The following is a 114,080-nucleotide window of genomic DNA, read 5'->3' on the forward strand; positions in this document are numbered from 1 at the left end:
CCCACCTACGCGCCCGTGGGATCAAAGCGGTCATCCCCGAACCGGCCGACCAGCAGGGCCACCGCAGACGGCGCGGTGCCCGCGGCGGGCGCCCCATTGGCCTCGACGCGGCCGCCTACAAGGGCCGCAACGTCATCGAGCGCCAGTACGCGCACCTGAAGCAGTGGCGGGGCCTGGCGACCCGGTATGACAAGTACGCGATCATCTACAGGGCCGCTGTGGTCCTGAATGCTGTGATCGCATGGTCCAAACGATTGTCAGACATGCCCTAGCCGTCGGGCCGCGCTGGGGATTCGCCAGACCAACCAGCGCCATGGTGGCACCCACGGCCACCTACCCACGGCGTCCCCTTGTCCACAGATCTTGTCCACATATCAACATCGACGATAGCCGCTAACCACTGCTGACTCCGCAAAGTGCCAGCTCACATGCTTGTCTTTGTATACATTGGGGGCGTGCGGCCGCCCCTCTTCGCCGGACTCTCTCCTACTCCGTACACAGGAATGCACAGTAGAACTGTCCTTCTGGCGCCGCCGTTCGGCCCCTCCAACTCAGACGAATCACAGCAGCCCACCATCGCCGCTGACGTCTGCTCTCGCACACGCTGACGGCAGACCGGCCGCGTGCCTCGCGGCGACACCACGGCCCGTGCTCCGCTCTGGCCCCGATTCCCTGCACGTCACCGACGGCGAGGAGGTCTGACCGTGGGGGAGAGGGGGCACCCAGTCACAGCACCCGGCCTGCTCGCTGGCTGCATCCTCGAGGCTGCAGCGCACCCGGGTGAAGGAGGAGGGACGGATTATACCCTGCACGGCCGCGCCCGGCGGCCAGGACGTTCCCCACGCGTCGCGCAGCCCTCGCGGAGCACTTCAACGCAGCGTGCACCGCCGGCCCCCACACAGCCGCCGTCTCCGCCCCGCCGCCATGCCGTTCACCCCGTGAGTTCGTGCGTCGCCGCCCGCGGCTGCACCCAGGCCTCGCGACAGGTGCGCCTGGCCGGCGGCGGAGGCGCCGGCCCAGCGGAAGAGAGGGGAGCGGGACAGATGGGAGCGGTCCACCACGGGCACCCCTCCCCATCGTCCCGCCGCGGCGGCACCACGCTCGCACCCTCAGAGAAGGTCGTTTCACGTGAAACACGAACTTCCGATATGCCCAGCGTTTCCGCTTGTCTTTTCACCCCCCATCTTCCGGGCCACGCTCACTCACGACGAAGCCCGCCGGGGGATCGCTCCCTCCGGCGGGCTTCGTCGTCGTCAGCAGCGCCATCCGGCGACCGCAGCAGCGGGTCGCCTGCGCTTCAGCCCTTCACGGCCGGGGCACCGCGGCCGGCGATCTCCGCGGCCGCCTCCCGGTACGCCACGGCGCCGGCCGAGGTCGGGTCGTAGGTCAGCACCGTCTGCTGATAGCTGGGGGCCTCGGAGATGCGGACGTTGCGGGGGATCGCGGTGTTCAGCAGCTGCTCCGGGAAGTGCGTCCGGACCTCCTCCGCCACCTGCACGGCGAGGTTGGTCCGCGCGTCGAACATCGTCAGCAGGATGGTGCTCACCTGGAGGCGCGGGTTCAGGTGTTTCTGGATCATCTGCACGTTCTTGAGCAGCTGCGAGAGGCCCTCGAGGGCGTAGTACTCGGCCTGGATCGGGATGAGCACCTCCTCGGCCGCCACGAACGCGTTGACCGTCAGCAGGCCCAGGGACGGCGGGCAGTCGATGAACACGTAGTCCAGCCGCTCCTGCCCGACCTCCTCGCGCCAGGCGGTGTACGCCTCGAGCGCCCGCGACAGTCGCTGTTCGCGGGCCACCAGGGAGACCAGCTCGATCTCGGCACCGGCCAGGTCGATGGTCGCGGGCACCACCTGAAGGCCATCTACGTCCGGGGCGTCCTGCACGACGTCCTGGATCTCCATCTCGCCCAGGAGCACGTCGTACACGGAGGCCACGTCTCCGGTGTGGGGGATGTTCAGCGCGGTGGACGCATTGCCCTGCGGGTCGATGTCGACCACCATCACCCGCATGCCCGCGCGGGCGAGGGCCGCGGCCAGGTTGACCGTCGTCGTCGTCTTGCCGACGCCGCCCTTCTGATTGGACGTCGTGAACACGCGGGTGCGGTCGGGGCGCGTCAGACGGCGACGCTGGAGCCGCGCGGGCTCCTCGACGTCGGCGCCGCCCTTCTCGGCGGTCCGGCCGGTCCACTTCTGGCGCAGGGCCCTCCAGGCCCCACCCCGGCTCTCCTGCTCCTGCGCCATGCGGCTCTACCTCCTGGGTCGCGGGTGTGCGGATCTGCTGCCGCCCGGCCCGTCCCGTCCCGGTGGGGGAGGGGTCAGCGGGGACGCGCGCTGACGCGCACGACGGTGGTGGTCTCGGGCAGCAGGCCCTCGCCCACCGTGAGGATCTCGGGCTCGGCACCACCATACTTGCGCAGGACCTTGCGGGCGGCGGCGATCTCGTCGGCCGCGGAGCGGCCCTTGATGGCCAGCAGCTCCCCGGCGCCCTGCAGCATCGGCATGGTCAGCGGCACGAGGGTCTTCAGCGCGGACACGGCGCGGGCGGTCACGACGTCGACGTCGAGGTTCCCGGAGACCTGCTCGGCGCGGCCGCGGATCACGTCCACGTTCTCCAGGCCGAGGTCGGCGACCACCATGTCCAGCCACTCCACGCGCCGCTCGAGCGGCTCGATGAGCAGGAACTGGCAGTCGGGGCGCGCGAGCGCGAGGCACAGGCCGGGCAGGCCCGCGCCGGAGCCGACGTCGGCCACGAGCGCGCCCTGCGGGAGGAGCTCCTCGACCACGGCGCAGTTCAGGACGTGGCGCTCCCAGAGACGGGGTGCCTCGCGCGGGCCGATCAGGCCCCACTCGATGCCGGTGTCCGCCAGGTGGGCCACGTACGCCTCGGCCCGGGGGAGGGCCTCGCCGAACAGCTCGACGGCGGCCGGCCGCAGCGCGTCGGTCAGCGGCGGCGCCGGCTGCCCCACGGGCGCGGGGCGGTCGCCCCGGTCCTGCGGATCCAGCCCGGGGCGCCGCTCGTAGGCCGAGCCCCGCTCAGTCATCGGCGGAGATGACCACGTGGCGGCGGGCGCCCTCGCCCTCCGACTCCGAGGTCAGGCCGGCGTCCGCGACGACGTCGTGGACGATCTTGCGCTCGTACGCGCCCATGGGCTCGAGGTGCACGGGACCCTCGCCGACGCGGACGCGCTCGACGGCCGCCTGGGCGGCGGTGCGCAGGGCGACGTTTCGGCGCTCCCGGTGCCCGCAGACGTCCAGGATCAGCCGGGAGCGGTGCCCCGTGGCGGCGAGCACGGCCAGCCGGACGAGCTCCTGCAGGGCCTCCAGGGTGCGGCCGTCGGGGCCGACGAGGCCGTCCAGGCGCTCGTCGTGGTCCTCGGAGACGACGGACACGTACGTGCGCCCGTCGCGGACCTCGATGTCGATGTCCCCGTCCAGGTCCGCGATGTCGAGCAGCTCCTCGACGTAGTCCGCGGCGACGTCGCCCTCCTGCTCGAGGCGGCGCACCGCCTCCGAGACGGCGGCATCGTCCTGCTCCGCGACGCGAGAGCCCTGGCCCGCGGGGGTCTCGACGACGGCGTCCTCGGCCTCGGGGGCCGGGGTCACGTTCTCGGCGGACATGCTCACTTCCTCCTGCGGTTCTTGCGCTGGGGCTGGACGCGCTGACCCGACTGGCGGACGACCTCACCGTTCAGCACGGCACCGCCGCGGCCCGCCTGGGTGTGCGCGGACGAGGGCGTGGCCTCGGCGTTCGACACCTTCTGGCCCACGGGGGGCAGGCCCTTGGCGGCGCGGCGCTCGTTGAGCTCCTTCTCGGCGAGGGAGCCCGGGGTCGGGTTGTTGCGGATGATCCACCACTGCTGGCCGACGGCCCAGAAGTTGGAGTAGGTCCAGTACAGGAGCACGCCGATGGGGAAGTTGATGCCGCCGATGCCGAAGATCAGGGGCATGGCGTAGAGCATGATCTGCTGCGTCTGCATCATCGGGCCGGAGAGGGCCTGCTGCGTCATGTTCTTCGTCATGAGCATCTTCTGCATGAAGAACATCGAGCCCGACATCAGCAGGATCAGCACGATCGCCGTGACGATCACGGGCGTGCTGCCCGGCGCGCCGAGCGAGTTCATGAAGGTGTCCGACATGCGGGCGCCGAAGATCGTGGAGCCCTCGAAGGAGCGGATCTGGTCCGCGGACAGGGCGTCCATGGCCTCGCCGCGCTCGGCCGCGCCGCGCGCTCCGAGCAGCACCTGGTAGAGCGCGAAGAAGAACGGCATCTGGATCAGCAGCGGCAGGCACGCGGCGAACGGGTTCGCCTTGTGCTCCTTCATGAGCGCCTGCTGCTCCATGGCCATGGCCTGGCGGGAGAGCTGGTCCTTCTTGCCCTTGTACTTGGCCTGCAGCTTCTGCAGCTCGGGCTGGATGGCCTGCATGGCGCGCTGCGCCTTGATCTGCTTGACGAACAGCGGGATCAGCAGGGTGCGGATGAGCACCACCAGCAGGAGGATGGACAGGGCCCACGTCCAGCCGGAGTCCGCGGGCAGGCCCGCGAACTCCAGGATGCTGTGGAACGCCCCGAGCAGCCAGGACATCAGCCAGCGGAACGGGGAGAGGATGGCTTCGAACATGGGGGTCAATCCTCCTGCGGGAGATCAGGTGGGATGGGAGGGTGGTTCAGGGCGAGGATGCGCGGCTGCCGGCCCGGCGGCCAGCGTCGGTGCCCGGGCGGGACCGGGTCCACGCCGCCGTCGTTCCAGGGATGGCACCGGCCGATGCGCCGCGCGGCGAGCCACGACCCCTTCACCGCGCCGTGCACGTGCACGGCCTCCAGCCCGTAGGCGGAGCAGCTGGGGAAGAACCGGCACACGGGTCCGTACAGCGGGGAGACCACGGCCCGATAGACCGTGAGCAGGCCCGCCAGCAGGGCGGACGGCAGCGCGCGCAGCGGCCCCCACTCACGGGAGGGCTCGAGCACGACGAAGGGCGAGGGCGTGACGGTCATCTACGCGTGCTCCGAGGCGGCGGGCAGGTGCGGCTTCAGGGCCTTGCCGAGCGCGCCGACGGTCTCGCGGCGCAGCAGCGCGTAGTCCGCCTCGGCGGCGGCCGGCAGCGCGCGGACCTGCACCAGAACCGGCAGGTCGCGCAGCGGGGGCAGGCGCATCTGATCCGCGACGACGGCGCGCAGCCGCCGCTTCACCCGGTTGCGGGTCACCGCGTTCCCCACGGCCTTGGACACGACGAACCCGGCCCGCGGCCGAGGGGCGCTCGGCGACGTGGACCGGGTCTGATCGGGGTCCGTGGCGACGCTCACCACGACGGTGCGCCGACCCGCGCGGGTGCCGGTGCGACCGAGGTGACGGAACTCCGCGGGCGTGCGGACGCGACGGTCACGGGGCAGCACGGGGCGCGCCGTCCCTGGACCGAGGTCCTCAGGCGGACAGCTCGGCGCGGTTCTTGCCGCGGCGAGCGGACAGGATGGCGCGGCCGGCGCGGGTGCGCATGCGGGCACGGAAGCCGTGCTTGCGGGCACGACGGCGGTTGTTGGGCTGGAACGTGCGCTTGGTCACTGTGATCTCTCCACGACGTGTTGTGTGCCTTCGACCGTCGACCTGAGCAGGTGGACCAGGGGGAAGGACCGGTGAGGCTCTGACATGAAATCCCCGGCGGGCACGATCAACCGACACCCGGGGGACCAGACAACTCTAGTGGCCGGGGTACGCAGGGGTCAAACGGGTGCGCGCGGATCCCGGACGCCCGTGGGCGCCCGGGACGGTCGTCCACAGGATGATAGGGGTTGTCCACCGTCTGTGCACAACCCTGTGGACAACCGTTAGACTCCGAGCACCGTCGTCCGTCTCGCGCAGCCGCCCCCGTCCTCGGGGACGTCTGCCCCAGGAAAGGAAGCCTCCGTGGTGGCAGACCAGGCCGTGCTCAGCTCGTGGCGCTCCGTCGTGGGCTCCCTCGAGGACGACGCGCGGGTCAGCGCCCGCCTCATGGGCTTCGTCTACCTGGCCCAGCCGCAGGGCCTCATCGGCAACACGCTCCTGCTGGCCGTGCCGAACGAGACCACCCGCGAGACGCTCCAGGGCACCCAGGTGGCCGACGCCCTCACGGACGCACTGACCAAGGAGTTCCGCGAGGAGATCCTGCTGGCCATCTCGATCGACGCGAACCTGCAGCCGCCGCGGACCCCCTCGTCCGAGGCCCGCCGCTCCTCCCTCGCGGGCGGACCGGCCGCCGCCGCGGTGCCGGACGTCGAGCTGCCCCCGGCTGCGACCGCCGCCACCTCCCGCCGCGCCGTCGCCGAGGAGCTGCCGGGCTTCCGCATCGAGCCGCCGGCCGACGTCGCGCCCGCTGCGACCGCGGCCCCGAGCGGGAACGGCAAGCCGACCCCCGCGCCGCCGTCGACGTCCGCGGAGACCAGCCGCCTCAACGACCGCTACCACTTCGAGACGTTCGTGATCGGCTCGTCCAACCGGTTCGCGCACGCCGCCGCGAACGCGGTGGCCGAGGCGCCGGCGAAGGCGTACAACCCGCTGTTCATCTACGGCGAGTCCGGCCTGGGCAAGACGCACCTGCTGCACGCGATCGGGCACTACGCCCGTCGCCTCTACCCGGGCCTGCGGGTGCGGTACGTGAACTCGGAGGAGTTCACCAACGACTTCATCAACTCCATCCGCCACGACGAGGGCGCCTCGTTCAAGCAGGTCTACCGCAACGTGGACATCCTGCTGATCGACGACATCCAGTTCCTGGCGGACAAGGAGGCGACGGTCGAGGAGTTCTTCCACACCTTCAACACGCTCTACAACAACAACAAGCAGGTGGTCATCACCTCGGACCTGCCGCCCAAGCAGCTCTCCGGGTTCGAGGACCGGCTGCGCTCCCGCTTCGAGTGGGGGCTGATCACGGACATCCAGCCGCCGGACCTCGAGACGCGCATCGCGATCCTCCGGAAGAAGGCGGAGGCTGAGGGTCTCGTGGCCCCGCCGGAGGCGCTGGAGTACATCGCCTCGCGCATCTCCACGAACATCCGCGAGCTCGAGGGCGCGCTGATCCGCGTGACCGCGTTCGCCTCGCTCAACCGGCAGACCGTGGACATCGAGCTGGCCGAGCATGTGCTCAAGGACCTGATCACGGACGAGACGGCGCACGAGATCACGCCGGAGCTGATCCTGCACGCCACGGGGGAGTACTTCAATCTCACCCTCGAGGAGCTGACCAGCAAGTCCCGCACCCGCACGCTGGTGACGGCGCGGCAGATCGCCATGTACCTGCTGCGCGAGCTGACCGAGATGTCGCTGCCCAAGATCGGTCAGGTCCTGGGCGGCCGCGACCACACCACCGTCATCCACGCGGACCGCAAGATCCGCGAGCTGATGGCCGAGCGGCGGACGATCTACAACCAGGTCACCGAGCTCACCAACGAGATCAAGCGGAAACAGCGCGGCGCCTGAGCCACCCACTGCCCCCTCGAGTCCCGGTTCGAACCTTCGACCGGGACTCGAGTCTTCTTCCACATTGTCCACCGGTGTGGACAACTCTGTGGAGAACCCCCGGTGCTGTGGACAACCTCCGCCCCTGTGGATGGCGGAATCAGGCCGCTCACGCCGCGTCCACACCCCTGGGGACGACGACGGCGCACAGGCTGGTGAATCACACGGATGTCATTCGGTTGCCCACATGTATCCACAGGTCTCCACAGCCGAAAACCGCATGATCTCGCGGGTTTCGACGGGTGTGGACGTGCCCTGTAGACAGGAATGTGGACAACTGGGGGGTGGATCCGGGGACGAGTCTGGACAACTCCGGTCGGGCCTGTGCAGAGCGGGGGAGGGCCTCCGGGGCTCGTCCACACCGGATGCACACCCCGAACGAGCGGGCGTCCACACGGTTCCCCCAGCCGAATCCGCATGGTGACGCGGCAGAACGGCGTTCTCCACAGGATCCACACCCGCTACCACTCCTTCTGATCCCCCTGGAGAGATCCCGCCAAGCAACATCATCTCCGCCGCCCCTCACCGAGCTGAGCGCCTCGAGGGCCCGGGCTGCGCCCGTGCCCCCGTGCGCCCGAGATCCTTGGAATTACACCGCTGTCATTCGTCGGCGACCTGACACCCGCCGCGCGGACCGCCTATGCTGAGGCCCGCGTGTCGCCGTTCCCCCCGGGCCCGCAACCCCCGTCATCACCCCCAGAGAGGCAGTGCAGCTCGTGAAGTTCACCGTCGAACGCGACATCCTCACCGACGCCGTCTCCTGGGCCGCACGCTCCCTGTCCCCGCGCCCGCCGGTGCCGGTGCTCTCGGGCCTGCTGATCACGGCCGAGGCCGGCGTCGTGTCCATCGCGAGCTTCGACTACGAGACCTCCGCGCGCCTGGAGATCGAGGCCGACGTCGAGACCGCGGGCCAGGTGCTCGTCTCCGGCCGCCTGCTGAACGACATCGTCCGCTCCCTGCCGCAGGCCCAGGTCACGGTGGAGCTCGACGGCGGCAAGGTGCTCGTCACCTGCCGCTCCTCCCGCTTCGCCCTGGCCACGATGCCCGTGGGCGACTACCCGGCCCTGCCCGAGCTGCCGGCCCCCGCGGGCACCGTGGACGGCGCCGCGTTCGCCCACGCCGTCGCCCAGGTCACCGTCGCCGCCTCCAAGGACGACACCCTGCCGATCCTCACCGCCGTGAAGGTGGAGATCGAGGGCGACACCATGACCTTCCTGGCCACGGACCGCTACCGGCTGGCCATGAAGGAGATCCGCTGGACCCCGGCGGACCCGTCCCTCTCGACGTCGCTGCTCATCAAGGCGCGCACGCTCACCGAGGTCGCCAAGTCCCTCGGCTCCGGCGGCGACCTGGAGATCCTGCTCGGTCAGACCGCCGACCTCGTGGGCTTCGCCTCCGGCGGCCGTCGCACCACCTCCGTGCTCGTGGACGGCGAGTACCCCAAGATCCGCTCGCTCTTCCCCGAGTCCAGCCCCATCCAGGCCGTGGTGGACACCGCCGCCCTGGTCGAGGCGTCCCGCCGCGTGGCCCTCGTGGCCGAGCGCAACACCGCCCTGCGCATGGTGTTCACGGACGGCCAGGTCACCCTGGACGCCGGCACCGGCGACGACGCGAGCGCCAACGAGTCCGTGCCGTGCACGCTCGAGGGCGAGGACATCACCGTGGCGTTCAACCCGTCCTACCTCTCCGAGGGCCTGGCCGTGGTGGACCAGCCGCAGGTGCGCTTCGCCTTCACGTCCGCGCCCAAGCCCGCCCTGCTCACCGGCGTGAACCAGGAGGACGGCGTCGTCTCCGACTACCGCTACCTCGTGATGCCGGTGCGCATCGCCTGACGCAGGGGGCCGGACGCTCCCGTGTACCTGTCCCACCTCACCGTCGCGGACTTCCGGTCCTACCGCTGGGCCGATCTGGAGCTGACGCCGGGGTCCACGGTGCTGCTCGGGGCCAACGGGGTGGGCAAGACCAATCTCGTGGAGGCGATCGGCTACCTCGGCGCCCAGCAGTCCCACCGGGTCAGCTCGGACGCGCAGCTCGTGCGCTTCGGCCGGGACCGGGCCCGGATCGCCGGGCGCGTGCACCGCGGGTCGCGCGCCGTCGCCCTCGAGCTGGAGATCCTGCCGGGCCGGTCCAACCGGGTGGCCATCAACCGCGGCGCCCCCGTGCGGGCGAAGGAGGGCCTCGGGATCCTGCGCACCGTGGTCTTCGCCCCGGAGGACCTGAGCCTCGTGACGGGGGAGCCCGGTGGCCGTCGTCGTCTCCTCGACCAGCTCATGGTGCAGCTGCGTCCGGCCCTCGGTGAGGCCGCCGCCGACTACGAACGCGTGCTGCGCCAGCGCAACGCCCTGCTCAAGGTGGGCCGCAGCTCTCGCCGCTGGGGCCCCGAGGAGGACGCGACCCTCGCCGTCTGGGACGAGCACCTCTGCGCCGCCGGCGCCCGCCTGCTCCACGGCCGCCTGCACGTGCTGCGCCTGCTGGCCCGCCCCCTCCAGGAGATGTACGCCGCGCTGACCAACGGCTCCAAGGCGGCGGCCTACGCCTACGAGTCCACCGTCCCGCTGGCCCGTGGCACCCACGCGGAGGTCCCGGCCGTGGCGGACCTGGCCGCGGACATGCACCGGACGCTCGAGGCCCAACGGGAGGAGGAGCGGGCGCGGGCGCTCACCCTGGTGGGCCCGCACCGGGACGAGCTCGCCCTCTTCCTGGGTCCGGCGCCCGCGCGCGGCTACGCCTCCCACGGGGAGACGTGGTCGCTGGCGCTCGCCCTGCGCATGGCGGCCTACGACGTGCTCGTGGCGGACGACCCGGACCCCGACGCCCGCCCCGTCCTGATCCTGGACGACGTGTTCGCGGAGCTCGACGCCGCCCGTCGCCGCCGCCTCGCCGCGCTCGTGCACCGGGCCGAGCAGGTGATCGTCACGGCCGCCGCGCTCGAGGACGTCCCCGAGGAGCTCACGGCCCACCGCGTGCTCATCCGCCAGGACGCGGAGGGCTCCGAGGCCGTGGCCGCCGCGGCCCCCGTGGAGGGGGACATCCGCGAGCCCCGGCGCGAGGGCGGCGCCGATGGCTGAGACCCCCGCCCCGTTCGAGCCGGACCGGCCGGACCTGGCGCTCGTGCAGCTGCGCCGGGTCCGCGAGGCCGCCCGGGAGCGGGGCGAGGCGCCGCTGCGGGCGCGGGGGACGGGCGCGGGCCTGGCCGGGGCCATGGCGGGCACGACGTCGGCCGGCCGGGAGCGGCAGGACCGTCGGCTCCCGTTCGGGGGTGCGGACCGGGACCCGGCCACGGTGTCCACCGTGTTCGGCCGGCTCATCCGCGACCGTGGCTGGTCCACCCCCGTGGCGGTCGGCTCCGTGCTCACCCGCTGGGCCGAGCTGGTGGGGCCGGAGATCGCGCTGCACTGCCGCCCGGAGAGCTTCGAGGACTCCGTGGTGCGGGTCCGGACGAGCTCCACCGCGTGGGCCACGCAGCTGCGCCTGATGAGCCCCGTGCTCCTGCAACGCTTCGACGAGGCGCTCGGGCCCGGCGTCGTGACCCGCATCGAGGTGGCGGGGCCGCAGGCCCCGAGCTGGCGCAAGGGGCCGCGCACCGTGCGCGGCGGCCGCGGGCCGCGCGACACCTACGGCTGAGTCCGGGGCGGCCCCCCGCGGCGCACGACGGCGTCCCGGACGCGGCGAGGCCATGGGCGCCGCTCTGGCGCGCTCACAGGGTCGGGGACGGCCCGGGAGGCATGGGCGGTCTCCTGCGCACGTCCTGAGCCGTGTCCCTGGCCGCTGAGCGGGTGTTCTCCCGTGGCGGACCCCCGTCGATGCGGGCCCTCGGGGTGTCAGGCGGTACACTGGGACCAGTGAAAGGGGGCCGGTTGTCGTCCGTCCCCCACCCCCGTGGATCTGCGGGAGCGTGTCGCGTGCCGGTTATGTCCGGGCGGCGTCGCGCGCCTGCGCGCGGGTCGACCCAGCCGCCGACGTCCGAGGAAGTGAGCCACCCGTGGTTGACGCCATGCCCGAGAACCCCGCGGAGGAGCCGACCGCCGCGTCGGCCGCGCCGAACCCGGAGGCCGTGCCGGACGCCGTCGGGCAGCCCGAGGCCCCGGTGAAGGACCGGAAGGTGCCCGGTGAGTACGGCGCCAGCGCCATCACCGTGCTCGAGGGCCTCGAGGCCGTCCGCAAGCGCCCCGGCATGTACATCGGCTCCACCGGGCCGCGGGGCCTGCATCACCTCGTGTACGAGGTCGTGGACAACTCCGTGGACGAGGCGCTGGCCGGCTACGCCACCGGCATCGACGTCACGCTGCAGGCCGACGGCGGCGTGCGCGTGGCGGACGACGGCCGCGGCATCCCCGTGGACCTGCACCCCACCGAGGGGAGGCCGACCGTCGAGGTCGTCATGACGATCCTGCACGCCGGCGGCAAGTTCGGCGGCGGCGGCTACGCCGTCTCGGGCGGCCTGCACGGCGTGGGCATCTCCGTGGTCAACGCGCTCTCCCGCCGCGTGGACACCGAGGTCCGCCGTCAGGGGCACGTGTGGCGCATGTCCTTCGCGGACGGCGGCGTGCCCCAGGGCGAGCTGGTGAAGGGGGAGGCCACGGACGCCACGGGCACCGTGCAGACGTTCTACCCGGACCCGGAGATCTTCGACTCGATCGAGTTCGACTACGAGACCCTGCGTGCCCGCTTCCAGCAGATGGCCTTCCTCAACAGGGGCCTGCGCATCACCCTCACGGACGAGCGCGTCCAGGAGTCCAACGAGGTCGTCGACGACGAGATCGCGGGCGAGGGCGCCGCCGGTGAGGACGTCGCGGAGAACGGCCTGGCGGAGGAGGCGGAGCAGGAGCCCCAGCGCCGCTCCGTCACCTACCTGTACGAGAACGGCCTGCTCGACTACGTCCAGCACCTCAACTCCGCCAAGAAGGTCGAGTACGTCCACGACGACGTCATCGCCTTCGAGGCCGAGGACGTCTCGGACGGCCGCTCCATGGCCGTCGAGGCCGAGGACGTCTCGGACGGCCGCTCCATGGCCGTCGAGGTGGCCATGCAGTGGACCTCCGCCTACTCGGAGTCCGTGCACACCTACGCGAACACGATCAACACCCACGAGGGCGGCACCCACGAGGAGGGCTTCCGCGCCGCGCTGACCTCCCTGGTCAACCGCTACGCGCGGGAGAAGGAGATCCTCAAGCCCAAGGAGGACAACCTCACGGGCGAGGACATCCGCGAGGGCCTGACCGCCGTGATCTCCGTGAAGCTCTCCGAGCCGCAGTTCGAGGGCCAGACCAAGACCAAGCTCGGCAACTCCGAGGCCCGCGGGTTCGTGTCCAAGGCGGTCACGGACCACCTCGGCGACTGGTTCGAGCGCAATCCGGGCCCGGCCAAGGAGATCATCCGCAAGGCCATCATGGCCTCGCACGCCCGCCTGGCCGCCCGCAAGGCCCGGGACAACGCGCGCCGCAAGTCCCCGCTGGAGTCCTTCGGCATGCCCGGCAAGCTGGCCGACTGCTCCTCGAAGGACCCCGAGCGCTGCGAGGTGTACATCGTGGAGGGCGACTCCGCCGGCGGCTCGGCCAAGCAGGGCCGCAACCCGGAGACGCAGGCCATCCTGCCGCTGCGCGGCAAGATCCTGAACGTGGAGCGCGCCCGCCTGGACAAGGCCCTCGGCAACGCCGAGATCCAGTCGATGATCACGGCGTTCGGCACCAACATCGGCGAGGAGTTCGACATCTCCAAGCTGCGGTACCACAAGATCGTGCTCATGGCGGATGCGGACGTGGACGGCCAGCACATCACCACGCTGCTGCTGACCGTCCTGTTCCGGTACATGCGCCCGCTCATCGAGGCCGGCCACGTGTTCCTCGCGCAGCCGCCGCTGTACCGCATCAAGTGGTCCAACGCCCCGCACGACTACGTGTTCTCGGACGAGGAGCGCGACGCCGCCGTCGAGGCCGGCCTGGCCAAGGGCTGGCGCTACCCCAAGGACAACGGGGTGCAGCGCTACAAGGGCCTGGGCGAGATGAACTACCAGGAGCTGTGGGACACCACCATGGACCCGGAGCACCGCACCCTGCTGCAGGTGACCATGGAGGACGCCGCCGCCGCGGACGCCGTCTTCTCCATGCTCATGGGCGAGGACGTGGAGTCCCGCCGCACCTTCATCCAGCAGAACGCCAAGGATATCCGCTTCCTGGACGTCTGAGCCGGACCCGCAGACCTGCCTGAGCCGACCATCCTCCCCGCCGTCGCGGGGAGCACGAGAGGACCCGCGTGAGCGACGAGACCACCCCCCAGACCCCGGACGAGCCCGTCGAGGGCGCCCCGACCCCGCAGCCCCCGCAGACCGGCCTGGACATCGAGGTGGAGCACTACGTGCTCCCCGAGGGCGCCGCCGACAAGGTCGAGCCCGTCGACCTCGAGTCGGAGATGAAGCGCTCGTACCTGGACTACGCGATGGCCGTGATCGTCGGCCGCGCGCTGCCGGACGTGCGCGACGGCCTCAAGCCCGTGCACCGTCGCGTGCTCTACGCGATGTACGACGGCGGCTACCGCCCGGACCGTGCGTTCAACAAGTCCGCCCGCGTGGTGGGCGACGTGATGGGCAACTACCACCCGCACGGCGACACCGCGATCTACGACGCCCTCGTGCGCCTCATCCAGGACTGGGTCCAGCGCTACCCGCTGGCGCTCGGCCAGGGCAACTTCGGCTCCCCGGGCAACGACGGCGCGGCCGCCCAGCGCTACACCGAGACCAAGATGGCCCCGCTGGCCATGGAGATGGTCCGGGACATCGACGAGGACACCGTCGACATGCAGGACAACTACGACGGCAAGCAGCAGGAGCCCGTCGTCCTGCCCGCCCGGTATCCGAACCTGCTGGTCAACGGCTCCTCGGGCATCGCCGTCGGCATGGCCACGAACATCCCGCCGCACAACATGCGCGAGGTGGCCGCGGGCGTGCAGTGGTACCTCGAGCACCCCGAGGCCACCCGCGAGGAGCTGCTCGAGGCGCTCCTGGCCCGCGTGCACGGCCCCGACTTCCCCACGGGCGCCCAGATCCTGGGCCGCAAGGGCATCGAGGAGGTCTACCGGACCGGCCGCGGCCCCATCACCATGCGCGCCGTGGTCAACGTGGAGGAGATCCAGGGCCGCACGTGCCTCGTGGTCACCGAGCTGCCCTACATGACCAACCCGGACAACCTCGCCGCGAAGATCGCGGAGATGGTGCGGGACGGCAAGATCAACGGCATCGCGGACATGCGCGACGAGACCTCCGGCCGCACCGGCCAGCGCCTGGTGATCGTGCTCAAGCGCGACGCCGTCGCCAAGGTGGTGCTGAACAACCTCTACAAGCACACCGAGCTGCAGTCGAACTTCTCGGCCAACATGCTCGCGCTCGTGGACGGCGTGCCGCGCACCCTGTCCCTGGACGGCTTCGTGCACCACTGGGTGAAGCACCAGATCGACGTGATCGTGCGCCGCACCGCGTTCCGCAAGCGCAAGGCCGAGGAGCGCGCGCACATCCTGCGCGGCCTGCTCAAGGCCCTGGACATGCTGGACGAGGTCATCGCGACCATCCGCCGCTCGGCCTCGGCGGACGTGGCCCGCGAGGCCCTCAAGGAGCTCCTGGACATCGACGACGTCCAGGCCCAGGCCATCCTGCAGATGCAGCTGCGCCAGCTCGCTGCCCTGGAGTCCCGGAAGATCCAGGACGAGTACGACGACCTCATGGCGAAGATCGCCGAGTACAACCGGATCCTGGAGTCCCCGCAGCGTCAGCGCGAGGTCATCTCCGAGGAGCTCGCCGAGATCGTGGCCAAGCACGGCGACGACCGCCGCACCGAGATCATGGCCGGCTTCGACGGCGACATGTCCATCGAGGACCTGATCCCCGAGGAGGAGATGGTCGTCTCCATCACCCGCGGCGGCTACGTCAAGCGCACCCGGATCGACCAGTACCGGTCCCAGGCGCGCGGCGGCAAGGGCGTGCGCGGGGCGACGCTGCGCGGCGACGACGTCGTCGAGCACTTCCTCACCGTGTCCACGCACCACTGGCTGCTGTTCTTCACGAACTTCGGCCGCGTGTACCGCATCAAGACGTACGAGCTGCTCGAGGCCGGCCGCGACGCGAAGGGCCAGCACGTGGCCAACCTGCTCGCGTTCCAGCCGGACGAGCGGATCGCCCAGATCCAGCCGCTCGTGGACTACGGCCGGGCCCCGTACCTCGTGCTCGCCACGCGCGGCGGCCTCGTGAAGAAGACGCCGCTGCTGGACTACGACACGAACCGCACCGCCGGCCTGATCGCGATCAAGCTGCGCGAGGGGGACGAGCTGGTCTCGGCCCGCGTGGTCTCACCCGACGACGACCTCATCCTGATCTCGCACAAGGGCCAGTCCCTGCGGTTCACCGCCACGGACGAGGCGCTGCGTCCCATGGGCCGTGCGACCTCGGGCGTGACCGGCATGAAGTTCCGCGACGACGACTCCCTGCTGACGATGGACGTGGTGGAGGAGGACGGCTACGTCTTCACCGTCACGGACGGCGGCTTCGCCAAGCGCACCCACGTGGACGAGTACCGCCTGCAGAACCGCGGCGGCCTCGGCATCAAGGTCGCCAAGCTCGTGGACGACCGCGGCGAGCTCGCCGGCGGTCTCGTGGTGCGCGAGGACCAGGAGGTCCTCGTGGTGATGGCCTCGGGCAAGGTGGTGCGCTCCGCCGTCGCCGGCGTGCCGGCCAAGGGCCGCGACACGATGGGCGTGATCTTCGCCAAGCCGGACAAGCGGGACCGGATCGTCGCCGTCACCCTGAACAATGAGCAGGAGATGGAGGCGAAGGCGGACGCCGAGGCCGAGGCGGGGCCGGATGTACCCTTGGACGCAGACATCGACCCGACCGACCCCGTAGCCGCACCGGAGGACGCCCTGACGCAGGACGCCGGTGAGGGTGCAGACGGAGGAGAGCAGTGAGCACGTCCGCGTCGTCGCGTCCCGGCCAGGGGCGGAGCACCGGGAAGGCCGCCGAGCCGCGGTCCGGCCGCCCGGTGCGCAAGGCCAGCGGGTCCTCGCAGGAGGACCTGGTCCGCGCCGTCCCGAAGGCCAAGGTGCGCCGCGCCCGCCTGGTCCTGACCCGGGTGGACCCGTGGTCCGTGCTGAAGCTGGCGTTCCTGCTCTCGGTGGCGCTGGGCATCCTCACGGTGGTGGCGGCGGTGGCGCTGTACTCGCTGTCCGACGTCCTCGGGATCTTCGACAGGGTCAACGACGTGATCGGCACCGTGCTCGGCTCCGAGGCCGGGCGCTACACCGTGGCGTCCCTGGCCCCGCTGAGCACCGTGACCTCGCTGGCCACCGTGCTGGCCGTGGTCAACGTCATCCTGCTGACCGCCCTGGCCACCGTGGCCGCGCTGCTCTACAACCTCTGCGCGAGCCTCGTGGGCGGCCTCGGCGTCACGCTGACGGACGACTGAGCAGACCCTCGACGACGCCCCGCGCGGATTTGCGCGGGGCGTCGGCGTTCCTGTACAGTCATCTCCTGTTGTGAACGGCGTCAGCCGTGAGCGACGGTGAGGGCGTATAGCTCAGGCGGTTAGAGCGCTTCGCTGATAACGAAGAGGTCCCAAGTTCAAGTCTTGGTACGCCCACTCCCACCACACAGAGCCCCGGTCCGCTGGGGCTCCGTTCGTCTCCGGAGGTCTTCCCATGGGTCGACTGGCACGCGTGGCCCTCGTGGTCAGCGCCGCGGCAGCCGCCTATGGGGCGCGTCTCTGGCGGGAGAACAGTGCGGGGAAGGACGTCTGGGCCACGGCCACGGACGACCTGCCGGAGGACGCCGACGGCGTCGAGCCGGCACCGGAGGACTGACCGGTCCTCACGGGGGCATGGCGCAATTGGTAGCGCACCTGCTTTGCAAGCAGGGGGTTAGGGGTTCGAGTCCCCTTGCCTCCACCGAAGAAGGGCCCGGGAGTCGTGAGACTCCCGGGCCCTTTCGTATGCCCAGGGTGGCCGCCGGCGCCGGCACCGTGGGCAGAAACCGGCGACCCGGGGGCTCCTGGGGCACAAACCGCAGGACTTCGGGCCCCGTGGGCAGAAGAGAGGGCGTTTCTGCCCACGGAGGGACGGGGATGGCCTGCCCCGAACCCCCGCCGCCGGACCCGCCCACCGCGCCCACCGTCGTCGTGCGTGGTGTTGGATGGTCCGGTGAACACCACCATCGACACCCCGTCCCCCGACCGACCCGCCTCTGGGCAGGGCACTCCGGCCTACGCCCGGGTGCCCGCGAGCTACTACGACATCTTCGTGGGCGTCTTCATCGCCCTCCTCATCCTCTCCGGCGTCACCGCGGCCAAGCTCTTCTACGGCCCCACCGTCCCGGTCATCTCGGACCTCTTCTACGACGGCGGCCCCCTCATCTTCGACGGCGGCGCCTTCCTGTTCCCGTTCGCGTACATCGTCGGCGACATCCTCGCCGAGGTGTACGGCTGGCGCCGGGCCCGCCGGGCCATCGTCCTCGGCTTCGCGATGCTCGTGCTCGCCGCCCTCACCTACACGGTGGTCTCCTGGACCACGCCCGTCGAGGGCTTCGAGGTGTGGGACCAGGCCCTCGCGCCCATGCTGCGGATCACCGTGGCCGGCTTCGTCGCGTTCCTCGTGGGCTCCCTGCTCAACGCGTCCATCGTGGTCCGCCTCAAGGAGCGCATGAAGGAACGGCACGTGGCGTTCCGGCTCATCCTCTCCACCGTGGTCGGCCAGTTCTTCGACACCCTGATCTTCTGCACCATCGCCTACGCCGGCACCATCTCGCTGCTGGAACTGGCGAACTACACGGTGACCGGCTTCGCGTACAAGACGCTCGTGGAGATCCTCATCGTGCCGGTGACCCTGCTCGTCATCCGCGCCCTCAAGCGCCGGGAGCCCACCTACCGGGCACCCGGCTTCGAGATCCACCGCGACGACGATCCCGCCCTCGCCCCGGCCGCGTCCCGCTGACCCGCACGGGCCCCGGCGTCGGCCGCGCCGGGGCCCGTCCGTCGCGCGCACCCCGCCCAGCGACTACCGTCGGTGCCATGGGCAAGGACCTCTTCGAGCACGAGCAGCAGCAGACCCTCAGCCGTGAGCAGGCCGCCGCACGCCTACGCGACCTCGCCGACCAGCTCTCCCGGCAGAACGAGGTGCGGGTCGAGCACGGCGGCCGCGACGTCGTCGTCACCGTCCCGGACCGCGTGGGCCTCGAGGTGGAGCTCGAGGTCGAGGACGGCGGCGACGCCGAGCTGGAGATCACCCTCAGATGGTGACCGGCCCCGGGGCGGCCGCTGCCTCCCCGTGCCTCAGAACGTCCAGAGCTCCCCGGGGGCCAGGCGCCGGTAGTCGGTCACGCCCTCGGCGAGACCCGAGAGCACCCGATCCACCACGCCCTTGCCGTCCTCGCTGAGGATGCCGTCGTGGATGGGGCGGGTGTGCGTCGCCGCGATGGCCCGCATCTGGTCCACCACGTCCGCGATGCGCAGCCACGGCGCCGCGGCGGGCAGCAGGAGCACCTCGACGTCGGCGTCCGGCACCGTGAACGAGTCGCCGGGGTGCAGCACGGCCCCGTCCACGAGGTAGGACACGTTGACCGGGCGCGGCACCTCGGCGTGGATCACCGCGTGCTCCCCGCCGAGCACCTCCACCCGGAAGCCGGCGGCCTCGAACGTCTCTCCGGGGACGGCCGTGTGCACGCGCCCGGCGGCGAGCCCCGCCTCCGCCAGCGGCCCCGTGAGGTCCCGTGGCGCCCAGACGTGCGCCTCCGTGCCGGCCAGCGCCCGGGCCAGCTGCTCGGGGACCACGTGGTCCGGGTGGCCGTGCGTCACGAGGACGGCGTCCGCGCCGTCCAGGACCGCCGCGTCGCTGAACGCGCCGGGGTCGAACGCGAGGCGTCGGCCGGCCTTCTCGAGGCGGACGGCCGAGTGGCCGAAGAGGGTCAGGGTCGTGCTCATGCGGATCACTCCTCCGCCCGGCGTCGGGATCCCGGGCGCTCCCAGCCTCCCGCGTGCTCCCGGCGGTGGACAAGGCCCGCGCCCCCTCGGTCCTGCCGAGGATGCGCGGGCCGGGTGCCGTCCGCTGCGCGCTCAGGGCGCGGGGGAGCGGGTCAGCGCTGCTGCCCGGGCTGGACGCCCAGCACCTTGGCGTTGGCGGCGGCCACCGGGTCCGGGGCGGCGGTGTCCACGCGCACGCCCTCGCCCGCCGCGGCCGAGCCGGCCTCGGCCACGACCTTCTGCTGCTGGGCGTAGGGGTTGTTCGCCTCCACCACCGGGATGTTCGCGGTGATCGGGCCCGGGACCGGGGCGGTCCACGGATCCTGCACCGGCTTGGTCAGGCGCCACAGGGCGTAGCCGGCGCCGGCGGCGGCGGCCGCCATGCCCGCGACGATCCAGGCGCGGCCACCCGAGCGGGAGGTCCGGCGACCGGCGGCACGGTTCAGGTCCTTCTCGGCCGCGCCGGCGTACTGCTCGGCACCCTTGCGCAGGCGCTGCACGATCGCCTTGTCCCCGGTGAGCCTGATCAGGGCCTGCTCCAGGGCGTCCGGGACCTCGACGTCGTGGGCGGTCTTGCGGGCGTGCGCGGCACCGTCGGCCAGGCGGGCGGCGGCCACGGGGAGGACCTCCTCCTTGCGGCGCTGGGCGTAGTCGCCGGCGTCGGCCAGGCGGGCCTGCACCTGCGGGCCCACCTTCCCGCCCTGCTCCTGCAGCGCGGACAGACCCGTGGCGAGGAGGCCGGCGAGGGTCAGGCCGCCCGCGGCGGCGGCGTCCTTGGCCTGGCCAGCGCGGTCGCTGAACAGGGCGGCGGACCGCTGCGCGTCCTTACGGGCGCCCTTGGCGGCCTGGCGGCCGTCCCGGCGCAGCTGCTTGGCCTTGCGGCCCCCACGATGGCGGCCCTTCTTCGCGGCCTTCTCAGCGTCCTTGCGCGCCGCGGCGAACTGCTGCTGCACCTCGTGGCCGGCGTCCTGCGCCTGGGCCTGCAGGTGCTCGAGGAAGTCCTGGACGGTGTCCACGCCCTTGGCGACGGCGGGGGCCAGCAGCCCGTACTGGTGCGCGACGGCCTCGCCGGCCTTGCGCGCCCCACGCTCGACCACGGGGCCGTACTCCTGCTTGGCGTCCTGGGCCTTGCGGCGGCCCTCCTCGGCCGCGGCGGAGCCGCCGATCAGCCCGTAGGCCGCGGCCACCTCGCTCCAGGCGCGGGTGGACTCCACCTTCGGGGCGGCCCAGTGGCGCAGGTTCTCCGCCTGGCGTGCGACGAACGCGTTCGCGCCGCCGTCGTGCTGGATCTCGTCGTGCAGGGTCGTGCGAGCCATGTGATGCCTCCCGTGGGTTCTGGATGGTCGTTGAACGCGGTGGTCCTCGAGGCCCAGCCTAGTGGCCGACCCCCGCCGTGGCACGGGTCCCGGCACGCCGGGAGTGCGTACGCCGATCGCGGAAGACCCGCCCCCGGACGGCGGGATCCGGACGGCCCGCCGCCGCGGATGGAACAATGGGGCGCATGGCGAACAAGACGCACACCGCGACCATCCACACGAACCACGGCGACATCGTCGTCGAGCTGTTCGGCAACCACGCCCCGAAGACCGTGAAGAACTTCGTGGGCCTCGCCACCGGCGAGCAGGAGTGGACCCACCCGCAGACCGGTGAGAAGAACAACGGCGCCCCGCTGTACTCCGGCACCGTGTTCCACCGCATCATCAAGGACTTCATGATCCAGGGCGGCGACCCGCTCGGCATGGGCATCGGCGGCCCCGGCTACCAGTTCGGCGACGAGATCCACCCCGAGCTGCAGTTCGACCGTCCCTACCTGCTGGCCATGGCCAACGCCGGCCCCGGCACCAACGGCTCGCAGTTCTTCATCACCTCCGTGCCCACCGGCTGGCTCAACGGCAAGCACACCATCTTCGGCGAGGTGAAGGACGAGGCCTCCCAGAAGGTCGTGGACGAGCTCAACGCCGTCGCCACCGATCCCCGTGACCGCCCGCTCGAGGACGTCGTCATCGAGTCCATCGACATCGCCGAGGCCTGAGCAGCCCCTCGGTGAGCACCACCCCCTCTGACCCGCACGGCCCGGACTCCGCGGACGGCACACCCCCGGTGTGCCCGCGGCATCCGGGCCGTGCGGCGTATGTGCGCTGCGCCGTCTGCCGGCGCCCCGCGTGCCTCGACTGCCAGCGTCCCGGCTCCACGGCCGGACCGGTCTGCGTGGACTGTGCGTCCGGCGTCGTGGCCGGCCCCGGTCCGACGGCGGCCCCCGCCGCCGGCGCCGCCGCGTCGGTCCCGGCCCGACGGCGGACGGGCTTCGCCGCCTCGCCCGTCACCTGGATCCTGCTGGCGGTCACGGTGGTGGTCTACGCGGCGCAGTGGATGACCCGGGATCAGGCGTCCGGCGTGACCGAGGCGCTCTGGTACGCCGGGCTCTACACGTCCCCGTACGGCATGGAGCCGTGGCGGATGGCCTCCTACGCGCTCGTGCACGACGTCTCCGGCCCCACGCACCTGCTGCTGAACATGCTCGCGCTGTGGGTGATCGGGCGCGTGCTCGAGCCCGCGCTGGGCTGGTGGCGGTTCCTCGCCCTCTACGTGCTCTCCGCCGTGGGCGGTGCGGTGTTCGCGCTGTGGGTCTCGGACCCGCTGCAGCCCGTCGTCGGGGCGTCCGGCGCCGTGTACGGCATGTTCGCGGCTCTGTTCCTGCTCACCCGGGTGCGGGGCGGGCAGGTGCGCTCGATCGCCGTGCTGATCGGCCTGAACCTCGTCTTCTCGTTCCTGCTGCCCGGGGTGGCCTGGCAGGTGCACGTGGGTGGGCTGCTGACGGGCGCCGTCGTCGCCGTCGTGTTCTCCCTGGCCGGCGGGCTGCGGCCCGGCCGCGCGCGCGTGCCGTCCGTGGGCGCCCAGGCAGCCGGCCTCGTGGTCGTGGCGGCGGCGCTGGCGGCGCTCACGGTGCTCGGCGCCGCACGGGTCACGGTGGCCGGCCTGCTCGGCTAGACCGTCGTCCCCGACCGTCCCCGGAGTTCTCCACAGCCGGGTGTGCACTTCTTCCCACAGGGGTGTCCACACCTGTGGACAACTCCGGGGACAACTCGTCTCCGGGCGGGATCGTGCGGATCGGCCATCCACAGGGTTGTCCACCGCTGTGGAGAACTACACGCGTGTCATTCGCTCCAGCGGGACATCATCAGGAACCCGACGAGCGCGATGCCGAAGCCCACGAGGATGTTCCAGCCGCCGATCTGCACGATCGGGAAGAGGCCCTGGGTCAGGTAGTAGACGATGATCCAGAGCAGGCCGAGGATCAGCAGGCCGAACATCACGACCTTGTACACAGGGGAGAGGGGCTTCGGACCCGGGTCCACGTCCCCGAGGTCCGTCCGCACGGCGGAGCGGCTGCGGCGCGCGGCCTCGAGCTCCTCGCGCTTCCGACGGGCCGAGTCCTTGCGCTTGCCGGCGGGTGCTGCCACGGGTCTTCTCCTCGGGTGGGGGGGTGATGGGCGCCCCCACCGGCGGAGACCGGGGCGGGGACGGTATCCTGCTGACCTGCCCAGGACCGGGGTCAGCGACGTGCCCGGCCAGTCTATGCACCCCGCTCCCACGCGGCGGGGAGGAAAGAGCGCCCCCGTGCAGAGCCCCCAGGTCTCCGTCCTCGTCGTCGACAACTACGACAGCTTCGTCTACACCCTGGTGGGCTACCTCGAGCAGCTCGGGGCCCGCACCACCGTGATCCGCAACGACGAGGTCACCCCCGCCCGCGCCCTCGAGCTCGCGGCCGAGCACACGGCGGTGCTCATCTCACCCGGGCCGGGCGCGCCCGCCGACGCCGGTGTCTCCCTCGACCTCATCCGCTCCGCCGCCGACGGCGGCCGCCCGCTCTTCGGGGTGTGCCTGGGGCACCAGGCCATCGCGGAGGCATTCGGCGCCACCGTGACGCACGCGGAGTCCCTCATGCACGGCAAGACGTCCCTGGTCCGCCACGGTGGGCACCCCATGTTCGAGGGCGTCCCCTCGCCGTTCACCGCCACCCGCTACCACTCGCTGGCCGCCGTGCGGCCCACCGTGGGCGAGGCGGTCCTGGAGATCACCGCCGAGACCGAGGACGGCGTCGTGATGGGACTGGCCCACCGCACCGCGCCCCTGTGGGGTGTGCAGTTCCACCCCGAGTCCGTGCTCACCGAGGGCGGCTACCGGATGCTCGGCAACTGGCTCGAGTCCGTGGGGCTCTCCGGGGCCGCCGAGCGCGGCGGCCGGCTCTCGCCCCTCGTCCGCCAGGACTGACCGGTCCCGGGGCCCGGTTCGCGGGTCCGACGGCGCCCCGTCCGCTCAGGTGGACGGCGGCGGGTCGATCGAGGGCTCGGGGTCCGGCGTCAGCGTCGGCAGCGGGTCCACCGGCGTCGCGGTGGGCGAGGTGCTCGGCGACTGCTCGGTCGGCTCCGGCGAGGTCGACGGGGCCGCCGACGGCGGCGACGGGCTCTGCGTCGGCGACGGCGTCGCGGTCGTCGGATCGGGGCTGGGCGTGGCCGAGGCGGACGGCGAGGGTGACGGCTCCGCGCTCGCGGAGGGCTCGGGGCTCTCCGTCGGCGGGGGGCTCGGTGGCGCGGACGCCGACGGCGTGGGCTCGGGCGCCTCGCTGGATGGCGGGGCCGGCTCGGAGGGCTCGGCCGTGGGCGCGATCCACGAGGAAGCGGTCAGGGTCAGGGAGGAACGGTTGTCCACGCGGACGCCGGCGGGCGGATCCTGGGCCACGACCGTGCCGGTGTCGGTGGTCGCGCCGTCCTCGTCCTGGATCCGCACGCGCAGCTCGGGGGCGCTCAGCGCCAGCTGACGCCGCGCGTCCGGAGCGCTCATCCCCACCACATCCGGCACGTCGACCATGCCGCTGGACAGGTGCAGCACCACGGAGGAGCCGGGCGGCACGTGCGTGCCCATCGCGGGGTCGGTGCGGGCGAGCAGCCCGCGCTCGAGTCGGCCGTCGTCCTGGTACTGCACGGAGGAGACACGCAGGCCCAGCCGTTCCAGCTCGCGGCGGGCCGCGTCCTCGGACAGCCCGTGCAGGGAGTCGGACAGCGCGATGCCCTCCTCGCCGCGGGACACCCGGATCCGCACCTCGGCCCCGCGGGGCACCTCCGTGCCCGTCGGCGGGTCGCTCTGGGTGACGGTCCCGTCCGGGGCGTCGGCCATGTACGCGGACGAGACGACGGCCACCAGGCCTGCGTCCTCGAGCGCCGCGACCGCCTCATCCTGCTGCAGCCCCACCACCGTGGGCACCTCCACGGTGGTGCGCAGGGCCGCCGCGAGCCACGGCGCCAGGACCAGGACCAGCGCCACCAGGACCGCGCCGGCCGCCAGGAGCGTGCGCCGGCGGAGGCGCCGGCGGACGCGACGGTGCGTGGCCGTCGCTGGCGCCGGCGTGTCCCCTTGCGGTTCGGGCCGGGGCGTCGCGACCGCACCGGGCATCACCGGCTGGCCGACCGTCACCGGGCGGGGGCCGTCCATGGCGGCGGCGGCGGCAAGCTGCGCGGCGGAGGCGGCGCCGAGCAGTCCCGCACCCGCCACGGCATGGTTCGCCGCCTGGGGCTGTGCGGCGTCCGGCTCGGCCGGGACGGAGGGCGTCGGCCGGGTCAGCGGGACCGCGGCCGTCGGCACATCGGCCCCGTGCTCCGCGGCCGCGGCGCCCAGCACCGCGCCGACGAGGGCGGGAGGGACGGCATCGAGCGGCGGGGTGTGACGGCCGGGGCCGGCGTGCGGATCCGCGGCGGCCTCCTCGAGGGCCGCGAGGAACGCGGCGCCCGTGGGGAACCGGTCCTCCGGATCCTTGCGCAGGGCGCGCAGCACCACGGGGTCGAACGCGGGCGGCAGGTCGGGGTCGACGTCGGAGGGTGCCGGCGGCTCCTCGCGCACGTGCTGGTAGGCCACGGCCAGCGGCGTGTCACCCGTGAAGGGGGGTCGGCCCGTGAGCAGCTCGAACAGCAGGCAGCCGGCCGCGTAGAGGTCGGCGCGGCCGTCCACGGTGCGGCCCGTCGCCTGCTCCGGAGCCAGGTAGAGGGCCGTACCCACCACGGCCTGGGTCTGCGACGTGGTGGCGGAGGTGTCGGCCAGCGCATGGGCGATCCCGAAGTCCATCACCTTCACGGCGCCCGTCTCCGTGACCATGACGTTCGCGGGCTTCACATCGCGGTGGACGATGCCCTCCTCGTGCGCGTGCTCGAGCGCTTCCAGCACGCCCCGGGTCCAGGCCACGGCACGGTCCGTGCCCACGGCGCCCTCGGCGTGCAGGATCTCCCGCAGCGTCCGGCCGGAGACGAGCTCCATCACCAGGAACGGGCAGTCCACCGGATGGAGGCCGTCCTCGAGGGAGACCTCGCCCGTGTCGTACACGGAGACGATCGAGGGGTGGTTCAGGGAGGCCGCCGAGCGTGCCTCCTTGCGGAAGCGCGCCTGGAAGTGCGGATCGCGCGCCAGGTCCCGGCGCATCAGCTTGACCGCCACCGGGCGGTGCAGCCGCAGGTCCTCGCCGCGGAAGACGTCCGCCATGCCGCCGCGCCCGATCAGCTCACCGATCCGGTACCGCCCGTTCAGGATCCTCTGCTCATCCACAGACACGTCCGCGTGCCCGTCCCGCCCGCCGCTCAAGCGGAGGGCGTGGCGTCGGCGGACGAGGCCTCCGCACCACGCGCGTCAGCGGACGGGTCGGTGGTGGGCTGGCCCGTCGGCGCCGTGGACTCGCCGGAGGACTCCGTCGTCGGATCCCCCGTGGGTGTCGTCGGCTCCTCGGTCGGCTCCGGCATGGGCTCCGGGTCGGCGGTGGCCGTCGGGGATTCGGCGGTGGGGGACGGGCTGGGCTCGTCCGAGGCCGACGGGCTCGGCTCGCTGCTCGGCTCCTCCGACGCGCTGGGCTCCGGCTCCGAGGCGGGCTGGGAGGCCTCGCGGGTCGGCGCGGCGTCGGACCCGCCGGTGGCCACGATCAGCTGCACGTGCGTGTCATAGCGGTGACGCTCGCCCTCGCCGGGCACCACGCGCACCACCTCGCCGTCGGCGCCGTCGGCGGACGGGTCGTCCACCCGGTCCACGGTGAAGCCGCGGTCGCGCAGCGTCTGGATCGCGCTGTCCACGGGCTGGCCCACGAGGCCCTCCGGGATGACGCCCTCCCCGGTGGAGACGGCCAGCGTGACGGTCTCACCGCGCTGCAGCGCCCCCACGGGGTTGATCTCCTCGACGGTGCCCTGCGGGCTCTGCGCGTCGCGGTCCTCCTCGCGCACCGCCAGGCCGAGGCCCTCGAGCTCGGCGCGCACCTCGCTCACGGGGCGACCCTTGTACGCCTCCGGGTCCACGTTCACGGACGACTCCTCCTGCGAGGTCGCCGGCGCCGAGCCGCCGTCGCCGCGGCCACCCGTGAGCAGCGGCCACAGCAGCGCCCCCAACAGGGCGAACACCACGAGACCGAGCAGCGCCCACAGCGGCCAGGGGTTGGCGCGTCGCCGGCGGGCGGGCGCGGAGCCGCCCCCGGCGGGCGGGCCCGGGTCCACGACGTCGCCCGGGCGGGTCTGCTGGTCGCGCACGGCGGCGATCTCGTGGTCGCGCGTGCTCGCGCTCGCGGCGGCGCCGGCCGCACCGGCCGCGCCCACGGCCGCCGCACCGGCGGCGCCGGGGCCGCGGGCGTCGTCGTCGGTGCGGGGCTGGGCCGCGGTCACCGGCAGCGCCGCGGTGGCGGGGGAGCCGTCCGTCCGGATGCCCTCGGCGCGGGGATGGGTGGTGCGCATGCCGTCGTAGTCCAGGGGAGCGGTCTCGGCGCCCGAGGGGTCGGCCACGCCCTGCTCCTCGAGGAAGACGGCCAGGCCGGGCACGGCCTCCACGGCGCCGCAGGTGTCCTTGCGGCGCAGCGCGTCGGCGGCCTCCGAGAGCGCGGTCGCGTCCGAGGGCCGCTCCCGGGGGTCCTTCGAGAGCATGCACATGATCAGGGCGCGCACCGGGGCCGGGACGGTGTCCGGCAGGGGCGGCGGGGTGTCGTTGACCTGGGCGAGGGCGATCGCGATCTGGGACTCGCCCGTGAACGGGCGATGCCCGGCGAGGGCCTCGTAACCGATGATGCCCAGCGAGTAGAGGTCGGAGGAGCCGGTGGCTTGCTGCCCCGTGGCCTGCTCGGGCGCGAGGTACTGGGCGGTGCCCATCACCTGGCCGGTGGCCGTGAGCGGGACCTGGTCCGCCAGGCGCGCGATGCCGAAGTCCGTCACCTTCACCCGGCCGGTGGGCGTGATCATGAGGTTGCCGGGCTTGACGTCGCGGTGCACGAGCCCCTGGGCGTGGGCCGCCGAGAGCGCGGCCGCCGTCTGCGCGATGATCCGCAGGGTCCGCTCGGGGGAGAGCACCTTCTCCTTCTCGAGGATGGAGGACAGCGGCTGGCCCGGCACGAGCTCCATGACGAGGTAGGCGGAGCCCTCCTCCTCGCCGTAGTCGTAGACGTTGGCGACGCCGGGGTGGTTCAGCAGCGCGGTGTGCTGGGCCTCCGCCCGAAAGCGGCGCAGGAAGTTGGGGTCACCCGTGTACTCCTCCTTGAGGATCTTCACGGCGGTGTTCCGGCCCAGGACCTTGTCCCGCGCCTTCCACACCTCGCCCATGCCGCCGATCGCGATGCGATCGGTCAGCTGGTACCTGCCGCCGAGGGTGATGCCCGATGTCGGCCTCATTCCGTGACCACCGCTTCCATGATTGCCTTCATGCCACTGACGACTGTCTGATGTCCAACCCCCGGCGGCTCGTCCTCCACCACGATCGTCACGGCCGCCCGGGGGTTCTCGCTCGCGTCGAAGCCGGTGATCCAGGAGTGCACGTTGCCCGTGTCCCCGACCTCGGCCGTGCCCGACTTCGCCGCGATCCGCACCGTGTCCGACTGCACGGATCCCAGGATGCCGTCCTCCACCGCCGAGACCATCATGTCCGAGACCTGCCCGGCCACCTCGGGGGTCGTGGCCCGGCCGCGCTCACGGGGGCTGAACTCCTGCACCGTGGTGAGGTCCGAACGGCGGACCGCCTTGATCAGCTGCGGCTCCATGACCACGCCGTCGTTCGCGATGCCGGCGGCCACCATAGCCATCTGCAGCGCGGTGGCCTGCACGTCCCGCTGGCCGATCGAGGACTGCGCCAGCGCGGCGTCGTCCAGGTCGGAGGGGAACACGGAGCCGGTCACGGGCAGCGGGTAGTCGAAGGAGTCGTTGAAGCCGAACCGCTCGGCGACCTCCCGGATCCGGTCCTGGCCCAGCTCGACGGCGGCCATGGCGAACGGCGTGTTGCAGGACTGCGCCAGCGCCCACGTGAGGGTCTGACGCCCCACGGTGTTGCACGGTGAGCCGTCGTAGTTGGGCAGCTCCGTGGTCGTGCCGGGCAGCGTCCACGCGGCGGGGATGTCCACCGTCCCGTCCGGGGTGTAGTCACCGGACTCGAGCATGGCCACCGCGTCGATCAGCTTGAACGTGGAGCCGGGGGACACGAGCTGCTCCGCGGCGCGGTTGCGGTACGCGCTGGCACCGGGGATCTGGTCGATCGCGGCCATGGCCGCCTGCGCCTCGGCCGGGCTGTGCGAGGAGAGCGCGTTGGAGTCGAAGCTCGGCTTCGACACCATGGCCAGGATCTCGCCTGTCGTCGGGTCCGTGACCACGGCGGAGGCGCGCACGCCGTCCGGGAGCGCGTCGTACGCCAGGCGCTGCAGCTCGGGGTCGATCGTCAGCTCCACCTGGTCGCCCTCAGGCGTGGCACCCGTGATGATCTCCATGGCGCGGTCCACGAACTGGGACGTGGGGGTGCCGGAGAGCTGCTCGTTCATGGCCGCCTCCAGCCCGTCGGTGCCGTAGGTGAGCGAATAGAAGCCTGTGAGCGGGGCGTACAGCTCGGGCTCGTGGTAGACGCGCTGGTAGTGGTACGCGTCGTCGGAGGGGACGGACTCGGCGATCGGCTCGCCGTCCACGAGGATCGGCCCGCGCGGGGCGCCGAACTCCAGGAACATCTGCCGCGAGTTCAGGGCGTGCGTCTTGAGCTGGTCCGCGGCCAGCACCTGGATGACGGACGCGGCCAGCGCGAGCACCAGGATCATGGCCGCCATGACGGTCCACGTGCGTCGGATCGCCTCGTTCACCGCTCCTCACCTCCTCCCGGGGGCACGGCCGCCGCCGGGAGCGCCGTGCCGGGGTCGAGGTGGCCGGCGCCGGGCCCGGACGCGTTGACCATCCCGTCCACGACCACGGGACGGCGGGCGGCGTTCGAGATGCGCAGCACGAGCCCCACGATGATCCAGTTGGCCAGCAGCGACGAGCCGCCGGCGGCGAGGAACGGCGTCGTGAGGCCGGTGAGCGGCAGCACGAGGGTCACGCCGCCCATCACCACGAACACCTGCCACGCCATGGTGAAGGCCAGGCCGGAGGCGAGCACCTTGCCGAACGCGTCGCGCACGCCGAGGGCGGCGCGCATCATGCGGGTGACGAGCAGGAGGTACAGGACGAGCACGGCGGCCAGGCCCACGAAGCCGAGCTCCTCGCCGATGGCCGTGAGGATCATGTCCGAGAAGGACAGCGGCACCTGGGTGGGGTTGCCCGCGCCCAGGCCGGTGCCCATCAGCCCGCCTGAGGCCATCGCGAACAGGCCCTGGACCACCTGGTAGGAGCCGCCGAAGTCGCGATGGTAGATCTCGGGGTCGAAGGCCCTCAGCCAGATCTCGAACCTGGCGGTCACGTGCGGCATGAACAGGAACGCCAGCGCCGCGCCGAAGGCGATCAGGCCCAGGCCGAGGAGGATCCAGGAGGCGCGGGACGTGGCGATGTAGAGCATCGCCATGAACATGCCGAAGAACAGCAGGGCCGAGCCCAGGTCGCGCTGGAACACGAGCACGCCGAGCGCCAGGAGCCAGCCGGCCAGCAACGGGCCGAGGTCCCGGGCTCGGGGGAAGGTCACCGGGCCCACACGGCGGCCGGCCAGCAGGATCAGGTCGCGGTTCGCGGAGAGGTAGCCGGCGAAGAAGATGGCCAGCGTGATCTTGGCGATCTCGCCGGGCTGGAAGGTGCCGAATCCGACGTCGATCCAGATCCGCGCCCCGTACATGCTCAGGCCCAGCCCGGGCACGAGCGGCAGGAGCAGCAGCACGCCGGACGCGGCGAGGAACAGGTAGGGCCAGCGCCGCAGCACCCGGTGGTCGCGCACCAGGAACACCAGGGCGGAGGCCACCAGGACGGCCAGGACGGACCACACGAGCTGCGAGGTGGGGTTGGCCATCGCGGCGTCCTGGCTCAGCCGGTGGATCATGGCCAGGCCCAGCCCGTTGAGCAGGGCGGTGATCGGCAGCATGAACGGGTCCGCGTAGGGGGCCCGCAGCCGCAGGACCACGTGCAGCACGAGGGTGGCGGCGCCGAAGACGCCCAGCGGCACCCAGGCGGTGGAGTCCAGCGGGGCGTCCGTGCCGATCATGCCCAGCAGGTCCGCCCCCAGGGCGATGGCCAGGGCGGCCAGCAGCAGGACCAGTTCGATGTTCCGGCGCGGGCGTGCGGGGGAGATCACCTCGGTCACGGGGCCTCACCTCCCGTCGCGCTCGGGGACGACGCCGGGCTCGTCGGCGCGGTGGAGCCGGACGCGTCCGAGGGGCGGGCGGAGGACGACGACGGCGTCGTGCTCGGCCGGGCCCGCTCGGAGGGCTCACCGGCGGGGGCGGGGGCGTTCGGGTGCAGCGAGTCGCGCAGCTCGGCGACGATCTGCTCCGCGTGGTCCACGTCCCGGGCGGGCATGCCGGCGTTCACGCGGTCGCGTGCGTACGCGGGCAGCGCGTCCACCGGGAGGTCGGTCTGGCGGTCCACGTGGGACAGCTCGAGCGGGCCCAGCCGCTGGGAGACGCCCTTGAACACGGCGATCCGGCCGTCGTTGGCCCCCACGTAGTACTGCGTCTGGGTCCACAGGTAGCCCCACACGGCCACGGCCGCGAGGGTGAGGGCGAGCAGCGTGGTGAACACGGGGATGAACCAGCCGCGGCGGTACTGCACCGGGCGGTCGTCCTTTCCACGCCGCCGACGCGCGGCCCCGTCCTCGGGGCCGCCGGCGGGCCCGGCGGTCGCCGGGGCCGGGGTGGGGGCCGTGGTCATCGGCTCGGCGGCCTCGTCGGACGGGTGGTCGGCAGCGGTGGCGGCCGGTGTGGCGGCGGAGGAGGAGCCGGCGGCGGCAGCGGTGCCGCTCGGCGCGGCGGGCGGGACGGAGGCGTCCGGGCGCGGGGCGGCGGCGGGATCCGGCCCGTCCGTGAGGACGGCCGCGGTGCGCCGGGGACGGTTCTCCGGCACGGGCGTCTCGCCGAGCAGGGCGGCGGCACGGCGGCGCGTGGAGCTGCGGGTGACCACGGGAATGCGATCGGTCTTCACGGCGTTGGAGGCCGCGCCGACGAGCAGGTGAGGCCGTGCGTCCAGGTCCTCGCGCAGCAGCAGGCCGGAGACCGGGCCGACCTCGGGCGGGTGGGCGGCGGCGAGGGCCTGCTCGGACAGGTGGACGTCCGGGACGGGGGCCAGCTCCTCCGCCGTGCCCTCCGCGATCTCGAACGCCACCACGGTGACGTTGTCCGGGGCGCCGCCCTTGAGGGTGAGGTCCACGAGGGTGTCGACGGCCTGGTTGAGAGCCTCCGAGTCCCGCAGCACCTCGTGGATCTTCTCGGGGGGGACCACGTCCGTGAGGCCGTCCGAGCAGAACAGCCACCGTTCTCCGGGGGCGACGGGCACCTCGAACACGTCCAGCTCGGGGGAGGCGTCCACGTCGCCGAGCACGCGCATGAGCACGTTCTTGTTCGGGTGGAACGGGGCCTCCCCGGCCTCGAGGCGCCCCTCGTCCACGAGCTTCTGCACGAACGTGTGGTCCGTGGTGACCTGGGAGAACTCGCCGTCCGCGAGCCGGTAGGCACGGGAGTCGCCGATGTGCGCGATGTGCAGCGTGGTCCCCGCGAGCAGGCCGGCGGTGCACGTGGTGCCCATGCCGGCGAGCTTGGGGTTGGCGTGCACCAGCTCGTTGAGGATCAGGTTGGCGTTCTGGATCTCGTCCGGCAGCACCGTGGCCGGGTCCTCGTAGCCCACCGCATCCAGCGGGGCCAGATCCAGCACCGTGGACGCGCTTGCCACGTCGCCGCCCACGTGCCCGCCCATGCCGTCCGCGAGCACGACCAGATGACGGCCCACGTAGGCGGAGTCGTCGTTCTTGGCACGGACGCGGCCGACGTCGGAGCGGGCGGCGTAGCGGAGGACGAGGGTCATGGGTCAGGCCTCGAGCTCCATGACGGTCTTGCCGATGCGGATGGCCGTGCCGGGGCCCACGGGCAGCGCGCGGGTCACGGGGGCGCCGTTGACGTAGGTGCCGTTCGTGGAGCCGAGGTCCTCGAGGAACCAGCGGGTGCCCTGGGGGAACAGCCGGGCGTGGCGGCCGGAGGCGTAGTCGTCCACGAGCACCAGGTCGGCGTCCTGGGCGCGGCCCATCAGCAGGGGACGGCCCTCCAGGGCGATGGTCTGCCCGGCCTTCGGGCCCTCGACCACCCGCAGAGTCCGGGACAGCCGCGGGGCCGGCGTCGTCGGCGCGGACGCGGCGGGGGACGGCGTCGACGCGGGCGCGGGGCGGTCGACCGCGGACGAGCCCGCCCCGGCGGCCCCGGCCGCGGGCACCGCGGTGACCAGGCCGGCGTCGCGCTGGGCCTGCTGGAGGCGTGTCTTGTTGCGTCGGCCGACCACGAGGTCGCGGCCCTGCGCCATGACGATGGAGATGATCAGCACCCACAGGGCCAGCAGCAGGCCCATGCGGAGCACGGCGACGGCGAGCTCGCTCATGCGCGGCCCCCCGTCCCGCCGAAGAACAGCAGCTCGGTCTGGCCGACGGTCACCACGTCCCCGTCGCGCAGGGTGACGGAGCCGTCCACGCGGCGGCCGTTGACGAGCACGCCGTTGCGACTGCCCAGGTCCAGGAGCGTGACCGTGGAGCCGACGGTGAGCAGGCGCAGGTGTTCGCGGGACACCGAGGAGTCCGGGATCACGAGGTCGGCACGCTCGGCCGAGCGGCCGAGGATGAGGTCGTCCCCGTCCAGGGGGAGCATGCGGCCGTCCAGCTCGAGGGCCGGGCCGGCGGGCCCGGTCACGGGGCGGCCCATCACGACGGTCGGCTGGTCGGCGTGGGCGGGGGCGGCGGGCGCGGCCGGGGCGGCGGGCGCGGCCGGGGCGGCGGCCCGGCGGGGCGCCGGACGGGGTCCGACGCGCGGGGCGGGGGAGGGCTCACGGGGCGCGGCCGCCGGCAGGTCCTCGACCAGTCGGTCCGGCGCCGCGGCGGAGGCTCCCGGGCCGTGGGCGGTGGCGGGCGAGGCGCCGTCGTCGTGGGGGGCCGGGGCGGTGAGCGAGCCGTCGTCCAGGCGGGTGACCACGCGCAGGTCCCCGGCGCGCACGTCCGCGTCCGGGTGGAAGGCGACCCGGACCGTGCCGGGCAGCGCATAGCCCTGGGAGTCGGCGTGGCGGATGACCTCGTCGCACAGCTCGCTGGCGAGGGTGGACCCCCACGAGCGGGCGCGCTCGAAGTCGGCGGGGGAGAAGTGGACCACGTAGCTGTTGGGCGCGACCGTGTGGCCCTCCGACAGGGCGAGAGACTCGTCGTCCATCGCCTGCCGCAGGGCCGAGGCGATCTCCACCGGCTTGACCGCCCGCGGACCGCCGGCCGAGAAGGCCGAGCGCACGACCCGCTCGAGGCCGCGTTCGAGGTTGTCCAGAAGTCCCACGACGGGGCCCCTTTCCACAGTTGTCCGTCCCGATACTACGGGCCGGGCTGGGAGACCGCCGAGAACAGCGGGATCCTGCCGGGTGGAACGCGGGTGGGAGAGGTGCCGGAGGGGGCGAGCCGCGGGGGTGGTGGGGACGCGGGGGCGGGCGTCGGGGCCGATTTGCGCGCCCGGGCGAGCGGGGGTTAGAGTATTCCTCGCTGCCTGTGACGGTCGCCGGATGTCCGGGGCTGAGAGCAGGAAGCCGCTCGCGCGAGTGGCGGAATTGGTAGACGCGCTGGCTTCAGGTGCCAGTGTTCGCAAGGACGTGGGGGTTCAAGTCCCCCCTCGCGCACCGAGGACGAAGGCCCCGGAACCACACGGTTCCGGGGCCTTCGGCGTTCCCGGGCTGGTCCGGGCGCAGGGCCGCCCGCCCGACGCCGGCCCTCACGGCTTGACGCACACCACCGGGACGCGCGCCTCGAGGATGATCTGCTGCGCGGCCGATCCCAGCAGCAGCTTGCCCACGGGGGAGCGGTGCTTCACGCCCACCACGATCCGGCTCGCGCCCACGCGCTCGGCGTGCTCGAGCAGGTCGCCGACGGCGTCCCGGCCGCGCTCCTGGGCGTGCGCCACGGACGCGACGACGCCGGCCTCGCGCGCCTCCGCCTCGTCCGGCTCGGTCCCGTCGAGGGAGAACCAGACCACGTCCTCTCCGCGCAGGGCTGCCTCGGCCAGGGCGGCCCGCCAGGCCGCGGCGCTCTCGGGGGTGCTGGTTCCGGTGCTGATGATCGTCATGGGGACCACTGTGCGTCATGGACGCGGCCCCCGTCACCACCCGGACCGGTTGTCGTCGGTCACTCTGCGGACGCAGAGTGCACGCCGCCCCGCCCCACTGCTACCGTGACCTCCACCACTCGCACCTGTCCCCGGCGCCACTCCCTGGCGGCGGGGTGTCTCTGTTAGGAACCGCCATGTCCTCCACCTCCCCCGACGGCCCCCCGCGCCGACGCACGGGGATCGGCCGGATCGTCTTCAGTGTGATCGCGGTGCTCACCGTGCTCGCGGCCTCCGCCTTCTCCATCCGCTCGGCCTCGGGAGGCAACGACATCCGCACCAACCTGACCCTCATCGCCCCCGCGGCCGCCGGCGGCGGCTGGGACTCGTTCCAGCGCGAGCTGCAGCAGGCCATGCGCGTCAACGGGCTCGTGAACAACGTCCAGGTGGTCAACATTCCCGGCGCCGGTGGCAACATCGCCCTCGGTCAGCTGACCACGCTCGAGGACGCGAACAACCTCATGGTGGGCGGCACCGGCCAGATCGCCGCCCACGCGGCCCGTGGCACCGGCCCCGAGCTCTCCCAGGTCACCGCGGTCAGCCGCGTCGTCGAGGAGTACAGCCTCGTGGTGGTCCCGGCGGACTCGCCGTATCAGACCATGGACGACCTGGTGACCGCCTGGCGCGTCGACCCCGCCCACGTGGCGTGGACCGGCGGCGGCTCCTTCGACCAACTCGTCATGGCGGACATCGCCCGCACGGCCGGCGTGCCGGTCGCGGACACCACCTACATCCCGTCCGACGGCGGCGGCGAGGCCATCCAGGCCCTGCTCAACGGCACCGCCCAGGCCTCCGCCGGCGGCTTCGCGGACATCTACCCGCAGGTCGAGGCCGGCCGACTGCGCGCCCTCGGCGTGGTGGCGGCCGAGCCGCTGGCCGGTGTGGAGGAGATCCCGACCCTGCGCTCCCAGGGCTACGACGTCACGCTCACCAACTGGCGCGCCCTGTTCGCGCCACCGGGCATCTCCGCGGAGGAGCGCACCGAGCTCGAGGCCCTCATCGCCGAGGCGGTCGACACCCCCGAGTGGAAGGAGGCGGTGCAGCGCAACTACTGGAACCCCGTGCCCCTCTCCGGCACCGAACTCGAGGAGTTCATCGCCGCCGAGAAGGAGCGCATCGGCACGCTGACGGAGGAGGTCAAGTGAGCCAGGCATCCACCGTCTCCCCCGCCGCCGACGCCCCCTCCCGCTGGGGACGCGCCGCCGGGCTCTCCGCGCTCGTCATGCCGGCCGTGCTGGCCGCGTTCAGCCTCTACCTGCTGCTGGGATCCCTGGCCATGGACACCGAGGGCGCCGACTTCCCCGGCCCGGACTTCTTCCCGCTGATCCTCGCGGTCGCGGGCCTCGTGATCGCCGCCGCGCTCGCGGTGGAGGTCGTGCGCGTGCGCCAGGCCCCCGAGGGGCAGGCCGACGCGGACGGCGAGGTCGGCCAGGCGGCCGGTCCGCTGACCCTGTTCCACTCGGACTTCGGCGCGCTGGCCTGGTGCTTCCTCGGCTTCCTCGCGTTCGCCGTCCTGCTGCCCTGGCTGGGGTGGATCCTCGCCGGGGCGCTGCTGTTCTGGTGCGTCACCCGCGCGTTCGGCGCCCCGCATCCCGTGTTCGACATCCTCGTCGCCCTGTTCGTCTCCTCGCTGGCCTACCTCGGCTTCGCGGTGGCCCTGGGCCTGACCCTGCCCTCGGGCATCCTGGGAGGTGGCTTCTGACATGGAGACCCTCGGACTCCTCATGGAGGGCTTCGCCGGAGCCCTCACCCCGATGAACCTGCTCTGGGTGGTGCTGGGCTGTCTGCTCGGCACCGCGGTCGGCGTGATGCCCGGACTCGGCTCCTCGATGGCCGTGGCCCTGCTGCTGCCCATGACCTTCGCCCTCGAGCCCACCGCCGCGTTCATCATGTTCTCCGGCGTGTACTTCGGCGGCCTCTTCGGCGACTCCACCATGGCCATCCTCATGAACACCCCCGGCCAGGCCTCGGCCATCGCCTCCACGTTCGAGGGCCACCGCATGGCTCAGGACGGCCGGGCGGCCCAGGCCCTGGCGACGGCGGCGCTCGGCGCCTTCATCGGCGGCATGGTGGCCTCGGTGTGCGTCGTGTTCCTCGCCCCCGTGCTGGCGGAGTTCTCCACGAGATTCGGCCCCGCGGAGTACTTCGCGCTCGCGCTCTTCGCGTTCGTGGCCACCTCCTCGGTGGTCGCGGACTCGGTGCTGCGCGGCCTGGCCTCCCTGGTGCTGGGACTGGGCATCGCCGTCGTCGGGATCGATGCGGTGACCGGCGCCGAGCGCTTCACGATGGGCTCCCCGCAGCTGTTCGACGGCATCCCGCTCGTGACCGTCACGGTGGCGATCCTCGCGCTCGGCGAGGTGTTCCACGTGGCCTCCCGGGTGCGCCGCGAGCACGAGGACCTGCGCATCCGCCGCACCGGCCGGCCGTGGCTGTCGGGCGCCGAGTTCCGCGAGGCCGCCCCGGCGTGGCTGCGCGGCACGGCGATCGGCCTGCCGTTCGGCATCGTGCCGGTGGGCGGCTCCGAGGTGCCGACGTTCCTGGCGTACTCGGCCGAGCGGCGCCTGGACCGGCGCCGGGCGCATCCGCAGTTCGGCCGCGGCGCGATCCGCGGGCTGGCGGCCCCCGAAGCCGCGGGCAACTCGACCACCGGCATGGCGATGGGTGCCCTGCTCACGCTCGGCCTGCCCGTCTCCGCGACGGCGGCCATCATGCTGGCGGCGTTCCGCCAGTACGGGCTGCAGCCCGGCCCCCTGCTGTTCGACCGCAGCCCGGACCTCGTGTGGGCGCTGCTGGCGAGCTTCTTCATCGCGATGGTCGTGCTGCTGGCGATCAACCTGCCGTTCGCGCAGCTGTGGGCCAAGCTCCTGCTCATCCCGAAGCACTACCTCTATGCGGGGATCACGCTGTTCTGCGGGCTGGGCATCTACGCCACCACGGGCGCGGTGTTCGACCTGCTGATGCTCCTGGGGATCGGCGTGCTGGGCTTCCTGATGCGGCGGTACGGCTACCCGCTGGCGCCGCTGATGATCGGCATGGTGCTCGGCCCGCTCGCGGAGACCAGCCTGCGCGACGCCCTGCTCAGCTCGGTGGGCGACCCGGCCGTGCTCGTCTCCACCCCCATCACGTGGGTGATCTACGGGATCCTCGTGCTCGTGGTGGCGTTCTCCGTGCGGGCCGCCGTCGTGCGCCGGACGCGCCAGGACGTGTGAGCGGAGGAGGGATCCACGTCCCCCGAGGCAACGCGGGTTGAGTTGTCACCGGTGTGCGGCCTCCGCACCCGTGACAACTCAACCCGCGTTTCTGGTGGGCGGCGGCCCGCTCAGTAGTGGTACGTGTCCGACGGCGCCGTGATCGCGTTGTCCTGGTCCGGATACCGCGTGGAGTGCACCCCGAACGCGGCGGCCAGCCCGAGGATCTTCTCCGCGCGCGCCTTGCGGGGCAGGTCGGAGCCGTTGCGGATCTCGCCGCCGTCGGCCTCGAAGTCCGCGAGGAACTCGTGGGCCCACGCCAGCTCCTCCTGGGACGGGCTGAGCCCCTCGTTCACGGCCGAGCACTGCTCCGGCGCGAGGCACAGCTTGCCGGTCATGCCGAACTCCGCGGTCACCGCCGTCGCCTCGGCGAGCTTCACGCCGGTGGAGCCCACGGTCGGCCCGTCGATCGCGCCCGGCAGCCCCGTGGCCCGCGCCGCGATCGTGAACTGGGACCGCGTGTACGCCAGCGCCATCGGCGACTCGCCCAGGCCGGTGTCGCGGCGGAAGTCGCCGATCCCGAAGGCCAGCCGGAACGTGCCCTTCGCGGCGGCGATCGAGTCGATCCGCTGCAGCCCGCGCGCCGTCTCCACGAGCGCCACGACGGGCACGCCGGGCAGCCGTCGGGCGGTCTCGTTCACGTGGTCCGTGGACTCCACCATCGCCAGCACGACGCCGGCCAGGCCGCCCTCGGAGACCGGCCCGCCCAGGTGCGCGGGCAGGGCCGCGGCGAGCGCCTCGACGTCCTGCTCCCACCACCGCGAGCCGTAGCCGTTGAGCCGCACCCAGCCGGTGTGCCCGGAGGTCAGCCAGGCGACGGCGTCCGCGCGGGCCTGGTCCTTGTCCTTGGGGGCCACGGCGTCCTCGATGTCGAGGATGACGATGTCCGCGGCCGAGTCCTCGGCGGGCTGGAACCGTTCGGGCTGGGCGGCGTTGACCAGCAGCCAGGAGCGGGCGAGCTCCGGGTCGATGCGCTGGCCGGGCACGGGCTGGAACGCGGGGGAGGGGGTGATCGCGGCGGGCAGGGTCACGGTCATGAGGGGCTCCTTCACGGGGCTGGGGCGTCGGGCCGAGGTCGCGGGCGGGGTGCCTCGCGCGGCGGACGGCCGGGGGACGGACCAGGTGGGCCCTGAGCGAGCGGCGTCGGTTCGACGCCGAAGGGCGCCGCGGGTGTGCGGCGCGTCCACAGCACAGTACACGCCGCTGTGTCCGACGTCACCCGGGTGGGCGTGGATCTCGGCTCAGAAGGGGTGACGGGTGCGGGGGGAGCGCGTAGCGTTCATCGGGGTCCGGACGACGTCGGCCGCGCAATGGGGCGCGGCCCTCCGCGCGTCGGTCGGGCCGCGACACACCCCTGCCCACCGGACCACGAGGACGCTCAATGACGAGGATCCCCGCCGAGGACGAGGCCGTGACGGCGCCGTCCTCCCCGCTCGACAACGCCCTGGCCCAGCTCTCCGCCGCCGTGAAGACGCTCGGCTACGACGAGGGCCTGCACCAGATGCTCGCCGCCCCCCGCCGCGAGATGGCCGTCTCCATCCCCCTGCGCCGCGACGACGGCTCCACCGAGGTGCTCCGCGGCTACCGCGTGCAGCACAACTTCTCCCGCGGCCCGGCCAAGGGCGGCGTGCGCTTCAGCCTGGACGTGGACCTGGACGAGGTCCGCGCACTGGCCATGTGGATGACCTGGAAGTGCGCCCTGCTGGACGTGCCCTACGGCGGCGCCAAGGGCGGGGTGACCATCGACCCGCGCCAGTACTCGAAGGCCGAGCTCGAGCGCGTCACCCGTCGCTACACCTCCGAGATCCAGCCGATCATCGGCCCCGAGGTGGACATCCCCGCCCCGGACGTGGGCACGGACGAGCAGACCATGGCCTGGATGATGGACACCTACTCGGTGAACGTCGGCCACACCACGCTCGGCGTGGTCACCGGCAAGCCCGTCTCGCTCGGCGGCTCGCTGGGCCGCGCCTCCGCCACCTCGGCGGGCGTGGTCCACGTGGCGCTCGCCGCGCTCGAGCACCTCGGCATCGAGCCGTCGCAGGCGACGGCCGCGGTCCAGGGCTTCGGCAAGGTCGGCGCCGGCACGGTCGAGCTGCTCGAGGCGGCCGGCGTGAAGGTCGTGGCCGTGTCCGACCAGTACGGCGCCGTGCGCGACGACGAGGGCCTGCACTACGACGCCCTGCAGAGGCAGCTCTGGGACACCGGCTCCGTGAAGGACACCCCCGGCACCGTGTCCATGGACGCGGACGAGCTGCTCGAGATGGACGTGGACCTCGTGGTCCCGGCCGCCGTGCAGTCCGTGCTGACCGAGGAGAACGCCCCGCGCGTGCGCGCCCGGCTGGTGGTGGAGGGCGCCAATGGCCCCACCACGGGCGAGGCCGACCGCATCCTCTCCGAGAAGGGCGTCCTGGTCGTCCCGGACATCCTGGCCAACGCCGGCGGCGTGATCGTCTCCTACTTCGAGTGGGTCCAGGCGAACCAGGCCTACTGGTGGAGCCGCGAGGAGGTGGACGAGCGCCTGAAGCGGCGCATGGTCGCTGCGTGGCAGGCCGTGCTGGCCACCTCCGAGAGTCGCCGCGTGAGCCTGCGGGAGGCCGCCACCCTGACCGCTGTCCAGCGCGTGGCCGAGGCCCACCGCACCCGCGGCCTCTACCCGTGACGGGGGGCGGCCCCGCCGCCTGACCCCGTCCGGCCGCCCGAGCGCGGCCCCGCTGCCCGCCCGCGGGCCGACGGCCCGGAACCCCGGAGGTTCCGGGCCGTCGTCGTGGGCGGACGCGGCCTGATGTGCCCCCGGACCGTGACCTCCGTCTCTATTTCGAATTTTGACGATCAAGCGTGGACGGCCTGCCCGGATGATGTTTGAATTTGAAACAAGTTCGGAGGCCCAGGAGCCATCGCCGCCGCGGCGGCCCACCCCGGACACACCAGACAGACCCGCTTCAGAAGGAGCACCCCATGAACGCCATCACCACCGGAACCTGGAATCTCGACGCCGCCCACTCGGACGTCGACTTCGTCGTCCGCCACGCGGGCATCTCCAAGGTGCGCGGCACCTTCCACGCCGTGGAGGGCCAGCTCGTCATCGCCGAGCAGTTCGCCCAGTCCTCCGTGGACGTGACCGTCGACGTCGCCTCCATCAGCACCAAGAACGAGGGCCGCGACGGCCACCTGCGCTCCGCCGACTTCTTCGACGTGGAGCAGTTCCCCACCATGACCTTCCGCTCCACCGAGGTCCGCGGCGAGCCCGAGGAGTTCACCCTGGTCGGGGAGCTGACGCTGCACGGCGTCACCCGGACCGTGGAGCTCGAGGCCGAGTTCGGCGGCCAGGACAAGGACCCCTTCGGCGTGACCCGCGTGGGTTTCGAGGCCACGGGCGAGATCTCCCGCAAGGACTTCGGCCTGACCTGGAACGCGGCCACCGAGGCCGGCGGCCTCCTGGTCTCGGACAAGGTGAAGCTCGAGATCGGCGCCGCCTTCGTGCTGCCCGAGGCCGACGCCCAGGCCTGAGCCTGAGCCGACCTCGCGCGGCGAGACCGGGTCCCTCGATGAGGGGCCCGGTCTCCTCGTAGGGTGGGGCCCATGATGGCTTCGAAGACCCCGCACCAGAACGTCATGTTCGACCTGCCCACGAAGGACGCCGGCCAGGACGGCGACCGGACGGGCCACGGCTACCTCGCGCTGCCCGCCTCCGGGAAGGGCCCCGGCGTGATCGTGATCCAGGAGTGGTGGGGCCTGGTGGACCACATCAAGGACGTGTGCGACCGCCTCGCCGACCTCGGCTTCGTCGCGCTCGCCCCGGACCTCTACGGCGGCTGGATCGCGCACGACGGCGACGAGGCCGGCGAGATGATGCAGAACCTGCCCGCCGAGGAGGGCGCCCGCCAGCTGGCCGGCGCCGTCGACTGGCTGCTCGCCCGGGACGAGGTGACCTCGCAGACCGTGGGGGCGATCGGCTTCTGCATGGGCGGCGGCTTCGTGCTCGCCCTCGCGGCCCAGCAGGGGGACAAGGTCTCCGCCGCCGTGCCGTTCTACGGCGTGGGCCAGGGCGTGCCCGGCGACTTCTCCGGCGTCACCGCCGCCATCCAGGGCCACTACGCCGAGCAGGACGACTCCTTCCCCGTCGAGGACGCGCGGCAGCAGGAGCAGCAGATCCGTGAGGAGTCCGGGGCCGACGTCGAGTACTTCTACTACGACGCCCCGCACGCCTTCCACAACGACGAGAACCCCCAGGGCAACTACCGGCCCGAGGCCGCGGCCCTCGCCTGGGACCGCGCCGTCTCCTTCCTGAAGGAGAAGGTCCGCTGAGCGGCTCCCGTGGCGGCCGGGGCGGGAAGTCCCGCGCGAGCAGGGGCGGCCCCGCCCGATCCACCCGCTCCGGCGGCGGGCGCGGCGTGGCCAAGGGCGTGAAGCCCGCGGGCCGCGCCGGGGGCGAGGGCCGGCGTCGTCCCGCGCCCGCGCCACCGGCCGACCTGCCCGTCCCGCCCGAGACCCTCTTCCTGGCCACCATCCCCGGGGCCACGCCGTCCACGTGGGTGGAGCGGTTCACCACGCGCCAGCGCGCGGTGCAGCTCGTCAACCACGACGACGCGGCCCAGCTGGCCCACCTCGCCCACGACGACGCCGGTCAGCCCCGCCACTTCCTGCCGCAGCTGGGCTACGTGCGGCGTCGACGCGACGTGTCCGCCGAGGAGTTCCTGCGCGCCGGCGGCGTCGACCCGCGGCACGTGCACCTCGTGGGCGTGTACTCCGAGCTGCCGGTGGTGTGCGTGGGCAGGGACCACCTGCTCGCCGCGTGGGACGTGGACGCGGACGGCCCGGTGCCGCCCGCCGAGCTCGACCCGGACGAGGAGCTGGATCCCGCCCGCTTCGCCCCGGCCCCCAGCGCGGAGCCGATGGACGCCGCCGAGCTGCCCGGCGCGGGCGAGCGGATGGCCCTGGAGATCGCCGCGTCCGGCGCCGGCCACGTCGTGCTGCCGATGTCCGTGGCCCGCATGTTCGGCCGCAAGGACGTGATCGTGCTGCCGCTGGCCTCCACCCTCGACGACACCGTGGGCCTGTCCCGCGCCGACCGCGAGGCCGCCGCCACGCGGTCGGCGCTCGCGGACGAGCAGGCGCGGGCCGAGGCGGAGGCGGGCGCCGCCGTCGTCGACGGGCCGGATCCCGCGCGCCACGACGACGACGCCCGCCACCCCGGCTGGGACGTCGCCCTGGCCTGGCTCAAGGCGGCCGACTCGGAGCTCGTGCAGGCGTTCGTGGGGGTGGCGCGCGGGCGGCGGGGCGCCAGCTCGCGCTGAGGGCGGGCGCGCCTATGCTCGGAATGAGCCGCATCACACTCAAGGAGGGCGCATGTCCGAGCATCAGCAGCACGTCGGCCGCCGGGACCCCCGGATCAGCGACGAGGCCATCGAGCGGGGCCGCCGCGCCCACGAGCTCGACCGCGCGCACGTTTTCCACTCGTGGAGCGCGCAGCGCGACCTCACACCCATGACCATCCTCGACGCCGAGGGGTCGTGGGTGTGGGACGGCGAGGGTCGGCCCATGGTCGACTTCAGCGGGCAGCTCGTCTTCACGAACGTCGGCCACCGCCACCCGAAGATCGTGGCCGCGATCCGGGAGCAGGCCGAGACGCTGGCCACCGTGGCCCCGCAGCACGTCAACGACGCCCGGTCCGAGGCGGCCCGGCTGATCACGGAGCGGCTGCCGGAGTCCATCAACCACGTGTTCTTCACGAACGCGGGCGCGGAGGCCAACGAGCACGCGGTGCGGATGGCGCGCCTGCACACGGGCCGACACAAGGTGCTCTCCGCGTACCTCTCGTACCACGGCGCCACGCGCCTGACGGCGAACCTGACCGGCTCCCTGCGACGCGTGGGATCGGACTCGGCCTCCGACGGCGTCGTGCACTTCCAGCCGGCGTACACGTACCGCTCCGCGTTCGGCTCGGAGAGCGACGAGCAGGAGGCCGAGCGCGCGCTGGCCCACCTGCGCGACGTGATCGAGCTCGAGGGCCCCTCCACCGTGGCCGCCGTGATCCTCGAGGCCGTCCCCGGCACTGCGGGCATCTTCCTGCCGCCACCGGGCTACATGGCCGGCGTCGGGGAGCTGTGCCGCGAGCACGGGATCCTGCTGATCATCGACGAGGTCATGGTCGGCTTCGGCCGCGTGGGCGAGTGGTTCGGCCACCAGCTGACGGGCGTCACCCCGGACATCGTCACGTTCGCCAAGGGGGTCAACTCCGGGTACGTGCCGCTGGGCGGCGTCGCCATGAGCGACGACGTCTACGAGAGCTTCGCGACCACGCCCTACCCCGGCGGCCTGACCTACTCGGGCCACCCCCTCGCGTGCGCGGCCGCCGTCGCCGCGATCACCGCGATGGAGGAGGAGGGCATGGTCGCCCATGCGAAGCGCATCGGCGATCAGATCATCGGGCCGCGCCTGGCCGAGATCGCCGCGGCCCACCCGAGCGTGGGCGAGGTGCGCGGCGCCGGCGCGTTCTGGGCCGTCGAGCTGGTGAAGGACCGGCAGACCCGGGAGCGGCTGGCCCCGCTCGGTCAGGTGGCGCCCGTGATGGGGCGGATGATGGCCGAGGCGAAGGACCGCGGGCTGCTGCTGTTCATGGCCGAGAACCGGTTCCACCTGTGCCCGCCGCTGAACATCTCGGACGAGGACCTGCGCTTCGGCCTCGACGTGCTCGACCAGGTCCTCGCCCTCGCCGACGAGGAGGTCGCGGCCGGCTGACGGGACCCGCCCCCCAGCCCCGCCCGGCCCCGCCCCAGTCCGCCCACCCCGCGTTTTCGAACGTGAAATGGGGGTTCTCAGCGCTTTCGGTCGTGAGATTGGCCCTATCTCACGACCGAAAGTGCGCGTGGCGCGGGGATGCGCGAGGCGGGGCGCCCGGGGCCGGGGTCAGCCGAGCCGGCCGGCCTCCGAGGCCTCGAACTGCTCCTCGTCCTCGGGCACCGGCTCGGTGCCGCGGGCGCGGGCGATCGCCGTCATGAGGTGGTACACCACCAGGGCGGCGACCGTGCCGAGCGTGATGCCGCCGAACACGAGCCCGCCGACCACGAGCTGGGGGTCGGCGATCGCGATGATCAGGCCCGCACCCGCCGTCATGAGGTTCACGGTGTTGGAGAAGTCCACGCGGTTCTGCACCCAGATGCGCACGCCCATCATGCCGATCATCCCGTAGAGGATGATGCCCGCGCCGCCGGCCACCCCGGCCGGGATGGTGGCGACGGCGGCCCCGAACTTCGGCAGGAACGCGAGGGCGATCGCGGTCAGGCCGGCCACCCAGTACGCCGCCGTCGAGTAGACGCGCGAGCTGGCCATCACGCCGATGTTCTCCGCATACGTGGTGGTGCCGACGCCGCCGCCCGCGCCGGAGAGCATGGTGGACAGGCCGTCCGCGATCAGGGCACGGCCGGTGAGCGGGTCCAGGTCGCGCTTGGTCATCAGCCCGACGGTCCTGACATGGCCGATGTTCTCCGCGACCAGCACGAGCACCACGGGCAGGAACAGGGGCAGCAGGTCCCATCGCAGCTCCGGGCCGTGGAAGGGCGGCAGCCCGATCCAGGCGGCCTCCCGGACGGCGGCGAAGTCCACCTGGCCCTGCGCGAGGGCCAGCACGTAGCCCACCACGATGCCCACGAGGATGGACAGGCGGCCCAGGAGCCCCCGGAACGTCACGGCCGTGAGCACCACCGCCAGGGCCGTGCCGAACGTGGTGACCGGCACCTCCTGCATGGCCGTCGTCGTGGCGCCGGCGAGGTTGAGGCCGATCAGGGCCACAATCGTGCCCATCACCGCCGGCGGCATGAGCGCGTGGATCCATCCGGTGCCGGCGCGGTGCACGATCACGCCGATCACCGTGAGCAGCAGGCCCGTCACGAGGATGCCGCCGAGCGCGGCCCCCGTGCCGCCGATCGTGGCGGCGGCCGTCAGCGGTGCGATGAACGCGAACGAGCTGCCCAGGTACGAGGGCAGGCGGTTGCCCGTGATGACCAGGAAGAGCAGGGTGCCGAGGCCGGAGAAGAGCAGCGCCGTCGTCGCGGGCATGCCGGTCAGGGCGGGCACGAGCACGGTGGCACCGAACATGGCCATCACGTGCTGCACGCCGATGCCCACGGTCCGGGGCCAGCTCAGCCGCTCGTCCGGGGCGACGACGGTGCCCGGGGTGATGGTGCGGCCGTCGCCGTGGAGGCGCCAGCCGGGGCCGCGCGAGGGCCGGGTGGGGGTGGGGGACATGGCCGCCTGCCGAGGGGTCGAGGATGGGGGTGTCGGGCGTTTCTCGGGGGCCTGGAAGCCTGCGCACAGCCCCGGTTCCGCGCCGGTGATTAGGGTACCGTGGGGCGCGTGGCTCAGTACTGTGGTGTGATCGGAGAGGCGCTCGTCGACGTCGTGGTCTCGGACACCGCGACCCCCCGCGTGCACGTCGGGGGCAGCCCCCTGAACGTGGCCGTGGGCCTGAGCCGGCTGGAGCGGCCCGTCCTGTTCGCCGGCCGCCTCGGCCGCGATGCGCACGGGGACATGATCGCCTCGCACCTGCGGGAGAACGGCGTGCGCTGCCTGCTCGAGCAGGATTCCGCCGCCACCTCCGTGGCCACCGCTCGCCTTGACCCCACGGGCGCCGCCAGCTATGAGTTCGAGCTGGACTGGACGCTGCCGCCCGCCGCTGCGCTCGCCCGGGACTTCGACGACGCCGCCGGCGGCCCGCTGCACCACATGCATGCCGGCTCCATCGCCACCATGCTCGCCCCCGGCGACGCCGAGGTGATGGCCCTGCTCGAGCGGATCTCGGCGGTCACGACCATCAGCTACGACCCCAACGTGCGGCCCACGATCGTGCCGGACCGGGCGTTCGCCCGCGCCCGCGCGGAGGAGTCCGTGCGGCTGGCGGACGTGGTGCACGCCTCGGACGAGGACATCGCGTGGCTGTACCCGGACCGCCCGCTGCGCGAGTCGCTGCAGGCGTGGCAGCAGATGGGCCCGGCGTTCGTGGTGATGACCCGCGGCGCCGAGGACATCGTGGCCGTCACCGCGCATGGCGTGGTGGAGCGCCCGATCGTGCCCGTGGACGTCGCGGACACCGTGGGCGCCGGCGACTCGTTCACCGCCGCCCTGCTCGCCGCCCTCGACGACCGCTCCCTGCTCGGCGCCGCGAACCGCGGCCGCCTGCACGCGATGGACCCGGCCGACGTCGAGTCGGTGCTGATCTACGCCTCCCGCGCGTCGGCGATCACGGCCTCCCGCCCGGGGGCGGACCCGCCCACGCGGGCCGAGCTGGCGGACTGACCCCACGCCCTCCCGTCCCCGCACGAATCTGTTGCGCAGCTGACCCTTCCGGCGGGCGGGGACGCCCCCAGAAGAGTCAGAGACGCAGACGATCCCGCCCGCCTCAGAGCAGGCCCAGCCCTCGCACGGCGTCGCGCTCGGCCTCCAGCTCGGCGACGGTCGCAGCCAGCCGCCCGCCCTCACCCGGCAGCACGGACTCGTCCGGCTCCAGCCCCGGCACGATCCGCCACGCGGTGCCGCCGTCGGACGTCACGGGGAACGAGCTGATCAGCCCCTCCGGCACCCCGTAGGAGCCGTCCGAGACCACCGCGGCCGACGTCCGGCGCGGCGCCCCGTCCGCGTCCGCACCGGTGCCGAGGGTCCAGTCGCGCATGTGGTCGATCGCCGCGGATGCCGCCGACGCCGCCGAACTCGCCCCGCGCACCTCGATGATCTCCGCGCCCCGCTTCGCCACGCGCGGCACGAACTCCTCGCCCGCCCACGCCGGATCCACCACCTCGAGCGCCGGCCGCCACGTCCCGTCCACCCGCACGCGGGCGTGGGTGAGGTCCGGGAACTGGGTCGCGGAGTGGTTGCCCCAGATCGTCACACCGGCCACGTCCGTCACCGCGACGCCGGCCCGCGCCGCCAGCTGCGCCACGGCCCGGTTGTGGTCCAGCCGGGTCAGCGCCGTGAAGCGCTCGGCCGGCACGTCCGGGGCGTGGGCGGCGGCGATCAGCGCGTTGGTGTTGGCCGGGTTCCCGACGACGACGACCCGCACGTCCTCCGCCGCGTGGTCGTTGATCGCCCGGCCCTGAGGGCCGAAGATCCCCCCGTTCGCCTCGAGCAGGTCGCCCCGCTCCATGCCCTTCGCGCGGGGCCGCGCGCCGACGAGCAACGCGTGCTGGACCCCGTCGAAGGCCCGGGCCGGGTCGTCCGTGACCTCGACGTCCGCCAGCAGGGGGAAGGCCGAGTCGGCGAGCTCCATGGCCGTGCCCTCCGCGGCGCCGAGGGCGGCCGGGATCTCGAGCAGGCGCAGCCGGACCGGGGTGTCCGGGCCGAGCATCCCGCCGGCGGCGATGCGGAAGAGCAGCGCGTAGCCGATGTTGCCGGCGGCGCCGGTGACGGTGACCGTGCGGGGCGTCGTGGACGCGGGGTCCGGGGCGGTGTCCTGTGCGGTGGTCTGCAGTGCGGTGTCCACGCCCCCATCGTGCCCCCGCTCGCCCGCGGAGGACACCCCGGCCCGCCGCACGGCCCCGGCCTAGACTGAGCGCATGCCCGCCCTGCCCCTGCCCTCGCGCCGTCCGCGGATGATCGCGACGGACCTGGACGGCACCATCATCGGGTACCGGCACACGCGGTCGGGGCGCCTGAGCCCGCGCACCATCGCGGCGCTGCGGGACGCCCACGACGCCGGCGTCGAGGTGGTGTTCGTGACCGGCCGTCCCCTCCGCTGGCTCGGCCCGCTGAGCGCGCAGCTCGGCCCCGTCGGCCCGGTGATCTGCTCCAACGGCGCCGTCCTCGTGGACACCGCCACGGACGACGTCCTGATCGCCCACCCCATGCCCGTCGAGGCCGTGTGGACCGCCACGGACCGGCTGCGCGCCCTGGACCGCACCGTGTCCTTCGGCGCCGAGACCCTCGAGGGCTTCTTCTGGGAGCACGCGTTCTCCGAGCGCGCCGAGTTCCGGGCCGAGGTCCACGCGGCGGCCACGCTCGAGGCCGCGCTGCCGGGTCGGCTGGGCGTCGTGAAGCTGCTGGCCCGCTCGGACACCCTGTCCCCGGACGCCTTCCTCGCCGCGGCCCGCGCCGAGCTGGACGAGCTCGTGAGCGCCACGCACTCCGCGCCCGGCATCGCGCTCGTGGAGATGTCCGCGCCGGGCGTGCACAAGGCCGCGACCCTCGCCGAGTTCGCCACGAGCCGGGGGGTCGCGCCGGCCGACGTCGTCGCGTTCGGGGACATGCCCAACGACCTGGAGATGCTCCAGTGGGCCGGTCTCGGCCTGGCCGTGGCCTCGGGGCACCCGTCGCTGCTGGCCGCGGCGGACGGCGTGGTCGGGGCGTGCGACGACGACGGGGTGGCCGCCACCGTCGAACGCCTGCTGGAGCTGCCCACGGACTGAGCCGCGGGCCGCCCCGGGCGGGTCAGAGGAACTCGTACGGGTCGAACGCCTCGACGTCGATCACGCGCAGGCGCGGCAGGGACGAGTCGAACGCGCCCACCGTGTGCTCGAGGTCGAAGAACTCGACCCCGGGGATGCGGCGCAGCTCGTGGGAGAGGAACTCCTCGAAGCCCATGATCCCGGTGCGTCGGCCCGGCGTGGCCGCGAGGTCGGTGAGCTGGGGGGCGAAGTCGGAGTCGTGGCTGACGAGGACGACGTCGTCCTCCCGGCCCAGCAGCGCCTCCGCGGTGCGCTGGATGCCGATGTCCACGACCTTGCCCTCGCCGCGCAGCATGATCGGCTGGAAGCCGAGGGCGGTGAGCGCCTGGACGAACGGGATGGGGATCTCGCCGTCGATGGCGAGGAAGAACAGGCCCTTGACCGGCTGGTCCCAGCGGTCCTCGAGGTAGCCGAGCAGGCGCTTCCAGCGTGGCCGCTCGTCGGGCTGGGGGCGCCGCTGCAGGATGGACGTGCCGAGGGTGGCGTCGATGTTCTCGCCGTCGATCAGCAGGTAGGTGGTTCGCTCGCTCACGCTCTTGAGGCTACCCGCTGGGATGGACGTCGGTCAGCGCGCGCGGTCGAACGGGGCCGTCAGCAGGCGGACGACGCCCTCGAGCGGCCCCGCGCGGAACGGGCCGACGCGCACGACGGCCCGCCACAGCAGCGGCAGCAGCAGCGCGCCGACGACCAGCACGGCCAGGTTGAACCACGTGTCGTCCGCGCCGGTGGCGCTGCGCCACGGCCCGGGTCCGAGCCGCCGCACCCAGCCGAGGTACCACAGGTGCGCCACGTACACGGACAGCGTCATCGCGCCGGGCACGGCCAGCAGCCCGGCCCGCCGCGGCGCCAGGGCCGCGCACGCACCGAGGACGGCGAGCACCAGGCCCGTGTCCAGCAGGGCCTCCGCGGGGGTCGCCGTGTAGGGCACGGGGGCGGCGCCGGTCTGCGTCCGGGACAGGGCGAGCACGACGCCGGCCAGCGCGATCCCCCCGGCCGCCCAGGCGAGCCCCGTGAGCCGTGCGCGCCGGGCCGGGGCCGCCGTCGTCGTGCCGTGGACGGTGGCGACCAGCACCGCCCCCAGCAGCGCCCACGCGAGGAACAGGGGGAGACGGTACGGGCCGTCCGTGAGGAACGCGGAGACCCACGGGGTCAGCGTCGCGCGGCTCAGCCCGAGGGCCTGAGCGAGGGGGACGAGCCGGTCGACGACGTCGGCCGTCGGTGTGGCGGCGAGCAGGAGGCCGCCTCCGCCGGCCAGGACGGCGAGCACGAGGTGCGCGGCGAGGGGGAGGGCGGCCAGCAGCGCCATGATCACTGTGAGCACGGCCAGGTGTGCCAGCACGTTCACGACGGCTGCCCCGAAGTGCCCGGCCAGCCACACCGCCCCGCACAGGGCGGCCGCCCGCACGAGCGCGCGAGGCACGGCCCGGCCACGGCCCAGCCACTCCGCCTCGAGGCGCGCGCCCACGCCCACGAGCGCCGCGAACAGGGGCGCGGTGAGGTACTCGGAGAGGTGGAGCACCCCGCCCGGGCCGCCGGTGGGCGCCGTGTGGGCGACCATCATCGAGACCAGGGCCAGGCCGCGCGCGACGTCCACCCAGACCAGGCGGCTGCGTGCGGTGTGGGTGGCGGCGGGGATGTGGGACGAGCGGGCGGACACGGCGACCTCCGGGGTGGGGGACTCAGTCCAGGACGCGGGTCAGGTCGGCATCCTCGTAGCGGACCGGCTTCGAGCCGGTGACGAGCTTGTGGCCGAGCCACAGCGCGAGGAACAGGGGCAGGCCGATGTAGGCGCTGGCCACGGCCACGAGGTCCACGTCGCCCATGAACGCCTGGTAGTTCTGGCCGAGGATCACGACGGCGCACATGACCAGCGCGACGATCGGGCCCAGGGGGAACAGGAAGGCGCGGTAGGGCAGGTCCTTCGGGTCGTGGCCCTGCGCGACGTAGGCCCGCCGGAACCGGTAGTGGCTCCAGGCGATGCCCATCCACACGATGAACCCGGCCAGGCCCGAGGCGGAGACGAGCCACACGTAGGCGGCGCCGTCCCCGATGAACGTGGTCAGGAAGCACGCCGCGCCCACCGCGGTGGTGGCGTAGAGGGCGTTCATGGGCACGCCGCGCCGGTTCACCTTCGCCAGGAAGCGCGGGGCCTTGCCGGAGTCGGCCAGGGCCCAGAGCATGCGGGTGGAGGCGTACAGGCCCGAGTTGCCCGCGGAGAGGATGGCCGTGAGGATCACGGCGTTCATCACGGAGGCGGCGGCGAGCACGCCCGCGTTCTCGAAGACGAGCGTGAACGGGGAGATCGAGATGTCCTCGACGTCGCTGCCCAGCAGGTGGGGGCTGGTGTAGGGGATGAGGAAGCCGACGACGGTGATTGCGCCGACGTAGAAGAGCAGGATGCGCACGAACACGGTGCGGATCGCCTTGGGCACGTTCTTCTCCGGGTCCTCGGCCTCGCCCGCGGCCACGCCGACCAGCTCGGTGCCCTGGAAGGAGAAGCCGGCCACCATGAAGATCGCCAGGATGCCGGCGCCGCCGCCCACGAAGGGGGCCTCGCCGTCCGTCCAGTTGTGGAAGCCGGGGGAGGAGCCGCCGAGGATGCCGACGATCATCAGGACGCCGAGCACCAGGAAGATCACCACGGTGGCGACTTTGATGAGCGAGAACCAGAACTCGCTCTCGCCGTAGGCGCGCGTGGAGAGGGCGTTGAGGCCGAAGAGCAGCACGAGGAAGGTCGCGGACCAGATCCACGAGGGCACGTCCGGGAGCCAGTACCGCATGATCAGGGCCGCCGCAACGAGCTCGGCGGCCACCGTGATCGCCCAGTTGTACCAGTAGTTCCAGCCGATGGCGAAGCCGAACGAGGGGCTCACGAAGCGGGTGGAGTACTCCTCGAACGCGCCGGAGACCGGCAGGTACGTGGACATCTCGCCGAGCGACTGCATCAGCAGGAACACCATGAAGCCGATGGCCACGTAGGCCGCGAGGGCGCCACCGGGGCCGGCGGTCGCGATGGTGTTGCCCGAGGCCACGAACAGGCCCGTGCCGATGGCGCCGCCCATCGCGATCATCGTCAGGTGCCGGGACTTGAGGGTGCGTTGCAGGGAGCCGCCCTCATGGGTGGCGTGGGCGGCGGAGGCGGCCGGCGTCGACGGGGACGTCCGGGGTGCGCTGGTGTCCACGGTGGCCTTTCGGTGGAGGAGCGGTCGGACGCGCGTCGAAGGCCGCGGCGTCCCACCCTGCTGCACGGTGGTAGAAGGGTATCCCGGCCGGGCGCGTCCGTCAGGCGGCGGGGACGAGTTCGGCGCGCAGTGCGGCCGTGAACGCGTCCACGTCCTCCTCGGTCGTGTCGAAGCCGCACACCCACCGCACCTCGCGGCGCGCCGCGTCCCAGTCGTAGAACCGGAAGCGGGTGCGCAGCCGGTCGGCCACGCCCTCGGGCAGGACGGCGAACACGGCGTTGGCGTCCGTGGCCTGCGTGAACTCGACGCCGGCCAGCGAGCCGTCGGCGACCCCCGCCTCGATGCCGGCGCGCAGCCGGGCGGCCATGGCGTTGGCGTGGCGGGCGGAGCGCAGGTACAGGTCGCCGTCGAACAGCGCGAGCAGCTGCGCCGAGACGAAGCGCATCTTCGAGGCCAGCTGCATCTGGTTCTTGCGCAGGTACACGAGGCCGTCCGCGGCGTCCGGGTCGAGCACGACGACGGCCTCGGCCAGCAGCGCCCCGTTCTTGGTGCCGCCGAGGGAGAGCACGTCCACGCCGACGTCGGTGGTGAAGGCGCGCAGCGGCAGGCCCAGGGAGGCCGCGGCGTTGGCGATGCGGGCGCCGTCCATGTAGACGCGCATCCCGTGCTCGTGGGCGTAGTCCGTGATGGCCTTGACCTCCTCCGGGGTGTAGACCGTGCCGAGCTCGGTGGACTGGGTGAGGTAGACGACCAGGGGCTGGGCACGGTGCTCGTCGCCCCAGCCCCACGCCTCGGCGGCGATCAGCTCGGGGGTGAGCTTGCCGTCGTCGGTGGCCACGGGCAGCAGCTTGATGCCGGCGGACTTCTCGGGCGCGCCGCCCTCGTCCACGTGGATGTGCGCGGTGTCCGCGCAGATCACCGCGCCCCAGCGGGGCAGCATGGCCTGGAGCCCGACGACGTTCGCCCCGGTGCCGTTGAACATCGGCCACACGGTGGCGTCCTCGCCGAAGTGCTGGGCCACGACCTCCTGGAGGCGGGCCGTGTACACGTCCTCGCCGTAGGCGACCTGGTGGCCCCCGTTGGCCTCGGCGATCGCCGCGAGCACCTCCGGGTGGACGCCGGAGTAGTTGTCCGAGGCGAAGCCCCGCTCCTGCGGATCGTGGATCCTCTGCATGTCAGTCCGTTCCCTTCTCCTGGAGCGTGAGGACGGCGTCGTTCAGCGCGCCCGCCTCAGCCTTCCACAGTCGCGCGTACTCCTCGGCCAGCCGTTCCTCGAGCCCGGCGAGGGACTTCACGCGGAACACGACGGCCGCCGAGCGCAGCGGCGCCTCCGCGTCCCGGGCGGCCTTGGCCCAGCCCTGCGCGACCGCGCGGGTCCATGCCTCGCTCGCCGCCTTCACCGCGGCGTAGTTCGCGCCGCCGGCGAGCGGCCGGGTCACCGCCGTGGACGAGACGATCGCGAGGCGACCGGCGGACGAGGCCCGCAGGTCGTCGTCGAGGGCCCGGCTCACGTGCCGCAGCGCCGTGAACGAGGCCTCGAGGGCGCGGTAGTCGTCCTCGGTCTGGCCGGTGAGGCCCCCGCCGCCGCGCCAGCCGCCCACCAGGTGGAGCAGGCCGTCGATCCGGGTGCCGCGGGCGTGCAGGTCCTCCACGAGGCCGCGGACGGCGGCCTCGTCCGTGAGGTCCAGGGCCGCGGTCTCGGCGCCGAGCGCGGCGAGGGGGGCGAGCTTCGCGGCGTCGCGCCCGGTCGGGACGACGTGCGCGCCGGCGTCGAGGAGCGTGCGCGTGGCGGCCCGCCCCGAGGCGCTCGTGGCGCCCGCGATCAGGACGGCGCGGTCGGTCAGGGCGGCCACGGGTCAGGCGTCCGTGCCGCGGATCCCGGCGGTGGACTCGATGACGCCGCACATCTTCTTCTCGAGGGCCTCGAAGAACATGGACAGCGGGAACTCGTCGTCGAGCACGAGGTCGGTGTAGCCCTTGGGCGGGCCGGCGAGCACCTCGCGCGGCAGGCCCTGCGCCCACACGGAGGCCGGGTGCGGGGTGACCACGGAGGCGACGAGCTCGTAGGCCTGGAGCCAGTGCACGGTCTTGGGGCGGTCGATGGACTCCCAGTAGAGCGTGTCGATGGCGTCGCCCAGCTCGACGACGGCGTCGGCGAGCCGGTCCCAGTCCACGCTGAGCTCGACGTCGCGCCACTGGATCACGTCCTTGCGGTGCAGCCAGGCGAAGAGCAGCTGGCCGCCGAGGCCGTCGTAGTTGCGGACGCGGGAGCCGGTGAGGGCGAAGCGGAAGACGCGGTCGAAGAGGACGGCGTGCTGCACGAGCCCGGCGTGGCGGCGGGTCTGCTCCTCGAGCGCGGTGAGCTGCTCACCGGCGGCGGCGCGCGCCGTGAGGCGGCGCTCGATCGCCACGCACTCGCGGAAGGCGGTCATGTCGCAGCGCATCTCCTCGAGCGTGTAGAGGAAGAAGGGCATGCGCTGCTTGATCATGAACGGGTCGAAGGGCAGGTCGCCGCGCATGTGCGTGCGGTCGTGGATGAGGTCCCACATCACGAAGGTGCCCTCGGCGAGCTCCTGGCAGGAGAGCAGTTCGGCGAGCTCGGCCGGGAGCTCGAGCTGGGTGATCTCGGCGGCGGCGGTGACGACCCGGCGGAAGCGGGCGGCCTCGCGGTCCTGGAAGATGGCGCCCCACGTGAAGGTGGGGATCTCGCGCATGGCCACGGTCTCGGGGAAGAGCACGGCGGAGTTCGTGTCGTAGCCGGGGGTGAAGTCGATCAGGCGCAGGGAGAGGAAGAGGCGGTTGCCGTAGTCGCCGGCCTCCAGTGCGGCGATGAACTCGGGCCAGATGGTCTCGACGACGAGGGCCTCCACGTGCCGGTCGGGGGAGCCGTTCTGCGTGTACATCGGGAAGACCACGAGGTGCCGGACGCCGTCGACGCGGTGCTCCTGCGGCTGGAAGGCGACGAGGGAGTCCAGGAAGTCGGGCTCGGCGAAGCCGCCGTCGGCCCAGCGGGCGAAGTCGCGGGGCAGGGCGGCGAGGTAGGCGGCGTCGTGCGGGAAGAGCGGGGCGAGCTCCTCGACGGCGGCGACGATGGTCTCCACGTGCTTGCGCGCGGCGGCGTGGTCCGCGGGGTCGGGGATGGAGCCGTCCTTGACCTGCAGGGGCTGCAGGGCGGTGGCGGCGGCCTTGAGGCGGAGCCAGGCCGGGTGGGTCTCGACGGTGCGCGCGTCGGCCGGGGTCTCCGGGACGACGACGTCGGCCTGGGCGGGCTGCAGAGTGGTGGACATGGAACCCTCCTGAGGTCGAATTGCCGGAAAATATCCGGTGACGCGGATCACTTGCCGGAAGTGTTCCATGAGGGCACGGGGCTGTCAACCCGGCGGCCGGGGCCGGCTGATAGCGTGCGGCGCATGGACGACCCTGTCGACGCGCGGCTCGCGGCCGCCGTCTCCCATGACCCGCGCGCCACGCTCGCCCAGCTCTCCGAGCGGGTCGGCCTGTCGACCTCCGCTGTGCAGGCGCGCCTGCGCCGGCTCGAGAGCACGGGCGTCATCACGGGCTACCGTGCGCTGCTCGACCCCGAGGCCGTGGGCAGGCCGCTCTCCGCGTTCATCGAGATCAGCCCGCTGGACCCGCGCCAGCCCGACGACGCCCCCGAGCTCCTCGAGTCCATCGCGGCGATCGAGGCGTGCCACTCCGTGGCCGGCGACGCCGCGTACATGCTCTTCGTGCGCGTCGGCTCGCCGCGCGAGCTCGAGGCCCTCGTGACGGAGATCCGCCAGACGGCGTCGGTGTCCACCCGGACCACCGTGGTGCTGCAGACCTTCTACGAGCACCGCCCCATGCTGGAGTTGCCGGCGGAGGACTGAGGGCGGGCGCGTCGGCCCCACCTGTCACGTGAGTGGTCGGAATGAGGGCGGGTCTGACGCTCATTCCGACCTCTCGCGTTCCCGGCTGCGGCAGTGAGTACCCCACCGCCCGTCCCGCTACGGTGATCCCGTGCGTCCGACCTCGCCCCGTCCCGCCCCCGCCTACCTCACCGACTCCGTCCCCGCCCGTCGCGGCCACCCGCTGGGGTTCGCCCACCGGGGCGCCGCCGTCGACCGGGAGAATTCCCTGGCCGCGTTCGCGGACGCCCACGCCGCCGGGTTCACCTACCTCGAGCTGGACGTGCGCACCACGGCGGACGGCGAGCTCGTCGTGTTCCACGACGAGACTCTGGACCGCGTCAGCACGGGCCGCGGCCGGCTGCGCGACCACACGTGGGAGCGGCTGGCGGACGTCACGGTCGGCGGGGAGCCGCTGCTGCGCTTCACCGAGCTGCTCACGGCGCTCCCCGAAGCCCGCCTGAACGTGGACCTCAAGGACCGCGCGTCGGCCCCGGCCCTGGCCCGCATCCTCGCCGAGCACGGCGCGTGGGACCGCGTGCTCGTCGCCTCGTTCCACGACTCGCGGCGCCGCCTCTTCCGGCGCGCCCTCGCCCGCCTCGGCCACCCCGAGCGGGCGTACGGGCCGGAGCGGGTGGCGACGTCGGGCGGGGCGGCCGCCATCGCGGCGCTCGTGACGCTGGGCCCGCTGGGACTGACCCGCTGGCTGCGCCGGTGCGCCCTCGACGTCGACTGCGTGCAGGTGCCCGTCCGGCACGGCCGCGTGCCCGTGGCCACCGCCGACTTCGTGCGCCGCTGCCACGCGGCGGGCCTGCCGGTGCACGTGTGGGTCGTGGACGAGCCCGCGGAGATCGAGCGCCTGCTCGACCTCGGCGTCGACGGCGTCATGACCGACCGCGCCGACGTCCTCGCTGAGGTCTACGCCCGACGCGGCTTCTGGCCGCAGCGCTGATCCCCGCCCCCTCAGAGCATCTTCGGCAGCAGCGCCCGCTTCATCCGCCCGTACGGCGGGTACGCGGTCTTGAGCGTGTCCACCTGGTCCGACTTCGTGATGGACGGGCGCAGGTGGGAGAACGTCTCGAACCCGTGGATGCCGTGGTACGCGCCCATCCCGGACGCGCCGATCCCGCCGAACGGCAGCGTCGCGATGCCGGCGTGCAGCAGGCCGACGTCGTAGCCGAGGCCGCCGGCCTGTACCTGGTCGTCGAACGCGCGGTGGTAGCTCGGCCGGTCCGTGAAGAGGTAGGCGGCCAGCGGGTGCGGGCGCTCCGCGATGAAGTCCAGGGCGTCCTGGAAGGTGTCCACGGTCAGCACGGGCAGGATCGGGCCGAACAGCTCCTCCTGCATGAGCGCGCCGTCGGGCCGCACGCCCGTCACCACGGTCGGCGCCATGTACCGTCCTGCCACATCCACGTCGCCGCCGACGAGCAGCTCGGCGCCGGCGTCGAGGTCCGTCTGGAGCATCTCCCGCAGCCGCTCCGCGTGCTCGGCGGAGATGAGCCGGCCGTAGTCCTTCGACGCGCGGGGGTCGTCGCCGTAGAACTCGCGCAGGGTTGCGGGGAGCTCGGCGGTCACCTGGCGCAGCGCGGCCTCGCCGACGGCCAGCACGTAGTCCGGGGCCACGCACGTCTGGCCCGCGTTGGTGAACTTCGCCCACGCGATGCGGCGGGCCATCGCTCCCGTGTTCCGCGACGGCGTCACCACCGCCGGCGACTTGCCGCCCAGCTCGAGCGTCACGGGGGAGAGGGTCTTCGCCGCCGCCTCGTAGACGATCCGGCCCACGCGCTCCCCGCCGGTGTAGAGGATGTGGTCCCACGGCTCCGCCAGCAGCGCGGTGTTGCACTCCTTGCCGCCCGCCACCACGGAGACCAGCGCGGAGTCCAGGTACTGCGGCACCAGCTCCCGCAGCGCCGCCGCCGTGGCCGGGGCCTTCTCCGACGGGCTGAGCACCACCGTGTTGCCGGCCGCCAGCGCACCCACGACCGGGGCGAGCGCGAGCTGCACCGGGTAGTTCCACGCGCCGATGACCAGCACGAGACCCTTGGGCCGCGGCCTGACCTCCGCGCTCGCGGGCCGCAGGGCCAGCGGCAGCTTCACGGGCCGCGGCTCCATCCAGTCGGTCAGGTGCAGCAGCGCGTGGTCCACCTCGGAGCGCACCGAGACGATCTCCGTGATCAGCGCCTCGGTGGCCGGCTTGCCCAGGTCCGTGCCGAGCGCCGCGACGAACCGGTCCGCGTGCTCGGTCAGCATCCGCTTCAGGCCCTTGAGCTGGCGCACCCGCACCGCGCGCGGGTGGGCGGCGCGGGAGCGGGCGGCGGCGCGCAGCCGCTCGACGGCGGCCCGCGGCTCCTCGGGTCGGGGCCCGGCCGGCGCGATCGGCAGGGCCTCGGTGGGCAACGGCTCGCGGACCGGATCGTCGGCGGGGGAGTCGGGGGAGTCGGTGGTCAGACCGGGGGGCTGCGTGCTCATGCCGGCCACGCTACCGAGCGGCCCTGTGCGGCGGCAGGGCGGGGCGCCGTCGTCGTCCTCCGGCCGCTGGTGCCGCCCCGACGGGCGCCACGGCGTTTTCGTTCGGGAAACGGCGCGCGCGCCCGGCCGTTTCCCGAACGAAAGCGGTGCGACACGCCGCCGTTTCCCGAACGAAAGCGGATGGGGTGGGGGTCAGCCGATGACCGCGTCCACCAGCCGCTGCGCCTCCGCCTGCACCTGCGTCAGGTGCTCGGGGCCACGGAAGGACTCCGCGTAGATCTTGTAGACGTCCTCGGTGCCGGAGGGCCGCGCCGCGAACCACGCGTGCTGCGTGACCACCTTGAGCCCGCCGATCGGGGCGTCGTTGCCCGGGGCGTTGGTCAGCGTCGCGAGGATGGTCTCGCCGGCCAGCTCGGTCACGGGGACGTCGTCGGGGGAGAGGGTCTTCAGCTTCGCCTTCTGCTCGGCGGTCGCGGGGGCGTCGATGCGCGCGTACGCCGGGTCGCCGTGCAGGGCGACGAGGTCGCGGTACCGCTCGGACGGGGACTGGCCCGTCACGGCGATGATCTCCGCGGCCAGCAGGCACAGCAGCAGCCCGTCCTTGTCCGTGGACCACGGGCTGCCGTCGAACTGCACGAAGGACGCGCCCGCGGACTCCTCGCCGCCGAACACGCCGGTGCCCGTCAGCAGGCCCGGCACGAACCACTTGAAGCCCACCGGCACCTCCACGAGCTCGCGGCCCAGGTCCCCGGCCACGCGGTCGATCATCGACGAGCTCACCAGGGTCTTGCCCACGCCCGCGCTCTGGGGCCACTGCTGGCGGTGGCGGTACAGGTAGTCGATGGCCACGGCGAGGTAGTGGTTCGGGTTCATCAGCCCGCCGTCGGGGGTGACGATCCCGTGCCGGTCCGCGTCGGCGTCGTTGCCGGTGGCGACGTCGAAGGGCGCGTGCCCGTCCGCGTCCGGGGTCATCCGCTCGATCAGCGAGGCCATCGCGTTCGGCGACGAGCAGTCCATGCGGATCTTGCCGTCCCAGTCCAGCGTCATGAACCCGAACCGCGGGTCCACCTCCGGGTTCACCACGGTCAGATCCAGCCCGTGGCGGTCGGCGATCTCGCCCCAGTACGCCACGGACGCCCCGCCCATGGGGTCGGCACCGATGCGCACGCCCGCCTCGCGGATCGCCTCCACGTCGATCACCTGCGGCAGATCGGACACGTACCGGTCCAGGAAGTCGAAGCCGCCCAGCTTCGCGTGGCCGGCGACGTCGGCGCTCGCCACCCGGTGCACGCCCGCCTGCCCGGCGGCGAGCAGCTCGTTGGCGCGGTCGGCGATCCACGTGGTCGCCTCGGTGTCCGCGGGGCCGCCGTGGGGCGGGTTGTACTTGAAGCCGCCGTCCGCGGGCGGGTTGTGCGAGGGGGTGATCACGAGGCCGTCCACGAGGCCGGCGTTGTCCCCGTCCACCGCGAAGCCCGACGGCGACAGCTCGCGCCCGGCGTTCAGGTGCAGGATCGCGTGGGACACGGCGGGGGTGGGCGTGTAGCCGCCGCGGGAGTCGACGAGCACCTCGACGTCGTTGCCGAGCAGCACCTCGACGGCGGTGTCCTGCGCGGGCCCGGACAGGGCGTGCGTGTCCTTGCCGACGAGGACCGGCCCCGTGATCCCGTGGTGCGCGCGATACTCGACCACGGCCTGCGTGATGGCGGCGATGTGGTCGTCGTTGAACGAGGTCGTGAACGCGGAGCCGCGGTGGCCGGAGGTGCCGAACACGACCTTCTGCGCCGGGTCCGTCACGTCCGGGTGACCGGTGCGGTACGCCTCCAGGAGGGCGTCGACGTCGATCAGGTCCTGCGGCAGGGCGGGGGTGCCGGGACGCTCGGAGGGGGGCAGGGCGGCGGTGTTCTCGGTCATGTGCCACACCTTGGCACGGGCGGGCGAACGGGGGAAGACGCGCGGCCCAGCGGGACGACGCCGGCGGTCACCCTCGGCAGCCGGCGCACAGCCCCCAGTAGTAGACCTCGGCCTCGTCGACCGCGAAGCCGTGGTCCTCGGGGGCGTCGAGGCACGGTGCGGAGCCGGTGCGGCACGGCACGTCGACGACCGTGCCGCAGCCGCGGCACACGAGGTGGTGGTGGTTGTCGCCCGTGCAGATCTCGTAGCGGGCCGGGGAGCCGGCGGGCTGCAGGGAGCGCACGAGCCCGGCCTCGGTGAGCGCGTGGAGGCAGTCGTAGACGGCCTGGTGCGAGGTGCCGGGCAGGGCCCGACGGACGGCGGCCAGCACGGTGGACGCGTCCGCGTGGGGGTGGTCGGCGAGGGCGGTCAGCACCGCGAGGCGGGGCCGGGTCACGCGCAGGCCGACGCCGCGCAGCAGCGTGCGCTCGTCCTCGTCCCGCGTCGTGGTCTCCATGCCAGTCGATCCCATCCGGTTCTCTGGAACATGTCAAGAAAGAGCGGGCCGCTTCGCCCCCGGCGCACCGGCCATTCCCCGCCGTCCCCGTGCTGACTACGGTGAATCCTCGACCCCGGGGCGCACCGGCCCGGGCGCCGTCGACGAGGAGGTCCCCACCCATGGCCCAGCCCGAGCCCGTCCGTCTCGTCCCGGGTGGAGCCGTGGACCGCCCGGCCGAGCAGGCCCTCCTCGCGGCCGCCGCGGCCTGCGACGGGGACGTCGACGCGATGGTCGAGCTGCTCCGTGCGGCGTCCGGCGCCGCGTCCGACGACGACGCCGCCCCGCTCGACCTGCCGCTGACCGGCGCGGGGCGCACCCGGGAGCAGTGGGAGCTGCTCGCCTCCGTCGCCGCGCAGGACCTCTCGGCCGCCCGCGTGCTCGAGCCCCATCTGGACGCGCTCTCGATCCTGTCCCAGGCCGGCGTCCCCGCCCCGGCCGGGTTGCTCGGCGTCTACGCCTCCGAGTCCGGCGGCCGCACCCCGGCCCTCCGCCCCGCCCCGGACGGCCCCGACACCGCCTGGCTGCTCGACGGTGAGAAGCCGTGGTGCTCGCTCGCGGACCGGTGCGCGGCCGCCGTCGTGACCGGCCGGGAGGCGGACGGCACCCGCCGTGCTGTGCTCGTGGACCTGTCCCACCCCGGCGTGGCCGAGACCGACTCGGCCTGGCCCGCGCTCGGCCTCGCCCCGATCCGCACGGTGGGCCTGGCCTTCGACGCCGTCCCCGGCAACGCCGTCGGCGGCGCCGAGTGGTACCTGCGCCGGCCCGGCTTCGCGTGGGGCGGCATCGGCGTGGCGGCGGTGTGGTTCGGCGGCGCCGTCGGCATCGCCCGCACCCTGCGGAACGCCACCGCCGCCCGCGCGGCCGCCGAGGCCGAGGGCCGCGGACCGGGCCCGGACCAGATCGGCCAGGCCGCGCTCGGCCGCGTCGACCGGCTGCTCCATGCGATGGCCGCCCTGCTCGCCCGTGCCGCCGACGACGTGGACGCCGGCCGCCTGGACCACGGCCGCGGCATGGTCGAGGCCGACCGGATCCGCGGCACCGTGGCGCAGCTGTGCACCGAGGTGATGGACGTCGTCGGGCAGGCCACCGGCCCCGGCCCGCTCACCGGCAGCGCCGCGCACGCCCGCGCCGTGGCCGACCTGCAGGTCTACCTGCGCCAGCACCATGGACACCGCGACGACGCCCGGCTGGGCGCCGCGCTCCTGACCGGCGAGACCGACGGCGGCTGGACGTGGTGAGCTTCTCCCACACCGACGACGGCACGTCCGAGGCGGCCTGGGCCGAGGGCGGCGTCGGTGAGCTGCCGGAGCTGCGCCTGCCCGTCTGGGACGCGCAGACGCTGCTGCTCGTGGCCGTGGCGCACCCGGACGACGAGACCCTCGCCGCCACCGGCCTGATCCGCTCCGCCCTGCGCGACGGGGCACGCGTGCACGTGCTGGTCGCCACCGCCGGCGAGGCCTCCCACCCGCACTCGCCCACGCACACGCCCGAGGACCTGGTCCGGCTGCGCCGGGACGAGATGGAGCACGCCCTCGACGCCCTCGCCGCCGGCCTGCCCGCCTCCGCAGGCCCCGGCTCTCCGGCGCGGGACCGGCTGACGTGGGCGTCCCTGGCCCTGCCCGACTCCGGCGTGGCCGAGCACGAGGACGCCGTGCGCGACGCCGTCGCCGCGGCCCTCGACGCCCACCCCGGCCCCGCCGTGCTCGCCTCCCACGACCCGGGCGACGGCCACGCGGACCACGAGGCCGTGGGCCGGGCCGTCGGCGCGGTCGCGGGCGAGTGCGACCTGCCGCTCTACGCCTTCCCCATCTGGTTCTGGCACTGGGCCGACCCGGCCGACCTGCCCGCCCGCCGCTACCGACGGCTGCCGCTCACCGACGACGACCGTGCCGCCCGCCGTGCCGCCCTCGACGCGCACGCCTCCCAGGTCCGGCCCCTCTCCGCCGCGCCCGGCGACGAGGCGATCCTGGGCCCCGCCGTGCTCGCCCACCACGAGCGCCCGTTCGAGGCCCACCGCGTCTCCGGCCCCGACGACGCCGACGCCCACCGGGCCGCCGCCGTCTTCGATCGGCTCTACCGGGCCCAGGAGGACCCGTGGCGCTACCTCAGCTCGTCCTACGAGGCCCGCAAGCGGGCGCTCACCCTCGCCGCCCTGCCCCGGCCCCGCTACGGGACCGTGGTGGAGGCGGGCGCGTCCATCGGCGTGCTCACCGCAGCCGTGGCCGCGCGCGCGGACCGCGTGGTCGGCCTCGAGGCGTCCCCCACCGCCGTCGAGCGCGCCGCCGCCCGGCTGTCCGGCGCGCCGCACGCCGAGGTGCGCCGAGCCGTGCTGCCCGCGGACTGGCCGGCCGACGTCGCCGGCGCGGACCTCGTGATCGCCTCCGAGATCGGCTACTTCCTGCAGCCCGAGGAGCTCGACGCGCTGATCGACGACGCCGACGCCGCGCTCGCCCCCGGTGGCGAGCTGCTGCTGTGCCACTGGCGCCACCCCATCGAGGGCTGGCCGCTGGACGGGGACGCCGTGCACGCGCGCGTCGCCGCGGACCCGCGCTGGCGGCTGCGCACCGAGCTCGTGGAGGACGACTTCCGGCTCAGCCTCCACGTGCGGGCCGCCGCCGCGACCCACGCCGTCGTCGTGGTGCCCGCCAAGGACGAACAGGAGCGGCTGCCGGCCGCGCTCGCGGCCCTCACCGCCGCCCTGGACCGCTGGGAGGAGCACCACGCGCAGGGCACGGCCGCGGTCGTGGTCGCCGCGGACCGCTGCGACGACGCCACGGTGGCCGCCGCCCTCGAGGCCCGCGCCGCCGACCCGCGCATCCACGTCCTCGAACTGGGGGAGCCGACCGCCGGGCAGGCCGGCGTCGGGCGGGCCCGCCTCGAGGGCGCCCGCCGGGCCCGCGCGCTGTTCCCCGACGTGCCCGCCGAGCGCCTCTGGCTCGCCTCCACCGACGCGGACAGCCGCGTCCCCGCCGACTGGCTGCTGGCGCAGACCGTGGCCGCCGGCCGCGACGAGGCGCTCGTGCTGGGCACGGTGGACGTGCGCCAGGGACCGCTGCGGCAGGCCTGGCTCCGCGGCTACCGGCACGAGGAGGGGCACGCGCACGTGCACGGGGCGAACTTGGGGCTGCCGTGGTCGCTCTACGAGGCCGTGGGCGGATTCCCGCCGGTGGCCGAGCACGAGGACGTCGGCCTGGCCGAGGCCGTGCGGGCCCTGGCGGGGGAGCGCGACGGTGGTGAGGGCCGCCGGGTGCGCGTGATCGCCACCGACACCACCCGCGTGCTCACCTCGTCCCGCCTGGAGGGGCGGACCCCCGGCGGGTTCTCCGGGTACCTCAAGGCGGTGGGCCGGCCCGGGTGAGGCCGGCCGTGGAGCAGGGGTGCGGGGCCGGGCCGGGTCCGGGGGCACCGCCTAGACTCGGCACCGGACCGCGACGCCCCGAACCGGAAGGACCGTCATGACCGACCCCCACGCCTCCCACGACCCGCGCCGCGAGGGCGCCCGGCCGAGCTGGTACGGGTCCGAGGCCGGTGCGGGCTCCTCCGGCACCGGCTCCTCCGCCGCCGGCTGGCCCGGCGACGCCGACCGCGCCGCCTGGGACCAGGCCCCCTCGTACGCCGAGCAGGAGGAGCAGACCCGCCCCGCCTACGGGCAGCCGTACGGCTAAGGCCAGGACGCGAACACCGTCCCCGCCTACGGCTACGGGCAGGGCACGCCCGGCCACGGCTACGGGACCCCACTGCAGCCCGGCCAGACCGACGGCGTCGGCCGCTCGGTGGCATCCATGATCCTCGGCATCATCTCCGTGGTGGGCGGGTTCACGTTCCTCCTCCCGCCGATCGTGGGCGTGATCCTCGGCCACATCGGCCTCAAGCGCGAGCCCCACGGCCGCGGCATGGCGATCGCCGGCCTCGTGATGAACTACGTGTCCCTCGCCCTGCTGCTGCTCGCCGTCGTGTTCCTCGTGATCCTGGTGATCGCCGGCATGTCCCTGGGCGACTACACCTCGACCTGACCGGCCGGCTCAGCCGGCCAGCAGCAGCTCGAGATGCGCGGCCAGGGCGAGCAGGGGTGCAGACGTGCCGGGCCGGCCGATGAGCTGGACGGACCAGTTCAGGCCCCGCTCGTCCCGGAGCACGGGCACCGCGACCGCGGGCAGGCCGAGCACGTTGACCATCGAGGTGTAGGGCGTGAACGCGCACTGCGCCTCGTAGTTGGCCTCGGGCTCCATCGCCAGGAAGTGGCCGACCGGCGGGGGCGCGGTGGCCAGCACCGGGGTCATCACCACGTCGACGGCGGCGAACTGCGCCCGCACCCCGCGTGACCACTCCTCGAGCCGGTGGGCGGCGTCGTCGATCTCGGCGCGCCCTGCGGCCCGGGCCGTGCGCAGGAAGTGCGCGGCCACCGCGCCCACGTGCGCCTCGGCGTCCTCCGGCAGCGGCGCCCGGAGCAGCCCGGCGGTCCACACCGTGCGGAAGTCCCGGTGATAGTCCTCGCCGTAGTAGGGGGAGAGGTCCTCGACCGCGTGACCGCCCGCGTCCAGGGCGGCGGCGGCCTTCGTCAGGGCGGTGACGGCGGGCCGGGCCAGGGAGATCTCCAGGTCGGGGGCGAACGGCGAGGCCGTGGTGACGCCGATCCGGCGGACGTCGACGGCGTCCCCGGCCCGGGCGGTCTCCACGGTGCGGCGCAGGTCCGACAGCACCCGGCCGGGCAGGCCCTCGGGGGTGAGCATCACGTCGTAGAGCAGGGCGGCGTCCTCGACCGTGTGGGCCAGCGGGCCCGACACCGTGAGGTTGCGGACCGTGTCCGCGTGCTCGTCCATCGGCAGCTCCCCGCGACCGGGCTTGAGGCCCACGAGCCCGCACGCCGCGGCGGGGATGCGGATGGACCCGCCCCCGTCCGAGCCCGGGGCGAACGGCAGGATCCCCGCGGCGACGGCGGCCGCGGCCCCACCCGAGGAGCCACCCGCGGTGCGGGTGGGGTCCAGGGGGTTGCGGGCCGGCGCCGTGACGAGGTTTTCCGAGTAGGAGTCCAGGCCGAACTCGGGCACGGTCGTCTTGCCGAGGGTGACGGTGCCGGCCCCGCGCAGGCGGAGCGCGAGCGGGTCGTCCTGCGCGGCCGGCGGCGCGTCGGCCAGCAGGGCGGAGCCGAACCGCGTGGGCATCCCGCGCACGTCGATCAGGTCCTTGTACGCCAGCGGAAGGCCGTGCAGGGAGGCGGGGGCGCCGTCGTCGTCCGGGGCGGGGGAGGTGTGCGGACCGGGCACGGCCCGGGGCGCGACGCGCGGGTGGGCCGCGTCCAGCTCGGCCGCACGGGTCCGGGCCCCCTCGGCGTCGAGGAGGGCGAACGCGCCGAGGTCCGCGTGGGCCTGGGCCGCGGCGAGGGCGGCCTCCGTGACCTCCCGGGCGCTCAGCTCCCCGGCGGCGAGGTCCTCCCGCAGGCGCACGGCCGAGCGGTCCAGGAGCCGGGCCGGGCCGGGGGCGGAGGGGGTGCGGTCGTCGTCGGCGGCGGGTGCGGCGTCGGAGGTCTGCATGCGGCCGAGCCTAACGGGCGTGGGCCGGGTCATGGACGGCGGGGCCTTCCTGGGACGTCCGGGCGGGTGGCTACGCTGAAGCCATGAGCGCCTTCGAGACCGTCGATGTGAACGAGATCCCCGCCGATGCAACCATCCTGGACGTCCGCGAGGACGACGAGTGGGCCCTGGGCCGCGCCGCCGGCGCCCAGCACATCCCGCTGGGCCAGCTGCCGGACCGGCTCGAGGAGCTGGACCCGGACACGGACTACTACCTGATCTGCCGCACCGGCGGCCGCTCCGCCCGCGCCGCCGAGTTCATGACCGGCCGCGGCTACTCGGCCATCAACGTGGCCGGCGGCTCCGGCGCGTGGCTCGAGGCCGGCAAGCCGATGGAGGCCGACGGCGACGCCGAGCCCACCGTCAAGTGACGGGGGCGGGCTCCGCTGACGCGACGCCGTCGCGCCTGCGCTACGCCTTCCTCGGCCCGGCCGGCACCTTCACCGAGGCCGCCCTGCGCAAGGTGGCGGACCCGGCCGAGGCCGAGTTCGTGTCTGCGGGCTCCGTGCTGAGCGCCGTGGCGGCGCTGCGCAGGGGGGAGGTGGACCGCGCCGTCGTCCCCATCGAGAACTCGGTGGAGGGCGGCGTCTCCGCCACCGTGGACGAGATCGCCCTCGGGGAGACGCTGCAGATCCTCGCGGAGGTGCACGTGCCCATCAGCTTCGTGCTCGTGGGCCGGCCCGGCGTCGCGATGGAGGACGTGCGGCGCGTGACCACGCACCCCCACGCCTGGGCGCAGGTGCGCGGCTGGGCCGAGACGGCGCTGCCGGGTGTGGATTTCACGCCCGCCCCGTCGACGGCGGCCGGGGCCGGCCTCGTGGCCCAGGGCGACTTCGACGCCGCCGTGTGCGCCCCGCTCGTGGCCGAGCAGACCGGGTTGCCGGTGCTCGCCGAGCGGATCGAGGACGTGCCGGGCGCCGTGACGCGCTTCGTGCTGCTCTCCCGGCCGACGGCCCTGCCCGCGCCCACGGGAGCGGACAAGACCACGCTGGTGGTGCCGCTGCCGGAGGACCGGCCCGGCGCCCTCGGGCAGATCCTGGCCGAGTTCACCACGCGCGGGGTGAACCTCTCCCGCATCGAGTCCCGGCCGACCGGCGAGGGCATCGGGCGGTACTTCTTCTCCCTCGACCTCGAGGGGCACCTGGCGGAGGCCCGCGTGGGTGATGCGCTCGCGGCCCTGTACCGGGAGTACCCCGACCTGCGGTTCCTGGGCTCGTACGCGCAGGCCGAGCCCGTGCCCACGAGGGTGCCGGCCGAGTTCACCGACGCCGCGTATCGCTCCGGCCGCGCCTGGGTGGAGTCCCTCCGCTCCCGCTGAGGCGGTGCCGCACTTTCGTTCGGGAAACGGCGGCCCCCGGGCCACTTTCGTTCGGGAAACGGCGGCCCCCGAGGGACTTTCGTTGACGAAACGGGAGGTTCCTAGGCCCCTTTCGTGGCCGAAACGGGACGATCACCACGACGACGGGCCGTCGTCGTGCTTCCCGTCCGCGCGTCGCCCCGGCGCCCGTTTCCCGAACGAAAGCGCTGGGGAAGCCGCCGTTTCCCGAACGAAAGTGCTGGGGAAGCCGCCGTTTCCCGAACGAAAACGGTGGGGAAGCCGCCGTTTCCCGAACGAAAGCGGGGGCGGGGGGTCAGATGTGCGGGGCCGGTTCCGGGACGGGGGCGGCGGCGGAGACGCCGTCGTCGCGGACGGAGGCGTCGTCCTCGGCCACGAGCATCACGACGAGCGAGTCCGGCTGCACGCGGGCGTCGAGGGCGGTGATGACCCCGGTGGCGTCGCCGTCGAGCTGGGAGGGCATCGGCTCGGCGAACTCGACCTTCACGCGCTGGGCCTGCTCCGTGTGCATCACGGGGATGGAGCTGCGGGACCGGGTCACGGTCTTCACGGCGATCCGCGCCCAGTCGAGCGCGTGCCGGGGCGAGAGGACCATGACGTCGAGGAGGCCGTCGTCGAGCTTGGCCTGGGGCAGCAGCTCGACGCCGCCCGTGAGCATCCCGCAGTTGGCCACCATCACGGTGCGCACCTTGAACCGGCGGGGCTGACCGCCGTCGAGGGCCACGGTCACCTCGTGCCGCTTGCCGCGCAGGTGCCGTATGCCGGCCTCGCTGTAGGCCAGCCAGCCGGCCAGATCCTTCAGCTCATCCTTGGTGTCGCCCATGATGTCCGCGTCGTAGCCGGCGCCACCGATCACGGTGAAGGTCTGCCGGGTGACGCGCCCGTCCTCGTGCGTGCAGCGGACGTCCACGGTGTCGATGCGTCGCTGCCGGCCCCCCACGGCGATCCGCAGGCATTGCTCGACGTCGTTGATCGGCAGGTCCAGGTTGCGGGCCAGCAGGTTCCCGGTGCCCAGCGGCACCACGCCGAGGGCGACGTCGGTGCCGGCCAGCTGCTCGGCCACGGTGCGGACCGTGCCGTCGCCGCCCGCGGCGATCACGAGCCGGGCACCGGCGTCGAGGGCCTGCCGCGCCATGGCGGTGCCGGGGTCGTCCTCCTGCGTCTCGAGCACGAGCACCTCGCCGAGGCCCTCCGCCGCCGCGAGCCGCTCGAGCTCGCGCCGCACCCGGTCCGCGTGCGTCTTGATGGGGTTCAGCACCAGCGCGACCTCGTGGCGGCCCGTGCCGATGCCGGGCACCTCCTCCAGCCGGCGCTGCACGCCGCCCACCCGCGCGTCGAGGGCGTCCACCAGGAGACGCGTCCGTTGGTGCTGCACGCCGAGGCGGACCTGGCGCACCGCCAGCACCACCACGACGACGGCCAGCACGGCCAGGAGCACCAGGGCGGCCAGCGCCATCCACCACTCGGGAGTCATGCCCTGAGTCTAGGCGTCGGCCCCGCCCGCTAGGCTGGCGCACGTGATCGACGTCAAGGACCTCATCGAGCAGCCCGAGAAGTACCGCGCCTCCCAGGAGGCCCGCGGGGAGGACGCGTCCCTCGTGGACCGCGTGGTCGAGGCGGACGCGTCCCGCCGCTCGTCCATCGCGGGCTTCGAGCAGCTGCGCGCGGAGCAGAAGGCCTTCGGCAAGCGCGTCGCCCAGGCGAAGGGCGAGGAGAAGCAGGCCCTGTTGGCCGAGGTGAAGGACCTGGCCGCGCGCGTGAAGGAGGCCGAGTCGGCCGCCGGCGCCGCCGAGGCCCGCCTCGCGGAGCTGCAGCGTGGGTTCCCGAACCTGATCGTCGACGGCGTCCCGGCTGGCGGCGAGGACGACTTCGTGGTCCTCAAGGAGGTCGGCACGCCGCGCGACTTCGCCGCCGAGGGCTTCGAGCCGCGCGACCACCTCGAGCTCGGCGAGCTGCTCGGGGCGATCGACATGGAGCGCGGCGCGAAGGTGTCCGGCGCCCGGTTCAGCTTCCTCAAGGGCGTGGGTGCGCGTCTCGAGCTCGCCCTGATGCAGCTGGGCCTGGACCTGGCCCTGGAGAACGGCTTCGTGCCGGTCATCCCGCCCACCCTGGTGCGCCCGGAGACCATGCAGGGCACCGGCTTCGACGTCGAGCACGACGACGAGATCTACCGCCTGGAGCGCGACGACCTGTATCTCGTGGGCACCTCCGAGGTGGCCCTGGCCGGCTACCACGCGGACGAGATCATGGACGTGAGCGCCCCCGTCCGGTACGCGGGCTGGTCCACGTGCTACCGCCGCGAGGCGGGCTCGGCGGGCAAGGACACCCGCGGCATCATCCGCGTGCACCAGTTCAACAAGCTGGAGATGTTCATCTACGCCGCACAGGAGGACGCGGAGGCGGAGCACGAGCGTCTGCTGGCGTGGGAGGAGCGGATGCTCGCCGCGATCGAGGTGCCGTACCGGGTGATCGACATCGCCGCCGGCGACCTCGGCCTCTCCGCCGCCCGCAAGTTCGACTGCGAGGCCTGGGTCCCCACCCAGGGCACCTATCGCGAGCTGACGTCCACCTCGAACTGCACCACGTTCCAGGCCCGCCGCCTCAACATCCGCGAGCGGGTCCGCACGGCGGACGGCTCCAAGGGCGGGACCCGCATGGTGGCCACGCTCAACGGCACCCTGGCCACCACCCGCTGGATCGTGGCGATCCTGGAGAACCACCAGAACGCGGACGGCTCGGTCACCGTGCCCGCCGCGCTGCGCCCCTACCTCGGCGGGATGGAGCGCTTCGAGCTGGTCTGAGCGGACGACGTCGTCCCCGGCGGCGCCGGCCGTCCCGCCCGCCTGCCCCGCGGCGCCCCGGCGGTGCCCCGCCGTTCACCCGCGCGTCGCCGCCATGTCCGGGCCGTGTGGTTGGGTGGGGCCATGACGAAGAAGCTCGTATGCCTGGACGTGGACGGAACGATCGTGGACCATGACGGCCATCTGCATGAGCCTGTGCGGGAGGCCGTGCGGGCCGTGCTGGACGCCGGGCACCACGTGGTCATCGCGACGGGCCGCTCCCGCGGGGCCACCCTGCCCGTGGCCCGCTCCCTGGGGATCGGCGCCGGCTTCATGGTGTGCTCCAACGGCGGTGTCACGCTGCGCCTGGACCCCGAGCTGGAGGAGGGCTACGAGGTCACGGACCTGCGCACCTTCGACCCGCGCTCGGTCCTGACCCAGCTGCGCCACCGCCTACCCAGCGCCAAGTACGCGCTCGAGCTGCCGGACGGCACCTTCCGCTCCACCGAGCGGTTCCAGGACATGTCCTTCGGCGTGGCCGCGGAGGGCGTCACGTTCGAGGAGCTGATGGACACCACGGCCGTGCGCCTCGTGGTGTTCTCCACGGACTCCTCCGCCGAGGAGTTCGGCCGCGCGGTGGAGGGCATCGGCCTGTCCGGTGTGACCTACTCCGTGGGCTGGACGGCGTGGCTCGACGTCGCCGCGGCGGGCGTGACCAAGGCGTCCGGGCTCGAGGCGCTGCGCACCGTGCTGAAGGTGGCCCCCGAGGACACCGTGGCCGTGGGCGACGGCCGCAACGACATCGAGATGCTCCGCTGGGCCGGCCGCGGCGTGGCCATGGGCCAGGCCGTGGAGGAGGTCGTGGCCGCCGCGGACGAGGTCACCGGGCACGTGGACGAGCACGGGCTCGCCACGGTGCTGCGCTCGCTCCTCGAGGAGCCGGCCGCGGTCTGAGCGGCGCGACCGGCCCGGGCCGCCCAGTCAGCCCCCCGCCAAGGTGAGCAGCCGCGCGGCGGCGGGGCGGCAGGCGTGCTCCTCGTTCCAGTAGGAGCGCTGCACCGCCTGCGAGACGGCCTGCGCCGTGATCCCGAGCGCGGCGGCCGCCGGCTTCTGCTGGCCGCGCACCCCGGGCACCAGCAGGTCCAGCACCGCCCACTCGGCGTCGGTCCGGGACCACACGAGCTGCCCGACGAGTCGCAGCACGGCCTCGGCCTCGGCGGCCGCCTCCTCGTCCCGGCCGCGCACGGCCAACGGGATCCGCGCCGTGGACACGGCCGCCGCCTCCACGGCCCGCCGCGCCGCCGCGAGACCTGGCCCGCCGGCGTCGTGCAGGTCCCCGGAGGCGGGCGCGCCCGCCGCACCGTCCGCGTGCGTCACCGTCCCGACCCCGACCCCCACGTTCCAGCGGCGCTGCCGCAGGGCGCGCAGCGCCACGTCCACGGCGACGCGCGGGTCCTCGACGGCGCCGATCAGCTCGTCGCCCACGGCGCGCTGGAACGGGAGCGCGACGGCGTCGCCCAGCCCCGGCACGTCCTGGAGGGCGCGCAGGAACGTGTCCACGCGGTCGCCGGCGTCGAGGGTGTCCCGCTGGTTGATGGTGAGCACGAACATGGTCGTCGATTCTGCCAGCCCGCAGACGACGCCGGCCGCCCACCCCGAGGGGTGAGCGGCCGGCGTCGCGCGCGGGGGCGGTGCGGGGGTCAGCGGCCCTGGGGCTCGTCCGTCTCCTCGCCCTCCTCGGTGGCCGGCTGCGCCTCCTCGGTGTCCACCGCGCGGCCCTGGGGCTCGTCGGTCGGGGACTCCTCGCCCTCGGCGTTGAAGCGCTGGATGGAGGCCTCGAGCTCGGCCTCGGCCGCCGCGCGGCCCTCCCAGCCCTCGGCCTTGACCCACTTGCCCGGCTCCAGGTCCTTGTAGCGGGTGAAGAAGTGCTCGATCTCCTGCTTGAGGGACTCCTCCACGTGCTCGAGCTCGGTGATGTGGTCGTAGCGCTTGTCCGCCGGGACGCACAGCAGCTTGGCGTCGCCGCCGCCGTCGTCGGTCATGTTGAACACGCCGACCGGTCGGGCCTCGACGACGCAGCCCGGCACCAGGTCGAAGCCCGGCAGGTACACGAGGGCGTCCAGCGGGTCGCCGTCCTCGCCGAGGGTGTTCTCGAAGTAGCCGTAGTGCGTGGGGTACTGCATGGAGGTGAAGAGCACGCGGTCCAGGCGCAGGCGGCCGGTCTCGTGGTCGAACTCGTACTTCACGCGGGAGCCCGCGGGGATCTCGATGGTGACGTCGTGCGCCATGACTCTCCTTCGCACAGAGGGTGGGGTGTCCGGGCGGCGCGGCGCCGCCCGGCGGTGCTGCCGTCAGCCTACCGGGGGCGCCCGTCATGATGGACGCATGGGACAGGTGGACACGGGGCGCGCTGGGCGTCGGGATCGACGCACGGAACGCCTCCGGAGCCGCCCGCTCCCCGCCGTCCTCCTGGCCGCGCTCGCGGCCGTCCTGGTCGCCTGCGGGCCCGTGACCGCGCCGCCGGCCCCGTCGAGCACGTCCGCCTCGTCGACGACCGCCGGGCCGACGTCGTCGTCCCCGTCCACCGGCCCCACCGCGGCCCAGGTGGCGGCCGCCGTCGAGCCGGGGCTGGAGACGTCCCCGGGCACCGTCTCCGCTGAGTTCCGCGACCTGGCCACCGGCGAGGTGCTGTACGCGCGGGACGCGGACGAGCCCGTGGCCCCCGCGTCCTCGCTCAAGGTGCTCGCCGCCGCGGCCATCGTCTCCGCCCTGGGTCCTGAGACGACTCTGCAGACCACCGTGGTGGCCCAGCCCACCGCGGACGGCGCGGCCACCGAGCTGGTGCTCGTGGGTGGCGGCGACGTGCTGCTGGGCACGGGCGCCTCGGACTCGAAGCACGTCTCCGGCCGCGCGGGCCTGCGCACCCTCGCGGAGCGGACCGTGGCCGGGCTGGTCGAGGACGGCGTCACCGGGCAGGTGGTGGTCAGCACGGACCTGCGGCTCTTCACGGACCGGACGGCCCTGAACCCGCGCTGGACGTCGGACATCCCGGAGAGCGGCAACATCGCGCCGGTGCAGCCGTTGGCCACCTACGGCGGCCGTGAGGTCCCCGGCACCGGGGAGGACCGCATCGAGGCCCCGGCGCAGTTCGCCGCCCTCACCTTCCAGGCCGCGCTCGACGACGCGGTGGCCGCCTCCGGCGCCGACCTCGAGGTGGGTCTGCGGGACACGATCCCGGCCACCGAGGTGCCGCGCTCCACGGTCCTCGCCGCCGCCCCCGTCGCGGCGGTGGAGTCCGCGTCCGTGGGGGAGCAGGTCGCGTACCTGCTGGCCCACTCGGAGAACCAGGTGGTCGAGGCCCTGGCCCACACGGCCGCGCCCGCCGCCGACCTGCCCGCCACCCACGAGGGCGCCACGCAGCTGCTGACGGCCACCGCCGAGGACCTCGGCGTGGACACCGCCGGGATGGCGCTCGTGGACTCCTCGGGCCTGTCCCCGGACAACCGCGTCAGCGCGGGCCAGCTGGCCGGCGTCGTGGCCGGGGTGGCCCGCACACCCGCCCTGGGCACCGTGCTGGAGGGCCTGCCGCGGCCCGGCGAGGACTCCACCCTGGGCGACCGGTTCCCGGATGCCCCCGCGCGGCAGGCCGTGGCCGCGAAGACCGGCACGCTCGACCAGACGGTCTCCCTCACCGGCACCGTCACCACGACGTCCGGGCGGGTCCTCGCGTTCAGCATCATCTGCTCGGATCTGCAGTGGAAGTTGGAGCCCGCGCGCGCGGCGGTCGATGAGGCCGTCAGCGCCGTCGCCGGGCTCTGATCCGAGGTCCGGGGCCTGTGATCTGATGGAGCCCATGAGCGACGACCACGCGACCGACCGCCCCCGCGCCGCCGCGGACGCCGAGCCGGGCGCCCCCGCCGAGCCGGGCCCCGCCGTCGCCCACCCGGTGGACTGGGCCTTCGCAGCACGGACCGCACGGTCCCTCGCCGCCGCCGGCCCCCGGTTCACGCCGCGGGAGGCGACGCGCGAGGCAGAGGGCCTGCGCGCCGCCGCGGAGGCCGCCGTGCCGCACGTCCACCGCCTGACCGGGCTCGAGGCGGCACGGGACCTGCGCGACTCGCAGGTGCTCGTGGTGGACCGCCCCACCTGGTCGCGCGCCGCCACCCAGTCCTTCGCCACCCTGCTGGACCCCACGTTCGCGCATCTGCGGGACACCCGGCCCCGCGAGCACGCCGCCGCCACCACCCGCGTCACCCGGCACGCCACCGCCCTGGAGATGGGCGGGATCCTCGCCTGGATGTCCGGGAGGATCCTCGGCCAGTACGACCCGTTCATCGCGCTGCCCGGCCCCGGGGGGACGGCGGCCGGCCCCGCCGGCGGACGCCTGCTGCTCGTGGCCCCGAACGTCGCGCAGGTGCGCGCGGAGATCAACGTGGACCCGGCGGACTTCCGCCTCTGGGTGTGCCTGCACGAGCAGACCCACCGCGTGCAGTTCGCGGCCGCGCCCTGGCTGCGCGAGCACCTGCGGGCCGAGATCACGGCGCTCACCGTCGGCCTGTTCGACAAGGCCGAGTCCCTGCCCGAGCGCCTGCGCACCGCGCTCGCGGCGGCGAACCCGCTGGGTCGGGAGGCCGACGCCGGCCGGACTGGGGCGCGGGACGGACACGACGCGCAGGACGCGGCCCCGGCCCGCCCCACGCCGGGCCTGCTCGGTGCGATCCAGGACGAGGAGGACCGGGAGCGCCTGTCCCGGCTGACGGCCGTGATGTCCCTGCTCGAGGGGCACGCGAACGTGGTGATGGACGGCGTCGACTCCTCCGTCGTGTCCTCCGTCAAGACCATCCGCCGCCGCTTCGACGAGCGCGGCGACCGCCGCTCGCCCCTGGACCGCATGCTCCGCCGCGTGCTGGGCATGGACGCGAAGATGGCCCAGTACCGCGACGGCCAGAGGTTCGTGGCCGCCGCCGTGGCCCAGCTCGGCATGGCCGGGTTCAACGTGGTCTGGGACGCCCCCGAGCTGCTGCCGAGCGAGGCCGAGCTCCACGCCCCCGAGACGTGGGTGGCGCGCATCCGTGCCCAGGCCTGAGGCGCGGGACCCGGGGCCGACGCCGGCGGGCGGGGCCGGCGGCCTGCCCGCGGTCGGCGCATGGCCGCCGCGCACCCGCTGGCCCGAGCCCCTGCACCGGGCCGTCGCGGCGGTGCGGGAGGCCCTCGCGGGCGACGGGTCCTGTCGCGCGGATGCCGGGCCGGGCCGGGCGGGGAATCGCCCCCGCGGGCTCGTCGCCCTCTCCGGCGGCGCCGACTCCCTCGCGCTCGCCGTGGCCTGCGCCGTCCTCGTGGGCACCCGGGACGGTGCGCGGCTCGGCCCGATCGGCGCGGCCGTGGTGGACCACGGGCTGCAGTCGGGCAGCGACGCGGTGGCAGCGGCCGCCGCCGACGTCGCCCGCATCCTCGGTCTGACCCCGGTCACCGTCACGCGGGTCGAGGTGGCCCGCACCGGCGACGGCCCCGAGGCCGACGCCCGGCGTGCCCGCCGGGAGGCCCTCGCCGCCGCCGCCCGGGACGCGGGGCAGGGGCGCGCCGCCGTCGTCCTCACCGCCCACACCGCCGACGACCAGGCGGAACAGGTCCTCCTCGGGCTCGCGCGCGGCTCCGGCACGCGGTCCCTCGCGGGGATCCCGGCGCGCGGGACGCTGCCGGGCGGGGCCGCCGTCGCCCGCCCGCTGCTGGGCCTGACCCGGGCGGACACCGAGACGATCTGCCGCTGGGCCGGGCTGACCTGGTTCGAGGACCCGCACAACCGCGATCCCGCGCTGCTGCGTTCGCGGGTCCGCACCCGCGTGCTGCCCGCACTCGAGGACCCCGACGCCGGCCTCGGCCCCGGCGTGCGGGCCGGGCTGGTGCGCACCGCGGCCATCGCGGCCGAGGACGCCGCGGCCCTCGAGGCATGGGCCGGCGCCGAGGTCACCCGGCTGCGCGTCGACCCGCCCGCCCGGGACCCGCGCGTCGTCTCCCTGGATCTGGACGCCCTGGCCGCGCTGCCCGCCGCCGTGCGCCACCGCGTGATCGCGCGCGCCGCCCGCGCCGCGGGAGGGCAGGCCCCGCCCCGCGAACGGATCCTCGCGGTGGACGCCCTCGTGACGGGCGCCCGCGCGGGGTGCACGTCGGCCGGTCCGGTGGAGCTGCCCGGCGGGGTGGCCGCGCATCGGGCGTGTGCCAGACTGGACCTCATCCCCTGCCTGCCCGGTCCCTGACTGCGGCCCGGCCCGGCATTCCCGCACGAGCACTCACCAGGAGCGGCGCATGGACGCACAGGATGTCCAGAACGATCTCACCCACGTCCTCATGTCCCGCGAGGACGTGCAGGACACGATCACGGACCTGGCCCGCCAGATCGACCGCGACTACGCGGACAAGGACCTGCTCATCGTCGCCGTGCTCAAGGGCGCCGTGATGGTGGTCGCCGACCTCACCCGCGCCCTGCACTCCCACGTGGAGCTGGACTTCATGGCGGTCTCCTCCTACGGCTCCGGCACCAAGTCCTCCGGCGTGGTGCGCATCCTCAAGGACCTCGACGCGGACCTCACGGGCCGGCACGTCCTGATCGTCGAGGACATCATCGACTCCGGCCTGACCCTGTCCTGGCTCAAGGCCAACCTGGAGTCCCGCGGCCCGGCCTCGGTCGAGATCTGCACCCTGCTGCGCAAGCCGGAGGCCATGAAGGTGGACATCGACGTGAAGTACGTCGGGCGGGACATCCCCAACGAGTTCGTGGTGGGCTACGGCCTGGACTACGCGGAGAAGTACCGCAACCTGGACTTCGTGGGCACGCTCGCCCCGCACGTGTACAGCTGACCGGGGGCCCGGCGTGGCCCGGCGTGGCCGACCTGTCACGCGTGGTGTCGCTCTGATGCCGGATCTCCGCCCCATTCCGACTCCTTGCGTGACAGGCCGCCGGCGTCCCCGAGGTGACGGCGCACCTCCACGATCACGCGCGTGAATCCGCGGCGAGCGTCGGAGGAGGACACGGTGATGTTCCGGTAGCCCCGTCGCTCGAAGGCCGCGTTGCGCTGCACGTCGCGGTCGATCTGGCGATCCGCGCCGTGGTGGCCGCCGTCGTAGTGCAGGGCCACTCTCGCCTGCGGATAGCCCAGGTCCGCCGTCGCGGGGTGGTGCAGGGAGAACTCCGGGTCCCAGACCTCGAGCTGCAGTGCGGGCTCGGGGAGCCCGGCGGCCGTCAGCGCGAGCCGGAGCCGCGTCTCCTTCGGCGAGTGCGCCCCCACCCGGACCAGCGTGGCGGCGGTGCGGAGCCGTCGTCGCCGGTTGTGCGCGGACGGGCTGGTCTCGGCCGCCTGGGTCAGGGCCGCCCGGGTCCGCTCGGCAGCGTCGGGACCGCCGGACAGTTCCGCCCGGCGGACGAGATGGTCGCCGAGGATGACGAGCTCGTCGTCGTCGAGCAGGGCCGCGAGGTCGACCCAGAGACGGGGCGGGGCGGTGACGTACCAGGCCAGACCGCCGATCCGCACGCGCTCCACGTCCGCGGGCGGGAGCGCCGTCCGGTGGGAGGTGACGCCGGGGAGGGCGAGGCGGCCACGGTCCCGCGGGCGGCTCACGTGGACCTCGTCCCCCGCGTCCAGTCGCTCCGGCAGCCAGATCTCACGGGCGCGGGCCGCGGTCTGGTGCGACACCACCGTGGTGGCGCGGTGCCGGGCGAGTCGCAGCAGGAGCTCGTGTTGGGTGGCCGAGAGCGGGGTGCTCCACCGGTAGGGGGAGGAGCCGGCCGCGGGGCGCTCGACGGCGGCCGGGGCGGCCTCACGCCGGCGGTAGAGGCCCCGGGCGAGGCGTTCGACGTCGGAGCGACGCAGCCGGTTGTGGTCGATGCCGGCGGCCCTCGCCTGCGCGGCGGTGAAGGGGCCGTCCAGCAAGGACGCGGGAAGCGGGGTGGGGCGACGCATGGTGCCAGCCTGGCGCGGTGGGGCGGGCGGCGTCCTGGGCCGCCGTCGGCCTGGGGAGGAGTTCGGGTGCGCGGGGGTCTGTGCAGGCGGGGACGCAGGGGCGTGGCCGCAGCGCCGGCGACCTGTCACGCGAGCGGTCGCTCTGAGGTGCGATCCACGCGCCATTCCGACCCCTCGCATTCCCGGTGGGTGCCAGGACGGTGCTGGCCGACGTCGGCGCCGGCTGACCGCCCGCGCCCTGTCCACCTGACGCGAACAGTCAGCGGACACCCGGGCGGGGCCGGTACCGTGGAGGCTTGACCCGGGCGCGACGTCGGCCCTGCGCCGGCCCCGGCTGCACGGCGGCCGCCCCGGGGAGCCCGGCCCCCGCGGCAGACCAGGAGACACTCGGACCGTGAAGAAGCTGTTCAACAAGCCCTACGTCTGGATCCTGCTGGGCCTGCTGGTCCTCGCCGTCGCGATCCCGCTGACCACGTCACAGAGCGGCCGCACCATGGTGGACACCAACGTGGGCATGGCCCTGCTGAAGGACGACAAGGCCGCGCAGGCCCGCGTGGTGGACGGGGACCAGCGCGTGGACCTCACCCTGCGTGAGCCCTACAAGCAGGACGACCGGGACCTCGGCAAGGAGGTCTACTTCTACTTCGCCACCGCGCGCGCCACGGACGTGGTCACCGCGGTGGACGACTCGGCCCTGGACGGCTACACGGACGAGCCGGTGCGGAGCAACTGGTTCCTCTCGCTGCTCGGCTTCATGGTTCCGTTCCTGCTCATCGCACTGCTGTTCTGGTTCCTGATGTCCCGCATGCAGGGCGGCGGTGGCAAGGTCATGCAGTTCGGCAAGTCCCGCGCCAAGCTGATCAACAAGGACAACCCGGACGTGCTGTTCAAGGACGTCGCGGGCGCGGACGAGGCCGTGGAGGAGCTCCAGGAGATCAAGGAGTTCCTCACCGTGCCGGACCGCTTCCGCGCCGTGGGCGCCAAGATCCCCAAGGGCGTGCTGCTCTACGGCCCGCCCGGCACGGGCAAGACCCTCCTCGCCAAGGCCGTGGCCGGTGAGGCCGGCGTGCCGTTCTACTCGATCTCCGGCTCGGACTTCGTGGAGATGTTCGTGGGCGTCGGCGCCTCGCGCGTGCGCGACCTCTTCGAGCAGGCCAAGTCCAACGCCCCCGCCATCATCTTCGTGGACGAGATCGACGCCGTCGGCCGGCACCGCGGCGCAGGCATCGGCGGCGGCAACGACGAGCGTGAGCAGACCCTGAACCAGATGCTCGTGGAGATGGACGGCTTCGACGCCTCGACGAACGTCATCATGATCGCCGCGACCAACCGCCCGGACGTCCTGGACCCGGCGCTGCTGCGCCCGGGCCGCTTCGACCGCCAGATCCCCGTGGACGCCCCGGACCTCGAGGGCCGCGCCAAGATCCTCGAGGTGCACGCGCAGGGCAAGCCGATCGCCCTGGACGTGGACCTGCGCTCCCTGGCCAAGCGCACCCCCGGCTACACGGGTGCGGACCTGGCCAACGTGATCAACGAGGCCGCGCTGCTCACGGCGCGCTCGAACAACAATGTGATCGACAACCACGCCCTGGACGAGGCCGTGGACCGCGTGATGGCCGGCCCGCAGAAGCGCACCCGCCTGATGAACGAGCACGAGCGCAAGGTCACCGCCTACCACGAGGGCGGCCACGCGCTCGTCGCGGCCGGGCTGCGCAACTCCGCCCCGGTCACCAAGATCACGATCCTGCCCCGCGGCCGCGCCCTGGGCTACACGATGGTGGTCCCGGAGGACGACAAGTACTCCGTCACCCGCAACGAGCTCCTGGACCAGCTCGCGTACGCGATGGGCGGGCGCGTGGCGGAGGAGATCGTGTTCAAGGACCCGTCCACGGGCGCCGCGAACGACATCCAGAAGGCCACGGACACGGCCCGCAAGATGGTCACCGAGTACGGCATGTCCGCCAAGGTGGGCGCCGTCAAGCTCGGCGGCGGCAGCTCCGAGCCCTTCGTGGGCGGCGCCGCCGGCGGCTCCTCCCGCGAGTACTCCGAGGAGCTGGCGTACCTGGTGGACGCCGAGGTCCGCACCCTGCTGGACCAGGCCCACGCCGAGGCCCACTGGGTGCTCACGGAGAACCGGGACGTCCTGGACCGGCTGGCCTACGAGCTGCTGGAGAAGGAGACGCTCACCCAGGAGGCCATCGCCGCCATCTTCGCGGACGTGCGCAAGCGGCCCGAGCGCGGCGTGTGGCTGGCCTCGGACGACCGGCTCCCGCAGGACATCCCGCCCGTCCTCTCCCCCTCCGAGCGCCGCTCGCGGCATGACGGCGGGCAGCAGACCCCCGTCGGCGTCGAGGGCACCACGGTGCCGGTGCGTCCGGAGGGTGCGCCGCCGTCGTCGCTGGGCGGGGACGCGGCCGGCCCCGGCCTGCCGCCGCACGGCGGTCCGAGCAACACGCCGGGCCCCGGCGAGGGACCGACCTTTTGACCGCGCAGGAGACCCGCATGACAGCCCACACCCCCGACGACGCCGTCCCCGGCACGTTCGACCCGGACTCGACCGCGGTGGACCGGCCGCGCATCGAGGCGGCGGTGCGGGAGATCCTGCTGGCGATCGGTGAGGACCCGGACCGCGAGGGCCTGGCGGACACCCCGGCGCGGGTGGCCAAGGCGTACGCGGAGTTCTTCGCGGGCCTGCACCAGAGCCCGGACCAGGTGCTCGGCACCACGTTCGACATCGCGCACGAGGAGCTCGTGCTGGTGAAGGACATCCCGTTCTACTCGACCTGCGAGCACCACCTGGTGCCGTTCCACGGCACCGCGCACATCGGCTACATCCCCTCCGCCGAGGGCCGCGTGACGGGGCTGTCCAAGCTGGCCCGCCTCGTGGAGCTGTACGCGCGGCGTCCGCAGGTGCAGGAGCGGCTGACCACGCAGGTGGTGGAGGCGCTCATGGAACATCTGGCCCCGCGCGGGGCGATCGTGGTGGTGGAGGCCGAGCACATGTGCATGTCCATGCGCGGCGTGCGCAAGCCGGGCGCGAAGACCGTCACCTCGGCGGTGCGCGGCCAGCTGCGGGATCCGTCCACGCGCTCCGAGGCGATGAGCCTCATCATGCACGGCTGAGGACCACCGACGGCGGAGGAGGACACGTGGACGAGAGCATCGACGCGGCGGCGCGGGAGGCGAACCGCGCCCTGCTGGGGCGGCTGCCCGCGGGCCGGACCCTGGTCATGGGCATCCTCAACGTCACCCCTGACTCGTTCTCGGACGGCGGGGAGCACGCCACCGTCCGCGCGGCCGTCGAGCACGCCCGGCGCATGGTCGCGGACGGCGCGGACATCGTGGACGTGGGCGGGGAGTCCACCCGCCCCGGGGCCCGCGCCGTGCCGCCGGCCGAGGAGCAGGAGCGCATCCTGCCCGTGATCGAGGCGCTGCTGGCCGAGGACGTCGTCCTCTCCGTGGACACGCGCCACACCGCCACCGCCCGGGCTGCCCTGGCGCTGGGGCCGGTGATCGTCAACGACGTCTCCGGCCTCGCCCACGAGCCGGATATGCCGGCGCTGATCGCCGCGTCGGGCGCGCCGTACATCCTCATGCACAACCGCGGGAACCCGCAGACCATGGACGGGCTGGCCGTCTACGAGGACACCGTCCCGGACGTCGTGTGCGAGCTGCGGGACGTGGCCGGCCGCTTCCTCGCCGCGGGCGTCGAGCCCGCGCAGCTGATCGTCGACCCGGGCCTGGGCTTCGCGAAGGCCGGCGAGCAGAACTGGGAGCTGCTGCGCGGCCTCGAGTGGCTCCGCGCCATGGGCCACCCGGTGCTCGTCGCCGCCTCGCGCAAGCGGTTCCTGGGCACGCTGCTGGCGGACGACGACGGCACCCCGGCCCCGCCCGCCGCGCGCGACGCCGCCACCGCGGCCATCTCCGCCCTCGCCGCCGCCCAGGGCGCGTGGGGCGTGCGCGTGCACGACGTGCGCGCCAGCGCCGACGCCGTCCGCGCCGCCGCCGCCTGGGTCGGGGCGCACGCCCCGGGTGAGCCCGTCTCCGAGGACGTGCTGCCGTGAGCGCCCGGGACCGCATCCGCCTGGCCGGGCTGTCCGCCGTCGGGCACCACGGGGTCTTCGACCACGAGCGCCGGGACGGGCAGCCGTTCGTCACGGACGTCGTCCTCCACCTCGACGCCGGCCCCGCCGCGGCCGACGACGACCTCGCGCGCACCGCCAACTACGCCGAGGTCGCGGACACCGTGGTCCGCCTCGTCACCGGGGAGCCGGTGGACCTGATCGAGACCCTCGCCGACCGGATCGCCCGCGCCGTCCTCGCCGAGCAGCCCGTGGTGGCCGCCGTCGAGGTCACCGTGCACAAGCCGCAGGCGCCCATCCCGCACGACTTCGCGGACGCCGCCGTCACCGTGCACCGCACCCGGGAGGACCTCGCGTGAGCACCGTCGACTGGTCGCACCCGGCCGAGGGCCCCGCGCCCATCCCCGAGCTGGGCGCCCGCCCGGACGCGCCCGTCGCGGCCGTGCTGGCCCTCGGCGCCAACCTGCGCGAGCCCGCGCAGACGCTCGACGCCGCCGTCGCCGCCCTGTCCGCGCTGCCGCACATCACGGACGTCCGGGCCTCGCCCCGGGCCGTCACCACACCCGTGGGCGGGCCGCCGGGCCAGCCCGACTACCTCAACCAGGTGGTCACGCTGCGCACGGACCTCGCGCCGTGGGAGCTGCTCGCGGTGGCGCACCGGCTCGAGCAGGACCACCATCGGCGGCGTGAGGTCCGCTGGGGCGCGCGCACCCTGGACGTGGACGTGATCGCCTACGGAGACGTGCGCAGCGACCACCCGGACCTCACCCTGCCGCACCCCCGCGCGGCCGAGCGGGCCTTCGTGCTGCTGCCGTGGCTGTGGCTCGACGCGGACGCCACGCTCGCCGGCACGCCCGTCGCCGACCTCGCCGCCGTCGCCGCGGACGCCCCCGGGGTGCGCCGTCAGGAGCCCGAGCGGCACCGGCTGCTGGCCGGCACCGACGACGTCGCCCCGCTCCGCCCGGCACGCCCGGACGCCCTCGGGAGGGAGGCCACGTGATCGCGCTGCGCTCCGGGTGGACCCTGCTCGTGGTGCTGATGGCCGCCGTGCTCGGCTGGCTGGCCGGGCTCGCCGCGCCGTCCCTGGGCTGGCCGGCGCCCGTGGTGGGCCGCGGCGGCCTGATCACCGTGGCCGCGGTCTCCGTGCTGTGCCTCGCGCTGGGCTGGCGGGTGCGCCGCGACCGGGAGAAGCCCGCCGCCGCGCGGATGGACCCGCTCGCCGCGGCCCGCACCCTCGTGCTCGGCCAGGCCTCCGGCTTCGCGGGAGCGGCCCTCGGCGGGTGGCACGCCGGGGTGGCGGTGCAGGTGCTGCTGCGGGCCGGCGTGGAGGCACCGACCGTGCGGGAGGCCGCCCTGCAGGCCGTCGGCGGTCTCGTCCTGCTGGTGGTGGGGCTGATCGTCGAACGGTGGTGCCGGATCCCGCCTGAGGAGGATGCGCCCGAGGGCGGTCGTGGGCAGGATGGGTCCCCGGGCCGACCGGCCCGTCCCGAGACGGAAGGAGGGTATGCCCGTGCCCGGCATTGACCTGAGCGGCGTGGCCTTCACGCCGGCCTCGCCGCGGCTGGCGACGGTGAAGCTCATCGCCACGACCATCGGCCACCTGATCTGGCTCGCCGCGTTCTCCGTGCCGCTGATCCTCAAGCTCACCGGCCCGTGGGCGGGGATGGCCGCGTGGGTCGCGTGGGGGCTGCCGGCCGTCGTCGTCGTGTCCTGGATCGTGGACCTGATCCTGATCCCGCGGCGCGTGCGCGCGATGGGCTGGGCCGAGCGCGAGGACGACGTCCTGTGGCGCGAGGGCATCCTGTTCCGCAGCGTGCACGCGGTGCCGTACGGCCGCCTGCAGTACGTGGACGTGTCGGACGGTCCGCTGCTGCGCCGGGTCGGGCTGCAGACCCTCACCCTGAAGACCGCCGCCGCGGGCGGGGACGTCACCCTGGAGGGCGTGCCCCGCGAGAGGGCCGAGGAGCTGCGCGAAGTCCTCATGGCGCGCGGCCAGGCGCGGCTGGCGGGCCTGTGAGCGCGGCCGCCCCGCCCCCCGCCGACGACGCCGGCTGGGTCCGCGTCCACCCCGCCTCGCCCTGGGTGCGGGGCTGGACCTTCCTGCTGCTGATCCTGTTCTTCGTGGGTCGTAACGCGGTGGAGGACTTCGCGGCGGGCCGGCTCAGCGGGGAGGACGCCCCGGGCGGCGGCGACGGCAGCCTGCTCGTGGCCGGCGGCATCCTGCTGGGGGTCACCCTGCTGATCAGCCTCGTGTTCTTCTTCTCCTGGTGGTTCACCCGGTTCCGCTGCGGGGAGGACCGGATCGAGCTGCGCCAGGGCTGGCTCTTCCGCAGTCGCCGGCAGATGCGCTACGACCGCATCCAAGCGGTGGACCTGCAGCACCCGCTCGTGGCCCGGCTGCTCGGGCTGGCCACGGTGAAGGTCGAGGCGGCCGACGGCGGCGAGTCCGCGCTCGAGCTGTCCTTCCTGCGCCGCGCCGAGGCCGAAGCGGTGCGCCGGGAGATCCTGGACCGCGCGTCGGGGGTGCTCGGGGGAGCCGGGGCGGACGCGTCCGCCCCGGAGCGGGCGGCCGAGCCCGGCCTCCCCGACGCCGACGCCGCGGACGCGGACGCCGGCGAACTCATGCTGCAGGTGCCCGCGGGGCGGCTCCTCGGCTCCGTCCTGCTCTCGGGAGGCGTGCTGGGGGTGCTGGCCGGGTCCCTGATCTGGCTGGGCGGCCTCGCCCTCGTGGTCGCGCTGCTGCCCGAGGCGGTGCTGGACGAGGGGGAGACCCTGACCGGGATCGGCGCGGCCGCGTCCCTGCCCGCCCTGTTCTCCGTGGCCGGCGTCGCGTGGTCCCGGCTGAACGCCGGCTGGGGTTTCCAGGTGCGCCGCTCCACCGACGGGCTGCGACTGCGGCACGGGCTCACCGAGACCACCCACCAGACCGTCCCGCCGGGGCGGGTGCAGGGGGTGACCGTCTCCCAGCCCCTGTTCTGGCGGCCCTTCGGCTGGTATCGGGTGAACATGGCGGTGGCCGGGTACCTGCAGGAGTCCGACGGCGCCCGGGACGTCGCGCTGCCCGTCGGCCCGTGGGAGGACGTGCTCCGCGTCCTCCCGGTCGTGGCCCCGGACCCGGGCCTGGAGGATGATCCGCGCGCCGCGCAGGGGCTGACGCCCGCCGGGCTCATGCACCTGGGCGTGCACGGCTCCGGCACGGAGGGGGGCTTCCAGCACGTGCCGCGGCGCGGCAGGTGGTGGTTCAACTGGTTCGCCTGGCGGCGGATCGGCTTCACGACGACGCGGTCCCTGCTGGTGGTGCGCAGCGGCTGGTTGAACCGCCGGCTGCAGACCCTCCAGCACGAGCGCGTGCAGGCGGCCGAGCTGGTGCAGGGGCCGGTGCAGCGGCGCCTGGGCCTGGCCACGGTGCGCGTGTGGGTCGCGGGGGCGAACGCCGTGGTCCGCGACCTCGACGAGGACGTGGCCGTGGACCTGTACGCCCGGGAGGCACGGCACGCGGCCGTCTCACGTCGCCTCGCCGACCGCGACCAGTGGATGCGCCCGGAGGAGCTGGCCCGCTTCGAGCAGCGCACGCGCGAGGTCGCGGCCACCGAGGTGGGCCGCCGCGAACTGGCGCGGGCCGGCGTCGGCGGCGGCGTCGTCGTCGGGGAGGAGAGCGGGGCAGACGTCCCCGCCGTGCGCGGCGAGGAGGAGCGATGACCGGCGGACTCGACCTGAGCCTGGACCCGCATGACCCGGCGCAGCGGCCCGGGCGGCTGGGCGTCGGCGTGGTGAGCGCGGGTCGAGTGGGGGCCGTGCTGGGCTCGGCGCTGCGGGCTGCGGGCCACACGATCACGGGCGTGCACGCCGTCTCCGAGGCCTCGCGGGACCGCGCGGAGATGCTCCTGCCGGGCGTGCCCGTCCTGGAGATCCCCGAGATCCTGCGCCGCTCCGAGATGGTCGTCTTCGCCGTCCCGGACGACGCGCTGGGCGAGCTCGTGGCCGGCCTGGCCGCCGCGGGCCACGTGCAGACCGGCCACCTGCTCGTGCACACCTCCGGCCGCTACGGGGTGGGGGTGATGGAGCCGGTGCGCGCGCACGGGGCGATCCCCCTGGCGATCCACCCGGCCATGACGTTCACGGGGCTGAGCCTCGACGTCGCCCGGCTGCAGGACTGCGTGTTCGGCGTGACCGCGGACCCCGTGGTGCTGCCCGTGGCCCAGGCGCTCGTGGTGGAGATGGGCGGCGAGCCCGTGGTCGTGAAGGAGGCCGACCGGGCGGCCTACCACCTGGCGCTGTCCCACGGGTCGAACCACCTGGTGACGCTGACGGCGCAGGCCCGCCAGATCCTGGAGACGATCGGGGTGGCCGACCCGGAGCGGGTGCTGCGCTCACTGATGACCGCCGCGCTGGAGAACGCGCTCACGGACGGCGACGGCGCCCTCACCGGCCCCGTGGCCCGCGGTGACGTCGACACGCTGCGGACCCACCGTGAGACCCTCGGGGAGCTCGAGGCCGGGGGACTGCCCCCGGACGTGCGGGCCGTGTGGGAGACCCTCGCCCGCGCGACGACCGACCGCGCCGAGACCCGCGGCACCCTGCGCGCGGACACGGCGGCGCGGCTGCGAGAGGTCCTCGACGACTCCGACGACCCCCACGACGACTGATCGACCCCCGCCGCCCCCGCTTTCGTTCGGGAAACGGCGGGTCCCGGGCCGTTTTCGTTCGGGAAACGGCGGGTCCCGAGCCGTTTTCGTTCGGGAAACGGCGGGTCCGGCGGCGTTCGCGTCGCTGGGACGAGACCCCGGGACCGCGCCCCGGCCGTCAGAGGCGCCCGTCGCGGATCGCGGCGACGACGCCGTCTGCCGCGTCCTCGATCTGCCGGTACATCTCCTCGAACTGCGGCCGCGGATACCCGTACGGATCGGGGACCTCGCGCACCCCGGCGCGGTCCGCATCCGACGCGAACTCGCCCATCAGGTGGATCCGGTCCCGCTGCTCGTCCGTGGTCGCGAGCCGCCGCGCGTCGGCGAGGTTGGCCTCGTCCATCACCAGGATCAGGTCGGCGTCGTCCACGAGGTCGGCGGACAGCTGCACCCCCACCGTCGGGAACTCGTAGCCCAGTTCCCCGCCGACCTCGCGGGTGAGGTGATGCGGCCGGGCGCCCACGTGCTCGTCGGACGTGCCGGCGGAGGTGACCTCGACGTCGTCGAGACCGGCCTCCGCGAGCTTGCGGTTCAGCACGGCCTCGGCGGCGGGCGAGCGGCAGATGTTCCCCAGGCAGACGGTCATGATGCGCATGGGGCCAGTGTCTCAAGTCCGGGCGGGGGCGGCGGACGACGACGGTCCGCACGCTCGCCTCGTCGCTGGCGGCGCGACGTCGGTTGCGTCCACGAGTGCTCCCGCTGGGGGATCAGAGGCCTCCGGCGGTCCGTCCCCCGGCTCCTCGCCGTTTCTCGAACGAAAGCGCTGCGACACGCCGCCGTTTCTCGAACGAAAGCGCGGCCGGCGCCGCCCGTTCCGGCGACGGCGGCACCGGACGCGCCTGGCAGGATGGAGGCCATGACCGACCAGCCCGAGATGAGCCCCCTGACCGAGCCCGAGCGGGAGTGGGTACGCGTCCGCCGCGACTTCGCCGCGCAGGAGGGCGTGGACCACCTGGACCTGGACGCGGTCGCCGCCTACTACGACGCCGTGCTGGCCCGCTCGCAGGCCGAAGCCGAGGAGCTGGACCCCGAGGAGCTGGCGGTGCTGCTGGACGTCGTCGCGGTGCTGCTCGGCGAGCACCTGGGCGCGCGCCACGGCATGCAGTGGGTGACGGTCGCGGACGAGGAGGGGCCCGCCCTCGCGCTGCGGGATACCCTCTCGGACGCCGTCGTCTTCCCGCAGCCGGTGGTCGGCCAGAGCTGGAACCATCAGGCCACGGGGGAGTGGATGGGCGAGTACGTCGACTGGCTCGGCGAGCAGCTCCAGCAGATCCGGGCCGACGCCGGCACGCGGCCCGGCGCCTGAGGCGCGGCGGGCACCGGGGCGGCCCGCCGTCAAGGCCGCCACCCCGCCGTCCTCCGTGTTGCCCGGATCACGTGCGGGCCGATAGAAACGAACGCATGACCTCCACCCCGGACACCCCCTTCCACGACCTCGACGCCTTCACCGCCCTGCCGCGCGTCGCCGGTCTCACCCTCAGCCCGGACGGCGCCCGCCTGGTGACCACCGTCGCCACCCGGGACGCGAAGGGCACCGGCTACGCCACCGCCCTCTGGGAGGTCGACCCCGCGGGCGAGCGCCCCGCCCACCGCCTGACCCGCTCCCGCGAGGGCGAGGCCGGCGCGCAGTTCGCCGCGGACGGCACCCTCTTCTTCACCTCCGCCCGTCCCGACCCCGCCGACGCCGAGGCCGAGAAGCGCAGCGCCCTGTGGGCCCTGCCGGCCCGGGGCGGCGAGGCGCGCGTGGTGCTCTCCCGCCCGGGCGGCGTCGCCGCGGTCACGTGCGCCTCCGCGGCGGACCGCGTCGTCGTCACGGCGGACCGGCTGCTCGGCGCCACCACCGAGGCCGAGCACGCGACCCTCGCGCAGACCCGCAAGGACGCCGGCGTGGACGCCATCCTGCACACCGGCTACCCCATCCGCTTCTGGGACCACGACCTTGGCCCCGCCCGCCCCGAGCTCTTCGTCCTCGAGCCCGGCCCGGACCCGCAGGGCGAGCCCGCCACGGACGCGGACGCCGCCGAGCCCGGCCCCGCCGCCTCCGGCCTGGCTCCCGAGGCCGACGACGTGGCGCACCACCTGCGCCACGTCTCCGGATTCCCGCGCTCCCACGCGTTCGGGATCGGCGCGCAGGTGGCCCCGGACGGCTCGTTCCTGCTCACCACGGCCGCCACCGCCGAGGCCCGCGGCAACGTGCGGGAGGGCACGGTGGTGCGCGTGGACCTGGCCACGGGCGAGCACCACGTCCTGCACGACGTCCCCGGTGAGGACGTGGCCGTCGGCCCCGTCAGCCATGACGGCACGCGCGCCGTCGTCGTCCGCACCCCTGACTCCACCCCGCACTCCGCCGTGCACCCGCGCCTGTACGTGATGGACACGGCCACGGGCCAGACCACGCCCCTGGCCCACGGCTGGGACCGCTGGGCCGACGTCGTCGCGTGGCTGCCGGACGACTCCGCGGTGATCGCGCTCGCGGACTCGGAGGGTCGCCGCCCGGTGTTCCGCATCGAGGTGGCCACCGGCGCCGTCGCGCAGGTGACCCGGGAGGACGAGGCGTGGACCGACGTCGTGCTCTCCCCGGACGGGGCCACGGCCTACGGCGTCCGCTCCTCCTACCTGTTCCCGCCGGAGGTGGCGCGGATCGACCTGGCCACGGGTGAGACCACGCGCCTGCCGAACCCCGTGGAGCGCCCCGCGATCCCGGGCACGCTCGAGGACGTGGAGACCGTCGCCGAGGACGGCACGCGCGTGCGCGGCTGGCTCGTGCTCCCCGAGGGGGAGGCGCCGGCCGGCGGCCACCCGCTGCTGCTGTGGATCCACGGCGGGCCGCTGGGCTCGTGGAACGCGTGGAGCTGGCGCTGGACCCCGTGGATCATGGCGGCGCGCGGCTACGCGGTGCTGCTGCCGGACCCGGCGCTGTCCACGGGCTACGGCCAGGACTTCATCGAACGCGGCTGGGGTCGCTGGGGTCAGGCGCCCTACACGGACCTGATGGCGCTCACGGACGCCGTCGTGGCGCGTGAGGACGTCGACGGCGACCGCACCGCCGCCATGGGCGGCTCGTTCGGCGGCTACATGGCGAACTGGGTGGCCGGGCACACCGATCGGTTCCGGTGCGTGGTCACGCACGCCTCGCTGTGGGCGCTGGACGGCTTCGGCCCGACGACGGACGCCGCGTTCTACTGGGCCCGCGAGATGGACGAGCAGATGCAGCAGGAGAACTCTCCGCACCGGTTCGTGGGCGAGATCGTCTCCCCGATGCTCGTCATCCACGGCGACAAGGATTACCGCGTGCCGATCGGCGAGGGGCTGCGCCTGTGGTCGGACCTGCTGGCGAAGTCCGGGCGGCCGGCCGCCGCGGACGGCACCACCGACCACCGGTTCCTCTACTTCCCCCACGAGAACCACTGGATCCTCGCCCCGCAGCACGCGAAGGTCTGGTACGAGGTCGTCCTCGGCTTCCTGGGCGAGCACGTCCTCGGCGACGGCGCCCCGTCGGCCCCGGAGACGCTGGGACTGACGCGGCCGTCGTCGACGGCGGGCTGAGCCGCCGGGCCCGGCGCCGCGCATCGTGACGGGCGGCTGAACCTCTCGGATCAGCCCCCGTCACCGGCTGTTCACCGGGCGGGCCGGCTGTGGCCGGTGGGGGGCCACCCGGTCGACACCCGGATCTGGCCCACTGGAGCGGTCATCCCCCTCCCGGAAAGGACCGTTCCATGACCTCCGTCCGTCGTCACGCCGCCCGCGGCCTCGTGGCCCTCGCCGCCGCCGTCGCCGTCAGCGCCCCGCTGGCCGCCCCGGCCGCCGCCGCCCCCGCCGCACCGACGACCCCGGCCGCAGCGCAGTCCGTCACGGGCAAGCCCGTGGTGCGCCCCGACGTCGTGGGTCACCGTGGTGCCTCCGGCTACCGCCCCGAGCACACCCTGGCCGCCTACGAGCTGGCCGCCGCCCAGGGCGCGGATGTGATCGAGCCGGACCTGGTCTCCACCAAGGACGGCGTGCTCGTGGTCCGCCACGAGAACCTGATCGACGGCACCACGGACGTCGCCCAGCGGCCCGAGTTCGCGGACCGCAAGACCACCAAGGTCGTCGACGGCGTGGCCCTCACCGGCTGGTTCACCGAGGACTTCACCCTCGCCGAGCTCAAGACCCTGCGCGCCAAGGAGCGCCTGCCGCAGGTCCGCCCCGAGTCCGCGTCCTACGACGGCCGGTACCAGGTGCCCACCTTCGAGGAGGTGCTCGAGCTGCGGGAGCGCCTCTCTGCCCGGTACGGCCGCGAGATCGGCGTCATCCCCGAGATCAAGCACCCCACCTACTTCGACTCCATCGGCCTGTCCATGGAGGAGCGCGTCGTCGAGCTGCTCGACGAGCACGGCCTGAACAAGCGCAACGCCCCCGCCACCGTGCAGTCCTTCGAACTCGCCAACCTGCGCGATCTCAACGAGAACCTCGGCCTCAAGGCCGAGACGGTGTTCCTCTCCAGCGTCACCGGCGCGCCCTATGACTCCGTGGCCGCCGGCGACGGGCTCCGCGACTACGACTTCTACGAGACCGCCGCGGGCATGCGCGAGGTCCGCGCGGCCGGCGTCGACACGCTCGGCCCGGCCTTCGCGCAGATCATCACCAAGGAGAAGGACGGCTCGATGGGCGAGGAGACCGCGTTCGTCTCCCTCGCCCACCGCGCGGGCCTTGAGGTGGTGCCGTACACCTTCCGCGCCGAGAACCAGTTCCTCTACACGGAGTTCCGCTCCTCCACGGACCCGAACGCGCGGGGCGACATGGTCGGCATGATCCAGCCGTTCCTCGACGCCGGCATCGACGGCTTCTTCACCGACCACCCCGACCTCGGCGTGCAGGCCGTGGACACCTGGATGCAGGGCAAGAAGGAGCACCCGGGCCGGGGCGTCGGCAAGACCGCCCAGCGGGGCCTGAAGGTGCGCTGACCCCGTCCCGACCGGAGACGATCCCGGCGGACCCGAGGTCTTCCGGCACGTCCGTCGCGGTGCTTACCTTGGCCCTCAGGACCGGTGGACCCGGTGACGTGGACGGCCAGAAGGGCTGGCCATGAGGGGCCGCCGACCCGGACGAAGGAAGGCACAGCATGACGACGAACACGCCGAAGAACGCCCACGGCTCCTCAGCCGAGGGCCGTGACGCCAAGGACCAGGCGAAGGACAAGGCCCAGCAGGCCGCGGGCGAGGCCCAGGGCCAGGCGAAGGCCGTGGCCCAGGACGCCAAGGACAAGGCCCAGGACCTCGCGGCCACCGCCAAGCACGAGGCCGGCCAGGTGAAGGACGAGGCCGCTGACCAGGTGCAGTCGCTGGTCGGCTCCGCCCAGGAGCAGGTCGGCGCGCAGGTGCAGACCCAGCAGGAGCGGTTCGCGGGCCAGGTGCGCAGCTACACCGACGACCTGCACCGCGTGGTCTCCGGTGAGCAGCCGCAGACCGACCTGGTGCGCCAGGGCGTCGCCTCGGTGGCGGACCGTGCCGAGGCCCTGACGCAGCGCCTGGAGACCGCTTCCCCGCAGGACCTGCTGCAGGACGTGCGCGGCTTCGCCGCTCGCCGTCCGGGCACGTTCCTGGCCCTCGCCCTGGGCGCCGGGCTGGTGGCCGGTCGACTGACGCGCGGCATCCGCGACGCCGCCCAGCCCGACTCCGCCGCCTCCACCTCGCCGCGCCGTCACACGACCCGTCCGGACGCGGTGCACGCGGACGTGACCCCGCACCACCTGGACTCGCAGGCCCCGGCCTACTCGAGCGATTCGCTCTCCCAGGCCGACGGCCGCGTCGCGGACGGCGCCGGGCCCCGCCGCGCGGCCGGCGTCGGGGACACCCCGTATGGCACGCAGGCGCCGGTCCAGCAGGGCCTGACCGCCGAGCGGCCGTTCGACCAGACCCGGCCCGGGGGTGACGCATGAGCACCGCCCACGAACCGTTCCGCGACGCGACGCCGCACTCCGGCGCGCACACCCCGCCGCCCACGCAGGCGGAGTTCCGCGCCGAGCACGAGAGCCTCGGCGAGATGTTCCAGAGCCTGTCGGCCAAGCTGTCGACGCTGGTCAGCCAGGAGATCGCCCTGGCCAAGGCTGAGGCCACCGAGTCCGCGAAGAAGGCCGGCAAGGGGGCGGGGCTGCTGGCCGGCGCCGCCGTCGGCGGCTTCTTCCTGCTGATGTTCCTGTCCCTCGCCCTGATGCACCTGCTCGACGTGTTCCTGCCGATCGGCTGGGCCGCGCTGATCGTGGCCGTGCTGTGGGGCGTCGTGGCGGCCGTGCTGGCCGTGCAGGGCAAGAAGGACATCGAGAAGATCAAGGGTCTGCCGCAGACCCAGGAGACGCTTCAGGAGATCCCCGAGACCCTGAACCCCGCGAAGGAGACGCGATGACCACGAGCAACAACCCCGATGAGATCCGCGCCGACATCGAGCGCACGCGCCGCGAGCTCGGCCAGGACGTGGACGCCCTCGCCGAGAAGGTGAGCCCCACGAAGGCCGTGTCCCGGCAGACCAACCGCATCAAGGACGGCTTCATCCACGCGAAGGAGAACATCATGGGCTCCCCGGAGCAGCACCGCCACGAGCCCTCGCTGGGCGATCGCGCCCACGCGGTGGTCGACGACGCCCGGGCCTCCGCGTATGACGCGGCCGGCCAGGCCCAGGACCGCCTGGGCGACGCCGGCGACCGGGTGTCCGAGTGGGCCGACGACGCCCAGCACGCCCTGCACCAGGCCCCGGCTCAGCTGCGCGGCCGCACCGCGGGCAACCCGTTGGCCGCCGGGCTGATCGCCTTCGGTGCCGGCCTGCTGCTCAGCTCGCTGATCCCCGCCTCACGCGCGGAGCAGCGCGCCGCGGAGGGCCTCAAGGACCAGGCCGCCCCGCTGGTGGACGAGGCCAAGCAGGCCGCCCAGCAGCTGCGCGAGGACCTCGAGCCCGCCGCCCGCGAGGCCGCCGGGAGCGTGAAGGAGTCGGCCGCCGAGGCCGCTTCCCACCTCAAGGAGCAGGGCACGGACACGGCGCAGGGCCTCAAGGCGGAGTCCCAGGACGCCGCCCGCCAGGTGAAGGACACCGCGAAGGACGCCTGAGCCCGACTCGAGCACGACGCCGGCCGGTCCCGTTGACGGGACCGGCCGGCGTCGCGCGTGGCGGGGCCGAATCCGGCCCGCGGCTCAGGCCTTGGACCAGATGCGCGTGGTGAGGCGGAAGTCCTCCCCGAGGCCCCGTGCCTAGACTCGGAGGGTGACCCCTCTCGACCGCGTCCCCGACCAGCGCCCCGTCCCCGCCGGCACCGGCCTGACCCTCGAGGACGCCCTCCCCGCTCCCGTGACGGCCGAGGCCGACGGCGTCTCCGCGCGCCCGCGTCTGGCCCGGACCGTCGCCGAGATGCGCTCCGCTCTCCGTGAGCTCGTCGCCCACGCCACGGACGACGGCGACGCCGAGCCCGTCACCGTCGGCCTGATCCCCACGATGGGCGCCCTCCACGGCGGCCACGCGGCCCTGGTGCGGCGGGCCCGCGCCGAGAACGACGTCGTCGCGGTCAGCATCTTCGTGAACCCGCTCCAGTTCGGCGATCCGGCCGACCTGGAGCACTACCCGCGCACCCTGGACGCGGACCTGGACCTGCTGGCGGCGGCGGGCGCCGACGTCGTGTTCGCCCCGGACGTGCAGGAGATGTACCCGGGCTACCCGGACGCGCCGATCGTCACCGTCTCCGCCGGCCGCATGGGGGAGGTCCTCGAGGGCGCCTCCCGCCCGGGCCACTTCGACGGCGTGGCCACCGTCGTGGCGAAGCTGTGGAACATCGTGCGCCCGGCCGTGCCGGCCCTGCGCAGCTACTTCGGCCAGAAGGACGCGCAGCAGCTCACCGTCCTGCGCCGCCTGGCCACGGACCTCGACATCGACGTCGACGTCCGCACCGTGCCCATCGTCCGCTCGCCCGAGGGCCTCGCGCTCTCCAGCCGCAACACCCGCCTGGACGCCGCGGGCCTGGAGCACGCGCTCGTCCTCAGCCGCGCGCTGCGCTCCCTGGCCGACGCCGCGGCGGCCGGTGAGCCCGTCGACGTCCAGGCCGCGCGCCGGATGGTCGAGGACGAGCCGGGCGTCGAGCTGGACCACCTCGTGGTGGTGGACCGGGACACCTTCGCCGAGCTCGGTCCGGAGCTGCTGTGCCAGCCGCTGCGCCGCGAGGCCCTCGCCCTCGTGGCCGCGCACGTGCCGCCCGTCCGGCTGATCGACACCATGGTGCTGCCCGTCGCGGGGCCGCTGCCGTGACCCCGGAGCGTCTCGCCGCCGCCTTCGACGGCCCCTCGCCCGCGCTCGCCGCGACGCTGCTGGGGTGCCGGCTGACCGTCGTCGCCCCGGACGGCGCCGTCACCGTGCGGCTGACCGAGACCGAGGCGTACGGGAACGCGGGAGCGGACCCCGGCGCCCACTCGTTCCGCGGCCGCACCGAGCGCAATGCCGCGCTGTTCGGGCCGCCGCGGCGCACGTACGTGTACCTGAACTACGGCATCCACCGCTGCCTGAACCTGGTGGGCCACCCCGAGGGGGAGGCCGGCGGTGTGCTGCTGCGTGCGGCCGAGGTGCTCGCAGGAGGGGACCTCGCGGTGGCCCGCCGTGGCCGGGACACCGGCCCCAAGCTGCTCTCCGGCCCGGGCAACCTCGGCCAGGGCCTCGGCATCACCCTGGAGATGGGCCACGCGCCCGTGGAGATCGTCGCCGCGCCGCCGGAAGTGGCCGACGACGGCGGCACCCCGGCCCGCCTCGCCGCGCCGGCCGCGCCCGCCCGCTTCCTCCTGGCCCCGCCCGCGCCCCGCGATCCGGCCGAGCCGCCGATCGAGGTCGTGACGGGCCCGCGCGTCGGCGTCTCGGGGGAGGGTGGCTCCGTGCGCTTCCCGTGGCGGTTCAGCGTGGCCGGCCACCGCAGCGTGTCCGCGTTCCGGCGTGGCCGCAACGTGCCGGACTGAGCCTCAGACCTTGTCGCCCGCCCCGGCCCCGTGCCTAGGTTGATCTCATGACCGAGATGAACAAGACCGCCCACGGCGAGACCCAGCAGACCGTCACCCGGACCATCGACGCGTCCGCCAAGGACGTGTTCGACTTCCTGACCCTGCCCGCGAACCACGCGAAGTTCGACGGCTCGGGCATGGTGCAGTCGGACGACAAGACCCAGCGCATCCAGAAGGTCGGCGACGTGTTCACCATGAACATGCACGCGGAGCACATGGGGGGCGACTACCAGACCGACAACCACGTGGTCGCCTACGACCCGAACAAGCTGGTCGGCTGGAAGACCGCCCCCGCCGGCACCGAGCCCAAGGGTTGGCAGTGGGTCTACCGGCTTGAGGACAACGGCTCCGGCAGCACGGTCGTGTCCCTCACCTACGACTGGACCGCCGTGACCGACCCGGAGCTGCTGGCGAAGAACCTCTTCCCGATGGTGTCCGAGGAGCAGATGGAGGAGTCGCTCGCGAAGCTGGCCGCCGAGGTCGGCTGACCCCCGCCTCCCGACGGCGGCCTCCGGGCTGGCCGTCCCCTCGACGACGGGCACACACCCGGCCAGGGTGCGGTGCCCGTCGTCGTGTCCGGTGTCACGGCTAGAGTGCCGTGCGAGACCGTTCCACCCCCCACGTCCAGGAGGATCCGCCGTGACCGCCACCGCCGAGCCCGAAGTCCCGTCGCCGCGCGAGGACCTGTACCGCCACGTCAACGCCGGGTGGTTGGACACCCACGAGATCCCCGCGGACCAGGGCGCCTACGGCGCGTTCCTCGAGCTGCGGGACGCGGCCGAGCTCGCCGTCCGGCACCTGTGCGAGGACGCCGTGCGCGAGGTCGGCACGGGCTTCGACCCCGCCCAGGCGCGCGTGCAGGCCACGGCCGCGGCCGGCGCGCACCGGGACGTCCCGCTCGCCCCGCTGGACGAGGAGGACGCGGAGGGCACGGAGCATCCGGAGCTCAAGCGCCGGATCGCCGCGCTGTACGCCTCGTTCATGGACGACGAGACCGTGGAGGCCCGCGGCCTCGAGCCGATCGCCTCGGACCTGGCGGCGGTGGCCACCGTGTCCACCCCCGCGGAGCTGCTCGCCCTGTCCGGGCGACTGCAGCGCCAGGGCGTCTCCGGCCTCATCAACACCGGCGCCCTCAACGACGCCGGGAACCCGGACCGCATGCTCCTGCACCTGCTCCAGGGCGGCCTGGGCCTGCCGGACGAGTCCTACTACCGGGACGAGGCCTACGCCGAGATCCTCGAGCAGTACACCGAGCACACCGGCCGTCTGCTGGCGCTGGCCGGGATCGGCGCGGACCGGGACGAGGCCGCCGCGCTGGGCGCCCGGGTGGTGGAGCTGGAGAAGCGCATCGCCGCCCTGCACTGGGACGTGGTCCGCACCCGGGACGCCGTGGCCCGCTACAACCTCATGACCCACGACCGGCTGACGGAGCTCTTCCCCCTGGCCGACGCCTGGCTCGAGGGCGTGGACGCCGCCGGCGAGCGCGCCGCGGAGGTCGTGGTGTGGCAGCCGGACTTCCTCTCCGGTGTGCAGGGGCTGCTCGAGGGACCCGAGGCCGCCGACCTCGAGGACTGGCGTCACTGGCTGATCCTGCAGGTGCTGCGCTCCTTCGCCGGCTTCCTGCCGGACGCGTTCGTGCAGGAGAACTTCTCCTTCTACGGCCGCCGCCTGGCCGGCACCGAGGAGGTCCGCCCCCGCTGGAAGCGCGCGGTCGCGTTCGTCAACGGGGCGGCCGGCGAGGACGTGGCGCAGCTCTACGTGGCCCGCCACTTCCCGCAGGGCCACGTGGCCGCGATGGACGAGCTCGTGGGCCTGCTCCAGGAGGCCTACCGCCGGTCCATCGAGGAGCTCGAGTGGATGGGGGAGGAGACCCGTCAGCGGGCGCTCGAGAAGCTGGCGATGTTCCGCCCCATGGTGGGCTACCCCTCGAAGTGGCTGGACTACTCCGCCCTCGAGGTCCATGCCGGCGACCTGCTGGGCAACGCCCGCTCCTCCTCGGAGCTCGAGTGGGAGCGGGACCTGCGCAAGATCGCGGACGGGCCGGACCCGGAGGAGTGGCACATCACGCCGCAGACGGTGAACGCGTACTACTCGCCGCTCGAGAACGCGATCGTCTTCCCGGCCGCCATCCTGCAGCCCCCGTTCTTCGACCCCGAGGCCTCGATGGCCGCGAACCTGGGGGCGATCGGCGCCGTGATCGGCCACGAGATCGGCCACGGCTTCGACGACCAGGGCTCGCGGTACGACGGCGCCGGCCGGCTCGAGGACTGGTGGACCGAGGAGGACCGCACGGCGTTCACCGAGCGCACCTCCCGGCTGGTGGCCCAGTACAACGCGCTCTCCCCGGCCGAGGCCCCGGACCACCGCGTCAACGGCGAGTTCACCCTCGGGGAGAACATCGGCGACCTCGGCGGCCTGGGCATCGCCCACCGCGCCTTGGAGATCTGGCGGGACGAGGGCGACGGCGCCTCCCTCGACGCCGCGGCGGGGGACCGCGAGTTCTTCACCGCCTGGGCCACCGTGTGGCGTCAGCTCACGCGACCGGAGGCCATGGTCACCCGCATCGCCTCGGACCCGCACTCGCCCAACGAGTTCCGCTGCAACCAGGTGGTCAAGAACCTCGACGCCTTCCACGAGGCGTTCGGCACGCGCGAGGGGGATCCCATGTGGCTGGCCCCGGAGGAGCGCGTCACCATCTGGTGATCCCGCCCGCCGGCCGGGCCCCGCGGGTCCGGCCGGCGGCTCACTCGGATTCGGCGGGGTCCTGCATCCGGGTCTGACGCTCGGCGGCCAGCCGGTCCAGCAGGCGCGTCAGCGTCCGGATGTCCTCGCGGTCCCAGCGCGCCAGGTCGTCGCGCAGCCCGCGACCCGCCGGGCCGCCGCGCACCGCGTCGAGGCGGGCGAGCCCCTCGGGGCTGGCGCTCAGGAGGGCGGAGCGGCGGTCCCGCGGGTCCGGCTCTCGGGTGATCAGCCCGGCGGCCTCGAGGTCGCGGACCATGCGGGAGACCTGCGCGCGGTCCACCAGCAGGCCCTCGGCCACGGCCGAGGGCGTCATGGTCCCCTCGTTGGCCAGCATCATGAACGCCTTCATCGCCCCGACGGACAGGGCCGGGCTGAGGGCCGCCGCGTAGCGGACCATCACCTGGCGGTGCTGCAGGACCAGACGCGAGAACGCCTGCTCGAGCCCCTGGACGGCGGCCTCGAAGCCCGCGTCGTCGCCGCCTCCGCCCGGGTCCGGGGCGCCGTCAGCCACGGCGGGCCCGGACCAGCGCGGTGACGACGGCCGCCAGCAGGGCCGTCCCTGCCACGGCCAGCGCCGCGGGGACGACGGGCCGGTCGGCCACCGCCGTCGCCGGGCGCTCGGCCGACACCGACCGGGACTCCTCCGGGTCCTCGGCCGGATGCTGCCCCTGCGCCGCGGTCACCACGGGGATCGGGCCGGTCGCGGGCAGCGTCTGCATGGCCTCGGCCGTGGCATGGGTGGCCAGGTCGGCGCGGGTGGCGTGGAGGCGCTCGGAGGTGGTCATGCGGCCCAGTGGGAGGTTCGGCAGGAACAGGATCGCGATCAACGCGACGATCGCGAGCGGCACGGCCACGAGGAAGGCGAGGGCGATGCCCTGCGCGTAGACGTCCTCGAAGATCACCCGCAGCGAGTCGGGCATCTCTGCCACGCGTGGCAGGGTGCTGGACTGCAGGCTCTCGGACCACTCGGCGGCGTCCGGGCCCAGGCTGCGCAGGGCCGCGGCGAGGTCCGCGCGGCGCTCCTCGATGCGGTCCGGGACCACGTTGGAGACCACGGCGCCCATCACGGCGACACCGATGCTGCCGCCCAGGGTGCGGAAGAAGGTGACGCCGGAGCTGGCGACGCCCATCTGCCGCGGGTCGGTGGTGTTCTGCACCACGAGCACGAGGTTCTGCATGGTCATGCCGACGCCGGCGCCGAGCAGGAACATGTAGAGGGACACCAGCCAGAAGGAGGTGTCGTAGTGCAGGGTGCCGAGCAGGGCGGTGCCGGCGATCAGCAGGACGGCGCCGATCACGAGCCAGCGCTTCCACACGCCGGTGCGGGTGATGAGGCCGCCGATCACCGTGGAGGACACGAGCAGGCCGAGGATCATCGGGATGGTCATGAGGCCGGCCTGGGTCGGCGTCGCGCCGCGGGCCAGCTGCATGTACTGGGCCAGGTAGACGGAGGAGCCGAACATGGCCAGGCCCGTGGCGATCGAGGCGATCGTCGCGAGGGTGAAGGTGCGGTCGCGGAAGAGGGTGAGCGGGATGAGCGGCTCGGCGACGCGCAGCTCGGTCACGACGAACAGGACGGTGGCGACGGCGGCGCCGCCGAGCATCCACGCGGTGGTGGTGCTGGCCCAGTCGAAGTCGCGACCGGCGCTGGTGACCCAGATCAGCAGCAGCGCGGTGGCCGCGGTCAGGAACACGATGCCGAGGTAGTCGATGGACACCTTCTGGCGCTCGCGGTGCGGGAGGTGGAGGGTGCGCTGCACCATCACCAGGGCGACGACGGCGAAGGGCACCGCCACGAAGAAGTTCCAGCGCCAGCCCCACAGGTCGGTGATCACGCCGCCGGCGAGCGGGCCGCCCACCGTGGCCACGGCCATCACGGCGCCGAACAGGCCCATGTAGCGGCCGCGCTCACGCGGGCTGATGATGTCCGCCATGATCACCTGGCTGAGCGCGACGAGGCCGCCGCCGCCCAGGCCCTGCACGGTGCGGCAGACGATCAGGAAGGTCGGATCGTGGGTGAACCCGGCCGCCGCGGAGGCGGCGACGAAGATCGCCAGGGCGACCTGGAAGAGGACCTTGCGGTTGACGAGGTCGGCCAGCTTGCCCCAGATCGGGGTGGCGATGGCCGTGGCGAGCAGGGCCGAGGTGATGACCCAGGTGTAGGCGGTCTGGTCGCCGCCGATGTCGTGGATGATCACCGGCATCGAGGTCGAGACCACCGTGTTGGCGATCATCGAGACGAACATGCCCAGCAGGAGGCCGGTCAGGGCCTGGAGCACGGAGCGGTGGCGCGCGGCGTCGGCGGCGGCGCGCTCGAGCGAGGGGGCGCCGGCCGGCGCGACGGCCTCGGGGGCGGGGGAGGTTGGGGTCATGGGGTCCTTCGGCGGGAGGGGCGGCGCGGTGATTGACATAAGTCAATGATTGACGAGAGTCAATCATAAGGGGCGTCGGCCCGGGCCGCACCCGCCGTCCGCGGTTAGCCTGGTCACGCCGGACGACGCCGCGTCCTCCCCGCCCCGATCCGAGAGTGAGGCCCGCCGTGACCCCCCGTTTCCTGCTCATGACCCGCCTCCCTGAGCCCGGGCTCGGAATGCTGCGCGAGGCCGGAGAGGTGGTGGACGGCGCCGACGTCGGAGGGGACGCCGCGCTCGCGCGGCTGGTGGCCTCGGGGGACTACGACGTCGTCGTCGCGGCCCTGGACCAGAAGTTCACCGCCGACGTGCTCGCCGACGCGCGGATCAGGGGCATCGCCAACTACGCGGTCGGCTACAACAACGTGGACGTGGCCGCCGCGACGCGGCGGGGGATCGCCGTCGGCAACACCCCGGACGTGCTCACGGACGCCACCGCGGACATCGCGATGCTCCTGATCCTCGGGGTGACCCGCCGTGCCCCCGAGGGTGAGCGGATGGTGCGCGAGGGACGCTTCCACGGCTGGGCGCCGGACCTGCTCGTGGGCCGGGACGTGCGTGGCGCGACCCTGGGCCTGGCCGGTTTCGGGCGGATCGGCAAGGCGGTGGCCGAGCGTGCGCTCGCCTTCGGCATGGAGGTCGTGTTCGCGCCGCGGCCGCCCGCGCACCGGGAGGTCGCGGCCGCGGAGCTCGGCGACCTCGCCGGCCGCGTCCGTCAGGTCCGCTGGGAGGAGCTCGTCGAGGTCGCGGACGTCCTGTCCCTCCACGTGCCCCTGACGGACGACACCCATCACCTCGTGGATGCGGACGTGATCGCGAAGATGAAGGACGACGCCGTCCTCGTCAACACGGCCCGGGGGCCCGTGGTGGACGAGGCGGCCCTCGTCACCGCCCTGCGCGAGGGGCGGCTCTTCGGCGCCGGTCTGGACGTCTACGAGGACGAGCCCGCCCTCGCCCCGGGCCTGGCCGAGCTGGAGAACGTGATGCTCCTGCCGCATCTGGGCTCCGCCACCCGGGACACCCGCGCCGCGATGGCCGAGCTGGCCGCGCGCAACGCGATCGCCATGGCCACGGGCGCGGAGGCCCCGGCCCTCGTCAACCCCGAGGTGCGCGGCTGACCGGCGGGGCGCCGTCGGTAGACTCGGGGACCGTGACCACCCAGAACTCCGCCTCCGCCGCCGTCGACCACCACGATCAGCAGGCCGTCCGCGCCGCCAAGCGTGAGCAGCTGCTCGCCTCGGGCCGCGAGGCCTACCCCGTGCAGGTGCCGCGCACCCACGCGCTGGCCGAGGTGCGTGAGCGGTTCGACGGCCACGAGCCCGACTGGACCTCGGGCGAGACCGTGTCGGTGACCGGGCGCGTCGTCTTCCTCCGCAACACCGGCAAGCTCTGCTTCGCCACCCTGCAGGAGTCCGGCGCGGACGGGGAGGCCGTCCGCCTCCAGGTCATGGTGTCCCTGGCCGCCGTCGGTGAGGAGTCCCTGGCCGAGTGGAAGAAGGTCGTGGACCTGGGCGACTTCCTCTCCGTCACCGGCGAGGTGATCGTCTCGCGCCGCGGCGAGCTGTCCATCATGGCCTCGGCGTGGGAGATGGCCTCCAAGGCGCTGCGCCCCCTGCCCGTGCTGCACGCGGACCTGAACGAGGAGACCCGCGTCCGCCAGCGCTACGCGGACCTGATCGTGCGCGAGGAGGCCCGCCGCATGGTCTACACCCGGGCCAAGGTCACCTCGGCGGTGCGGCGCACCCTCGAGGGCCACGGCTACGTGGAGGTGGAGACCCCGATGCTCCAGCTGGTCCACGGCGGCGCCCTCGCACGTCCCTTCGAGACGCACCTCAACGCGTTCGACCAGCCGATGACCCTGCGCATCGCCACCGAGCTGTACCTCAAGCGCGCCGTCGTCGGCGGCATCGACCGCGTGTTCGAGATCGGCCGCGTGTTCCGCAACGAGGGCGTGGACTCGACCCACTCGCCCGAGTTCACCACCCTCGAGTCCTATGAGGCGTGGGCGGACATGCACGTCATGGCCGAGCGCATGCAGGAGATCATCCTCAACGCCGCGGACGCGGTGGGCGCCGGGCGTCGGCTCGAGACCGCGAAGGGCGTCATCGACCTCGACGGCGAGTGGGCCTGGGTCGCCGTGTACCCGGGGCTGTCCGAGGCCGTGGGCCGCGAGATCACCCCGGAGACGGACGCCGAGACGCTGCGGGCGATCGCCGCGGAGCACGAGGTCAAGGTGGACCCCGCGTGGGACGCGGAGAAGCTCGTGATCGAGCTGTTCGGCGAGATCGTGGAGCCCACCCTGATGAACCCCACGTTCGTGTACGACTACCCGCCGGCCGCCCAGCCGCTCGCGCGCCCGCACCGCTCGGACGACCGGGTCATCGAGGCCTGGGACCTGATCATCGGCGGCATGGAGCGCGGCACCGCGTTCTCCGAGCTGATCGACCCCGTCATCCAGCGCGAGCGCCTGACCGCCCAGTCGGCGATGGCGGCCGCCGGCGACGACGAGGCGATGCAGCTGGACGAGGACTTCCTGCGCGCCCTCGAGTACGGCGCCCCGCCCATGGGCGGCATCGGCCTGGGCATCGACCGCCTGGTGATGCTGTTCACGGACGCCGGCATCCGCGAGACCATCCTCTTCCCGCTGCTCAAGCCGGAGGCCTGACATGGCCGCCTTCTGGGACTACTTCTCCGTCCTCGCCCCCTCGATCGGCCTCGGGCTCATCTTCTGGCTGGTGATGCGCTCCCTGCTGCGTTCGGACACGGGTGAGCGCGAGAGTCAGGCCCGCCGGCTCTCGGGCGCGGACGCGCGGGCGGCCCGCGAGGAGGCCGAGGCCCGTGAGTGGGCGGCCCGACGCCGAGCCGAGGGAGGGCCGGGGGCTGATCCGGAGGACCGCGCCCGGTGAGATTCCTTCCCCGGCGTTGAAGAATCCTTCTGCCCGGCTTCGTTGCGGTATTCTTGAATCACCACAAGTGCACGGCCGGAATCGTGAGCACGCGGGAAAGAACCCCGAGAGCGAAGACCGGAACCCAGGGACACGCGCACGAGAGAAGAAAGTGGGAATCACCGTTGGCACAGAAGGTAGAAGTGGTCCTCGTGGATGATCTTGACAGTTCGCCTGCAGATGAGACCGTGAACTTTGCATTGGACGGTCGCAATTACGAGATCGACCTGTCGAAGGAGCACGCTGCGGAACTCCGTGAGTTCCTGAAGCCCTACATGAAGAAGGGCCGCGCCGTGGCGCCGCCGTCGCCCAAGGTCGAGGCCGCCCAGATCCGCAAGTGGGCGGCCGAGAACGGCTACGAGGTCTCGAGCCGCGGTCGCCTGCACCGCGACGTGGTGGAGGCCTACCGCAACGCGAAGCGCAAGTGAGCGTCCCGCCCGGGTGCGTCGAGGAATCGGCGTCCCCGGGCCTCGTTCCGGCCCCTCCCGAGGACGGCCGGGCCGCTTCTCCCGCTGGCGAACAGCCGCGCGGCACGCGGTCCGGGTGCGTAGTGTCGACCACGACCGTACGCAAGGAGTGTGCCCATGTTCGAGAGATTCACCGACCGCGCCCGGCGGGTGGTCGTGCTCGCCCAGGAAGAGGCGCGCATGCTCAACCACAGCTACATCGGCACCGAGCACATCCTGCTCGGTCTGATCCACGAGGGTGAGGGCGTCGCAGCCAAGGCACTGGAGTCCATGGACATCTCCCTGGGCGCCGTGCGAGAGAAGGTGCAGGAGGACATCGGCCAGGGTCAGCAGAACCCGCCCGGCCACATCCCCTTCACGCCGCGCGCCAAGAAGGTGCTCGAGCTGTCCCTGCGCGAGGCGCTGCAGCTCGGCCACAACTACATCGGCACCGAGCACATCCTGCTCGGCCTGATCCGCGAGGGCGAGGGCGTGGCCGCCCAGGTCCTCGTGCAGCTCGGCGCGGACCTGAACCGCGTCCGTCAGACGGTCATCCAGCTGCTCTCCGGCTACCAGGGCGGCGCCCAGGGTGGCAAGGAGACCGCGGGTGCCGGGGTGGGCCAGGGCGGCGAGGCCGGCCAGAACGCCGGCTCCGTGGTGCTGGACCAGTTCGGACGCAACCTCACCGCGGCCGCGCACGACGGCAAGCTGGATCCCGTCATCGGGCGTGCGGGTGAGATGGAGCGCGTCATGCAGGTGCTCTCCCGCCGCACCAAGAACAACCCCGTGCTCATCGGCGAGCCCGGCGTCGGCAAGACCGCCGTCGTCGAGGGCCTGGCCCAGGCGATCGACCGCGGCGACGTCCCGGAGACGCTCAGGGACAAGCAGCTCTACTCGCTGGACCTCGGCTCCCTCGTGGCCGGCTCCCGCTACCGCGGCGACTTCGAGGAGCGCCTGAAGAAGGTGCTCAAGGAGATCCGCACGCGCGGGGACATCATCCTGTTCATCGACGAGATCCACACCCTCGTCGGGGCGGGTGCGGCCGAGGGCGCGATCGACGCCGCCAGCATCCTCAAGCCGATGCTGGCCCGCGGTGAGCTGCAGACCATCGGCGCCACCACGCTGGACGAGTACCGCAAGCACATCGAGAAGGACGCCGCGCTCGAGCGCCGCTTCCAGCCGATCCAGGTCGCCGAGCCGTCCGTCGAGGACGCCACGGAGATCCTGCGCGGCCTGCGGGACCGCTACGAGGCGCACCACAAGGTCTCCATCACCGACGGCGCGCTCAAGGCCGCCGCCGGCCTGGCGGACCGCTACGTCTCCGACCGGCACCTGCCGGACAAGGCCATCGACCTGATCGACGAGGCCGGCGCGCGTCTGCGCATCCGTCGCATGACCGTGCCGCCGGAGATCAAGGCCTACGAGTCCCGGATCGCGGAGGTGCGCACCCAGAAGGAGGCCGCCATCGACGGCCAGGACTTCGAGGGCGCCGCCCGCCTGCGGGACCAGGAGCAGCAGCTCGGGGACGAGCGCCGCGAGAAGGAGCAGGCGTGGCGCACCGGCGCGGACGCCGACGTCGCCACGGTGGACGAGGACCTCATCGCCGAGGTGCTCTCCAAGTCCACCGGCATCCCGGTGTTCAAGCTCACCGAGGAGGAGACGGACCGCCTGCGCAACATGGAGGACGAGCTCCACCGCCGCGTGATCGGCCAGGACGAGGCCATCAAGTCCCTGTCCCGCGCCATCCGCCGCACCCGCGCGGGCCTGAAGGACCCGAACCGCCCCTCGGGGTCGTTCATCTTCGCCGGCCCCACCGGCGTCGGCAAGACGGAGCTGGCCAAGTCCCTCGCGGAGTTCCTCTTCGGGGACGAGGACGCGCTCATCACGCTGGACATGTCCGAGTTCCAGGAGAAGCACACCGTCTCGCGTCTGTTCGGCGCCCCTCCCGGCTACGTGGGCTACGAGGAGGGCGGCCAGCTCACCGAGAAGGTCCGCCGCCGTCCGTTCTCCGTGGTGCTGTTCGACGAGGTGGAGAAGGCCCATCAGGACCTGTTCAACTCCCTGCTGCAGATCCTCGAGGACGGTCGCCTGACCGACTCGCAGGGCCGTGTGGTGGACTTCAAGAACACCGTGATCATCATGACCACGAACCTCGGCACCCGGGACATCTCCAAGGGCGTCATGACCGGCTTCCAGTCGGCCACGGACACCACCACCGGGTACGAGCGGATGAAGGGCAAGGTCAAGGAGGAGCTGCGCCAGCACTTCCGCCCCGAGTTCCTCAACCGTGTGGACGACGTGATCGTGTTCCCGCAGCTGCAGAAGCACGAGATCGTGGAGATCGTGGACCTGTTCGTCTCCCGCCTCGGCAAGCGCCTGGCGGAGCAGGACCTGTCCATCGAGCTCACCCAGTCCGCCAAGGATCTGCTCGCGGACCGCGGCTACGATCCGGCCATGGGCGCCCGCCCGCTGCGCCGCACCATCCAGCAGATGGTGGAGGACCAGCTCTCGGAGAAGATCCTCTTCGGCGAGATCCCGGCCGGCTCCCTCATCACCGTGGACGCCACGGGCGAGGGGGAGGGCGCCGAGCTGACGTTCGCGTTCTCCGGCGGCCGGGAGGCCCTGGAGGGTGCGGACCTGGCCGAGCTCGAGTCCGGTGCCGGCGATCCGGTGGACGCCGACCGCTCCGTGTGACCTGCGGGGTCTGACCCACGACGCCGGACCGCGCGTCCGGTGGCCACGGCCCGTCGCCCCTCCCCCTCGGGGAGGAGGCGGCGGGCCGTCGTCGTGCCCCCGCGGGGACGCCGGGGCCGAGGTCCGCGACACCGCCGCCGGCATCAAGGACGGCCTCGCGAAGGACCGCTGAACCGGCCCGCCTCTCCGGAGGCACGAGAGGGGTTCCCTCGCGGCGGGATCGGTGCCACTGTGGTCTGTGACCGCTCGACGGTGGTCCTGTCTCCGCTTCGACCCGGCGCTCGCCGGGACGGCTGCGGGGCAGCCCCGAGAAGAAGGAGGCCGCCCATGGGTATCGGTGACCTGAACAACCTCGCAAACCAGCACTCGGACAAGATCGACGAGGCCGTGGACAACGCTCAGGAGCAGCACGGCGACAAGCTCGGCGAGCACGGCGACACCGTGAACAAGGGTGTCGACGGCGCGCAGGAGAAGTTCCTGTCCGGGGACGAGGGCGAGCAGCAGGCCTGAGCCTGCCGTCGACGCCGCGGGAGCCCCCGCCCGGTCCGCCGGGACGGGGGCTCCCGTCTGTCCGGGGTCGGGATGTCCGTGCCTAGACTGGACCCCATGCCTGCCGACCGCCCCCTCACCCTCCGCTCGGCGCGGACCCAGGACGTCCCGGTCATCCAGGCGCTCGTGGAGCCGCTGGCGCGGGAGCGCGTGCTGCTCCAGAAGGAGGCGGTGGCCTACTACGAGGCCATCCAGGAGTTCGTGGTCGCCGAGGAGGCGGACGGGACCCTGGCCGGCTTCGGCGCCCTCCACGTGATGTGGCAGGACATCGCCGAGGTCCGCACCCTCGCCGTCTCGGAGGCCCACCGGGGGACCGGCGTCGGGCACCTGATCATCGAGGAGCTGCTGGACCGTGCGCGGGCCGTGGGCGTCGAGCGGGTCTTCTGCCTGACCTTCGAGGTCGAGTTCTTCCGCCGGCACGGTTTCGAGGTGATGGCGGACCAGTCCGCCGTGGACCCGGAGGTCTACGCGGAACTGCTGCGCTCCACGGACGAGGGCGTCGCCGAGTTCCTGGACCTCGCCCGGGTCAAGCCGAACACGCTCGGCAACACGCGGATGATCCGCCGCCTCTGAGCCGCCGCACCGCGGGCCGCCCCAGGCCCCGGCGAGGTCAGGCCGGGAAGGTGAGGCCGCCGTCGTCGTCCCGGGCCAGCAGCCCGTCCGACACGAGCCCGGCGACGCACCGCGCCCACTGCGCGTCGTCGGGGCGGTGCGACCCGAGCCGCCCCCCGGCCACGACGACGGCGGGCACCTCCGCCTCGGCCACGCGCCCGTGCTCGCGGACGGCGGCCATCACGGCCCCGCGCACCTGACGGTCCGTGCCGGCCCAGGCCTGGCCGCGCGGCACCTCCACCGGCGGCGGGGAGCCCGCTGCGACCCACGCGCACGTCTCCGCCAGCGGGCAGCGGTCGCAGGCGGGGGAGCGGGCGGTGCAGACGAGGGCCCCGAGTTCCATGACGGCCGCGTTCCACGCGTTGGCGCGGGCGGGGTCCTCGGGCATGAGGGCCTGGGCGCGGCGCATCTCGGCGCGGGTCAGCGACCTGCCGGGCAGGGCCTCACCCGCGACCGCGCGCGCGATCACCCGGCGCACGTTGGTGTCCACGACGGTCTCGGGGACGCCGAACGCGAAGCTCGCGACCGCCGCGGCCGTGTACTCGCCGATGCCGGGCAGGGCGCGCAGGGCGGCGGGGTCGGCCGGCACCCGGCCGTCGTGGCGCCCGACGACGGCCCGGGCGGCCTCCTGGAGGCGCAGGGCCCGGCGCGGGTAGCCGAGTCGGTCCCAGGCCGTGAGCACGTCTGCGGTGGGGGCGGCGGCCAGGTCCGCGGGGGTGGGCCAGCGCTCCAGCCACTCCCGCCAGCGGGGCAGCACCCGCACGACCGGGGTCTGCTGGAGCATGATCTCCGAGACGAGCACGCCCCACGGGGAGCAGTCCGGGCTGCGCCAGGGCAGGTCCCGGGCGTGGACGGCGAACCAGCCCAGCATCGCGTCGTGCAGGTGCGGCACGTCCACCGTGGGCGGGACGAGGGGGGCGGGCGCGGGCATGGCGTCCACTGTAGGGTGCGCCGCCGCCTACCCTGGATCGCATGCCGTCTCGTCCGACTTCCCCCGGGTCGAAGCCGTCCCCCGCCGTCTACCGCCGCCGGCGGCTCGTGGCCGCCCTGCTCGCCCTCGTGCTCCTGCTCCTGGTGGGGTGGGCCGTCGTGGCGCTCGTCCGAGCCGGGATCGGCGCCTTCTCCTCCGAGGACGCCGACCCCTCCGCCGCCCCGACGCCGGTGCACTCCCCGTCGCCCGCCCCGGCCACGGACGCCGAGTCCAGTTCCGCCTCGCCTACCGTGGCCCTCGAGGACGCCGCCGAGTGCCAGCCCTCGGATCTGCGGATCGCCGCCTCCGCGGACCGGTCCGAGTACCAGCGGGGCGAGGAGGCCGAGCTGCGCCTGGGCATCACGAACCTCTCCTCGACCCCGTGCCGCACGGATGTGGGCACGGCCCGGCAGGAGTTCACGATCCGCACGGCCGAGGGCGACGACGTCTTCTCCACCCGCATCTGCCAGGCGGACCCCGCGGAGGCCCAGCGGGTGCTGTACCCGCACGAGGAGCTCACCGCCGTGTACCGCTGGTCCGGCCGCGCCTCGAGCCAGGACTGCGGCCGCCTCGGCGCTCTCGCGGAGCCCGGGCCCCATCTGCTGACGGTCAGCCTCGGCGACGTCACCTCCCGCCCCGTCGCGCTGAAGATCCTCGAGGAGCTCGCCCCGGGGGCCCAGGACAGCAGCTCCTCGGCCGCCCCCTCCTCGGCCACCCCCTCCTCGGCCACCCCCTCCTCGAGCGGCAGCGCCTCCCCGTCGGGGTCCGCCTCCGACCCGGCGTCGGCCTCGACCACCGACCCGTCGCCGTCATCGTCCCGCTGAGCCGGCCGCGCCGTCAGCGGCCGGGGCCGGCCTCCGGATGCGCGGCCGGGCCGCCGCCGGTCCACGTGGGGATCGTGGCGAGGGCCTCGCCGATCGAGCCGACCTCCGCCACCGTGAAGCCCGCGGGGACGTCCCCGAGCGGCTCGGGGGAGCGGGGGACCAGGGCGCGGGTGAAGCCCAGGCGGGCGGCCTCGCGCACCCGTCGCCCGATGCCGGGCACGGGGCGCACCTCCCCGGCCAGCCCGAGCTCACCGACGGCGATCATCCCCTGCGGGACGGGGGCCGAGAGCTTCGCCGAGGCCACGGCGACGGCCACGGCCAGGTCCGAGGCGGGCTCCGAGAGTCGCACGCCGCCCACGGTGGCCACGTAGCAGTCGTCCTGGGCGAGGGCGAAACGGGCCCGGCGCTGGAGCACGGCCAGGAGCATGTTCACGCGCGCCGCGTCCACGCCGGAGACGGTGCGGCGCGGGCTGCCGCCGGCGGACGGGGTGAGCAGGGACTGCACCTCGGCCACGAGCGGGCGCCGGCCCTCGAGCGTCACCGTCACGCACGTGCCCTCGACCGGCTCCGAGACGCCCGAGAGGAACAGACCGGAGGGGTCGTCCAGGGACTCGATGCCGTCCTCCCGCAGGTCGAAGCAGCCGACCTCGTCCGTGGGCCCGAAGCGGTTCTTCACCGCACGCACCAGGCGCAGCCGTGAGTGGCGGTCCCCCTCGAACTGGCAGACCACGTCCACGAGGTGCTCGAGCAGCCGCGGGCCGGCGATGGTCCCGTCCTTCGTCACGTGGCCCACCAGGACCGTGGTGATCCCCTTCTCCTTGGCCGTGCGGATGAGGCTGGCCGCCACCTCGCGCACCTGGCTGACGCCCCCGGCGATCCCGTCCACCTCGGTGGACTGCAGGGTCTGCACGGAGTCCACGATCACCAGCTCCGGGTCCGTCCGCTCGATCTGCCCCAGTGCCCGGCCCAGGTCCGTCTCCGCCGTCAGACGCAGGGTGTCCGCGATCGCCCCGATCCGGTCTGCGCGGGAGCGCACCTGCGCCGCCGACTCCTCGCCCGTCAGGTACAGCACCGAGCGCGGACCGCCGCCGCCCGCGCCGCGCGCCGTCTGGGCGGCCACGTCCAACAGCAGCGTGGACTTGCCGATGCCCGGCTCGCCGGCCAGCAGGATCACCGCGCCCGGCACGAGGCCGCCGCCGAGCACGCGGTCCAGCTCACGCACCCCCGTGGAGCGGAACGAGGCCAGCGTGGCGTCCACGTCCGCGATGCGCGGCGCGACCTCCGCGACCGTGGCCGCGCGCGTGCGACCGGTGGTCGACGTCAGCCCGATCTCCTCGACCGTGCCCCACGACTGGCACTCCCCGCAGCGGCCGACCCACTTCACGGTGGTCCAGCCGCACTCGGTGCAGCGGTATCCGGGGGCACGCTTCGGGGCGGTCTTGGTGGCCATGCGCCCACTCTAGGAGCCGAGGCGGACGCGTTAGCCGGCACCGCGCGCGGTCCGACGTCGGCCGCCGGGGCCGTGCGCCGCCGTCGGGCTCAGACGCGGGGCAGGTAGCCGCGCGCCTCGTCGTGCTCGGCGCCCGTGGCCTCGATGAGGTCCACCATCATGGGCCGCAGCAGCATCACGAGCGCCTCGCCGTGCACGGACCCGCCGCCCAGCTGGTGCGGGTCCAGCGCGGACGCGGACGCCCCCAGGGCGTCCCGCGCCACGGACAGCGAGCGATGGCGGCCCTCGGCCTGCGGCTCCACGAGGGAGCGGTGCAGGATCTCGACGGCGTCCGCGGCGTCGTCGAACCAGGCGGCCAGGCGCTCGCGGTCGTCGTCGTCGAACACACCCTCGTCCAGGACCGAGACCACCCGCCGGGCCACGATCCGCAGGGAGCGCACCGCCAGGTCCGAGCGGTCCGCCGCGTTCACCGCGTCCTCCACGAAGGAGCGCGAGGAGCGGTGCAGCGGGTTGAACACGGTCTGCTCATGCGTGACGCGCAGCTCCTTGCGCAGCGCCTCCAGCGTGGTGTGCGTGCCGCGGCTGGCCACGAGCGCCATCCAGGCGGTGCGGGAGTCGTTCTCCCGCAGGGCCCGGGAGAGGTCGCGCAGCACCGTGGCGATCGAGTCGTAGAGTCCACCCAGCTGACGCACCGCGGGACGGCGCACGTCCTGGGGCGAGAGGAACGTGACGAGCAGGGCCAGGACGCCGCCCACGATCGCGTCCTGGCTGCGGACGAACGGCCCTCCCGTGCCGGTGGGCAGGAGGACCACGAGGACGGACTGCAGGGACATCTGCATCGTGAATGTGGCGCCGGAGTCCAGGAACCGGGCCACCATCACGGACACGAACAGGACCACCGAGGCCTGCCACAGGCCGCGGCCGAGCCCGACCATGAGCAGGTCCCCGATCAGGATGCCGACGGTGCAGCCGACGGCGACCTCGGCCACCTTGCGCAGCTTCGGCTCCCGTTGGAAGCCGAGGGCGATCAGTAGGGCGGTGGAGGCGAACAGGGGCTGCTGGTGGCCCAGGACGGCCTCCGCGAACCAGTAGGCGCCCACCGCGCAGACAGCGACGAGGGCGGCCTGGCCCACGGAGGAGCGGACGCGGGACCAGCCCGCACGGGCGCGCCGACGCAGGAAGCGGCCGAGACGTTCCCCGCGGGTCTGGGGGTCGACCATCGGCACCGTGCCCGTGGCGGTGGCGAAGCGGTCCGTCATGCGGCCAGCCTAGTCCGACGCCGCGGTGCCCCCGCCGTGCGAGGCTCAACCAAGCATT

Annotated in this window: 106 protein-coding genes and 3 tRNA genes; 68 read left to right on the forward strand and 41 right to left on the reverse strand. The window is 73.7% G+C overall.

Translation table 11 applies throughout. From position 1 onward, the window contains the following. On the forward strand, positions 1-272 hold a 272-nt coding region (locus tag DE149_RS04720), incomplete at its 5' end, for a transposase (protein ID WP_147084460.1). A gap of 1,025 nt (positions 273-1,297) precedes the next feature. Here DE149_RS04720 and DE149_RS04725 read toward each other — a convergent pair. The 7 genes from DE149_RS04725 to rpmH all read right to left on the reverse strand — a co-directional run bounded on the left by DE149_RS04725 (position 1,298) and on the right by rpmH (position 5,559). After that, entirely contained in the window at positions 1,298-2,242 is a 945-nt protein-coding gene (locus tag DE149_RS04725) for a ParA family protein (RefSeq protein ID WP_069941256.1), read from the reverse strand. Positions 2,243-2,316: 74 nt separating this feature from the next. Continuing rightward, positions 2,317-3,042, reverse strand: coding sequence for a 16S rRNA (guanine(527)-N(7))-methyltransferase RsmG (gene rsmG, locus DE149_RS04730; protein WP_080556411.1), 726 nt, complete (start codon positions 3,040-3,042; stop codon positions 2,317-2,319). Next, on the reverse strand, positions 3,035-3,619 hold the full coding sequence (locus DE149_RS04735) for a R3H domain-containing nucleic acid-binding protein (protein WP_069941255.1): 585 nt from the start codon (positions 3,617-3,619) through the stop codon (positions 3,035-3,037). The genes rsmG and DE149_RS04735 overlap by 8 nt, the downstream gene beginning before the upstream one ends. Positions 3,620-3,621: 2 nt before the next feature. Then, positions 3,622-4,620 (reverse strand): membrane protein insertase YidC, encoded by a 999-nt coding sequence (gene yidC, locus DE149_RS04740; RefSeq protein WP_061867462.1) that lies wholly within the window; start codon positions 4,618-4,620, stop codon positions 3,622-3,624. Between the two features lie 5 nt (positions 4,621-4,625). Beyond that, a complete protein-coding gene (gene yidD / locus DE149_RS04745; RefSeq protein ID WP_002856440.1) occupies positions 4,626-4,994 on the reverse strand; it encodes a membrane protein insertion efficiency factor YidD in 369 nt (122 codons plus the stop codon). Beyond that, a complete protein-coding gene (gene rnpA, locus DE149_RS04750; protein WP_002856442.1) occupies positions 4,995-5,393 on the reverse strand; it encodes a ribonuclease P protein component in 399 nt (132 codons plus the stop codon). It lies immediately after the preceding gene. A gap of 28 nt (positions 5,394-5,421) precedes the next feature. Beyond that, positions 5,422-5,559 carry a 50S ribosomal protein L34 gene (gene rpmH, locus DE149_RS04755; RefSeq protein ID WP_002856443.1) on the reverse strand — a complete coding sequence of 46 codons (138 nt, stop codon included), beginning with the start codon at positions 5,557-5,559 and terminating at the stop codon, positions 5,422-5,424. 342 nt (positions 5,560-5,901) lie between these two features. Here rpmH and dnaA point away from each other — a divergent pair, with 342 nt between their 5' ends. From dnaA to DE149_RS04810, 12 genes are all read left to right on the forward strand, one after another. Continuing rightward, positions 5,902-7,449 (forward strand): chromosomal replication initiator protein DnaA, encoded by a 1,548-nt coding sequence (gene dnaA, locus DE149_RS04760; RefSeq protein ID WP_044659943.1) that lies wholly within the window; start codon positions 5,902-5,904, stop codon positions 7,447-7,449. A 755-nt stretch (positions 7,450-8,204) separates the two neighbouring features. Next, positions 8,205-9,320 (forward strand): DNA polymerase III subunit beta, encoded by a 1,116-nt coding sequence (gene dnaN / locus DE149_RS04765; protein WP_002856446.1) that lies wholly within the window; start codon positions 8,205-8,207, stop codon positions 9,318-9,320. Between the two features lie 21 nt (positions 9,321-9,341). Beyond that, entirely contained in the window at positions 9,342-10,556 is a 1,215-nt protein-coding gene (recF, locus tag DE149_RS04770) for a DNA replication/repair protein RecF (protein WP_113914085.1), read from the forward strand. Further along, complete coding sequence (locus DE149_RS04775) at positions 10,549-11,112, forward strand: DUF721 domain-containing protein (RefSeq protein WP_061867460.1); 564 nt, start codon at positions 10,549-10,551, stop codon at positions 11,110-11,112. The genes recF and DE149_RS04775 overlap by 8 nt, the downstream gene beginning before the upstream one ends. Positions 11,113-11,482: 370 nt before the next feature. Beyond that, on the forward strand, positions 11,483-13,672 hold the full coding sequence (gene gyrB / locus DE149_RS04780) for a DNA topoisomerase (ATP-hydrolyzing) subunit B (protein WP_199489693.1): 2,190 nt from the start codon (positions 11,483-11,485) through the stop codon (positions 13,670-13,672). A 68-nt stretch (positions 13,673-13,740) separates the two neighbouring features. Next, positions 13,741-16,437: a DNA gyrase subunit A gene (gyrA, locus tag DE149_RS04785; RefSeq protein WP_113914087.1), complete on the forward strand. Its 2,697-nt coding sequence runs from the start codon at positions 13,741-13,743 to the stop codon at positions 16,435-16,437. Beyond that, complete coding sequence (locus DE149_RS04790) at positions 16,434-16,934, forward strand: DUF3566 domain-containing protein (protein WP_010079768.1); 501 nt, start codon at positions 16,434-16,436, stop codon at positions 16,932-16,934. Before gyrA ends, DE149_RS04790 begins: the two co-directional genes overlap by 4 nt. A 100-nt stretch (positions 16,935-17,034) precedes the next feature. Continuing rightward, a tRNA-Ile gene (locus DE149_RS04795) sits at positions 17,035-17,108 on the forward strand. Between the two features lie 58 nt (positions 17,109-17,166). Beyond that, positions 17,167-17,328 (forward strand): hypothetical protein, encoded by a 162-nt coding sequence (locus DE149_RS11675; RefSeq protein ID WP_020624432.1) that lies wholly within the window; start codon positions 17,167-17,169, stop codon positions 17,326-17,328. A gap of 11 nt (positions 17,329-17,339) precedes the next feature. Then, a tRNA-Ala gene (locus tag DE149_RS04800) sits at positions 17,340-17,412 on the forward strand. A 252-nt stretch (positions 17,413-17,664) separates the two neighbouring features. After that, the gene (locus tag DE149_RS04805) at positions 17,665-18,453 is read left to right on the forward strand and encodes a queuosine precursor transporter (RefSeq protein WP_100057478.1); all 789 of its coding nucleotides are present in this window, start codon (positions 17,665-17,667) and stop codon (positions 18,451-18,453) included. 77 nt (positions 18,454-18,530) lie between these two features. After that, positions 18,531-18,758: an amphi-Trp domain-containing protein gene (locus tag DE149_RS04810; RefSeq protein WP_113914088.1), complete on the forward strand. Its 228-nt coding sequence runs from the start codon at positions 18,531-18,533 to the stop codon at positions 18,756-18,758. A 33-nt stretch (positions 18,759-18,791) separates the two neighbouring features. Here the strand turns inward: DE149_RS04810 and DE149_RS04815 are convergent, their stop codons facing one another. After that, a complete protein-coding gene (locus DE149_RS04815) occupies positions 18,792-19,439 on the reverse strand; it encodes an MBL fold metallo-hydrolase (protein ID WP_036314438.1) in 648 nt (215 codons plus the stop codon). 152 nt (positions 19,440-19,591) lie between these two features. Further along, positions 19,592-20,794: a hypothetical protein gene (locus DE149_RS04820; RefSeq protein WP_020624436.1), complete on the reverse strand. Its 1,203-nt coding sequence runs from the start codon at positions 20,792-20,794 to the stop codon at positions 19,592-19,594. Between the two features lie 185 nt (positions 20,795-20,979). Between DE149_RS04820 and DE149_RS04825 the strand changes: the two genes are divergently transcribed. Both DE149_RS04825 and DE149_RS04830 read left to right on the forward strand, forming a co-directional pair. After that, positions 20,980-21,510, forward strand: coding sequence for a peptidylprolyl isomerase (locus tag DE149_RS04825; protein WP_036314440.1), 531 nt, complete (start codon positions 20,980-20,982; stop codon positions 21,508-21,510). 11 nt (positions 21,511-21,521) lie between these two features. Beyond that, positions 21,522-22,466 (forward strand): rhomboid family intramembrane serine protease, encoded by a 945-nt coding sequence (locus DE149_RS04830; RefSeq protein WP_230297379.1) that lies wholly within the window; start codon positions 21,522-21,524, stop codon positions 22,464-22,466. A gap of 167 nt (positions 22,467-22,633) precedes the next feature. On the opposite strand, the gene DE149_RS04835 is transcribed toward DE149_RS04830, so the two are convergent. Continuing rightward, positions 22,634-22,939, reverse strand: a complete 306-nt coding sequence (locus tag DE149_RS04835; protein ID WP_113914089.1) for a cell division protein CrgA — start codon at positions 22,937-22,939, stop codon at positions 22,634-22,636. Positions 22,940-23,096: 157 nt separating this feature from the next. Here DE149_RS04835 and DE149_RS04840 point away from each other — a divergent pair, with 157 nt between their 5' ends. Then, positions 23,097-23,750 (forward strand): aminodeoxychorismate/anthranilate synthase component II, encoded by a 654-nt coding sequence (locus tag DE149_RS04840; protein WP_113914090.1) that lies wholly within the window; start codon positions 23,097-23,099, stop codon positions 23,748-23,750. Between the two features lie 45 nt (positions 23,751-23,795). Here the strand turns inward: DE149_RS04840 and pknB are convergent, their stop codons facing one another. The 7 genes from pknB to DE149_RS04875 are packed head-to-tail and all read right to left on the reverse strand — an operon-like array spanning position 23,796 to position 34,227. Beyond that, complete coding sequence (gene pknB, locus DE149_RS04845; protein WP_113914091.1) at positions 23,796-26,069, reverse strand: Stk1 family PASTA domain-containing Ser/Thr kinase; 2,274 nt, start codon at positions 26,067-26,069, stop codon at positions 23,796-23,798. Positions 26,070-26,101: 32 nt separating this feature from the next. Beyond that, the gene (locus DE149_RS04850; RefSeq protein WP_113914092.1) at positions 26,102-28,156 is read right to left on the reverse strand and encodes a protein kinase; all 2,055 of its coding nucleotides are present in this window, start codon (positions 28,154-28,156) and stop codon (positions 26,102-26,104) included. Beyond that, positions 28,153-29,598 (reverse strand): penicillin-binding protein 2, encoded by a 1,446-nt coding sequence (locus DE149_RS04855; protein ID WP_036384638.1) that lies wholly within the window; start codon positions 29,596-29,598, stop codon positions 28,153-28,155. The genes DE149_RS04850 and DE149_RS04855 overlap by 4 nt, the downstream gene beginning before the upstream one ends. Continuing rightward, the gene (locus tag DE149_RS04860; RefSeq protein ID WP_036314455.1) at positions 29,595-31,019 is read right to left on the reverse strand and encodes an FtsW/RodA/SpoVE family cell cycle protein; all 1,425 of its coding nucleotides are present in this window, start codon (positions 31,017-31,019) and stop codon (positions 29,595-29,597) included. The genes DE149_RS04855 and DE149_RS04860 overlap by 4 nt, the downstream gene beginning before the upstream one ends. Continuing rightward, complete coding sequence (locus DE149_RS04865; protein WP_113914093.1) at positions 31,016-32,731, reverse strand: PP2C family serine/threonine-protein phosphatase; 1,716 nt, start codon at positions 32,729-32,731, stop codon at positions 31,016-31,018. The genes DE149_RS04860 and DE149_RS04865 overlap by 4 nt, the downstream gene beginning before the upstream one ends. 3 nt (positions 32,732-32,734) lie before the next feature. After that, on the reverse strand, positions 32,735-33,295 hold the full coding sequence (locus tag DE149_RS04870) for an FHA domain-containing protein (RefSeq protein WP_113914094.1): 561 nt from the start codon (positions 33,293-33,295) through the stop codon (positions 32,735-32,737). After that, positions 33,292-34,227, reverse strand: coding sequence for a DUF3662 and FHA domain-containing protein (locus DE149_RS04875; RefSeq protein ID WP_113914095.1), 936 nt, complete (start codon positions 34,225-34,227; stop codon positions 33,292-33,294). The genes DE149_RS04870 and DE149_RS04875 overlap by 4 nt, the downstream gene beginning before the upstream one ends. A 250-nt stretch (positions 34,228-34,477) precedes the next feature. Between DE149_RS04875 and DE149_RS04880 the strand changes: the two genes are divergently transcribed. After that, positions 34,478-34,561, forward strand: a tRNA-Leu gene (locus tag DE149_RS04880). Positions 34,562-34,653: 92 nt separating this feature from the next. Here the strand turns inward: DE149_RS04880 and DE149_RS04885 are convergent. After that, a complete protein-coding gene (locus DE149_RS04885; protein WP_041103511.1) occupies positions 34,654-35,004 on the reverse strand; it encodes a universal stress protein in 351 nt (116 codons plus the stop codon). Between the two features lie 176 nt (positions 35,005-35,180). Between DE149_RS04885 and DE149_RS04890 the strand changes: the two genes are divergently transcribed. From DE149_RS04890 to tctA, 3 genes are read left to right on the forward strand one after another with little or no spacing between them, the layout of a single operon-like run. Next, a complete protein-coding gene (locus DE149_RS04890) occupies positions 35,181-36,188 on the forward strand; it encodes a tripartite tricarboxylate transporter substrate binding protein (protein WP_102708244.1) in 1,008 nt (335 codons plus the stop codon). Continuing rightward, on the forward strand, positions 36,185-36,745 hold the full coding sequence (locus DE149_RS04895) for a tripartite tricarboxylate transporter TctB family protein (protein WP_102708243.1): 561 nt from the start codon (positions 36,185-36,187) through the stop codon (positions 36,743-36,745). The genes DE149_RS04890 and DE149_RS04895 overlap by 4 nt, the downstream gene beginning before the upstream one ends. A 1-nt stretch (position 36,746) precedes the next feature. Beyond that, on the forward strand, positions 36,747-38,252 hold the full coding sequence (tctA, locus tag DE149_RS04900) for a tripartite tricarboxylate transporter permease TctA (protein WP_063189186.1): 1,506 nt from the start codon (positions 36,747-36,749) through the stop codon (positions 38,250-38,252). 110 nt (positions 38,253-38,362) lie between these two features. Here the strand turns inward: tctA and DE149_RS04905 are convergent, their stop codons facing one another. Continuing rightward, positions 38,363-39,328, reverse strand: coding sequence for a CoA ester lyase (locus DE149_RS04905; RefSeq protein WP_113914096.1), 966 nt, complete (start codon positions 39,326-39,328; stop codon positions 38,363-38,365). A 344-nt stretch (positions 39,329-39,672) separates the two neighbouring features. Here DE149_RS04905 and DE149_RS04910 point away from each other — a divergent pair, with 344 nt between their 5' ends. From DE149_RS04910 to DE149_RS04930, 5 genes are all read left to right on the forward strand, one after another. Further along, a complete protein-coding gene (locus DE149_RS04910; RefSeq protein WP_113914097.1) occupies positions 39,673-40,953 on the forward strand; it encodes a Glu/Leu/Phe/Val dehydrogenase in 1,281 nt (426 codons plus the stop codon). Positions 40,954-41,249: 296 nt separating this feature from the next. Continuing rightward, complete coding sequence (locus DE149_RS04915) at positions 41,250-41,801, forward strand: YceI family protein (RefSeq protein WP_113914098.1); 552 nt, start codon at positions 41,250-41,252, stop codon at positions 41,799-41,801. Between the two features lie 72 nt (positions 41,802-41,873). Next, entirely contained in the window at positions 41,874-42,599 is a 726-nt protein-coding gene (locus DE149_RS04920) for a dienelactone hydrolase family protein (RefSeq protein WP_113914099.1), read from the forward strand. A gap of 86 nt (positions 42,600-42,685) precedes the next feature. Continuing rightward, a complete protein-coding gene (locus tag DE149_RS04925; RefSeq protein ID WP_113914100.1) occupies positions 42,686-43,588 on the forward strand; it encodes a hypothetical protein in 903 nt (300 codons plus the stop codon). 52 nt (positions 43,589-43,640) lie between these two features. Next, the gene (locus tag DE149_RS04930) at positions 43,641-45,032 is read left to right on the forward strand and encodes an aspartate aminotransferase family protein (protein WP_113914101.1); all 1,392 of its coding nucleotides are present in this window, start codon (positions 43,641-43,643) and stop codon (positions 45,030-45,032) included. 168 nt (positions 45,033-45,200) lie between these two features. On the opposite strand, the gene DE149_RS04935 is transcribed toward DE149_RS04930, so the two are convergent. After that, on the reverse strand, positions 45,201-46,538 hold the full coding sequence (locus tag DE149_RS04935; RefSeq protein ID WP_113914102.1) for a uracil-xanthine permease family protein: 1,338 nt from the start codon (positions 46,536-46,538) through the stop codon (positions 45,201-45,203). 126 nt (positions 46,539-46,664) lie between these two features. Between DE149_RS04935 and DE149_RS04940 the strand changes: the two genes are divergently transcribed. Continuing rightward, entirely contained in the window at positions 46,665-47,585 is a 921-nt protein-coding gene (locus DE149_RS04940) for a carbohydrate kinase (protein ID WP_113914103.1), read from the forward strand. A gap of 103 nt (positions 47,586-47,688) precedes the next feature. Here DE149_RS04940 and DE149_RS04945 read toward each other — a convergent pair whose 3' ends face one another. Further along, a complete protein-coding gene (locus DE149_RS04945; RefSeq protein ID WP_113914104.1) occupies positions 47,689-48,765 on the reverse strand; it encodes a malate dehydrogenase in 1,077 nt (358 codons plus the stop codon). Between the two features lie 73 nt (positions 48,766-48,838). Here DE149_RS04945 and DE149_RS04950 point away from each other — a divergent pair, with 73 nt between their 5' ends. Further along, positions 48,839-49,687: an HAD family hydrolase gene (locus DE149_RS04950; RefSeq protein ID WP_069941156.1), complete on the forward strand. Its 849-nt coding sequence runs from the start codon at positions 48,839-48,841 to the stop codon at positions 49,685-49,687. A gap of 22 nt (positions 49,688-49,709) precedes the next feature. On the opposite strand, the gene DE149_RS04955 is transcribed toward DE149_RS04950, so the two are convergent. From DE149_RS04955 to DE149_RS04980, 6 genes are all read right to left on the reverse strand, one after another. Then, positions 49,710-50,258, reverse strand: a complete 549-nt coding sequence (locus DE149_RS04955) for an NYN domain-containing protein (protein WP_069941155.1) — start codon at positions 50,256-50,258, stop codon at positions 49,710-49,712. A gap of 33 nt (positions 50,259-50,291) precedes the next feature. After that, positions 50,292-51,383, reverse strand: a complete 1,092-nt coding sequence (locus DE149_RS04960; protein WP_113914105.1) for a hypothetical protein — start codon at positions 51,381-51,383, stop codon at positions 50,292-50,294. A gap of 22 nt (positions 51,384-51,405) precedes the next feature. After that, on the reverse strand, positions 51,406-52,908 hold the full coding sequence (locus DE149_RS04965; protein ID WP_063189171.1) for an amino acid permease: 1,503 nt from the start codon (positions 52,906-52,908) through the stop codon (positions 51,406-51,408). Between the two features lie 100 nt (positions 52,909-53,008). Continuing rightward, entirely contained in the window at positions 53,009-54,082 is a 1,074-nt protein-coding gene (locus DE149_RS04970) for a low specificity L-threonine aldolase (RefSeq protein ID WP_069941154.1), read from the reverse strand. A gap of 1 nt (position 54,083) precedes the next feature. Then, positions 54,084-54,761: an SDR family oxidoreductase gene (locus DE149_RS04975; protein ID WP_069941153.1), complete on the reverse strand. Its 678-nt coding sequence runs from the start codon at positions 54,759-54,761 to the stop codon at positions 54,084-54,086. Positions 54,762-54,764: 3 nt separating this feature from the next. Continuing rightward, the gene (locus DE149_RS04980) at positions 54,765-56,195 is read right to left on the reverse strand and encodes a DUF6421 family protein (RefSeq protein ID WP_036316548.1); all 1,431 of its coding nucleotides are present in this window, start codon (positions 56,193-56,195) and stop codon (positions 54,765-54,767) included. A 123-nt stretch (positions 56,196-56,318) separates the two neighbouring features. Between DE149_RS04980 and DE149_RS04985 the strand changes: the two genes are divergently transcribed. Both DE149_RS04985 and DE149_RS04990 read left to right on the forward strand, forming a co-directional pair. Beyond that, on the forward strand, positions 56,319-56,777 hold the full coding sequence (locus tag DE149_RS04985) for an Lrp/AsnC family transcriptional regulator (RefSeq protein WP_036316550.1): 459 nt from the start codon (positions 56,319-56,321) through the stop codon (positions 56,775-56,777). Positions 56,778-56,907: 130 nt separating this feature from the next. Then, positions 56,908-57,747: a glycerophosphodiester phosphodiesterase gene (locus DE149_RS04990; RefSeq protein WP_113914106.1), complete on the forward strand. Its 840-nt coding sequence runs from the start codon at positions 56,908-56,910 to the stop codon at positions 57,745-57,747. Between the two features lie 11 nt (positions 57,748-57,758). Here DE149_RS04990 and DE149_RS04995 read toward each other — a convergent pair whose 3' ends face one another. The 3 genes from DE149_RS04995 to DE149_RS05005 form a co-directional block, all read right to left on the reverse strand. Further along, positions 57,759-59,264, reverse strand: a complete 1,506-nt coding sequence (locus DE149_RS04995) for an aldehyde dehydrogenase family protein (RefSeq protein ID WP_061867219.1) — start codon at positions 59,262-59,264, stop codon at positions 57,759-57,761. A 192-nt stretch (positions 59,265-59,456) separates the two neighbouring features. Beyond that, complete coding sequence (pgm, locus tag DE149_RS05000) at positions 59,457-61,175, reverse strand: phosphoglucomutase (alpha-D-glucose-1,6-bisphosphate-dependent) (RefSeq protein ID WP_113914107.1); 1,719 nt, start codon at positions 61,173-61,175, stop codon at positions 59,457-59,459. A gap of 67 nt (positions 61,176-61,242) precedes the next feature. Continuing rightward, positions 61,243-61,671 (reverse strand): Fur family transcriptional regulator, encoded by a 429-nt coding sequence (locus DE149_RS05005; protein ID WP_061867217.1) that lies wholly within the window; start codon positions 61,669-61,671, stop codon positions 61,243-61,245. 161 nt (positions 61,672-61,832) lie between these two features. Here DE149_RS05005 and DE149_RS05010 point away from each other — a divergent pair, with 161 nt between their 5' ends. The 4 genes from DE149_RS05010 to DE149_RS11805 all read left to right on the forward strand — a co-directional run bounded on the left by DE149_RS05010 (position 61,833) and on the right by DE149_RS11805 (position 65,726). Then, on the forward strand, positions 61,833-62,951 hold the full coding sequence (locus DE149_RS05010) for an acyl-CoA hydrolase (protein ID WP_113914108.1): 1,119 nt from the start codon (positions 61,833-61,835) through the stop codon (positions 62,949-62,951). Next, entirely contained in the window at positions 62,948-65,071 is a 2,124-nt protein-coding gene (locus DE149_RS05015) for a PIG-L family deacetylase (protein WP_113914154.1), read from the forward strand. The genes DE149_RS05010 and DE149_RS05015 overlap by 4 nt, the downstream gene beginning before the upstream one ends. Before the next feature lie 97 nt (positions 65,072-65,168). Then, positions 65,169-65,378 (forward strand): hypothetical protein, encoded by a 210-nt coding sequence (locus DE149_RS11800; RefSeq protein WP_233490707.1) that lies wholly within the window; start codon positions 65,169-65,171, stop codon positions 65,376-65,378. 117 nt (positions 65,379-65,495) lie between these two features. Continuing rightward, positions 65,496-65,726 (forward strand): DUF4190 domain-containing protein, encoded by a 231-nt coding sequence (locus DE149_RS11805; protein ID WP_233490708.1) that lies wholly within the window; start codon positions 65,496-65,498, stop codon positions 65,724-65,726. 9 nt (positions 65,727-65,735) lie between these two features. On the opposite strand, the gene DE149_RS05025 is transcribed toward DE149_RS11805, so the two are convergent. Continuing rightward, positions 65,736-67,244 (reverse strand): amidase, encoded by a 1,509-nt coding sequence (locus tag DE149_RS05025; protein ID WP_113914109.1) that lies wholly within the window; start codon positions 67,242-67,244, stop codon positions 65,736-65,738. An 83-nt stretch (positions 67,245-67,327) separates the two neighbouring features. Between DE149_RS05025 and DE149_RS05030 the strand changes: the two genes are divergently transcribed. Both DE149_RS05030 and pheA read left to right on the forward strand, forming a co-directional pair. Next, positions 67,328-67,654, forward strand: a complete 327-nt coding sequence (locus DE149_RS05030; RefSeq protein ID WP_002858251.1) for a rhodanese-like domain-containing protein — start codon at positions 67,328-67,330, stop codon at positions 67,652-67,654. Further along, the gene (gene pheA / locus DE149_RS05035) at positions 67,651-68,601 is read left to right on the forward strand and encodes a prephenate dehydratase (RefSeq protein ID WP_113914110.1); all 951 of its coding nucleotides are present in this window, start codon (positions 67,651-67,653) and stop codon (positions 68,599-68,601) included. Before DE149_RS05030 ends, pheA begins: the two co-directional genes overlap by 4 nt. Positions 68,602-68,914: 313 nt before the next feature. On the opposite strand, the gene DE149_RS05040 is transcribed toward pheA, so the two are convergent. Continuing rightward, on the reverse strand, positions 68,915-70,093 hold the full coding sequence (locus tag DE149_RS05040; RefSeq protein WP_036316232.1) for a diacylglycerol kinase family protein: 1,179 nt from the start codon (positions 70,091-70,093) through the stop codon (positions 68,915-68,917). A gap of 43 nt (positions 70,094-70,136) precedes the next feature. Here DE149_RS05040 and serS point away from each other — a divergent pair, with 43 nt between their 5' ends. Together serS and DE149_RS05050 are read left to right on the forward strand one after the other, a co-directional pair. Further along, positions 70,137-71,420 (forward strand): serine--tRNA ligase, encoded by a 1,284-nt coding sequence (gene serS, locus DE149_RS05045; protein ID WP_036316230.1) that lies wholly within the window; start codon positions 70,137-70,139, stop codon positions 71,418-71,420. A 123-nt stretch (positions 71,421-71,543) separates the two neighbouring features. Continuing rightward, positions 71,544-72,353 carry an HAD family hydrolase gene (locus tag DE149_RS05050; protein ID WP_113914111.1) on the forward strand — a complete coding sequence of 270 codons (810 nt, stop codon included), beginning with the start codon at positions 71,544-71,546 and terminating at the stop codon, positions 72,351-72,353. Positions 72,354-72,380: 27 nt separating this feature from the next. On the opposite strand, the gene DE149_RS05055 is transcribed toward DE149_RS05050, so the two are convergent. Both DE149_RS05055 and DE149_RS05060 read right to left on the reverse strand, forming a co-directional pair. Then, on the reverse strand, positions 72,381-73,010 hold the full coding sequence (locus DE149_RS05055) for a hypothetical protein (protein ID WP_002858258.1): 630 nt from the start codon (positions 73,008-73,010) through the stop codon (positions 72,381-72,383). Between the two features lie 89 nt (positions 73,011-73,099). Next, positions 73,100-73,687 carry an inorganic diphosphatase gene (locus DE149_RS05060; RefSeq protein WP_113914112.1) on the reverse strand — a complete coding sequence of 196 codons (588 nt, stop codon included), beginning with the start codon at positions 73,685-73,687 and terminating at the stop codon, positions 73,100-73,102. 220 nt (positions 73,688-73,907) lie between these two features. On the opposite strand from DE149_RS05060, the gene DE149_RS05065 reads away from it, so the two are divergent. The 4 genes from DE149_RS05065 to hpt are packed head-to-tail and all read left to right on the forward strand — an operon-like array spanning position 73,908 to position 78,254. Then, complete coding sequence (locus DE149_RS05065) at positions 73,908-75,218, forward strand: D-alanyl-D-alanine carboxypeptidase/D-alanyl-D-alanine-endopeptidase (protein ID WP_233490709.1); 1,311 nt, start codon at positions 73,908-73,910, stop codon at positions 75,216-75,218. Between the two features lie 34 nt (positions 75,219-75,252). Continuing rightward, a complete protein-coding gene (locus tag DE149_RS05070) occupies positions 75,253-76,485 on the forward strand; it encodes a zinc-dependent metalloprotease (RefSeq protein ID WP_020625286.1) in 1,233 nt (410 codons plus the stop codon). Beyond that, the gene (gene tilS / locus DE149_RS05075; protein ID WP_102708240.1) at positions 76,472-77,653 is read left to right on the forward strand and encodes a tRNA lysidine(34) synthetase TilS; all 1,182 of its coding nucleotides are present in this window, start codon (positions 76,472-76,474) and stop codon (positions 77,651-77,653) included. The genes DE149_RS05070 and tilS overlap by 14 nt, the downstream gene beginning before the upstream one ends. A gap of 49 nt (positions 77,654-77,702) precedes the next feature. Further along, positions 77,703-78,254 (forward strand): hypoxanthine phosphoribosyltransferase, encoded by a 552-nt coding sequence (hpt, locus tag DE149_RS05080; protein WP_002858265.1) that lies wholly within the window; start codon positions 77,703-77,705, stop codon positions 78,252-78,254. 35 nt (positions 78,255-78,289) lie between these two features. Here hpt and DE149_RS05085 read toward each other — a convergent pair whose 3' ends face one another. After that, the gene (locus tag DE149_RS05085) at positions 78,290-79,354 is read right to left on the reverse strand and encodes a type IV toxin-antitoxin system AbiEi family antitoxin domain-containing protein (RefSeq protein WP_036316222.1); all 1,065 of its coding nucleotides are present in this window, start codon (positions 79,352-79,354) and stop codon (positions 78,290-78,292) included. Positions 79,355-79,748: 394 nt separating this feature from the next. Here DE149_RS05085 and ftsH point away from each other — a divergent pair, with 394 nt between their 5' ends. From ftsH to DE149_RS05130, 9 genes are read left to right on the forward strand one after another with little or no spacing between them, the layout of a single operon-like run. Further along, positions 79,749-81,839, forward strand: a complete 2,091-nt coding sequence (gene ftsH / locus DE149_RS05090; protein ID WP_020625290.1) for an ATP-dependent zinc metalloprotease FtsH — start codon at positions 79,749-79,751, stop codon at positions 81,837-81,839. A 17-nt stretch (positions 81,840-81,856) separates the two neighbouring features. Then, positions 81,857-82,477, forward strand: a complete 621-nt coding sequence (folE, locus tag DE149_RS05095; RefSeq protein ID WP_020625291.1) for a GTP cyclohydrolase I FolE — start codon at positions 81,857-81,859, stop codon at positions 82,475-82,477. 26 nt (positions 82,478-82,503) lie between these two features. After that, positions 82,504-83,418 carry a dihydropteroate synthase gene (folP, locus tag DE149_RS05100; protein WP_020625292.1) on the forward strand — a complete coding sequence of 305 codons (915 nt, stop codon included), beginning with the start codon at positions 82,504-82,506 and terminating at the stop codon, positions 83,416-83,418. After that, entirely contained in the window at positions 83,415-83,795 is a 381-nt protein-coding gene (gene folB / locus DE149_RS05105) for a dihydroneopterin aldolase (RefSeq protein WP_020625293.1), read from the forward strand. Before folP ends, folB begins: the two co-directional genes overlap by 4 nt. Continuing rightward, positions 83,792-84,436 (forward strand): 2-amino-4-hydroxy-6-hydroxymethyldihydropteridine diphosphokinase, encoded by a 645-nt coding sequence (folK, locus tag DE149_RS05110; protein WP_020625294.1) that lies wholly within the window; start codon positions 83,792-83,794, stop codon positions 84,434-84,436. The genes folB and folK overlap by 4 nt, the downstream gene beginning before the upstream one ends. After that, positions 84,433-84,960, forward strand: a complete 528-nt coding sequence (locus DE149_RS05115; RefSeq protein ID WP_060974197.1) for a DUF3180 domain-containing protein — start codon at positions 84,433-84,435, stop codon at positions 84,958-84,960. The genes folK and DE149_RS05115 overlap by 4 nt, the downstream gene beginning before the upstream one ends. Beyond that, the gene (locus DE149_RS05120; RefSeq protein WP_020625296.1) at positions 84,941-85,453 is read left to right on the forward strand and encodes a PH domain-containing protein; all 513 of its coding nucleotides are present in this window, start codon (positions 84,941-84,943) and stop codon (positions 85,451-85,453) included. The genes DE149_RS05115 and DE149_RS05120 overlap by 20 nt, the downstream gene beginning before the upstream one ends. After that, positions 85,450-87,135, forward strand: coding sequence for a PH domain-containing protein (locus DE149_RS05125; RefSeq protein ID WP_113914114.1), 1,686 nt, complete (start codon positions 85,450-85,452; stop codon positions 87,133-87,135). The genes DE149_RS05120 and DE149_RS05125 overlap by 4 nt, the downstream gene beginning before the upstream one ends. Beyond that, positions 87,132-88,082: a Rossmann-like and DUF2520 domain-containing protein gene (locus DE149_RS05130; RefSeq protein ID WP_061866861.1), complete on the forward strand. Its 951-nt coding sequence runs from the start codon at positions 87,132-87,134 to the stop codon at positions 88,080-88,082. The genes DE149_RS05125 and DE149_RS05130 overlap by 4 nt, the downstream gene beginning before the upstream one ends. A 157-nt stretch (positions 88,083-88,239) precedes the next feature. Here the strand turns inward: DE149_RS05130 and DE149_RS05135 are convergent, their stop codons facing one another. Beyond that, complete coding sequence (locus DE149_RS05135; protein ID WP_020625299.1) at positions 88,240-88,716, reverse strand: low molecular weight protein-tyrosine-phosphatase; 477 nt, start codon at positions 88,714-88,716, stop codon at positions 88,240-88,242. A 261-nt stretch (positions 88,717-88,977) separates the two neighbouring features. Here DE149_RS05135 and DE149_RS05140 point away from each other — a divergent pair, with 261 nt between their 5' ends. The 10 genes from DE149_RS05140 to DE149_RS05185 all read left to right on the forward strand — a co-directional run bounded on the left by DE149_RS05140 (position 88,978) and on the right by DE149_RS05185 (position 99,823). Next, positions 88,978-89,427 (forward strand): DUF3806 domain-containing protein, encoded by a 450-nt coding sequence (locus DE149_RS05140; protein WP_020625300.1) that lies wholly within the window; start codon positions 88,978-88,980, stop codon positions 89,425-89,427. Between the two features lie 95 nt (positions 89,428-89,522). Next, positions 89,523-91,667, forward strand: coding sequence for an alpha/beta fold hydrolase (locus tag DE149_RS05145; RefSeq protein WP_060974373.1), 2,145 nt, complete (start codon positions 89,523-89,525; stop codon positions 91,665-91,667). Positions 91,668-91,837: 170 nt separating this feature from the next. Beyond that, complete coding sequence (locus DE149_RS05150) at positions 91,838-93,064, forward strand: glycerophosphodiester phosphodiesterase (RefSeq protein ID WP_113914115.1); 1,227 nt, start codon at positions 91,838-91,840, stop codon at positions 93,062-93,064. Between the two features lie 158 nt (positions 93,065-93,222). Next, a complete protein-coding gene (locus DE149_RS05155) occupies positions 93,223-94,038 on the forward strand; it encodes a hypothetical protein (RefSeq protein WP_036380841.1) in 816 nt (271 codons plus the stop codon). Continuing rightward, entirely contained in the window at positions 94,035-94,502 is a 468-nt protein-coding gene (locus DE149_RS05160) for a phage holin family protein (protein WP_036314802.1), read from the forward strand. The genes DE149_RS05155 and DE149_RS05160 overlap by 4 nt, the downstream gene beginning before the upstream one ends. After that, positions 94,499-95,197: a DUF3618 domain-containing protein gene (locus DE149_RS05165; RefSeq protein WP_036380847.1), complete on the forward strand. Its 699-nt coding sequence runs from the start codon at positions 94,499-94,501 to the stop codon at positions 95,195-95,197. Before DE149_RS05160 ends, DE149_RS05165 begins: the two co-directional genes overlap by 4 nt. Positions 95,198-95,351: 154 nt before the next feature. Then, the gene (panC, locus tag DE149_RS05170) at positions 95,352-96,383 is read left to right on the forward strand and encodes a pantoate--beta-alanine ligase (RefSeq protein ID WP_113914116.1); all 1,032 of its coding nucleotides are present in this window, start codon (positions 95,352-95,354) and stop codon (positions 96,381-96,383) included. Further along, positions 96,380-97,078, forward strand: a complete 699-nt coding sequence (locus tag DE149_RS05175; protein ID WP_049146636.1) for a DNA-3-methyladenine glycosylase — start codon at positions 96,380-96,382, stop codon at positions 97,076-97,078. The genes panC and DE149_RS05175 overlap by 4 nt, the downstream gene beginning before the upstream one ends. A gap of 47 nt (positions 97,079-97,125) precedes the next feature. Continuing rightward, positions 97,126-97,608 (forward strand): SRPBCC family protein, encoded by a 483-nt coding sequence (locus tag DE149_RS05180; protein WP_036380856.1) that lies wholly within the window; start codon positions 97,126-97,128, stop codon positions 97,606-97,608. 151 nt (positions 97,609-97,759) lie between these two features. After that, positions 97,760-99,823: a M13 family metallopeptidase gene (locus tag DE149_RS05185; RefSeq protein WP_113914117.1), complete on the forward strand. Its 2,064-nt coding sequence runs from the start codon at positions 97,760-97,762 to the stop codon at positions 99,821-99,823. A 40-nt stretch (positions 99,824-99,863) separates the two neighbouring features. Here the strand turns inward: DE149_RS05185 and DE149_RS05190 are convergent, their stop codons facing one another. Together DE149_RS05190 and DE149_RS05195 are read right to left on the reverse strand one after the other, a co-directional pair. After that, entirely contained in the window at positions 99,864-100,373 is a 510-nt protein-coding gene (locus DE149_RS05190) for a MarR family winged helix-turn-helix transcriptional regulator (RefSeq protein ID WP_036380863.1), read from the reverse strand. After that, positions 100,366-102,234, reverse strand: coding sequence for an MDR family MFS transporter (locus DE149_RS05195; protein WP_069941094.1), 1,869 nt, complete (start codon positions 102,232-102,234; stop codon positions 100,366-100,368). The genes DE149_RS05190 and DE149_RS05195 overlap by 8 nt, the downstream gene beginning before the upstream one ends. A gap of 167 nt (positions 102,235-102,401) precedes the next feature. Between DE149_RS05195 and DE149_RS05200 the strand changes: the two genes are divergently transcribed. From DE149_RS05200 to DE149_RS05230, 7 genes are all read left to right on the forward strand, one after another. Beyond that, positions 102,402-103,391, forward strand: coding sequence for a D-glycerate dehydrogenase (locus tag DE149_RS05200; protein WP_069941093.1), 990 nt, complete (start codon positions 102,402-102,404; stop codon positions 103,389-103,391). A 32-nt stretch (positions 103,392-103,423) separates the two neighbouring features. Continuing rightward, the gene (gene lysS, locus DE149_RS05205) at positions 103,424-104,938 is read left to right on the forward strand and encodes a lysine--tRNA ligase (protein ID WP_036384191.1); all 1,515 of its coding nucleotides are present in this window, start codon (positions 103,424-103,426) and stop codon (positions 104,936-104,938) included. Between the two features lies 1 nt (position 104,939). Further along, on the forward strand, positions 104,940-105,179 hold the full coding sequence (locus tag DE149_RS05210; RefSeq protein WP_041104642.1) for a hypothetical protein: 240 nt from the start codon (positions 104,940-104,942) through the stop codon (positions 105,177-105,179). An 83-nt stretch (positions 105,180-105,262) separates the two neighbouring features. Continuing rightward, positions 105,263-105,646 (forward strand): Lsr2 family protein, encoded by a 384-nt coding sequence (locus DE149_RS05215; protein ID WP_370446019.1) that lies wholly within the window; start codon positions 105,263-105,265, stop codon positions 105,644-105,646. Positions 105,647-105,802: 156 nt separating this feature from the next. Further along, positions 105,803-108,358, forward strand: a complete 2,556-nt coding sequence (locus DE149_RS05220; RefSeq protein WP_041104641.1) for an ATP-dependent Clp protease ATP-binding subunit — start codon at positions 105,803-105,805, stop codon at positions 108,356-108,358. Between the two features lie 327 nt (positions 108,359-108,685). Beyond that, complete coding sequence (locus tag DE149_RS05225; protein WP_041104640.1) at positions 108,686-108,868, forward strand: Rv0909 family putative TA system antitoxin; 183 nt, start codon at positions 108,686-108,688, stop codon at positions 108,866-108,868. Positions 108,869-108,964: 96 nt separating this feature from the next. Continuing rightward, positions 108,965-109,480 (forward strand): amino-acid N-acetyltransferase, encoded by a 516-nt coding sequence (locus DE149_RS05230; RefSeq protein WP_002856080.1) that lies wholly within the window; start codon positions 108,965-108,967, stop codon positions 109,478-109,480. A gap of 37 nt (positions 109,481-109,517) precedes the next feature. Here DE149_RS05230 and DE149_RS05235 read toward each other — a convergent pair whose 3' ends face one another. Then, a complete protein-coding gene (locus tag DE149_RS05235) occupies positions 109,518-110,450 on the reverse strand; it encodes an A/G-specific adenine glycosylase (protein ID WP_152743583.1) in 933 nt (310 codons plus the stop codon). A gap of 41 nt (positions 110,451-110,491) precedes the next feature. Here DE149_RS05235 and DE149_RS05240 point away from each other — a divergent pair, with 41 nt between their 5' ends. Beyond that, positions 110,492-111,313, forward strand: coding sequence for a hypothetical protein (locus DE149_RS05240; protein WP_069941090.1), 822 nt, complete (start codon positions 110,492-110,494; stop codon positions 111,311-111,313). Between the two features lie 13 nt (positions 111,314-111,326). On the opposite strand, the gene radA is transcribed toward DE149_RS05240, so the two are convergent. Both radA and DE149_RS05250 read right to left on the reverse strand, forming a co-directional pair. Further along, complete coding sequence (gene radA / locus DE149_RS05245; protein WP_069941089.1) at positions 111,327-112,763, reverse strand: DNA repair protein RadA; 1,437 nt, start codon at positions 112,761-112,763, stop codon at positions 111,327-111,329. A gap of 89 nt (positions 112,764-112,852) precedes the next feature. Continuing rightward, positions 112,853-114,022, reverse strand: coding sequence for an aromatic acid exporter family protein (locus tag DE149_RS05250; RefSeq protein WP_069941088.1), 1,170 nt, complete (start codon positions 114,020-114,022; stop codon positions 112,853-112,855). Positions 114,023-114,080 lie beyond the last annotated feature (58 nt).

This window comes from Micrococcus sp. KT16 (assembly GCF_003315015.1).
GTDB classification, from domain to species: domain Bacteria; phylum Actinomycetota; class Actinomycetes; order Actinomycetales; family Micrococcaceae; genus Micrococcus; species Micrococcus luteus.

Excerpts from the sequence above, each read along its gene's own strand:
- DE149_RS04725 (WP_069941256.1), bottom strand. The coding sequence starts at position 2,242 with ATGGCGCAGGAGCAGGAGAGCCGGGGTGGGGCCTGGAGGGCCCTGCGC.
- rsmG (WP_080556411.1), bottom strand. The coding sequence starts at position 3,042 with ATGACTGAGCGGGGCTCGGCCTACGAGCGGCGCCCCGGGCTGGATCCG.
- DE149_RS04735 (WP_069941255.1), bottom strand. The coding sequence starts at position 3,619 with ATGTCCGCCGAGAACGTGACCCCGGCCCCCGAGGCCGAGGACGCCGTC.
- yidC (WP_061867462.1), bottom strand. The coding sequence starts at position 4,620 with ATGTTCGAAGCCATCCTCTCCCCGTTCCGCTGGCTGATGTCCTGGCTG.
- yidD (WP_002856440.1), bottom strand. The coding sequence starts at position 4,994 with ATGACCGTCACGCCCTCGCCCTTCGTCGTGCTCGAGCCCTCCCGTGAG.
- DE149_RS04775 (WP_061867460.1), top strand. The coding sequence starts at position 10,549 with ATGGCTGAGACCCCCGCCCCGTTCGAGCCGGACCGGCCGGACCTGGCG.
- gyrB (WP_199489693.1), top strand. The coding sequence starts at position 11,483 with ATGCCCGAGAACCCCGCGGAGGAGCCGACCGCCGCGTCGGCCGCGCCG.
- DE149_RS11675 (WP_020624432.1), top strand. The coding sequence starts at position 17,167 with ATGGGTCGACTGGCACGCGTGGCCCTCGTGGTCAGCGCCGCGGCAGCC.
- DE149_RS04810 (WP_113914088.1), top strand. The coding sequence starts at position 18,531 with ATGGGCAAGGACCTCTTCGAGCACGAGCAGCAGCAGACCCTCAGCCGT.
- DE149_RS04815 (WP_036314438.1), bottom strand. The coding sequence starts at position 19,439 with ATGAGCACGACCCTGACCCTCTTCGGCCACTCGGCCGTCCGCCTCGAG.
- DE149_RS04820 (WP_020624436.1), bottom strand. The coding sequence starts at position 20,794 with ATGGCTCGCACGACCCTGCACGACGAGATCCAGCACGACGGCGGCGCG.
- DE149_RS04825 (WP_036314440.1), top strand. The coding sequence starts at position 20,980 with ATGGCGAACAAGACGCACACCGCGACCATCCACACGAACCACGGCGAC.
- DE149_RS04850 (WP_113914092.1), bottom strand. The coding sequence starts at position 28,156 with ATGAGGCCGACATCGGGCATCACCCTCGGCGGCAGGTACCAGCTGACC.
- DE149_RS04865 (WP_113914093.1), bottom strand. The coding sequence starts at position 32,731 with ATGACCCTCGTCCTCCGCTACGCCGCCCGCTCCGACGTCGGCCGCGTC.
- DE149_RS04870 (WP_113914094.1), bottom strand. The coding sequence starts at position 33,295 with ATGAGCGAGCTCGCCGTCGCCGTGCTCCGCATGGGCCTGCTGCTGGCC.
- DE149_RS04885 (WP_041103511.1), bottom strand. The coding sequence starts at position 35,004 with ATGACGATCATCAGCACCGGAACCAGCACCCCCGAGAGCGCCGCGGCC.
- DE149_RS04890 (WP_102708244.1), top strand. The coding sequence starts at position 35,181 with ATGTCCTCCACCTCCCCCGACGGCCCCCCGCGCCGACGCACGGGGATC.
- tctA (WP_063189186.1), top strand. The coding sequence starts at position 36,747 with ATGGAGACCCTCGGACTCCTCATGGAGGGCTTCGCCGGAGCCCTCACC.
- DE149_RS04905 (WP_113914096.1), bottom strand. The coding sequence starts at position 39,328 with ATGACCGTGACCCTGCCCGCCGCGATCACCCCCTCCCCCGCGTTCCAG.
- DE149_RS04910 (WP_113914097.1), top strand. The coding sequence starts at position 39,673 with ATGACGAGGATCCCCGCCGAGGACGAGGCCGTGACGGCGCCGTCCTCC.
- DE149_RS04915 (WP_113914098.1), top strand. The coding sequence starts at position 41,250 with ATGAACGCCATCACCACCGGAACCTGGAATCTCGACGCCGCCCACTCG.
- DE149_RS04920 (WP_113914099.1), top strand. The coding sequence starts at position 41,874 with ATGATGGCTTCGAAGACCCCGCACCAGAACGTCATGTTCGACCTGCCC.
- DE149_RS04930 (WP_113914101.1), top strand. The coding sequence starts at position 43,641 with ATGTCCGAGCATCAGCAGCACGTCGGCCGCCGGGACCCCCGGATCAGC.
- DE149_RS04935 (WP_113914102.1), bottom strand. The coding sequence starts at position 46,538 with ATGTCCCCCACCCCCACCCGGCCCTCGCGCGGCCCCGGCTGGCGCCTC.
- DE149_RS04950 (WP_069941156.1), top strand. The coding sequence starts at position 48,839 with ATGCCCGCCCTGCCCCTGCCCTCGCGCCGTCCGCGGATGATCGCGACG.
- DE149_RS04970 (WP_069941154.1), bottom strand. The coding sequence starts at position 54,082 with ATGCAGAGGATCCACGATCCGCAGGAGCGGGGCTTCGCCTCGGACAAC.
- DE149_RS04980 (WP_036316548.1), bottom strand. The coding sequence starts at position 56,195 with ATGTCCACCACTCTGCAGCCCGCCCAGGCCGACGTCGTCGTCCCGGAG.
- DE149_RS04985 (WP_036316550.1), top strand. The coding sequence starts at position 56,319 with ATGGACGACCCTGTCGACGCGCGGCTCGCGGCCGCCGTCTCCCATGAC.
- DE149_RS04995 (WP_061867219.1), bottom strand. The coding sequence starts at position 59,264 with ATGAGCACGCAGCCCCCCGGTCTGACCACCGACTCCCCCGACTCCCCC.
- pgm (WP_113914107.1), bottom strand. The coding sequence starts at position 61,175 with ATGACCGAGAACACCGCCGCCCTGCCCCCCTCCGAGCGTCCCGGCACC.
- DE149_RS05005 (WP_061867217.1), bottom strand. The coding sequence starts at position 61,671 with ATGGAGACCACGACGCGGGACGAGGACGAGCGCACGCTGCTGCGCGGC.
- DE149_RS05010 (WP_113914108.1), top strand. The coding sequence starts at position 61,833 with ATGGCCCAGCCCGAGCCCGTCCGTCTCGTCCCGGGTGGAGCCGTGGAC.
- DE149_RS11800 (WP_233490707.1), top strand. The coding sequence starts at position 65,169 with ATGACCGACCCCCACGCCTCCCACGACCCGCGCCGCGAGGGCGCCCGG.
- DE149_RS11805 (WP_233490708.1), top strand. The coding sequence starts at position 65,496 with ATGATCCTCGGCATCATCTCCGTGGTGGGCGGGTTCACGTTCCTCCTC.
- DE149_RS05025 (WP_113914109.1), bottom strand. The coding sequence starts at position 67,244 with ATGCAGACCTCCGACGCCGCACCCGCCGCCGACGACGACCGCACCCCC.
- DE149_RS05030 (WP_002858251.1), top strand. The coding sequence starts at position 67,328 with ATGAGCGCCTTCGAGACCGTCGATGTGAACGAGATCCCCGCCGATGCA.
- DE149_RS05040 (WP_036316232.1), bottom strand. The coding sequence starts at position 70,093 with ATGACTCCCGAGTGGTGGATGGCGCTGGCCGCCCTGGTGCTCCTGGCC.
- DE149_RS05050 (WP_113914111.1), top strand. The coding sequence starts at position 71,544 with ATGACGAAGAAGCTCGTATGCCTGGACGTGGACGGAACGATCGTGGAC.
- DE149_RS05055 (WP_002858258.1), bottom strand. The coding sequence starts at position 73,010 with ATGTTCGTGCTCACCATCAACCAGCGGGACACCCTCGACGCCGGCGAC.
- DE149_RS05060 (WP_113914112.1), bottom strand. The coding sequence starts at position 73,687 with ATGGCGCACGACGTCACCATCGAGATCCCCGCGGGCTCCCGCGTGAAG.
- DE149_RS05070 (WP_020625286.1), top strand. The coding sequence starts at position 75,253 with ATGAGCGACGACCACGCGACCGACCGCCCCCGCGCCGCCGCGGACGCC.
- hpt (WP_002858265.1), top strand. The coding sequence starts at position 77,703 with ATGGACGCACAGGATGTCCAGAACGATCTCACCCACGTCCTCATGTCC.
- DE149_RS05085 (WP_036316222.1), bottom strand. The coding sequence starts at position 79,354 with ATGCGTCGCCCCACCCCGCTTCCCGCGTCCTTGCTGGACGGCCCCTTC.
- folE (WP_020625291.1), top strand. The coding sequence starts at position 81,857 with ATGACAGCCCACACCCCCGACGACGCCGTCCCCGGCACGTTCGACCCG.
- DE149_RS05120 (WP_020625296.1), top strand. The coding sequence starts at position 84,941 with ATGCCCGTGCCCGGCATTGACCTGAGCGGCGTGGCCTTCACGCCGGCC.
- DE149_RS05130 (WP_061866861.1), top strand. The coding sequence starts at position 87,132 with ATGACCGGCGGACTCGACCTGAGCCTGGACCCGCATGACCCGGCGCAG.
- DE149_RS05135 (WP_020625299.1), bottom strand. The coding sequence starts at position 88,716 with ATGCGCATCATGACCGTCTGCCTGGGGAACATCTGCCGCTCGCCCGCC.
- DE149_RS05140 (WP_020625300.1), top strand. The coding sequence starts at position 88,978 with ATGACCGACCAGCCCGAGATGAGCCCCCTGACCGAGCCCGAGCGGGAG.
- DE149_RS05145 (WP_060974373.1), top strand. The coding sequence starts at position 89,523 with ATGACCTCCACCCCGGACACCCCCTTCCACGACCTCGACGCCTTCACC.
- DE149_RS05150 (WP_113914115.1), top strand. The coding sequence starts at position 91,838 with ATGACCTCCGTCCGTCGTCACGCCGCCCGCGGCCTCGTGGCCCTCGCC.
- DE149_RS05155 (WP_036380841.1), top strand. The coding sequence starts at position 93,223 with ATGACGACGAACACGCCGAAGAACGCCCACGGCTCCTCAGCCGAGGGC.
- DE149_RS05160 (WP_036314802.1), top strand. The coding sequence starts at position 94,035 with ATGAGCACCGCCCACGAACCGTTCCGCGACGCGACGCCGCACTCCGGC.
- DE149_RS05165 (WP_036380847.1), top strand. The coding sequence starts at position 94,499 with ATGACCACGAGCAACAACCCCGATGAGATCCGCGCCGACATCGAGCGC.
- DE149_RS05180 (WP_036380856.1), top strand. The coding sequence starts at position 97,126 with ATGACCGAGATGAACAAGACCGCCCACGGCGAGACCCAGCAGACCGTC.
- DE149_RS05195 (WP_069941094.1), bottom strand. The coding sequence starts at position 102,234 with ATGACCCCAACCTCCCCCGCCCCCGAGGCCGTCGCGCCGGCCGGCGCC.
- DE149_RS05210 (WP_041104642.1), top strand. The coding sequence starts at position 104,940 with ATGGCCGCCTTCTGGGACTACTTCTCCGTCCTCGCCCCCTCGATCGGC.
- DE149_RS05220 (WP_041104641.1), top strand. The coding sequence starts at position 105,803 with ATGTTCGAGAGATTCACCGACCGCGCCCGGCGGGTGGTCGTGCTCGCC.
- DE149_RS05225 (WP_041104640.1), top strand. The coding sequence starts at position 108,686 with ATGGGTATCGGTGACCTGAACAACCTCGCAAACCAGCACTCGGACAAG.
- DE149_RS05230 (WP_002856080.1), top strand. The coding sequence starts at position 108,965 with ATGCCTGCCGACCGCCCCCTCACCCTCCGCTCGGCGCGGACCCAGGAC.
- DE149_RS05235 (WP_152743583.1), bottom strand. The coding sequence starts at position 110,450 with ATGCCCGCGCCCGCCCCCCTCGTCCCGCCCACGGTGGACGTGCCGCAC.
- DE149_RS05240 (WP_069941090.1), top strand. The coding sequence starts at position 110,492 with ATGCCGTCTCGTCCGACTTCCCCCGGGTCGAAGCCGTCCCCCGCCGTC.
- radA (WP_069941089.1), bottom strand. The coding sequence starts at position 112,763 with ATGGCCACCAAGACCGCCCCGAAGCGTGCCCCCGGATACCGCTGCACC.
- DE149_RS05250 (WP_069941088.1), bottom strand. The coding sequence starts at position 114,022 with ATGACGGACCGCTTCGCCACCGCCACGGGCACGGTGCCGATGGTCGAC.